This window comes from Arthrobacter sp. TmtSoilC48, assembly GCF_059739425.1.
The window spans coordinates 392,004-507,346 of the sequence record NZ_AP046049.1 but is presented as its reverse complement, the minus strand read 5'-3'; the positions used below and the strand labels follow the sequence as shown (position 1 = coordinate 507,346).

The 115,343-nt window shown below is 61.4% G+C and carries 98 protein-coding genes and 3 tRNA genes (2 of these 101 cut by a window edge); 40 read left to right on the top strand and 61 right to left on the bottom strand.

The annotated features are described in order from the left end of the window. Both AC6I97_RS02450 and AC6I97_RS02445 read left to right on the top strand, forming a co-directional pair. On the top strand, positions 1-195 hold the end of the coding sequence (locus tag AC6I97_RS02450; protein WP_224092528.1) for a DUF1345 domain-containing protein. 465 nt of this gene lie to the left of the window's left edge; only the last 195 of its 660 coding nucleotides appear in the window; its start codon lies off the left edge, out of view; the stop codon is at positions 193-195. Positions 196-261: 66 nt separating this feature from the next. Next, positions 262-684 carry a hypothetical protein gene (locus AC6I97_RS02445; protein ID WP_497943987.1) on the top strand — a complete coding sequence of 141 codons (423 nt, stop codon included), beginning with the start codon at positions 262-264 and terminating at the stop codon, positions 682-684. 58 nt (positions 685-742) lie between these two features. Here the strand turns inward: AC6I97_RS02445 and AC6I97_RS02440 are convergent, their stop codons facing one another. From AC6I97_RS02440 to AC6I97_RS02430, 3 genes are all read right to left on the bottom strand, one after another. Then, positions 743-2,158, bottom strand: coding sequence for an amino acid permease (locus AC6I97_RS02440; RefSeq protein WP_497943986.1), 1,416 nt, complete (start codon positions 2,156-2,158; stop codon positions 743-745). Between the two features lie 242 nt (positions 2,159-2,400). After that, entirely contained in the window at positions 2,401-3,708 is a 1,308-nt protein-coding gene (locus tag AC6I97_RS02435) for a M18 family aminopeptidase (RefSeq protein WP_497943985.1), read from the bottom strand. A 37-nt stretch (positions 3,709-3,745) separates the two neighbouring features. Continuing rightward, on the bottom strand, positions 3,746-4,633 hold the full coding sequence (locus AC6I97_RS02430; RefSeq protein WP_497943984.1) for an intradiol ring-cleavage dioxygenase: 888 nt from the start codon (positions 4,631-4,633) through the stop codon (positions 3,746-3,748). Positions 4,634-4,818: 185 nt separating this feature from the next. Here AC6I97_RS02430 and AC6I97_RS02425 point away from each other — a divergent pair, with 185 nt between their 5' ends. The 3 genes from AC6I97_RS02425 to AC6I97_RS02415 all read left to right on the top strand — a co-directional run bounded on the left by AC6I97_RS02425 (position 4,819) and on the right by AC6I97_RS02415 (position 6,867). Continuing rightward, positions 4,819-5,265, top strand: coding sequence for a hypothetical protein (locus tag AC6I97_RS02425; RefSeq protein ID WP_497943983.1), 447 nt, complete (start codon positions 4,819-4,821; stop codon positions 5,263-5,265). Continuing rightward, the gene (locus AC6I97_RS02420; protein ID WP_497943982.1) at positions 5,265-6,005 is read left to right on the top strand and encodes a cyclase family protein; all 741 of its coding nucleotides are present in this window, start codon (positions 5,265-5,267) and stop codon (positions 6,003-6,005) included. The genes AC6I97_RS02425 and AC6I97_RS02420 overlap by 1 nt, the downstream gene beginning before the upstream one ends. Positions 6,006-6,102: 97 nt before the next feature. Next, positions 6,103-6,867, top strand: coding sequence for an IclR family transcriptional regulator (locus AC6I97_RS02415; protein WP_497943981.1), 765 nt, complete (start codon positions 6,103-6,105; stop codon positions 6,865-6,867). Between the two features lie 11 nt (positions 6,868-6,878). Here the strand turns inward: AC6I97_RS02415 and AC6I97_RS02410 are convergent, their stop codons facing one another. The 7 genes from AC6I97_RS02410 to AC6I97_RS02380 form a co-directional block, all read right to left on the bottom strand. Then, entirely contained in the window at positions 6,879-7,637 is a 759-nt protein-coding gene (locus AC6I97_RS02410) for an IclR family transcriptional regulator (RefSeq protein WP_497943980.1), read from the bottom strand. Positions 7,638-7,783: 146 nt separating this feature from the next. After that, positions 7,784-9,232: an amino acid permease gene (locus AC6I97_RS02405; RefSeq protein WP_497943979.1), complete on the bottom strand. Its 1,449-nt coding sequence runs from the start codon at positions 9,230-9,232 to the stop codon at positions 7,784-7,786. Between the two features lie 164 nt (positions 9,233-9,396). Then, the gene (locus tag AC6I97_RS02400) at positions 9,397-10,035 is read right to left on the bottom strand and encodes a response regulator (RefSeq protein ID WP_396133564.1); all 639 of its coding nucleotides are present in this window, start codon (positions 10,033-10,035) and stop codon (positions 9,397-9,399) included. Between the two features lie 56 nt (positions 10,036-10,091). Further along, entirely contained in the window at positions 10,092-11,375 is a 1,284-nt protein-coding gene (locus AC6I97_RS02395; protein WP_224092493.1) for a sensor histidine kinase, read from the bottom strand. An 18-nt stretch (positions 11,376-11,393) separates the two neighbouring features. Continuing rightward, positions 11,394-12,245, bottom strand: coding sequence for an ABC transporter permease (locus AC6I97_RS02390; protein WP_224092491.1), 852 nt, complete (start codon positions 12,243-12,245; stop codon positions 11,394-11,396). A 2-nt stretch (positions 12,246-12,247) separates the two neighbouring features. Continuing rightward, complete coding sequence (locus AC6I97_RS02385) at positions 12,248-13,192, bottom strand: ABC transporter ATP-binding protein (RefSeq protein ID WP_309930463.1); 945 nt, start codon at positions 13,190-13,192, stop codon at positions 12,248-12,250. Between the two features lie 157 nt (positions 13,193-13,349). Beyond that, positions 13,350-14,861 carry a bifunctional phosphatase PAP2/diacylglycerol kinase family protein gene (locus AC6I97_RS02380; protein ID WP_497943978.1) on the bottom strand — a complete coding sequence of 504 codons (1,512 nt, stop codon included), beginning with the start codon at positions 14,859-14,861 and terminating at the stop codon, positions 13,350-13,352. A gap of 91 nt (positions 14,862-14,952) precedes the next feature. Between AC6I97_RS02380 and AC6I97_RS02375 the strand changes: the two genes are divergently transcribed. Next, a complete protein-coding gene (locus AC6I97_RS02375; protein ID WP_497943977.1) occupies positions 14,953-15,657 on the top strand; it encodes a phosphatase PAP2 family protein in 705 nt (234 codons plus the stop codon). Here the strand turns inward: AC6I97_RS02375 and AC6I97_RS02370 are convergent. Both AC6I97_RS02370 and AC6I97_RS02365 read right to left on the bottom strand, forming a co-directional pair. After that, positions 15,602-16,795 (bottom strand): MFS transporter, encoded by a 1,194-nt coding sequence (locus tag AC6I97_RS02370; RefSeq protein ID WP_224165908.1) that lies wholly within the window; start codon positions 16,793-16,795, stop codon positions 15,602-15,604. The two genes, AC6I97_RS02375 and AC6I97_RS02370, sit on opposite strands and share 56 nt — an antisense overlap. Next, positions 16,792-17,559, bottom strand: coding sequence for a DeoR/GlpR family DNA-binding transcription regulator (locus tag AC6I97_RS02365; protein ID WP_224165909.1), 768 nt, complete (start codon positions 17,557-17,559; stop codon positions 16,792-16,794). The genes AC6I97_RS02370 and AC6I97_RS02365 overlap by 4 nt, the downstream gene beginning before the upstream one ends. A gap of 372 nt (positions 17,560-17,931) precedes the next feature. On the opposite strand from AC6I97_RS02365, the gene AC6I97_RS02360 reads away from it, so the two are divergent. After that, a protein-coding gene (locus tag AC6I97_RS02360; RefSeq protein ID WP_497943976.1) for an IS3 family transposase occupies positions 17,932-19,145 on the top strand; the annotation gives its coding sequence in 2 pieces (ribosomal slippage) (positions 17,932-18,193 and positions 18,193-19,145; 1,215 coding nt in all). A 106-nt stretch (positions 19,146-19,251) separates the two neighbouring features. On the opposite strand, the gene AC6I97_RS02355 is transcribed toward AC6I97_RS02360, so the two are convergent. The 6 genes from AC6I97_RS02355 to AC6I97_RS02330 form a co-directional block, all read right to left on the bottom strand. Beyond that, a complete protein-coding gene (locus AC6I97_RS02355) occupies positions 19,252-20,934 on the bottom strand; it encodes an ABC-F family ATP-binding cassette domain-containing protein (RefSeq protein WP_497943975.1) in 1,683 nt (560 codons plus the stop codon). Positions 20,935-21,003: 69 nt separating this feature from the next. Beyond that, positions 21,004-22,266: an FAD-dependent oxidoreductase gene (locus tag AC6I97_RS02350; protein ID WP_497943974.1), complete on the bottom strand. Its 1,263-nt coding sequence runs from the start codon at positions 22,264-22,266 to the stop codon at positions 21,004-21,006. A 13-nt stretch (positions 22,267-22,279) separates the two neighbouring features. After that, positions 22,280-24,256, bottom strand: coding sequence for a penicillin-binding transpeptidase domain-containing protein (locus AC6I97_RS02345; protein WP_497943973.1), 1,977 nt, complete (start codon positions 24,254-24,256; stop codon positions 22,280-22,282). A gap of 103 nt (positions 24,257-24,359) precedes the next feature. Further along, positions 24,360-28,208 carry an NPCBM/NEW2 domain-containing protein gene (locus AC6I97_RS02340; protein WP_497943972.1) on the bottom strand — a complete coding sequence of 1,283 codons (3,849 nt, stop codon included), beginning with the start codon at positions 28,206-28,208 and terminating at the stop codon, positions 24,360-24,362. Between the two features lie 190 nt (positions 28,209-28,398). Further along, positions 28,399-29,055, bottom strand: coding sequence for a response regulator (locus AC6I97_RS02335; RefSeq protein ID WP_497943971.1), 657 nt, complete (start codon positions 29,053-29,055; stop codon positions 28,399-28,401). Next, complete coding sequence (locus AC6I97_RS02330; protein WP_497943970.1) at positions 29,052-30,329, bottom strand: sensor histidine kinase; 1,278 nt, start codon at positions 30,327-30,329, stop codon at positions 29,052-29,054. The genes AC6I97_RS02335 and AC6I97_RS02330 overlap by 4 nt, the downstream gene beginning before the upstream one ends. Positions 30,330-30,525: 196 nt before the next feature. Between AC6I97_RS02330 and AC6I97_RS02325 the strand changes: the two genes are divergently transcribed. Continuing rightward, positions 30,526-31,605, top strand: coding sequence for an ABC transporter permease (locus tag AC6I97_RS02325; protein WP_497943969.1), 1,080 nt, complete (start codon positions 30,526-30,528; stop codon positions 31,603-31,605). Between the two features lie 27 nt (positions 31,606-31,632). Next, a complete protein-coding gene (locus AC6I97_RS02320) occupies positions 31,633-32,337 on the top strand; it encodes an ABC transporter ATP-binding protein (protein WP_497943968.1) in 705 nt (234 codons plus the stop codon). Between the two features lie 88 nt (positions 32,338-32,425). Here the strand turns inward: AC6I97_RS02320 and AC6I97_RS02315 are convergent, their stop codons facing one another. Both AC6I97_RS02315 and AC6I97_RS02310 read right to left on the bottom strand, forming a co-directional pair. Next, positions 32,426-33,715, bottom strand: a complete 1,290-nt coding sequence (locus tag AC6I97_RS02315) for a DDE-type integrase/transposase/recombinase (protein WP_497943955.1) — start codon at positions 33,713-33,715, stop codon at positions 32,426-32,428. 135 nt (positions 33,716-33,850) lie between these two features. Next, positions 33,851-34,249, bottom strand: a complete 399-nt coding sequence (locus AC6I97_RS02310) for a winged helix-turn-helix transcriptional regulator (RefSeq protein WP_224092459.1) — start codon at positions 34,247-34,249, stop codon at positions 33,851-33,853. An 83-nt stretch (positions 34,250-34,332) separates the two neighbouring features. Here AC6I97_RS02310 and AC6I97_RS02305 point away from each other — a divergent pair, with 83 nt between their 5' ends. Then, positions 34,333-34,938 (top strand): NAD(P)-dependent oxidoreductase, encoded by a 606-nt coding sequence (locus AC6I97_RS02305; RefSeq protein WP_224165919.1) that lies wholly within the window; start codon positions 34,333-34,335, stop codon positions 34,936-34,938. A gap of 21 nt (positions 34,939-34,959) precedes the next feature. Here AC6I97_RS02305 and AC6I97_RS02300 read toward each other — a convergent pair whose 3' ends face one another. The 5 genes from AC6I97_RS02300 to AC6I97_RS02280 all read right to left on the bottom strand — a co-directional run bounded on the left by AC6I97_RS02300 (position 34,960) and on the right by AC6I97_RS02280 (position 40,880). Further along, complete coding sequence (locus tag AC6I97_RS02300; RefSeq protein WP_497943967.1) at positions 34,960-36,408, bottom strand: phytoene desaturase family protein; 1,449 nt, start codon at positions 36,406-36,408, stop codon at positions 34,960-34,962. A gap of 2 nt (positions 36,409-36,410) precedes the next feature. After that, positions 36,411-37,913: a glycosyltransferase family 87 protein gene (locus AC6I97_RS02295; protein ID WP_497943966.1), complete on the bottom strand. Its 1,503-nt coding sequence runs from the start codon at positions 37,911-37,913 to the stop codon at positions 36,411-36,413. Positions 37,914-38,067: 154 nt separating this feature from the next. Continuing rightward, positions 38,068-38,208: a hypothetical protein gene (locus AC6I97_RS02290; RefSeq protein ID WP_497943965.1), complete on the bottom strand. Its 141-nt coding sequence runs from the start codon at positions 38,206-38,208 to the stop codon at positions 38,068-38,070. A gap of 612 nt (positions 38,209-38,820) precedes the next feature. Beyond that, positions 38,821-39,402 carry a histidine phosphatase family protein gene (locus AC6I97_RS02285; RefSeq protein ID WP_216924419.1) on the bottom strand — a complete coding sequence of 194 codons (582 nt, stop codon included), beginning with the start codon at positions 39,400-39,402 and terminating at the stop codon, positions 38,821-38,823. After that, a complete protein-coding gene (locus AC6I97_RS02280) occupies positions 39,399-40,880 on the bottom strand; it encodes a CCA tRNA nucleotidyltransferase (protein ID WP_309930428.1) in 1,482 nt (493 codons plus the stop codon). Before AC6I97_RS02280 ends, AC6I97_RS02285 begins: the two co-directional genes overlap by 4 nt. Positions 40,881-41,076: 196 nt before the next feature. Between AC6I97_RS02280 and AC6I97_RS02275 the strand changes: the two genes are divergently transcribed. From AC6I97_RS02275 to trxA, 5 genes are all read left to right on the top strand, one after another. Beyond that, entirely contained in the window at positions 41,077-41,580 is a 504-nt protein-coding gene (locus AC6I97_RS02275; RefSeq protein WP_216924651.1) for an NUDIX hydrolase, read from the top strand. A gap of 26 nt (positions 41,581-41,606) precedes the next feature. Further along, positions 41,607-43,670 (top strand): murein biosynthesis integral membrane protein MurJ, encoded by a 2,064-nt coding sequence (gene murJ / locus AC6I97_RS02270; protein WP_497943964.1) that lies wholly within the window; start codon positions 41,607-41,609, stop codon positions 43,668-43,670. Positions 43,671-43,810: 140 nt separating this feature from the next. After that, positions 43,811-45,553 carry a discoidin domain-containing protein gene (locus tag AC6I97_RS02265; RefSeq protein ID WP_497943963.1) on the top strand — a complete coding sequence of 581 codons (1,743 nt, stop codon included), beginning with the start codon at positions 43,811-43,813 and terminating at the stop codon, positions 45,551-45,553. 289 nt (positions 45,554-45,842) lie between these two features. Next, positions 45,843-46,799: a thioredoxin-disulfide reductase gene (trxB, locus tag AC6I97_RS02260; protein WP_497943962.1), complete on the top strand. Its 957-nt coding sequence runs from the start codon at positions 45,843-45,845 to the stop codon at positions 46,797-46,799. A gap of 37 nt (positions 46,800-46,836) precedes the next feature. Further along, positions 46,837-47,163: a thioredoxin gene (trxA, locus tag AC6I97_RS02255; RefSeq protein WP_216924410.1), complete on the top strand. Its 327-nt coding sequence runs from the start codon at positions 46,837-46,839 to the stop codon at positions 47,161-47,163. Between the two features lie 5,988 nt (positions 47,164-53,151). Here trxA and AC6I97_RS02250 read toward each other — a convergent pair. The 8 genes from AC6I97_RS02250 to rpmH form a co-directional block, all read right to left on the bottom strand. Further along, complete coding sequence (locus AC6I97_RS02250) at positions 53,152-54,393, bottom strand: ParB/RepB/Spo0J family partition protein (protein ID WP_497943961.1); 1,242 nt, start codon at positions 54,391-54,393, stop codon at positions 53,152-53,154. A gap of 67 nt (positions 54,394-54,460) precedes the next feature. Beyond that, complete coding sequence (locus AC6I97_RS02245) at positions 54,461-55,474, bottom strand: ParA family protein (RefSeq protein WP_396133561.1); 1,014 nt, start codon at positions 55,472-55,474, stop codon at positions 54,461-54,463. A 129-nt stretch (positions 55,475-55,603) separates the two neighbouring features. Beyond that, the gene (gene rsmG / locus AC6I97_RS02240; protein ID WP_224165928.1) at positions 55,604-56,254 is read right to left on the bottom strand and encodes a 16S rRNA (guanine(527)-N(7))-methyltransferase RsmG; all 651 of its coding nucleotides are present in this window, start codon (positions 56,252-56,254) and stop codon (positions 55,604-55,606) included. Positions 56,255-56,260: 6 nt separating this feature from the next. Further along, positions 56,261-56,812 (bottom strand): Jag family protein, encoded by a 552-nt coding sequence (locus tag AC6I97_RS02235; protein ID WP_309930416.1) that lies wholly within the window; start codon positions 56,810-56,812, stop codon positions 56,261-56,263. Then, positions 56,812-57,786, bottom strand: coding sequence for a membrane protein insertase YidC (yidC, locus tag AC6I97_RS02230; protein WP_309930414.1), 975 nt, complete (start codon positions 57,784-57,786; stop codon positions 56,812-56,814). Before yidC ends, AC6I97_RS02235 begins: the two co-directional genes overlap by 1 nt. A gap of 16 nt (positions 57,787-57,802) precedes the next feature. Next, the gene (gene yidD / locus AC6I97_RS02225; RefSeq protein ID WP_309930502.1) at positions 57,803-58,156 is read right to left on the bottom strand and encodes a membrane protein insertion efficiency factor YidD; all 354 of its coding nucleotides are present in this window, start codon (positions 58,154-58,156) and stop codon (positions 57,803-57,805) included. 79 nt (positions 58,157-58,235) lie between these two features. Beyond that, the gene (rnpA, locus tag AC6I97_RS02220; RefSeq protein ID WP_309930412.1) at positions 58,236-58,646 is read right to left on the bottom strand and encodes a ribonuclease P protein component; all 411 of its coding nucleotides are present in this window, start codon (positions 58,644-58,646) and stop codon (positions 58,236-58,238) included. Between the two features lie 41 nt (positions 58,647-58,687). Next, positions 58,688-58,825, bottom strand: coding sequence for a 50S ribosomal protein L34 (gene rpmH / locus AC6I97_RS02215; RefSeq protein ID WP_011776797.1), 138 nt, complete (start codon positions 58,823-58,825; stop codon positions 58,688-58,690). Between the two features lie 464 nt (positions 58,826-59,289). Here rpmH and dnaA point away from each other — a divergent pair, with 464 nt between their 5' ends. The 11 genes from dnaA to AC6I97_RS02160 all read left to right on the top strand — a co-directional run bounded on the left by dnaA (position 59,290) and on the right by AC6I97_RS02160 (position 71,399). Then, positions 59,290-60,711, top strand: a complete 1,422-nt coding sequence (dnaA, locus tag AC6I97_RS02210; RefSeq protein ID WP_224094500.1) for a chromosomal replication initiator protein DnaA — start codon at positions 59,290-59,292, stop codon at positions 60,709-60,711. 575 nt (positions 60,712-61,286) lie between these two features. Next, on the top strand, positions 61,287-62,411 hold the full coding sequence (dnaN, locus tag AC6I97_RS02205) for a DNA polymerase III subunit beta (protein WP_309930408.1): 1,125 nt from the start codon (positions 61,287-61,289) through the stop codon (positions 62,409-62,411). A 42-nt stretch (positions 62,412-62,453) separates the two neighbouring features. After that, positions 62,454-63,338: a phosphogluconate dehydrogenase (NAD(+)-dependent, decarboxylating) gene (gnd, locus tag AC6I97_RS02200; protein WP_224165933.1), complete on the top strand. Its 885-nt coding sequence runs from the start codon at positions 62,454-62,456 to the stop codon at positions 63,336-63,338. A 23-nt stretch (positions 63,339-63,361) separates the two neighbouring features. Then, a complete protein-coding gene (recF, locus tag AC6I97_RS02195; protein ID WP_497943960.1) occupies positions 63,362-64,555 on the top strand; it encodes a DNA replication/repair protein RecF in 1,194 nt (397 codons plus the stop codon). Beyond that, on the top strand, positions 64,542-65,096 hold the full coding sequence (locus AC6I97_RS02190; protein ID WP_224094502.1) for a DciA family protein: 555 nt from the start codon (positions 64,542-64,544) through the stop codon (positions 65,094-65,096). The genes recF and AC6I97_RS02190 overlap by 14 nt, the downstream gene beginning before the upstream one ends. Positions 65,097-65,434: 338 nt before the next feature. Continuing rightward, positions 65,435-67,513 carry a DNA topoisomerase (ATP-hydrolyzing) subunit B gene (gene gyrB / locus AC6I97_RS02185; RefSeq protein ID WP_224165935.1) on the top strand — a complete coding sequence of 693 codons (2,079 nt, stop codon included), beginning with the start codon at positions 65,435-65,437 and terminating at the stop codon, positions 67,511-67,513. 60 nt (positions 67,514-67,573) lie between these two features. After that, on the top strand, positions 67,574-70,243 hold the full coding sequence (gyrA, locus tag AC6I97_RS02180; RefSeq protein WP_224094503.1) for a DNA gyrase subunit A: 2,670 nt from the start codon (positions 67,574-67,576) through the stop codon (positions 70,241-70,243). Next, positions 70,240-70,899, top strand: coding sequence for a DUF3566 domain-containing protein (locus AC6I97_RS02175; RefSeq protein ID WP_497943959.1), 660 nt, complete (start codon positions 70,240-70,242; stop codon positions 70,897-70,899). Before gyrA ends, AC6I97_RS02175 begins: the two co-directional genes overlap by 4 nt. A gap of 113 nt (positions 70,900-71,012) precedes the next feature. After that, positions 71,013-71,086, top strand: a tRNA-Ile gene (locus AC6I97_RS02170). Positions 71,087-71,132: 46 nt separating this feature from the next. Beyond that, the gene (locus AC6I97_RS02165; protein WP_216924378.1) at positions 71,133-71,252 is read left to right on the top strand and encodes a DLW-39 family protein; all 120 of its coding nucleotides are present in this window, start codon (positions 71,133-71,135) and stop codon (positions 71,250-71,252) included. Positions 71,253-71,323: 71 nt separating this feature from the next. Further along, positions 71,324-71,399: transfer RNA gene (locus tag AC6I97_RS02160), tRNA-Ala, on the top strand. A gap of 104 nt (positions 71,400-71,503) precedes the next feature. Here the strand turns inward: AC6I97_RS02160 and AC6I97_RS02155 are convergent. Next, positions 71,504-73,504 carry a glycoside hydrolase family 84 protein gene (locus tag AC6I97_RS02155; protein ID WP_497943958.1) on the bottom strand — a complete coding sequence of 667 codons (2,001 nt, stop codon included), beginning with the start codon at positions 73,502-73,504 and terminating at the stop codon, positions 71,504-71,506. Positions 73,505-73,623: 119 nt separating this feature from the next. On the opposite strand from AC6I97_RS02155, the gene AC6I97_RS02150 reads away from it, so the two are divergent. Then, positions 73,624-74,532: a DMT family transporter gene (locus AC6I97_RS02150; protein WP_224094507.1), complete on the top strand. Its 909-nt coding sequence runs from the start codon at positions 73,624-73,626 to the stop codon at positions 74,530-74,532. Between the two features lie 95 nt (positions 74,533-74,627). Here AC6I97_RS02150 and AC6I97_RS02145 read toward each other — a convergent pair whose 3' ends face one another. Next, entirely contained in the window at positions 74,628-75,503 is an 876-nt protein-coding gene (locus AC6I97_RS02145; RefSeq protein WP_224094509.1) for a glycosyltransferase family 2 protein, read from the bottom strand. A 144-nt stretch (positions 75,504-75,647) separates the two neighbouring features. Then, complete coding sequence (locus AC6I97_RS02140; protein WP_497943957.1) at positions 75,648-76,613, bottom strand: hypothetical protein; 966 nt, start codon at positions 76,611-76,613, stop codon at positions 75,648-75,650. Positions 76,614-76,766: 153 nt separating this feature from the next. Between AC6I97_RS02140 and AC6I97_RS02135 the strand changes: the two genes are divergently transcribed. Then, complete coding sequence (locus AC6I97_RS02135) at positions 76,767-77,309, top strand: peptidylprolyl isomerase (RefSeq protein ID WP_216924370.1); 543 nt, start codon at positions 76,767-76,769, stop codon at positions 77,307-77,309. Positions 77,310-77,318: 9 nt separating this feature from the next. Next, a complete protein-coding gene (locus tag AC6I97_RS02130) occupies positions 77,319-78,173 on the top strand; it encodes a rhomboid family intramembrane serine protease (RefSeq protein ID WP_224165940.1) in 855 nt (284 codons plus the stop codon). Here the strand turns inward: AC6I97_RS02130 and AC6I97_RS02125 are convergent. From AC6I97_RS02125 to AC6I97_RS02095, 7 genes are all read right to left on the bottom strand, one after another. Further along, complete coding sequence (locus AC6I97_RS02125) at positions 78,160-78,798, bottom strand: GyrI-like domain-containing protein (RefSeq protein WP_224165941.1); 639 nt, start codon at positions 78,796-78,798, stop codon at positions 78,160-78,162. The genes AC6I97_RS02130 and AC6I97_RS02125 overlap by 14 nt on opposite strands. Positions 78,799-79,551: 753 nt before the next feature. Then, positions 79,552-80,169, bottom strand: a complete 618-nt coding sequence (locus AC6I97_RS02120; RefSeq protein WP_224165942.1) for a DNA-3-methyladenine glycosylase I — start codon at positions 80,167-80,169, stop codon at positions 79,552-79,554. A gap of 102 nt (positions 80,170-80,271) precedes the next feature. After that, complete coding sequence (locus AC6I97_RS02115; RefSeq protein WP_224165943.1) at positions 80,272-80,988, bottom strand: alpha-ketoglutarate-dependent dioxygenase AlkB family protein; 717 nt, start codon at positions 80,986-80,988, stop codon at positions 80,272-80,274. Beyond that, complete coding sequence (locus tag AC6I97_RS02110; protein WP_224165944.1) at positions 80,985-81,614, bottom strand: methylated-DNA--[protein]-cysteine S-methyltransferase; 630 nt, start codon at positions 81,612-81,614, stop codon at positions 80,985-80,987. Before AC6I97_RS02110 ends, AC6I97_RS02115 begins: the two co-directional genes overlap by 4 nt. Further along, complete coding sequence (locus tag AC6I97_RS02105) at positions 81,611-82,186, bottom strand: RNA polymerase sigma factor (protein ID WP_224094517.1); 576 nt, start codon at positions 82,184-82,186, stop codon at positions 81,611-81,613. Before AC6I97_RS02105 ends, AC6I97_RS02110 begins: the two co-directional genes overlap by 4 nt. Further along, the gene (locus tag AC6I97_RS02100) at positions 82,186-82,695 is read right to left on the bottom strand and encodes a methylated-DNA--[protein]-cysteine S-methyltransferase (RefSeq protein WP_224094518.1); all 510 of its coding nucleotides are present in this window, start codon (positions 82,693-82,695) and stop codon (positions 82,186-82,188) included. Before AC6I97_RS02100 ends, AC6I97_RS02105 begins: the two co-directional genes overlap by 1 nt. A gap of 45 nt (positions 82,696-82,740) precedes the next feature. Next, positions 82,741-82,995, bottom strand: a complete 255-nt coding sequence (locus tag AC6I97_RS02095; protein ID WP_224094519.1) for a cell division protein CrgA — start codon at positions 82,993-82,995, stop codon at positions 82,741-82,743. Positions 82,996-83,168: 173 nt separating this feature from the next. Here AC6I97_RS02095 and AC6I97_RS02090 point away from each other — a divergent pair, with 173 nt between their 5' ends. Further along, positions 83,169-83,978 (top strand): class E sortase, encoded by an 810-nt coding sequence (locus tag AC6I97_RS02090; protein ID WP_497943956.1) that lies wholly within the window; start codon positions 83,169-83,171, stop codon positions 83,976-83,978. 170 nt (positions 83,979-84,148) lie between these two features. Next, the gene (locus AC6I97_RS02085; protein WP_224094520.1) at positions 84,149-84,790 is read left to right on the top strand and encodes an aminodeoxychorismate/anthranilate synthase component II; all 642 of its coding nucleotides are present in this window, start codon (positions 84,149-84,151) and stop codon (positions 84,788-84,790) included. Positions 84,791-84,821: 31 nt separating this feature from the next. On the opposite strand, the gene pknB is transcribed toward AC6I97_RS02085, so the two are convergent. From pknB to AC6I97_RS02050, 7 genes are read right to left on the bottom strand one after another with little or no spacing between them, the layout of a single operon-like run. Further along, a complete protein-coding gene (gene pknB, locus AC6I97_RS02080) occupies positions 84,822-86,723 on the bottom strand; it encodes a Stk1 family PASTA domain-containing Ser/Thr kinase (protein WP_224165945.1) in 1,902 nt (633 codons plus the stop codon). A gap of 9 nt (positions 86,724-86,732) precedes the next feature. Further along, positions 86,733-88,583 (bottom strand): protein kinase domain-containing protein, encoded by a 1,851-nt coding sequence (locus AC6I97_RS02075; RefSeq protein WP_224094523.1) that lies wholly within the window; start codon positions 88,581-88,583, stop codon positions 86,733-86,735. Continuing rightward, positions 88,580-90,037, bottom strand: coding sequence for a penicillin-binding transpeptidase domain-containing protein (locus AC6I97_RS02070; RefSeq protein WP_224094524.1), 1,458 nt, complete (start codon positions 90,035-90,037; stop codon positions 88,580-88,582). The genes AC6I97_RS02075 and AC6I97_RS02070 overlap by 4 nt, the downstream gene beginning before the upstream one ends. Then, complete coding sequence (locus tag AC6I97_RS02065; RefSeq protein WP_224165946.1) at positions 90,034-91,464, bottom strand: FtsW/RodA/SpoVE family cell cycle protein; 1,431 nt, start codon at positions 91,462-91,464, stop codon at positions 90,034-90,036. The genes AC6I97_RS02070 and AC6I97_RS02065 overlap by 4 nt, the downstream gene beginning before the upstream one ends. Further along, positions 91,461-93,188 (bottom strand): protein phosphatase 2C domain-containing protein, encoded by a 1,728-nt coding sequence (locus AC6I97_RS02060; RefSeq protein WP_309930378.1) that lies wholly within the window; start codon positions 93,186-93,188, stop codon positions 91,461-91,463. The genes AC6I97_RS02065 and AC6I97_RS02060 overlap by 4 nt, the downstream gene beginning before the upstream one ends. Positions 93,189-93,191: 3 nt before the next feature. Next, positions 93,192-93,671 (bottom strand): FHA domain-containing protein FhaB/FipA, encoded by a 480-nt coding sequence (locus tag AC6I97_RS02055; RefSeq protein ID WP_224095160.1) that lies wholly within the window; start codon positions 93,669-93,671, stop codon positions 93,192-93,194. A 5-nt stretch (positions 93,672-93,676) separates the two neighbouring features. Beyond that, positions 93,677-94,426: an FHA domain-containing protein gene (locus AC6I97_RS02050; protein ID WP_216924342.1), complete on the bottom strand. Its 750-nt coding sequence runs from the start codon at positions 94,424-94,426 to the stop codon at positions 93,677-93,679. A 386-nt stretch (positions 94,427-94,812) separates the two neighbouring features. Between AC6I97_RS02050 and AC6I97_RS02045 the strand changes: the two genes are divergently transcribed. After that, positions 94,813-94,895 (top strand) — tRNA-Leu (locus AC6I97_RS02045). Between the two features lie 147 nt (positions 94,896-95,042). On the opposite strand, the gene AC6I97_RS02040 is transcribed toward AC6I97_RS02045, so the two are convergent. The 3 genes from AC6I97_RS02040 to AC6I97_RS02030 form a co-directional block, all read right to left on the bottom strand. Then, a complete protein-coding gene (locus tag AC6I97_RS02040) occupies positions 95,043-96,332 on the bottom strand; it encodes a DDE-type integrase/transposase/recombinase (RefSeq protein ID WP_497943955.1) in 1,290 nt (429 codons plus the stop codon). A gap of 159 nt (positions 96,333-96,491) precedes the next feature. Continuing rightward, positions 96,492-97,190, bottom strand: coding sequence for a FadR/GntR family transcriptional regulator (locus AC6I97_RS02035; RefSeq protein ID WP_497943954.1), 699 nt, complete (start codon positions 97,188-97,190; stop codon positions 96,492-96,494). A 10-nt stretch (positions 97,191-97,200) separates the two neighbouring features. Beyond that, positions 97,201-98,328 (bottom strand): L-talarate/galactarate dehydratase, encoded by a 1,128-nt coding sequence (locus AC6I97_RS02030; RefSeq protein ID WP_497943953.1) that lies wholly within the window; start codon positions 98,326-98,328, stop codon positions 97,201-97,203. A 187-nt stretch (positions 98,329-98,515) separates the two neighbouring features. Here AC6I97_RS02030 and AC6I97_RS02025 point away from each other — a divergent pair, with 187 nt between their 5' ends. Further along, a complete protein-coding gene (locus AC6I97_RS02025) occupies positions 98,516-99,508 on the top strand; it encodes an SMP-30/gluconolactonase/LRE family protein (protein WP_497943952.1) in 993 nt (330 codons plus the stop codon). 55 nt (positions 99,509-99,563) lie between these two features. On the opposite strand, the gene AC6I97_RS02020 is transcribed toward AC6I97_RS02025, so the two are convergent. Beyond that, entirely contained in the window at positions 99,564-100,298 is a 735-nt protein-coding gene (locus AC6I97_RS02020; RefSeq protein ID WP_497943951.1) for a TetR/AcrR family transcriptional regulator, read from the bottom strand. A gap of 107 nt (positions 100,299-100,405) precedes the next feature. Between AC6I97_RS02020 and AC6I97_RS02015 the strand changes: the two genes are divergently transcribed. Beyond that, a complete protein-coding gene (locus AC6I97_RS02015) occupies positions 100,406-101,782 on the top strand; it encodes a flavin monoamine oxidase family protein (RefSeq protein ID WP_497946880.1) in 1,377 nt (458 codons plus the stop codon). A gap of 71 nt (positions 101,783-101,853) precedes the next feature. Here AC6I97_RS02015 and AC6I97_RS02010 read toward each other — a convergent pair whose 3' ends face one another. Next, positions 101,854-102,417 (bottom strand): hypothetical protein, encoded by a 564-nt coding sequence (locus tag AC6I97_RS02010; RefSeq protein ID WP_497943950.1) that lies wholly within the window; start codon positions 102,415-102,417, stop codon positions 101,854-101,856. 100 nt (positions 102,418-102,517) lie between these two features. Between AC6I97_RS02010 and AC6I97_RS02005 the strand changes: the two genes are divergently transcribed. Then, positions 102,518-102,910, top strand: a complete 393-nt coding sequence (locus AC6I97_RS02005; protein ID WP_224165952.1) for a VOC family protein — start codon at positions 102,518-102,520, stop codon at positions 102,908-102,910. A gap of 50 nt (positions 102,911-102,960) precedes the next feature. Here the strand turns inward: AC6I97_RS02005 and AC6I97_RS02000 are convergent, their stop codons facing one another. Further along, positions 102,961-103,410: a DUF5997 family protein gene (locus AC6I97_RS02000; RefSeq protein ID WP_216924330.1), complete on the bottom strand. Its 450-nt coding sequence runs from the start codon at positions 103,408-103,410 to the stop codon at positions 102,961-102,963. A gap of 33 nt (positions 103,411-103,443) precedes the next feature. On the opposite strand from AC6I97_RS02000, the gene AC6I97_RS01995 reads away from it, so the two are divergent. Next, positions 103,444-104,169: a LysR family transcriptional regulator substrate-binding protein gene (locus AC6I97_RS01995; RefSeq protein WP_309930361.1), complete on the top strand. Its 726-nt coding sequence runs from the start codon at positions 103,444-103,446 to the stop codon at positions 104,167-104,169. A 103-nt stretch (positions 104,170-104,272) separates the two neighbouring features. On the opposite strand, the gene AC6I97_RS01990 is transcribed toward AC6I97_RS01995, so the two are convergent. After that, positions 104,273-104,971 (bottom strand): GntR family transcriptional regulator, encoded by a 699-nt coding sequence (locus tag AC6I97_RS01990; protein WP_224165955.1) that lies wholly within the window; start codon positions 104,969-104,971, stop codon positions 104,273-104,275. A gap of 109 nt (positions 104,972-105,080) precedes the next feature. Between AC6I97_RS01990 and AC6I97_RS01985 the strand changes: the two genes are divergently transcribed. The 4 genes from AC6I97_RS01985 to AC6I97_RS01970 are packed head-to-tail and all read left to right on the top strand — an operon-like array spanning position 105,081 to position 110,695. After that, the gene (locus tag AC6I97_RS01985; RefSeq protein WP_224094535.1) at positions 105,081-105,839 is read left to right on the top strand and encodes a LamB/YcsF family protein; all 759 of its coding nucleotides are present in this window, start codon (positions 105,081-105,083) and stop codon (positions 105,837-105,839) included. A 52-nt stretch (positions 105,840-105,891) separates the two neighbouring features. After that, on the top strand, positions 105,892-107,226 hold the full coding sequence (locus tag AC6I97_RS01980) for an MFS transporter (protein WP_497943949.1): 1,335 nt from the start codon (positions 105,892-105,894) through the stop codon (positions 107,224-107,226). Positions 107,227-107,244: 18 nt separating this feature from the next. Then, positions 107,245-108,912: a 5-oxoprolinase subunit B/C family protein gene (locus AC6I97_RS01975; protein ID WP_497946876.1), complete on the top strand. Its 1,668-nt coding sequence runs from the start codon at positions 107,245-107,247 to the stop codon at positions 108,910-108,912. Positions 108,913-108,919: 7 nt separating this feature from the next. Continuing rightward, on the top strand, positions 108,920-110,695 hold the full coding sequence (locus tag AC6I97_RS01970) for an acetyl/propionyl/methylcrotonyl-CoA carboxylase subunit alpha (RefSeq protein ID WP_497943948.1): 1,776 nt from the start codon (positions 108,920-108,922) through the stop codon (positions 110,693-110,695). A gap of 129 nt (positions 110,696-110,824) precedes the next feature. Here AC6I97_RS01970 and AC6I97_RS01965 read toward each other — a convergent pair whose 3' ends face one another. From AC6I97_RS01965 to AC6I97_RS01950, 4 genes are all read right to left on the bottom strand, one after another. Further along, positions 110,825-112,081 carry a D-arabinono-1,4-lactone oxidase gene (locus AC6I97_RS01965; RefSeq protein ID WP_497943947.1) on the bottom strand — a complete coding sequence of 419 codons (1,257 nt, stop codon included), beginning with the start codon at positions 112,079-112,081 and terminating at the stop codon, positions 110,825-110,827. A 129-nt stretch (positions 112,082-112,210) separates the two neighbouring features. After that, positions 112,211-113,206, bottom strand: coding sequence for a bile acid:sodium symporter family protein (locus AC6I97_RS01960; protein ID WP_497943946.1), 996 nt, complete (start codon positions 113,204-113,206; stop codon positions 112,211-112,213). 95 nt (positions 113,207-113,301) lie between these two features. Continuing rightward, positions 113,302-114,798 (bottom strand): SulP family inorganic anion transporter, encoded by a 1,497-nt coding sequence (locus tag AC6I97_RS01955; RefSeq protein WP_309930352.1) that lies wholly within the window; start codon positions 114,796-114,798, stop codon positions 113,302-113,304. A 7-nt stretch (positions 114,799-114,805) separates the two neighbouring features. Next, on the bottom strand, positions 114,806-115,343 hold the 3' portion of the coding sequence (locus AC6I97_RS01950) for a GTP pyrophosphokinase (RefSeq protein ID WP_216924310.1). It continues 569 nt past the right edge of the window; 538 of the gene's 1,107 nt are visible here — the last part of the coding sequence; the start codon falls outside the window, past its right edge; its stop codon occupies positions 114,806-114,808.

Genomic DNA, 115,343 nt, shown 5'->3' with positions numbered 1-115,343 from the left:
CAGGACCGCCCGCCGCAGTACACCGACTTCGCGTACCTCGCCACCAGCCTTGGCATGACGTACCAGGTCTCAGACACCAATCTGGGCAACCACCGGATCCGGCTCGAGGCCCTGAAGCACAGCCTTCTGTCCTACCTGTTTGGCACGGTCATCCTGGCCGTCACCATCAACCTGGTCATCGGCTTGGCCCAGTAGCCCACAGAAGTTCCCGCCGCCCGAAATGCCCGGTTCCCGGCCGCGCCCAGGCGTAGGCTACTTGCCATGAAGCCCCGGCTGATTTGGGTTGCGGCGATCATTTTGGTGGCCGCGATCGGCGTAGTTGTGTGGTTCGCGGTGGACAAGTCGCGCGTGTGCCCTGCCATGGGAAACGACACTCCGATCGAGCTGAAGATAGGCTCGACGCCGAGCCGCGTCCAAGCATGTTTCGGAGACGGCTGCACACCGCGGCCCCTCCAGCAGCAGACGGACGGCCGCTGGCTCGTCCCCCAGGAGCCTCCGTATCTACCTGCCGGGCAAACAGCCTCCCCGCCTGCCGTGGTGGCCAAGGTCCGCGTTGTGGTCAAGGAGACAGGCAAACGCCAGCGGGACGCAGTCTTCGACATCCCTGCCGTACCGGGTGTTCCGGATACCACCGGCGCACAATGCCCCGGACCCATCCAGTACCTCCCCGTTGAAGTGCCTTAAACACGAACGGGGCACCGCCGTCGAACGCTGACGGCGGTGCCCCGGACGAAAAGGACGCTTACGACGCCGGTCCGGAACCTAGCGTGACGTGCTCGGCTTCCCCGTCACCCACCGGGGTGGAAGGGGTGCCACCCTTGCGGTATCGGAACACGCCAATGGCGACGACGACCGCAGCAAGGGCCAGGGAGAGGAAGAGCGATTCCCGCGTGGATTCAAGTATCACCATGCCGATGATGAGCGCGACGATGCTTCCAATCGCGATCCACGTGAGGTACGGGAAGAACCACATCTTGAGGTCCAGATCCTTGGCGGCGGCGCCCATGCGTCCGCGGAGGATGAGCTGTGAACTGGCGATGACCAGCCACACGAACAAGGCGATGGCGCCGGAGGTGTTGACTAGGAACAGGAACACTGTGTCCGGAGCGACGTAGTTCAGGCCGACAGTGATGAACCCAACCACGGTGGAGGCAAGTACTGCTGCCGCAGGCACGCCGCGCTTGGAAATCTTCGTCCAGGACTTGGGGGCGTCGCCACGCTGCGAGAGCGAGAAGAGCATCCGGCTTGCCGTGTACAGGCCCGAGTTCAGGCAGGAGAGCACCGAGGTGAGGACCACGATGTCCATGATGGTGCCGGCACCCGGGATTCCGTAGAGCTCGATCACGGCAACATACGGGCTCTTGGCGACCGAAGCGCTGTTCCACGGCAGGAGTGTGACCACTATGGCAATGGAGCCGATGTAGAAAATCAAGATGCGCCATACGGTGGACTTCACAGCCTTCTTGACTGCGTCTACGGGGTTTTCGGATTCACCCGCGGCGATCGTCGCAATCTCGGCACCAAAGAACGAGAAGACCACCACGAGGATGCCGGCAAGGACCGCACCCGGACCGTTGGGCATGAAGCCTCCCTGGTCCAGGAGGTTGGCGACGCCCGGCGCGGAAACGCCAGGGATCAAGCCAAGGATGGCGGCGATGCCTGCGAGCAGGAAGATGACGATTGCGGCCACCTTGATGGACGCGAACCAGAATTCGAACTCGCCGTACGACTTCACGGAGCCAAGGTTCGTCAATGTCAGGAGCACCATGAGCACCAGTGCCCAAACCCATTGGTCGACGCCCGGTACCCAGCGATGCATGATGGCAGCGCCGGCGGTGGCCTCGATGCCGAGCACGATGATCCAGAACCAGGCGTAGAGCCAGCCAATGCTGAACCCGGCCCAGCGGCCCAGGGCCTTATCCGCGTATGTGGAGAAGGAGCCGGTTTCCGGGTTGGCGGCAGCCATTTCGCCGAGCATTCGCATGACGAGAATAACCACCAGGCCAGCAGCCAAGTAGGCGACGAGGATACCCGGGCCAGCCTGTTGGATAGCGGCGCCGGAACCCACAAACAGCCCAGCACCAATCACGCCGGCGATGGCGATCATGGAGAGGTGTCGTGGCTTCAGGGACTTTGAAAGTAGTTGGTCAGCGTGCATGGGTCGGCGCCGTCCTTAGTGTCTTTGGAGAGGGGCCCGAGTTGATGTGCAGCGGGCCACATGGCTTTCCCACAGTAGCCATCCGCGCAGGGCAAAATCCTGTGCGGATGTACATTTTCGTGAGCCCAAAAAAGGAAATATGCACAAAAAGTATGACTATAAGCATCTAAAGTCTCATATAGGAAACTTTAGAAACTCCCTTGAAATGACTCTTTGAGGCTTTGTTAGCCGCGCCCGGGAAATCAGACCTCAGTGCGGAAGAACCGCTCCGCCACGGAGGCCAGCCGGAACGGGTCCTCCACACCACACAATTCCCGAGCCGAGTGCATGGACAGCAGGGGAATGCCGACATCCACTGTCCTTATCCCCAGCCGCGTCGCAGTCAGGGGACCAATGGTGGAGCCACAAGGAAGGTCGTTGTTGGATACATATTCCTGGTACGGCACATTTGCTTCCCCGCACAACCGCGCCCAAAGCGCAGCCCCCGTGGCATCGGTGGCATAACGCTGGTTTGCGTTGATCTTCAACAGCGGCCCACCGTTGAGTAGCGGACGGTTGACGGGATCGTGCCTCTCGGCGTAGTTCGGGTGGACGGCGTGGCCGGCGTCCGCGGAAACACAGAACGACGCCGCCAAGGACTGCCGCCGTTGGCTCACCGAGGCGCCAAGACCGTCAGAGATTCGGGTCAAAATGTCCTCAAGGATGGGGCCGCAGGCACCGGAACGCGAGTTGGAACCGATCTCTTCATGGTCAAAAGCGGCGAGGACAGCGATGGGGCCGTCTTTCGTCCCCGCTTTCGCGCGTTCGATCAATGCCACCAGGCCAGCGTGTGTCGAAGAAAGGTTGTCCAACCGGCCGGAGGCGAAGAACTCACCGTTGGCGCCGAAAACCGCAGGTGCCTGCGTGTCCGCCACGACGACGTCGTAACCTCCGATGTCTGCTGGATCAACAGTGGCGCCCTCGACGCGCCCGGCAAGCAGGCCCAAAAGATCTTCGTTGGCCGGATCACCGAGCCCGAAGACCGGATTCATGTGCTGCTGCTTGGACAGAAGCAGGCCGTTGTCATTAACCGCACGGTCCAAGTGGATGGCGAGTTGCGGGAAGCGCAGGAGCGGGCCGGTTGCGGTCAGGTGCTGCGTGCCGTCGCGTAACACCAGGCGGCCGGCCAGTTGCAGCTCTCGGTCCAGCCAGGAGTTAAGGAGCGGCCCTCCGTACACCTCGACGCCGGCCTGCAGCCAACCGAACTTCCCGGTGGTGGGCTTCGGCTTCAACTTGAAGGAGGGGGAGTCCGTGTGGGCACCCAGGATATTGAAGCCCGTGGTGGGACCGGCACTTTCGGGAGTGACCCACGCGATCAGGGCGCCGTCGCGGATGACATGGAACTTACCCGCGCCACCTTCCCAGGACTGCAGTTCATCCAGCGCGGTGAAGCCGGCGCCATCAAGCCGCCTGCCGGCCTCGTGCACTGCATGGAAGCTGGACGGCGAAGCCGAAACATACGCGCCGAGGTCCTGGATGTGGTCAGCTGCTGCGGGGGCATTCGAAGGCATGCCCCCGAGTCTAGCTGCGCTTGTTGACCGCTTCGCATCAAACCGTGACGTTCAGCGCGGCTGTGTAGCCTCCTTGGACCGAACCGGACATGGTGGCCAGCTGATATATGCCTCCATCGTCACCAAAGACGTTGTCCCCTGCCAGCGTGCTTCTTGCAAAGTTTCGGGCACTCGACTCGTATCCCGGCGAACCGTACACGTCCTTGCACGCGGCCTCAGCCAGAGCGATCTGGGAAACCGCCAACACCTGCCCCGCCGCGGAAGTGTTGCTCATGGATTCAAATACCTCAAAGTGAATATGAGGCCACCGCCCGCTGTAGGCGCCGGGGTAGATAGTAGTGAAAGTGACTTGGCCGTTCCTGTCGGCCTCCTGGACGCCGCGCAAATAGTTCTCGTTCTTCAGCCCTGAATCGTAAAGGGAATACTCGCCGTTCCGGTCGCAGTGCCAGGCATAGACCGCCGCACCTGCCAGCGGTGAGCAACCGTTGGCGTTGTCCAGCAGGGTGAGGGTGAAAGTCAGCGGGACGCCTTCGGCCTTGGTGGTAGAGCTGCCGAAGCTTGAAGTGATGTCCTTTCGAACTACTCCCGATGTCTCGAGCACATTCGGCCCGTTGGAACCGTCGCCGGGATAGGGGCCGAGGGTTTCCTCCGGGATCTCGACTCCGCATTCGGCGAGTGCGCGCGTCACGGTACTGGTAGCGGAAGGTGATACGGCCGCCGTCGTGCTTTGTGTTGCGGTAGCGGCAGCACTGGAAGATGACGACGGCGATGCGCCGCCACCTCCGGAACCCGGCGTACAGGCAGCCAGGGCCGCTGCCGTCCCGGTGGCGAACAGGACCCCGAGCGTTCGCCGACGGCTCAGGAGCGTTGAGAGATCGAATTCAAGGCCGCGATCGTGGTCTGGATGGGGCTGCGGGAACGTCATGCGTCCATCAAACCCACGGGCGCTGTGACTTGTACATGCCAAACCCGTGGTGGAGCTGTGAAAGCGGCGACTACCAGCCGACCAAGGCCTGATGTGCAATATAAACATTTTCATATGCTTGTAATGCTCGTCACCTTGTGCCACGATTGCTCCCAGTAAGCACACCCACGGAAGGCATTGCCCCCATGAACATTGAATTGAAAGCCGTGCGAAAGCTGCGCATCCACTGGCCCATCCCGCTGGACACGATGACGCAACTGGCCAGTGGCGATCTGGGCGCCCTCGAAGCCGACGCAGGCATCGCTTCCCTGCTGCACGCACTCACCGCAACGCCGGAGCTGGGAGGCTTCGGCAATTACCACCACGTCTTCGAGTCCTCGGCGGGGTTCGAGGGCTTCACAGTCGCGGAAGGCGCCAATCCCACGCTGGGAAGCGTTGGGCAGAGGACCATCTCGCCGACTTTTGTCTTCACCACATACTTCGACGACTCGCTCCCAGACCAGGCCGTTCATGAACTCGTCCAGCGGATCGTGGATATCCACCCGTGGGAAGTTCCCGTCATTGAAGTCTCCGGGCCGCTGAGTGTCTCCAGCAGTGCCCACGCTCCTGCCATTGAAAGCCGGGTGGCTTGATGGATTCCCAGTTATGGCAGCAGCTTGCGCCCCTGCTCGAAGGCAGGACATACACCGATCTGACGCATGCGTTCCATCCGGGTCAGCCGCGCTTCGCTGCCTTCCCGGATGAGTCCCGCGAAGCCCTCTTTGACATGGAAAAGGGGGACGGCTTTACTGCCCACCGGTACTCGATCGTCGGCCAATGGGGAACCCATGTGGATCCGCCGTCACACTTTGTGCGGGGCGGCCGCACACTGGACCAGATACCCGTGGAACAAATGCTCTTGCCCTTGGTTGTCCTGGATATCAGTGACCGTGTTCGCCTCGATGAAGATGCCACTCCAACACTCGCCGACGTCCAGTCCTGGGAGGAGCGGAACGGGAAGATTCCGGCAGGTTCATTTGTGGCGCTCCGGACTGGTTGGAGCCATCGCTGGCCTGATGCCCAAGCAATGGCAAACAAGGACCAAGCCGGCATCAGCCACACTCCCGGCTGGTCACAGGAGGTTCTGGAATTCCTGATCGAGACCCGTGCTGTGGCTGCCGTGGGCCACGAACAAACGGACACTGATCCGGGCGTCGCCACCTCCCAGCAGGACTTCAGCCTGGAAACTTATGTCCTGGCCCGGGACAAGTGGCAGATTGAACTTCTTGCCAATCTGGACAACGTGCCCGAGGCCGGCGGCGTCCTGGTGGCAACATGGGCCAAGCCCTTGGAAGGCAGTGGATTTCCTGCCAGGGTTTTCGCCATCCACTAAGACCTGCCCACTCAGGCCCGCCATCGGGGCTGGTCCCCGGAACTGGTCCCCGGTGCCGGTCCCGAAGAACCTTCCGCCCAAAAGCTAGAATCAATCCATGTCAAAGACCTCAAGCATGGGCCGGGGCATGATGGCCATCCTTGCGGTCGGTGCCCGTCACGCGCAAGGATACGACGGCGGGACGGTCGCCGACGTCGCGGCCGACCTGGACAAGGACCGCAGCCAAGTATCGCGAAGCCTCAAGGGTGCCTTGCAGGAGGGTTTCCTGGCCCGCAGGGATCAGCGAAAGTACAGCTTGGGTTGGACTATCCTCACGGACGCCCAACTGGTCGCTGAACAACGGCTGAAGACGGACGGGCTGACCGCGCTCGAGGGTCTCGCTTCTGAAACCAACGAGGCGTGCTTCCTTGGCGTGCTCAGCGGCAACAGTACGGTCACCATCGGTGAACAGGTGCCAGCCAGCGCCAACCTCGTGGGATCGTGGCTTGGACGTCCGTATCCTGCCTATTGCAGTGACGCCGGCCAAGCACTTCTGTGGGACGCCCCGGACGAAGAAGTCCGTAAGATCTTCGAATCTGTTGAGTTCGTGAAGCATGGACCCAATACGCCCCCGTCTGTGGAGGACTTCCTGGCGCGGCTCAATGATGCTCGCGTGCGCGGCTACTCAATCGTGGACGAAGAAGCTGAGCCGGGACTTTACTCACTGGCCGCCCCCATACGCGACTTCAAGGGAGAGGTTGCTGCAGCCCTACAGATAGTGGGCCCGAAGTCTCGAATTGAGCCCCACCGCGAAACTTACGCAGTCGCCCTCCATGCTTGGCAGGAGTGGCTTGAGTCGATGGTTGGCGGACGACTTCAATAGCCGCCAACAGCTTAAGTCCCGGAACCGAGCCGGTGCGCTGCCGAATGCAGCAGCGGGGCAAGCTCCGGTGCGGCCCCCTCAAGATCGGAACGGGTACCCAGGATACTGAGCGCAGCAAGGATGCCGCCTGAAGGATCCCGGACAGGTACGGCCAGTTCCCATACACCGTATTCGAACTCCTCAGCCGCCAAAACAAAACCCCTGGGCCTGTCGCGCTCCATGAGGGCGTCGACTTCCCCTTGGGAATGTGCTGCAGCAGGCCCGCCGACGCCGATGAAGTTGACGTCCTTAAGCAGGGCTTCCAGCTCGTTCCGGGAGTGGTCCCACAGCAACGCCCGCCCCGAACCCGTACACCACACGGGCGTGACCATTCCCGGCTTTGCGAACCCGCCCAGGACTGAGTTGTTGGTAGAGGAACGCAACAGCAGAACCCTGACACCATCCCGCACTGACAGCCGGGACCGAAGTCCCAGGGACGAGACCAACTCTTCCAGCTCGGCACGCGAATCATGGACCCAGCCAACATTGAGGGAGGCGGCCAGGCTGAAGAACCGAGGTCCCGCACGGAAAGGGCCGCGCTCCAGCCGCTCAAGCAGCCCCAAGTCGCACAGTTCCTGGGCCAGGCGCGAAACCCGGCTCTGCTCCATGTCCAGCTCGGCCGCGAGTTGGGACACGCCAAGTAACTGACGGCCCTGCTTTTCGCGGTCAGTAACCAACCGAACCAGACGAAGCCCCTGCGCCAACGACGACGCCTCCGGTGACACCTCCAAGAATCCCGCTCCTTCCGCCAAGCGCTCACGCCATTCTCACACGCCCTTGTCAGCGGCAGGAATCAGGACCTCATGGGCAGGACGATGAACGGCTTCGCGGCCGGACTCTCTCTGAAGTCCGGCCGCGAAGCCCTGTGCTGGATTGGTCAGGCGACCTGCTTAACCGCGTGTCGCCCGTGCCTGAAGTGGAAGTAGATGTAGCAGGCGGCTACGAACGGAATACCGAAGTAGAGAGCAGCAACCTGATTTGGATCGAACGCGATACCTACCAGTGAGATCAGGCAAAGAGTGAATGCCAGGATCGGAACCAGCGGGAAGAACGGGGCCTTGTAAGCAAGGTCGGCCACCTGCCCACCCTTTCGGACGAAGGCCCGGCGATGGAAGAAGTGCGATGCCGTGATTGACATCCATACGCCCACCACCGCGAATCCGGCCACGGAAACAAGGGCAAGGTAGACCGTTTCCGGTGCAACCACGCTGCTGATCAGCGACGCCAGCCCGCCAAGCATGCTTACAGAAAGGGCAACGAGGGGGATACCGCGCCGCGTCAGTCGCTTCAGGGCCTTTGGTGCGTGCCCTTCATCAGACAACGAGTACAGCATGCGTGCACAGGAGAACAGGCCACTGTTTCCAGCGGACAACAGTGCCGTGATGATGACGAAGTTCATGATGTCGGCCGCGTAGGGGATACCCACAGAGGAGAACACTGTGACGAACGGGCTCTCATCCAGTCCCACCTGATCAAAAGGAACAGTTGCTGCGATGACGGCAATGGCACCGACGAAGAAGATCAGGAGGCGGACGACAGTGCTACGCATGGCCTTGGGGATGTTCCGCGCAGGATCGGTGGTTTCTCCGGCAGCAACCCCGATGAGTTCAGACCCGGAGAAGGCATAGAAGACCGCCAGGGCAGTAACCAGTACTCCGGAGAAGCCGTTGGGAAAGAGTCCGCCTGAGGTGTTGAAGTTCTCAAAGAGGAACGGATGGTTACCGGACTCCGCGAGGGGCTGGAATCCAAGGAGTGCGGCTCCGCCAAGGACGATCAACGCAATGATCGCCCCCACTTTGACGATGGAGAACCAGAATTCAGATTCTCCGAAGAACCGGGAGGAGATGGCATTGAATCCGAAGAGGACTGCTGCGAACACAACGCACCACACCCAGACTTCGACGCCAGGGAACCACCGCTGCATGAGCAGTCCTGACGCCGTGAATTCGGAGCCGATCGCGACCGCCCAGCAAAGCCAATAGAGCCAGGCCGTGGTGAAGCCCGTGGCCGGACCAATGGATCGTGCGGCGTAAATGTGGAAGGCGCCCGATACCGGGTAGGCGATCGCGAGTTCTCCAAGGCAGGCCATCACCAGATAGACCACGAATGCCCCCACGAGGTAGGCAATGACAGCACCAAGCGGGCCTGCCTGGGAAATCGTGTAGCCCGAACTGAGGAACAGGCCCGATCCGATGACACCTCCCATCGCGATCATGATGAGGTGCCGCGGACCCATCGTTCGGCGGAGGCCGGTTTCGGCAGGAGCGGTGGACGAGGCGGGAGCATCAGGTAGATGGTCCAGTTGCAGGGGTGCTGAAGGTTCCATGTGGTGTCTCCGGTTAATGACAGATGCGAACGGTACGCCTGAGGACATCCGGACTTAAGGTGCCAAAGAGGGCGTCTGTAGTGACGAAGGTAACACATTTTCGCCGCATGTGGTCATTAAAAACATTTGTTAATGCATATGTTGCACGCTAAGTGCCTAACGCATTAGTAGTCCGGGTTGCTCGGCACAACAAGTCCGGTCTCGTACGCGTACACAACCACTTGCACCCGATCCCTCAGTTGCAGCTTGCTGAGGATGCGGCGGACATGGGTCTTGACAGTTGCCTCGGACAGGAAGAACTTATGGGCTATCTCCGCATTGGAAAGCCCCTCAGCGATGGTCGTGAGGATCTCGGTCTCGCGTGGTGTGAGATCGTCCAATAACGGATCGCGGTGTGGGCTGGGCGATTGGCCGGGCACGCTGCCGCCGCGTACGTACGTCTCCAACAGCCTCTGCGTTACGCGGGGGGCCACAACGGCGTCGCCGCTGGCCACAAGCCGCACAGCGTGCACGAGTTCAACGGGGGCCACATCCTTAAGCAGGAATGCAGAAGCACCCGCCTGCAGTCCCGAGAACGCGTATTCGTCCAGGTCAAAGGTGGTGAGGATGATGACCCGGGCTTCGGAACCGGCGTCCGAAATGCGGCGCGTCGCTTCTATGCCATCCATGGTGGGCATTCGGACGTCCATGAGCACCACATCCGGCTGCAGCTCCTCAACCTTCCGGACGGCCTCGTTCCCGTCTGATGCCTCGCCCACCACATGGAAGTTCTCTTCACCTTCAAGAATGAGTCGAAAGCCCATCCGCAGCAGTGGCTGGTCATCCACCAGCAGGATCTTGATGACGCCCTGATCTACCACTATTCCCCCTTTTCGCCGTTCCAGTGCAGCTCGGCGTGGACCGCCCAGCCTCCCCTTTTACCCGGACCGGCAGTAACGATTCCAGCATAGATTCCAGCCCGTTCACGCATTCCGGCAATGCCTTGCCGTGTTCCCAGGCTGTCCATCGACTCGCCACCCTCCCGGGTTCCGCGGCCGTCGTCGTGCACGTCGATGGTGACCAGATCGCCGTCGCGGGCTACCTGCACGTCCACGCGGCTGAGCGAGCGCCCGTAGCGGAGGACATTGGTCAGCGATTCCTGCACAATCCGGTACACGGTGAGCTCGAAAGCAGGATCGGCCGGAAGCGCGGGGCCAGTGTGCGCGTAGTGCAGCGGCAGGCCGGCCGTACGGAAACCATCCAGCAGCTTGGCGAGGTTAAGCCCGGACTCGAGCGGAGTCAGTGGCGCCGGGCGGCCGGAATCGTCGCGCAGGACTCCGAGCACCCGCCGCATGTCCGCAAGCGCTGCCCTGCCCGTTCGGGACAGCTCACCCAGGACGTCGCCGGCGCGGTCGGGGTCCTTCTTGACCACCACTGCCGCACCGTCCGACAAACTGATCATTACCGTCAGGGAGTGAGCAACGACGTCGTGCATTTCCCGCGCAATCCTGTTGCGCTCGGTGACCTTGCCCAACTGCGTTGTCCGCGCTGCCCATGCGGCGATCTCGGCCTCATGCTCCCGCCGCTGGCGGACGGAGATACCAATACCTGTGGCCAGCAGGTTGGACAGCATGATGGTCACGGCAGTGGCGATGTTGTTGATGAGGTGGAAGTTCTCGGGGACGTCCTGCAGGGTGTTCATACTGCTGGGACTTGTCCACATGAAAAGGTATAACAGGCTGAGCGGCAGGCTCGCAGCGCCAAACACCACCAGCGAAATTGGCCGCTTCCGGGTTGTGGCGACCGCGTAGAGGGCAAACCACAACCCCGCGGACACGTTCGAGCCCCATGGATTCAGCACAGTGGCCAGGACTTCCAGAACCACGACGGCGGCAACCACCTGAAGCGGGTAGCGCCGCCGGAATATCAGGACCGTCGCGATCAGCAGCAAGAGCCCGACGACGAGCCACTTGCCCTCGATGATCGAAGTAATGATGGTGGGCAAGGCCAAAAGGACGTAGCAAAGGACAACCACCGCATCCATCGCACGGGGACGTTCGAAAAAATAGCGACGGATTCGGCCCCTGCGGCGCTGGGCAATTTCAGCGAAGGACGCGTCAGCTGTTACAGCCGGCGCGTCCTTCACTTGGGAAGCTTCAGTCATGGATTGAGCCTAAACGGCCTAGACATCCCGCTTTTTCAACAGGACCATGGCCAAGGCCACAGGCACCACAACCCAGGCGCCGAGAACCAGGGCGGCCTGCCAGACTTCCAGGGTGTCAGGAACATGCTCGACGGCGGTCATCGGGTTGATGGTGTTGCCGGGAAGGTACTTGCGGGCTTCCACGAAGAAATCGCCGGGAATGAGCTGGAATGCAATCGGGGCCACAAAGAACAGGCCCACGAGGCTCATGATGCCTCCTGCCGAGTTGCGGACGATGGTTCCCAGTGCCATGCCAATCGCTGCCACGGCTGCCACGTAAATGCTGTTTACGAGCAAGAGCTTGACCGATTGCGAGCTGCTGAGGTCCAGCTTGAGATCGTAGTTATCCACGATGGGGAGTGACACGAGGCCGGCTATGAAGGTGGACACAGCCGTCAACAGGAATGCACTGACCATCACGACTATCAGCTTGGCCAGGAACGGCGAGAGCCTCTTGGGGACCGCAGCGAACGTGGAGCGCGCCATGCCCGTGGTGAATTCCGAGCTCATGAGCAGGACGCCCAACGAACCGAGGATCAGCTGGGCGAATGCGATGCCGGAAGTGGGGATGCTGACTGCGATGTCGCCGCCCTGCGCAGCAATGGCTGCGGCGGCTTCGGGATCCCTCGCAGCTTGCTCGGCGAATTGTCCCGTACCCCAAGCCGAGAGTGCTGCGAAGCCAACCATGACCAACGCCGTGGATGCCAGGAGAATCAGCGTGGACAACAAGGTGCGGAACTTGATGAACTCGGAGTTCAGTACGCGGTGGAAGGCCGGTCCCGGACCAACGGAGTTGCGCATGGACTTGCGGTCCAAAGTGGTGGTGCTCATGTCTATTTCCCTCCGGCCTGAACGGGAACAGAGGTCCCGGCGGTGATGTGCGAGTGGTATTCCACCTCGTCCTTGGTCAACTCCATGTACGCCTCTTCGAGACTTGCCTGGAGCGGGGTCAGCTCGTAGACCATGATCTGGTTCTCCAGGGCGGTCCGGGCGATTCCGCGAGGATCCAGGCCCGAAACTTCCAGCAGCTCACGCTCGTGGACTTCCACGGATACACCGGTACCGGCGAGCAGTTGCATGAGCTGCTCCGGCTGGTCCGTGCGGACTCGTGTGCGGGCCTGGCCCTTGCCGGTGATGATCTCTGCGATGGGTGCATCCGCAATGATTTTGCCGCGGCCAATCACGATCAGATGGTCTGCAGTCAATGCCATTTCACTCATGAGGTGGCTGGACAGGAACACGGTGCGGCCCTCGGAAGCGAGGTACTTGACCAGGTTGCGAACCCAGACCACGCCTTCCGGATCCAGGCCGTTGACGGGCTCGTCCAGGATGATGGTCTGCGGATCACCCAGCAGCGCTGCCGCAATGCCCAGGCGCTGGCCCATGCCGAGCGAGAAACCTTTCACCTTCTTCTTAGCGACTTCTCCCAGTCCGGTCATCTCGATGACCTCCCGCACCCGGCTCTTGGGGATGCTGTGCGTCGCGGCCATGGCGAGCAGGTGGTTGTACGCCGTGCGGCTGGTATGGACTGCCTTGGCATCCAGCAGCGCACCGATTTCACGCAGCGGCGCAACGTGCTTGGCGAACGGTTCACCGTTCACGGTCACGGAACCCGCGGTGGGAGTGTCCAGTCCCATGATCATGCGCATCGTGGTTGACTTGCCGGCACCGTTCGGGCCCAGGAAACCCGTTACCCGTCCGGCTTGGACGGTGAAACTGACACCGCCGACGGCGGTCTTCTCGCCGTAGACCTTCGTCAGGCCTGTTGCTTCGATCATGGAAGCGTTCCCTCCTCGGAGCACGTGTACGTGCAGATGAGTTGTTGACTGTACTGACAACGCTAGTCACAGAGGGTGCGGAAATCGCCTGTCTCAGGGATGATTCAGGGTCCAGTCAGGGTAGTCCTCCCGGATGACGCTACGAAGCCGGATGACGCTACGAAGCTGGGTCAACCGGAAGCGGACAATACACGCGTAGCTCGTGGCTCTTGACGGTGAACACGGCACTGCGCACCCCGGGCTTGGGCTCACCATCCACGGCGAGGACCAACGGTTCTCCGATCGCCTCAATGGTGACGGTAGTTGCCTCGGTCAGATGCGTGACTTTGGAAGCAGCAACGGTGCCTGTCATGACGGCCCAAAGGAGCCGGGCACGGGCAAATGGTTCATCCGCAGTGATCATGCGGAGATCGAAGACGCCGTCGTCCAGCACAGGGCGTCGAAGTGGGGCATGGTCGCTGGGGTAGTAACGCCCACGTCCCAGGTACAGAATCCACAGCTTGTGCTTCACGCCGTTAACGGTGAGCGTCGTGGGCGAGTTCACTCCGAAAGTCCGCAGCGATGCCACCAGACTGGCCAGGGGTTTGCCCATGGCAGGCTGCAGTCGCTCCCGGCGGCGTACGAGGTTCGGATAGACACCCACGCTGGCCGTATTCAGCATGGCGATCTCACTGGACTCAGGGTTGTCAGGCAAACCTCGATGGACGGCAACATGCCCGAAATCCACAAGCGCGGCCTGCCCCTCTGTGACTGCCTTGATTGCGGCGTCAATGGAATTGGTCCCGAGGTCACGGGCAAAGTGGTTGAGCGTGCCACCCGGCAATACCAGAAGAGGCAGGGAATGCTCGACGGCGATAGCGGCCGCGGTGCCAACCGTCCCGTCACCACCCCACACGCCAAGCGCTACGGTGCCTGGCCGGGCTGCGGCTGCTTCAATCTCAGCGGCGACATCCTCGCCCTCAGCGATTTCATGAATATGCGCTTTGGGGAATACCTCCTGTAGCAGTTCGCCGGTTTCGGGAGAGTAGGAACCGCCCAGGACATTAACAGCGATGCTCAGCCCCTCGCCGTCGGAAATTCCCGGGGCCTCTGCCGGCGTCCGGCGGGGTTTGGGTTCGGCGGGCTTGGCTGGCCACCACGTGCGTGTCAGCAGGGCAGCACCCGCGCCAAGTGCAGAACCAAACACGACGTCTGACGGCCAGTGCGCACCTGTGTGCACACGGGAATACGCAACGCCCGCGGCGATGGGCGCCAGTACGGCGCCCAGGACGGGCGAAACCATCCCTGCTCCCACGACAAAAGCCACGGCCGAAGCTGAATGTCCGGATGGCATGGATGAACTGACCGGCTGCGGGTGTACGAACCTGAAAACGGGCAGGTGTTCCGGCAAGGGCCGCCGCCGGGGGAGCGCCGTTTTGAAGATGAGGTCAGTGACCCCGGAGGCCACGCCCAAGGCGAGCAGTCCATGCAGGGCTGCCCTGCGCGGTTTTCCTGGAACCGTGGCCATGATTCCCGCGATGCCAAACCAGAGCTTTCCCTTGGTGGCCGCTGCTGAGAGCCGCCGGAAGAGATCATCATGTTCGCCTTGCGGCTGGCGCGAAACCGCCCTGACAAGGAAATGATCGAACCTTGCCACGTGCTTGGGGCCTTTGCCCAGGAAACCTCGCATTCCACCACAGTAGCGCGAGCCCGGCGGCAGGACCCGGCGGCATTCCAGAACTCCACCAACCTTACCCAACAGCCGTGACTACGATGAGTGAATGATTCGCGTCCTGCGTCCACGCCAACGGCCCAGCTGGCAGATTGTCACGCCTGCCCTGCTTTTGCTGTGCGCGTTCGCGGTACCGGGAGGCCTGATTGTGGCCGGTCAAGGGGAGCCCGCCTTCAACAGAATTGATACAACATGGCAGGCCTATTCCTTCACCCTGCACGCCCCGTTCTGGGACGCGGTAAACGTGGCGCTAAACTGGGGTGGGTATGTGGGCATGCTGGTGCTGCATGCTGTTCTGGCGGCCGCGCTACTCCTCTGGCGACGTCCCAGGGCTGCTGCCTTCTCTGCACTCGCCGGCCTTGCTGCCCTGGGCCTCACTCAACTGGCCAAGGCACTTGTTGGGCGTGATCGGCCTCAAGGCGCCAGGGTCCTGTCTGATACAGGCTCATACCCTTCGGGGCATGTTTCCGCGACCACCGCCTTCCTCGTCGTGATGGCGTTGCTCATCGGCCGGCAGTGGGCGAAAGTGGTGGCAGTTCTTGGCATACTCGCGATGATGGTCAGCCGAACCTACCTGTCCGCTCACTGGTTGAGTGATGTCCTCGGCGGGGCGTGCCTAGCAGCCGGCGTCGTCCTGCTGTTGTGGTGGCCGTTCTGCAACATATGCATTCAGGAGAATGAAACCGCTGGCCGGGCGGCTATTTGGCGCGCAAGGGCCGTGCAACGCCAGCAAGAAGCAGGGCAACAAGAATAGGCAATCCGATCGCCAGCAGTGCCATGTGAATTCCGGTTTGGTCGCCGAGGTAACCCAGAAGCGGCGGGCCGGCCAGGAACGCCACGTAGCCAATGGTTGAGACCACGGAAACGCGTGCCGCTGCGTGCTTGGGATCGTCGGCCGCAGCGGACATGCCCATGGGGAAGGCCAACGCCGCACCAACGCCCCAAAGTGCCGCACCAAGGCCGGCCAGCACCACGTTGCCGGCGAAGACGAACAACGCCAGGCCCAGCGCGGCCGCTGCCATACTGGCACGGAGTACAGCCACGCGGCCGAACCTGTCGATGACCTTGCCGCCGAGGAACCGCATCCCGGTCATGGCAGCAACGAAGAGCGCAAAGAGCAGGGCGCCGGTCGCTTCGGAGGTACCGAGTCCATCAACGGCCGCCTTGGCAATCCAGTCATTGCCGGCCCCTTCCGTAAGGGTCGCACCCAAAACCACCACACCGATGAGCAGCGTCCGGCCGTCCCGCCAAGCCGTGGGTCCCTTGGGAGCCGGCGCACCGTCGTCGAGCGTTTCAGCCACTGACGCTTCGTGCGGCAGGAAGTAGCGCGGCACGGTTAGTGCGAGGAGGACAGCAAGTCCGGCGATCACGAGCAGGTGCTCGGGGAGGCCAACACCAAGATGCGAGAGCCCCGCGCCGATCAAAGCACCCACAAACGCCCCGCCGCTGAACGCTGCGTGAAACTGCGGCATGATGGTCCGCTTGAGCCGGTGTTCGACGTCGGCCCCTTCGATGTTCTGGGCTACGTCCCACAGCCCAATGCCAATACCGAAGAAGAAGAGGGCGATGGCCGTGGCCGGAACCGATGCAGCCATGAGGGAGAAGGCAATCGCAGCACCTGCGGCACCCGCCACGATCCCGGCGAGGCGAACCGTGCCGGCTGTCCCGATTCGGCCCACCACCCACCCTGCGGACGGCAAAGCCATCAAGGACCCGACGGCGGTGCAGAGCAGCAGTGTGCCCATCTGGCCGGACGTTAAGCTGAGGGCTTCGGTGACGGCGGGGATGCGTGCCGCCCAGCTTGCAAACACCAGGCCGTTCATGGCGAAGATCAGGAACGTCGCCACCGCCGCGGCGTTGACGTTGGTGGTGCTTCTGGTGCTGGTGGTCATGCAATCACAACTTCCACAGAGAGTTTGTCGAGCCGGGCAAGATCTTCGGAGGATGGCTTCAGGTCCGTCACGATGACGTCCACGGCCTCTATCGCGGCAACCAGGGCTACCGCGCTGGCATTCCACTTACTGCCGGAGGAGGCAACGATGACCCGCGACGCCGATTCCAGGCCAGCGCGCTTCACCGCGGCGTCGTCAAGGTCATGGGCCAGCAGTCCGTCCTTGAGGTTGAGGGCGCACGGCGTGACCACCGCAGTGTCGAATCGCAACGAGCGTATGTTCGCCTCGGTCATGGGTCCGCGAAAAGACTGTTCGCCGGGAATGAGGCTTCCGCCGGGGAGAATGAGCTGCGGCCGGCGGCCCTCCTTGGCGTGGGTCAGTGCCTCGACGCCGTGCAAGGACATCGGCATCACCGTGAGTTCGCGCTGGCTCAGCCGCCGAGCAATTTCCGTGGCAGTGGATCCGCTGTCCAACCACACGTGCTCGCGGTCCTTCAGCAGAGCGTCAACAGCTGCTGCGATCTTGAGCTTCGCCTCGTGGTCTTCCAGTTCGCGCTGCCCATAGCCTGGGTTGTCACCACGCGCTACCAAACTGCGGGCGCCGCCGTGCACCCGCTTCAGTACTCCGTTGGCCGCAAGAATTTCCAGGTCGCGGCGGATCGTGGCGCCCGAGGCTCCAGTGGCTGCTACCAATTCGTCCACTGATACTTCTTCGCGTTTGCGCAGCAGCTCGCCAATGAGCCGATGGCGGTCAGGAGTTCCCATAGTTCAACGGTATCAGGCCGACGCTCACTTAATCATGAAATGTGATCATTTGATCACCGATGCTCTCTCACATCCCACCCCTTAAACCACGATGCTCTCTCACATCCCACCCTTAAACCCACGATGCTCTCTCACATCCCACCCCCTTAAAACCACGATGCTCTCTCACATCCCACCCTTAAACCCACGATGCTCTCTCACATCCCACCCCCTTAAAACCACGATGCTCTCTCACATCCCACCCTTAAACCCACGATGCTCTCTCACATCCCACCCCCTTAAAACCACGATGCTCTCTCACATCCCACCCCCTTAAACCACGATTGCGGCCGTATGGTTTTCTGAGACAGCTTGATGGGAGATTCGTTTCAGATGACCACGCCCAGAAGAAAATATGATGCCGCTTTCCGTGAGGAAGCAGTGCGGCTGGTGCTGTCCACGAACCGTTCGGTGAAGCAGGTCGCCGAGGAGATCGGGGTGAAGGAAAGCACGCTGGGGAACTGGCTTCACCGACATCGGGAACGTCAACCAAATGCCCCTGTCCCGTCCGAGGACAGGGGCCCGGTTGCCTGGGAAGAACACCAAAAGGCCTTGGCCGAGAACGCCAGGTTGAAGGCCGAGGTCGAGTTCCTGGGAAAAGTCAGCGCCTTCTTTGCCGCGAAGCAAAAGTAGAGGATTTCTACGAGTTCATCGAAGCGGAGAAGGCCAACCATTCAGTGGTGTGGCTGTGCCGGGCATTGAAGGTTTCCCGGGCCTCGTTCTATCGGTGGCGCAACCCCGCCGGGCCCTCACCACGTGCCGTGCGGCATGAGGATCTGGTCACCGCGGTCACCGACCTCTATACGAAGGAGGAAGGCCGTGCCGGACGGGACCAGTTGGCCTTGTTGCTGAACGCGGCCGGGACCAAGGTCTCCGCCCCAACCGTCGGAGCCATCATGCGCGAGACCGGTCTGCGTGCCATCCGAACTCGGGCCTGGAAACAGACCACGGTCCAGGACCCGCAGGCCAAGACCGCCCACATCGAGAACCACATGCTCGACACCGACGGCAAACGCGACTTCACCTCCACCGTGCCCGGGACCCGTCTGGTCGGCGATATCACCTACCTGCGCACCGGCGAAGGCTGGCTCTACCTGGCCACCGTCATCGATCTGTTCTCCGGCATGGTCATTGGCTGGTCCATGGCCGGACACATGCGTGCGAGCCTGTGCACCGCGGCCCTGCAGATGGCCCGGAACCACGGCCGCTTCGCCGAGGATTCTGTGGTCTTCCACTCCGACCGCGGCGCCCAGTACACCTCTGACGAATTCCAGCAATGGTGCGGCACCAACGCGGTCACTCAGTCCATGGGCAAGGTAGGGGTGTGCTGGGACAACGCGGTCGCCGAGAACTTCTTCTCCCACCTCAAAACCGAGTTCTACCACCACCACCGCTTCGGTTCCAGGCTCGCCGCCCGGACCGCCGTGATGGACTACATCGAGGGCTGGTACAACCGCCGCCGACCCAACCGCCGGGCCGGCGGCGCACCACCCGTAACAGCCCACACCGCTTACCAAACCACCGTTCAGGGACCCCTGGCCGCCTAACCAACAACAACGAGAACTGTCTCACAAACTTGACGAGCGCAGATGCTCTCTCATCAACTGAGAGAGCATCGGGCGAAAAGGGCAATGATGTGAGAGAACGTGTGGACTAGCGGGCGCGCTCCACGCGTTTCTCATCCCAGACGGGTTCCTCGGACTCGTAGACCTTTCCATCGGAGCCGAAGATCAGGAAGCGGTCGAAGGACTTGGCGAACCAGCGGTCATGGGTGACGGCCAGGACCGTTCCCTCGAAAGCATCGATTGCTCTCTCCAGGGCCTCGCCGGAGTGCAGATCCAGGTTGTCGGTAGGCTCGTCCAGGAGCAAGAGGGTTGCTCCGGACAGCTGCAGCAGGAGGATCTGGAACCGCGCCTGCTGGCCACCGGACAGGGACTCGTACTTTTGCTCCGATTGGCCGGCCAAACCGTAGGAGTCCAGGGCACCTGCGGCAGCTTCGCGGGGAAGGCCCGATCGGTGTTCATCGCCGCGGTGCAGGATCTCCAACAAAGTCCGGCCCAGCAGATCCGGGCGAACGTGCGTCTGTGCGAAGAATCCCGGGCGGATACGGGCGCCCAGCTTCACAGTTCCTTCGTGCGGCACTTCAGCAATGACAACGTCCGACACCGGCAAGTGCTCCCGCTCAGGGTCGGTGCCTCCCGTGGCGAGCAAGCGCAGGAAGTGGCTCTTTCCGGAACCGTTGGAACCGAGTACGCCCACACGGTCGCCGAACCAGATTTCAGTGGAGAACGGCTTCATGAGCCCAGTGAGTTCAAGCTTCTCCGCCACGATGGCGCGTTTGGCTGTTCGCCCTCCCTTGAGGCGCATCTTGACGTTCTGCTCGATTGGCAGGGCCTCGGGCGGCCCAGCCTCAAGGAACTTTGCAAGACGGGTTTGCGCTGCCTGGTACCTGTTGGCCATGTCGGACCGGAACGCAGCCTTGTTCTTGTACATGTTGACGAGTTCCTTGAGCTTCACATGCTCCTCGTCCCAGCGCTTGCGGAGTTCCTCGAACCGGGCGTTCCTATCGGCACGCGCCTCCACGTAGGAGCCGAAACCGCCACCGTGGATCCACGCACCGGCACCGTTTATGCCTGGTTCAAGCGTCACTATTCGTCCGGCGGCGTTGTTGAGCAGCTCGCGGTCGTGGCTAATGAACAGCACGGTCTTCTTGGATTCGTTGAGCTTTGACTCCAGCCAGCGCTTGCCGGGGACGTCAAGGTAGTTATCCGGTTCGTCCAGGAGCAGGAGTTCATCCGGTCCCGCAAAGAGGGCTTCCAAGACGAGTCGCTTCTGCTCGCCGCCGGACAGCGTAGAGGCGCGTCGGAACTGTGCTTTGTCGAAGGAAATTCCCAAGGCCGCCATGCAGACTTCGTCCCAGACCGTCTCGACGTCGTAACCGCCGGCGTCTCCCCAATCCACGATCGCCTGGGCGTACTTCATCTGCGTGGGTTCGTCGTCGTGTTCCATCATGGCGAGTTCGGCCTCTTCAACCGCCTTGGCAGCTGCCGCCAGCCCGGCTTGGGCCGTGGAGACCAGCAGGTCCCGGACGGTTGATTCATCCCGGACCTGGCCCACGAACTGCCGCATGATGCCCATGTTCCCGGACTTGCCTACGACGCCTTCGTCGGGTGTGAGGTCGCCGGAAATGATCTTGAACAGCGTCGTTTTGCCGGTTCCGTTGGGCCCAATCAGCGCGGTCTTAGTGCCATCAGGCACCTTGAAGGTCACGCCGTTGAGCAACTGGGTGCCGTCGGAGAGGAAGTAGTCGATGCCGGAAACGTCAATATGGGCCACCGCCCAATCTTCCCACGCCCAGGTATTAAGGCCCGACGGCGGAACTTTGGCCTGGGTGCCCCGAGTGAGCTAAGCGTCAGGCTTTCGCCGGGCAAACTGCGGTGCATGTTCGGGTCGTGGGCCGAAGGCAATCATCCGTGCAGGCAACTTCCGGAGGCCGGGAAAGTTACGGAGCACAATGAGCAACAGCTTGGGGGGCTTTGGCTGCTTGCCCGCCATGACCTGTGCGAAGATAACGCGATGCAGCACCCGCTGAAACGTCTGCACAATCACGGTTGGAGGCCAGCGCCGCTTCTGAACGGCGGCGAGGTGGCGGTCGTCCAGCGTTTTACTCAGCAGCGGCGAAGCAATGATCCGGGCCGCTGCGACGGCGTCCTGCACCGCCAGGTTGATCCCCACCCCACCGGCGGGGGACATCACATGGGCAGCATCGCCAATAAGCAGCAGGCCCGGCTTGTGCCACTCGGACAAGCGGTTGAGCTTCACGTCCAACAGGTGGAGATCATCCACGGAGCGGATGTTGTCCACACGGTCTGATAGGTCTGGCCGCAACCTTGCGACGCGTGCACGAAACGCTTCTACGCCTTCTGCCCGCAACTTCGGATCCAGTCCCTTGGCCGCGAGGTAGGCGATCTGATAAAAGTCCTTGCGGGTCAAACTCAGCAGAACGTCCGAAGTCCCGAAACTCGGGGCAATCGACGCCACGGGATCCCTTTCATCGGCATTCCTCGGAAGCCGGAACCACCACGTGTCGAACGGCACCGGAAATTCGCGTGGGACCAAACCCGCCCGTGCACGAAGCACCGAACTACGGCCGTCGCACGCCACCGTCAATGCAGCCTTCAGTTCGCCCGTCCCCAGGTTTTCGCCGGTGAGGGGGTCCCGGGTTCTGTACGCCACACCCGATACTGCGCCGGACCCGTCGCGGAGCAGCTCTGTGACCTCAGTGTTCATCCGCAACGTGAACGTGGGTTCCTGCTTGGCTGCCTCCACCAGAAAGTTCAGCAAGTCCCATTGCGGCACCATTGCCACATAGTTGTACGGCTCCTTGAGGAGCCCGAAATCAGCGAGGATCACGGAATCCCCGGTCCCTGCAGGCAGCTGGAAATTACCCAGCTTGCTCTGCGGTAGCTGCCGGAACCCTTCGCCCAACCCCAATTCGTCGAGGAGGCGAATGGTGGAGGCGTGCACAGTATCGCCACGGAAGTCCCGCAGGAAGTCGGCGTGCTTCTCCAACACAGTGACTTCAACTCCGGCCCGGGCAAGGAGCAAGCCCAGCACAATCCCGGCCGGACCTCCGCCAACCACAACGCACTGCGTGCTGCTTTCCATAGCTTCTCCCGATTTAACCGGCGGCGGTGAGGAACGACTTCAACAACGGTCCGCTGGTGGTTGCCCCCAGGCCGCCGTCTTCCACGAACACAGCAACCGCCAGGTCTCCGTGAACGGCAACGATCCACGCGTGGGTCTTGGGCGGGTCCTCATTGCCGAACTCAGCAGTACCCGTTTTTGCCCCGACGGGCGCTCCCGGCACCTGGGCGAGGAATCCAGCATGCCCGGAGGTAACCACCGCCCGCATCATGTCGGATAGCGCGGCCGCTTCTTCCTTGGTGATCGGCTTGCTTGAGGGCGGTGACGCGGGCGCTGCGCTAACGGAAGCGGACGACGCCGGCGCGCTGCCACTTTCCGTGGGCGTAGCTGCCGCGCTGGAGTTCCCGGCTTCAGGGTTCAGCACGAGTTGAGGGGACACCGGAGCGCCGTTGCCAACGGAGGCTGCCATGATCGCCGCAGACAGTGGGGAGAAGAGCACCTTCCCCTGGCCGATCATGGATGCCGCGTGCTCGGTTCCCTCTGCGGCGCCGGGGACTGAACCGAGGAAGGCGTCGGCGCCCAGCTTGGGCGCTTCCACGGCCACGCCCAATGCCATGGCGGCAGACTCGAGCTGGTCCTGGCTGACCGTGTCACGGGCATTGATGAAAGCGGTGTTGCAGGAATGGGCAAAAGCGTCCCGCAGCGTTACGGAACCCAAGGAGCTTTCCGGGTAGCCCTCGGAGTTCTTGAAGGTTCTGCCGTCTACTGTCAGCGTCGGGGTGCATTCGACCTTGGAATCAGGCGTCGCGCCGTCGCGGAACAGCGCCAGGGAATCGACGATCTTGAACGTGGACCCCGGAGCGTATTGGCCAAGCATCGCCGTGTTGTAGCCGTTGCTGCCGGGGCCTGATGCCGCCGCGAGAACAGCTCCAGTGGAAGGCTTAAGCGCCACAATGGCGGACGCCGGCCCAACCCCGGCAAGAGTCTCTTCGGCCAGTTGTTGCAGCTTCAGGTCAAGCGTGGTCTTGAGGGTTGTTCCGGGCACAGGGAGGGACGAGAAGAATACTTTGCTTGCAGGGGTCTCGCCTTCCGACTTCGCTTCCTGCTTGGCGACCACCTCCACGCCGTCCTTCCCGCGGAGCAGCGAATCGTATTTCTGTTGAAGGCCGCCGGTTCCTGTGGTGTCCCCCGCCCGCAAGGCGCCGTTGGACTTTTCGATCTGCTCTGCACTGGCCTGGCCCACACTTCCCAGGAGTGCTCTGGCGAAGGTGCGTGTTGGTGCCAACGCCATGGAGTCCAGAATGCTCACGCCTCCCGGAATGGCAGTGATCTTTGCTTCGGTAATTTCGGGGGTGTAAGCGCGGAGGACGATGCCCTCCACGAAAGCCTGTGGACCCGAGGCTGCCACCTGCTTGGCATACTCTTCAACGTCAAGGCCGAGCAAAGCAGCCATTGCCCGCGCGGCGGAATCCGCCTGATCAGCGGCAAGCTTGGTTTTGTCGATACCAACGCGGAAAACCGGACGGTCTTGGACAATGGGGGCATCCCCTGCGCCGAGGATCTGTCCGCGCTGGGCAGGAACCGTCTTGACGGAGAGCGTCTCGCCGTCCGAAAGTTCCGGGGCAAGGAGCTGGGGATTCCATTGGACAGCCCATTTATCGCCGGACTTTTTCAACGTAGCCTCGGAGCTGTACTCCCATTTTGCTGAGCCAATGTTCCAGCTGTAGTTCAAAGGGAAGGTGGCGGTCTCGCCGTCGAGCTTCACGTCACCTGACTGAACCGATGGCTTGGCATCGAGTCCCTCAAACACCGCTTTGAGTTGATCGTTGGCCGCGGAAGCGTCCTTGCCCTCTACGGCGAGTGAACCGACGTCGAGCGCGGCCAGAGAGGAGGCGAGCTGCTTCGCTGCACTTTCCGCACCGGCGCGGCCGTCATCGCAGGCCGTCAGCGAACCAACCATCACCAGCGCTACCAAGCCAAGGACAAGATTCCGTGTTCTCATTTTCCCCATTTGCGACATTATGCCCCGTTCCCCCGACAGTTTCTCTCCGCGACCACAACCCGGACCCGCCCCACCCAAAGGAGCTGGGCGGGGCGGGCTCTGGCGAGTCAGATTACGGGGCACACGTGAACCTGGCATCACCCCAGACACCGTGCGCGCCGTTGATGGATCCGGAGGGGTCCACCACGAGTTCCACGTATGCCGCACCCGTCAGGTCTACGGAAACGGCTTCCGGAGCGAACCCGGGCGTGTACGTTCGCGACTGGTACTTGTTCACGCCGTCGGTATTGACCTTGAAGATGATGTTGCCACCGAAGCCGCTTTCCAGGCCTACTTGCGAGGTGAACGACGTGCATTTTCCGCCCAGGTAATACGTGATCCTGGAGGCCGCGTGAACGCCCAGACCCTTTGCGAAGGAAGGCTGCTGGCCTGTTGCAGGATCGGTGTAGTTGATGGTCAGCGGTTTGTCCGGTGATGACGCCGAATCCTTGTTTGCCACATTCTTGCCGATCACGCCGTAGCCGTTGATGGCCTGGATCCACGGAGTTTCAGACGCGTAGACCGATCCGTGCGGCACGTCGGGCAGCGGCTGCGACGTGACCTTCCAGTCAAAGAACTTCACCCGCGCGTCTGTAGGCAGCGCGACAGAGGCAAGTTCCTTCGTGGGGTTGAGCCGGACCGTGTTGGAGAACGCCTGGTATTTGTACTGCGTGTATTCCGGGGACGGTCCGTTGGCGTTGTTGCGGCCTTGTTCGGACACCGCCACCACAGCGCCGTTCAGCACTGAGGGCTGCAACCAGTTGGGGAAGAAGATCGACTGCTTTTCCATGCTTCCATCGGCATATGTCAGGGTCAACTCAGGGCTTGTTCCATTGCCAACAGCCGCTGATCCGAGAACAGCCAGGTGTGTTCCCTTGCCCTTGACCGCAATGGTCTGTCCGGACAGTGCAACCGAGTTGGGGACATCGGGGCCCACCGCTGGCCACGTGTAGTCCACCTGCTTGGACGTGCCCGCTTCCACTGTCACAGTGCTGCCCGGCCGTACGCCGCCTGCCGGGATGGGAGCGGCAGCCAGCTGCTCGGCAGCGAAGGTGGCCCCTCCGCCGTCGAAGTTTCCGAGCGCCTTCCCCGCCACTGTGGTCACGGCGACGGTGTTGTATGCAGCTGCCAAGGAGCCATAGGCCACGTAGATCTGGTTGCCCCCAGTCACCGACTGCTCGCTTGAGTCAGAAGCAGCGTATGACGCCGAGACCTGCACGGTCTGCTGACCCGCCTTCGCGGTGGGGCCGGGCTTGATGACGAATGTCGCCGTGGTTGTTGCGCCGCCCTCAACCTTCGCGGCAGTTGCCCCGGAGGAGGAGATGACGGTCCACCCGTCGGGCAGCACCGGCGTCAGCACAACGTTTGTCTTGGCCTTGATCCCGGTGTTTACGAAAGCTGCAGTGACGGTGGTTTCCTGGTCCTGGAATACCTGCTGGCCAGTGCTTACGCGCACCTCGGCTGCCGTATCTTCCTGGCTCTTGCCGCCCAGGGGTCCGGCCTGCTGAAGCTGGATGGTGGCTGACTGGTTGGAGGCGATCACACCTGTCTTCACGAGGACGGTACCGTTGTTGGCCTCATCGAAGAACCAGCCGGCGGCAGCGGCATCGTAGGCGTCCCTGGTGCCGTGCCGGGCCAGTGTGGTGCCTCCAATTTTGACGTCTTTGGGCGCCGCACCTGCATGGACCTTGAGCTGGTAGGGGCGGGCGGCAGCTTTGCCCGTGTACTCGCCCTTTCGCTCACCGATAGTTACCATAACGCTGCCGTTGCCCGTGCCGGGTGCCTCCACGGCGAGGAGCTGGGTGGAAGACTTTCCGTCCTTGAATTCCCGCGTGACTTTGTCATCTTCGTACAGGGTGAAAGTGTTTTGCCCCTTGGCGTAGATATCCAAAGTGATCATGGAATCTTCGGGAACCAAGGAGGCGTTGCGGGCCACGATACCTTGTGGGATCACCGCACCTGCGCGAACGAAAACCGGCAGCCTGTCGAGTGGCGCGTTGTAGCCGTTGAGGATCTGGCCACCCTGGTATAGCTTGCCTGTCCAGTAGTCCACCCACTGCTCGCCGGCAGGAAGGAAGATGCCGTTGCGGACGTCGGTCTGGGTAAAGACCGGGGCCACCAGGAAGTCGGATCCGAGCATGAATTGGTTATTCGCCTCGGCGCCGTAAGACCACTGTTGGTCAGGGAATTCGAGGGCCATGGAACGCATCATGGAGACGCCTGTGTCAGAAGCGTTGTGCGCGAGTGAGTAGATGAAGGGCATGAGCTGCTGCCGAAGCTGAAGGTATTGACGGTTGATGGCAGTGGCTTCCTCGCCGTAAAGCCATGGACGCTTGTCCGTCGCTGCCCAGCCGGACATCGAGTAGAGCGCCGGGGCGAAGACCTTCCACTGGAGGTCGCGGACGTAAGACTCCGGGGATCCGCCGAAGATGCCATCCACGTCGCCGGTGGTGAACGCCAGGCCCGAGTTGCCGGCACCGGTGAGGGCCGGGACCTGCCAGCGAACGGCGTCGAGGTTTCCTGAATGGTCACCCGTCCACTGCATGCCGCAACGCTGCGAGCCGGCCCAACCTTCAACCATCAAGGACGTGCCGCGGGCGTTCGAGTACTGCTCGATCCCTCCATGCGCAGCTTCGCAGCCGGTAAGTGCCTGACGGTAGCCCTGGCCCACCCAGGCGACGTCGAGCTTTCGCAGGCGTACACCTGCATCGCCTACTTCGTATTCTTGGTTGGTGAGGGAACGCTGCGTCCAGAGACCCACTTTGAGGTCTGTTTCGTCCTCGATGTTGCTCACGGTTTCGGGAAGTTGCTGATACTCGCAACCGTAGCCGTCATTGACCAGCATCCAGCCCGCGGGCATGTCGTTCTCAACGAACTTCCGTGCCGTTTTGATGGCGTCGGGCGTGCGCTGCTTGGCGCCGTCGGGATCGCCGAATCCAGATGACGAATAGCCGGGGTTGGAGCGGTTGTAGCAATCGGCGTCGCCGTATTCCAAGGCGTAGACCGGCGGCATCATCGGCTTGCCGGTCAACGTGGTGTAAGCGTTCAGGGACTGCTTGTAGTCGCCCACGAAGTAGTAGGCGTCGAAGCGCTTTTCCTCATGGGTGGTGGTGGGTTGGCCACCAAAATTGTAGGAGCCGCGGGCGAACGTGTCCCGCAGGACGCCAAATCCCTTGGAAGACATATAGTACGGAACCGCATTGGGATAGCCGTCGTCGTCCCAGTCGAAATTCCGGGCGATGTTGATCAGCGCGCCGGTGTGGACGGAGCGGCCGTTTTGCATGCCGCCGCCGATGAACTGCTCACCGTCCTGTGGGGCGAGGTGCTGTGTTGCCGAGTTCGCACCAAAGGTGATGGGGGCTGACTCCTCGAAGACCAGGGATCCATCGGCCCTCAGCAGCCGGAGTTGGGTGGTGGCCTTGTTGATCTCGACACTGATCTTGGCAGTCTTCAGGACCAGCCAGTCACCGTCCGTGACTGTTGGTGCGCTGCCGGGGAACTTGTCCTTCCCCACCACGATGTTGGCAGTCCGTGCCGGGTCCCCTTGATCGGTGTTGGCGGGGTCGGTGAACTTGCCGCTGGGATCGGCTTCGAGGCGGAAGTTGCCGTCGTCCAGGAACGTGACGCGGATGGCGCCTCGCTCGGTGGAGAGGTCGACGACGTTTCCGGACTGGGTGAATCCGGTTACCGCTCCGAGGGGTACTCCCGCTGCATCGACAGGTACTTCAGGGGTGACTGCCTTGATGGGGGCGGGGTCGCCGGGAGCGGCATTTGCTGCCGTTGCGAAGGTCAGGGCGGGGATGCCGCCAGCAAGCAGAAGCGACGCCAATCCGAGGGACGCTGCTTTCTTGAGGAAGGAATTGCGGACGCATCCAGGGCTGTTGGGCGCAGCACTGGATAAGCCCTTGAGGGGTGCGGACATGGGGGCCAACTTTCGACGAGTGACTTTTTGTGATCTAACTCATGGCGAAACGTGCACTAATCGTCACTGCAAAAAGGCAAAAGGTCAATCGTTTAACAAAGAATTTCTTCGCCACTGGGGACGGCACTTGCTTTGTCGGGGCCTCATTAGGACGCTAACTGTCCCTCAGACGCCTGGCCGTCAGTGGCCGTCAGTGGCCGCGAATGATCCTGCGTTGCGCCGCCACCGCTATCGCCGCCGTTCGGTTGTCAACGCCCAGCTTGGAGTAGATATGCACCAGGTGTGTCTTCACTGTTGCCTCGGAAATGAACAACTGCTTCGCCATGGCGCGGTTGCCCATTCCGGTGGCCAGGAGTTCCAGCAACTGGACTTCCCTCGGGCTTAATGCAGGTGACGGATTCCGGATCCTGCCCATGAGCCGGGCCGCCACTTCCGGTGCCAGCGCGGTTTGACCGGCGGCAGCGGATAACACAGCCTGCTGGATCTGTTCAGGCGGGGCGTCCTTCAGCATGTAGCCACTGGCGCCGGCCTCAACAGCGGCGAGGATGTCAGCGTCCGTGTCGTAGGTGGTGAGGATAAGGACCGGCGGCGGGGGAGTCCCGGCCAGCCCTGCTTTGATCTTGCCTGTGGCCGTCACGCCGTCCATACCGTTACCCATTTGCAGGTCCATCAGCACCAGGTCCACAGGCTCACCCAGGGTGTTCAACCTGCCCAGTTCGGCCAGCGCCGCGTCACCGTCCGCGGCCTCGGCCACCACGCTGACACCAGGAAAATCGGCGAGCATCGCCCGGAGTCCGGCCCGCACAACAGGATGGTCGTCCACCAGGAGGATGCGGATGTCGCTCATGCCCCGCCCTCCCGGGCAGGCAGCGGCACCCGAAGGGCAACCACTGTTCCCTCGCCAGGCGCCGATTCGATATCCAGGCTGCCATCCAGCGCAGCCAGGCGTTCGGCAAGGCTTTGCAGCCCGACGCCGGTGCCGTCGCCGCGCGCTCTACCGGCCGCCGTCGACGGTTCAAAACCGATGCCGTCGTCGAAAACATCCAGGGTTACCTCCGAGTCGAGGAAGGACAAAGTCACGACGACGGCACTTGCGCGGGCGTGCGCCCACACGTTTGCAAGGGAAGCCTGGGCGGCCCGGAGCAGGGTGGTCTGGTAAGCATTGGGCAGGTCCAAGGGCGTGCCCACAAGCTCGAAACGGCAGCGCAGTGCTGTTCCCCGGGCGGCTGCTTCGGTCTCGGTCTTTTCGCAAAGCCTCCGCAACGTATCCACCAGATCAGACTCTTCCAAAGCGGGCGGCCGAAGATCACGGACAAAGCTCCGGGCCTCGGCAAGGTTCGCCGACGCGGTCTCCTGTACGATCCTCAACCGTTCATTCGCGGTCTTCATGTCCCCCTCGTCCAACGCTTTCCCCGCAGACCTGCCCATCAGGATGATGCTGGAGAATCCCTGCGCCAAGGTGTCGTGAATTTCCCGGGCCAGCCGTTCGCGCTCTGTCAGGACCCCGGCGTCGTGCTGGGTCTTGGCCAATTCTGCCCGTGTTCGTCGGAGATCGTCAGCAACAATGCGTTGGTGCTCGGCCTCCAGGAACAAGGCACGGTATGCCAGTCCGGTGACCACAGCAAAACCAGCCCCGAACATGGGTCCCAGGACCATCGCGAGCTGCAGACCGCCGTCGGCCGGGCCCCGGCTGTGAAACCAGAGGGCACCAATCAGCAGAGCCGTGCTAACCACGATTGCCGGCAAGGCGAGGCGCCGGGGGAGTATGTGCAATTGGAGGAAGAAGAGTGGGAAGGCAACCCATGTGAAATCGCCGCTGACCAGCAGAAGCAACAGCCATAGGACCATCACGGCACCAAGCCACCAGCCTGAGTAAGGTGTGGGATCGAACCGGGTGACGTTGCCGGCGTGGCGTTTCTCGAGGACGGTTCCCACGAGGTAGACCAGGGCCAAGGCGGCTGACAGTGCCAGTCCAGCAATGACCGCCAACGGCGACGGACTGCCCGCAGTGCCTGCCAGGAGCCGCACCACTGCCACCAGCAGCAGCACGGCGAAGCCTACATGGAGACTTATCCGCAGCACACGGAGGATGGTGGCGGTGCCGGTAGGAGTCTCCTGCATGCGTCCCAGCCTATCCCCGCCCGTCACTCCACTCCCTCGAAATTCCGCGTCCCGGGGCAGGAATCAACCAATCGGATGATGGCCGGTTCAACCCCTTGAAGTGCGCGAATCCACCAGGTTCCCGATGTGCCCGGATCCATTGGACGGAAGAGTGGATTCAGCCGGGACCAAGCCCGCATCCAAGCAAAGGATTCTGATGTTTCTAGCCATCCGCGACATCCGCTTCGCCAAGGGCCGCTTCGCGCTCATGGGAAGTGTTGTGGCCCTTATTACCCTGCTGCTGGTCATGCTTTCGGGGCTAACAGCCGGACTCGGAAACCAGTCGACATCGGCTATTGAATCACTGCCCGCACAGCAGATCGTCTTCGGTGCACCGGCGGGCGGGGAGCCGAAGGCCTCCTACACCGAGTCTGAGGTTTCCAATGCCCAGCTCGAGGCCTGGCGGGAGCAACCCGGCGTTTCATCAGCACACGCGGTTGGCATCAGCCAAACCCGCATCCAATCCTTGGCTGGCGGTGGTGCTCCGAACGGGACCGCAAATGTCGCAATCTTTGGCGGTTTGACGGCTCCTGCCCCCGTCCAGGACGGGACGGCTGTGATCGGCAAAACCGTGGCCAAGGACCTGGGGCTCCAGGTCGGCAGCCGTGTCCGCGTCGGCGGGACGGAGCTGACTGTTTCAGAAGTTGTGCAGGACCAGTGGTACTCGCACACCGGCGTTGCCTGGACGACGCTCGATACCTGGCGGAAGATCGCCCACGCTCCTGAGGGCACCGCCACGGTCCTGGCCGTGAATTACGACGCCGGTGCTTCAGTCAGCGTTGATGCCGCCAACGCTGCGGCCGGCACGGTGAGCATGGATCCCGTCGGCTCGTTCCAGGCTCTGGCCTCGTACAAGAGTGAGAACGGTTCACTCATGCTCATGCAGGCATTTCTTTACGGAATCTCTGCCTTGGTGATCGTGGCCTTCCTTACCGTGTGGACAGTGCAGCGGACTCGTGACATCGCGGTCCTCAAAGCACTCGGCGGCTCTTCCGGGTACGTCCTCCGTGATGCGTTGGGCCAGGCCGCAATCGTGCTGCTGACCGGAGCAGCATGTGGCGGTTTGCTGGGCTTGGCGGGCGGACTTTTCGCGGCCAGCGCGGCCCCTTTCCTCGTCACGCCTTTGACCACCTTGGTGCCCGTTGCCGGCGTCGTTGTCCTGGGCCTGGGCGGCGCTGTCCTCGCGGTCCGCAATGTCACCAAAGTCGATCCACTGTTTGCCCTCGGCGGTAACTAGGTCTTGAATATTCCCAGAAAGGCATAAATGGTGACCCCTGCTTTGAACCTCATCAACATCACTCTGGAGTACCCCGACGGCGATTCCACGCTCAAGGCCCTGGACGCTGTAAGCCTTGCAGTTGGGCGCGGCGAGTTCCTCTCATTGGTGGGTCCGTCCGGTTCCGGCAAATCCTCGCTGTTGGCTGTTGCGGCCACGCTCGTGAAGCCCACCTCCGGACTCGTCGTCATCGATGGCCAGGACGTTTCCGCGCTCAAGGATGCCGAACGCACAGCCCTGCGGCGCGACAAGGTGGGCATCATCTTTCAACAGCCCAATCTTCTTCCGTCCTTGACCGCCGTCGAGCAGCTGCTGATCCGGGACCACCTGCGCGGCAAGGCTGTCCGAGGGGCCCTTGGCAAAGCGCATGAACTACTGGAGATCGTGGGCTTGGCCGCATCGGCAAACAAGAGGCCGCACCAGCTATCGGGCGGGCAGCGTCAGAGGGTGAACATCGCCAGGGCGCTCATGGGTCGGCCCACCGTATTGCTGGTGGACGAACCTACCGCAGCCCTGGACCACGAACGCAGTGAATCGATCGTCAGGTTGTTGCGGCGGATTACGGACGACTTCTCCACCGCTACTGTGATGGTCACGCACGACGCCGAATTCCTGCCCCTCACAGACTCAGTGGCCACCATGCGTGACGGACGAATCAGCCCCGCCATCCTCCCGTCCGTTCTGCCCAACTAGGTCGCAGTAGAGCGCGTTTTGGACGTTTGTGATGTCTCAGGACTTCGTAGACACTTCATGTCTCATGACACTGTGGACACTTCATGTCTCAGGACTTCGTGGACACTTCGTGGTTGAGCGGTTTCCGGCGGTCTTTTAGTGGCGGGTATTTGGTTCGTTTGCTTCGTGTGCCTCGAGGGTCAGCAGCGACTCCTGAGGGTTTGCCGTTGCCGACGTAGAGCGTGCCTTTGACGGGGATGGGGTGCGTGATGATCTCGGTGCCGTGGGCATCGAAGAACATCACCGTGGTGCTGTCGTAGATGATGTGCACGGCGGTGCCGGCTAGTTCCTTGCCCATGTTGAAGGCCGTCCCGAACACGGTGACACGGCCGCCCTTGGTGACGCGGCGTTGTTCGCTTTGACGTTGCTCATGGATGGTCACCGCAGGCTCGGGCAGGGCGGGAGCAGGAGTCTTCGGGGTCGCGTGCCAGGCTTCCTCCGGGGTCTGTTTCCCTGGCAGTGCCTGGTGTTCGCGTTCGGTGTTGTAGTACTGGTCGAAGGTGTCGATCTGGGCTTGCAGGATGGCCATGGTCGTGGCCGGTGGCTGCTTACGCAGGTAGCGGTGCAGGGTGAAGTGGAAGCGTTCGTTCTTGCCTTGGGTGGTCGGCTTCCCAGGTTTGCCGGTGATGGGTTCGACCCCATGGGATTTGAGGTATTCCACGAGCGCTCCGGTGCGTCCGCGGCGGGTTGGATTCAGCGCTGCACCGTTGTCGGAGAGGAATTTCTCCGGCACGCCGTGACGTTCGATGGCCAGGGACACGACGGCGATGGCGGCCTCGCTCGTTTCCCCGGTCGCGACCAGAGATGCCAAGGCCAAGCGGGAGTGGTCATCGATGAGTTGAAAGATCGCCACCTTCTTCCCGTTCGCGAGCGGCCACTCGGTTGCGTCGATCTGCCAGCATGCGTTCGGCTGCGGGTAGACGAACCGTTTCTGAGCGTTGTGTGGCTTCTTCCGCGGCTCGGGGATGACGACACCGGCGCGGCTGAAGATCCTGGCCACGGTCGCTCTGGATGGTGGCGCGAAGCCTTTGCGGGACAGGGTCGCGATCACCGACAAAGGGCCGTGATCGTAGCCTCCTTTTTCCAACGCTGCCCGTGTGGCCAAGAGGAGTTCGATCATCGCCGGGGCCGTCGCCGTGGGGCTCGTGAACGGAACTGGCCGCTTCGTTGCCAAGGCCTCCACCGGGCCCGCAATTTCGGCTTCTGCCCGGACTTTGTAAAACCAAGCCCGTGAGACCCCGTGCTTCTTGCAGAACTTGCTGACTTCACCCCGAGGGGCATCAGTCGGCCACAACGCGACTGCTTGACGGACGCTCAACTTCGGTGCGGGTTTGCTCATGAAACCGAGCAAACCCGCACCGAGTGTCTACGAAGTCCTGAGACACACTGTCCACGAAGTCATGAGACATAAGTGTCCATTAAGTCTTGAGACTTCACACGCGTTTTGGACGTTCAGAACGCGCTTAACTGCTACTTAGTTGGGTGAGCCGAGCAACAGATCGTCCTGCGCCTCGTCGTACGTATCGCGGGCTTCGAGAATCGTAGGGACGTGGCTCTCCGCCCACTGACGTAGAAGGGTGAGGGGCTGCAGGAGGGATTCACCCATCGGCGTTAGTTCGTAATCCACCCGCGGCGGCACCTGGGCGTGGACAGTCCGGGTAATGAGCCCATCGCGTTCCAGGGCACGCAGCGTCTGCGTCAGGACCTTCGGCGTGACAACGTGGACCATCTTGCGCAGCTCCGAGAACCGCACGGGCCCGTCACCGAGGACTTGGATCACCAAAGACGCCCACTTGTCGCCGATTCTTTGGAAGATCACGCGGGATGGGCAATTGGGATCCAGGATGTTCCCTGGCAGGGCATTAGTATCCATCAGGTAACTCAGTTCCTTTGAAGCTATCAGTATCCAATAGATACCTTCGTGTTATCGCAAGGATAGCAACCCAAAGGAGAGTCATGAAAATCGCAGTCTACGGCGCAACGGGCATGGTCGGCAGTGAAATCGTCAATGAATCCATCACCCGCGGCCACGAAGTCACGGCCATCTCCCGCAAGGGCGCCGAGATCACCGGCGCAACGGCCCAGGCAGCCGATTTGGCCGACGCGGAGGTCTTCGCCTCCATTGCAAAGGACCACGACGTCGTTGTGCTGGCTACGGGTCCCAGCCGCACCGGCGGCGACCATGGAGAGTGGCTCGATGCCATGGCCACTGCATACAGCAACGCCGAAGGAACCCGCCTCATGATCGTTGGCGGTGCAGGCACTCTCGAGGTGGACGGCGTCCGACTTCTCGATTCCCCGGACTTCCCCGAGGCATACAAGGCGGAAGCCACCACCGCCGCGAAGGCACTGGAAGCGGTCAAGCAGACTCCCGAGGACGTCGACTGGACGGTCCTTGCCCCCGCTCCCGTTATCCAGCCCGGTGAGCGTACCGGCAAATACAACGTGGCCAAGGACACTCCTGCCGGCACCACCATTTCCTCGCAGGACTACGCTGTCGCCATGCTGGATGAAATCGAAAGCCCGGCCCACCGCCGGGCACGCTTCACGGCTGCAAACTAACGCTCCGCGGCTGCAAACCAGCTAACCCACGGTCAGGCCGAGCCCGGGTACCGGCATCTGGAATATGTCCTTGAGGGCATGCTTCGCCGCATGGTACCCGGGCATCCCTGTAACACCGGGCCCGGGCGGGGTGGATGAAGAACACAAGTAGACGCCCGGCATCGGTGTACGCCACGGAACATTGGACACTACTGGCCTCTGCACCAGTCCCCGCATATCCAACAAACCTGCGCTGAAGTCGCCACCCACGTAGTTTTCGTTGTACGCGGCCAGATCAGCCGCCGTCGTGGTCTTCGAGGCAACCACCACGTCCCGGAAGCCTGGGGCGTATCGCTCAATCCGTGCAGTGACGGCTTCGGCCATGTCCACATCTGAGCCAGCCGGCACATGGCAATACGTCCACAGAACGTGTCGCCCGGCCGGTGCCCGCGATGAGTCCACGAGGGACGGCTGGGAAACCAGCACGTAGGGCTCCGTTGGGTGTTTGCCCATGTCCACGAGGTTCTCGGATTCGGCCATGGCCATTCGCGAACCGCCCACGTGAACAGTCCCCGCCCGCTTCAGGCCAGGGGCAAGCCAGGGAACAGGCTCGGAGAGGATGTAGTCGACTTTGCAGGCTGCATTCCCGAAGCGGAATGCACCCAATGCCCGACGATAGTTGTCCGGTATTTCAGCACCACCCAGACGTGCGAGCGTCGGAGGAGCAACATCCAGCAGGATGGCTTTTGCCGGCCTGACCTGGTCGAAAGAATCCACGCGCTCACCGGTGTGGATGGTGCCGCCGTGGGCAATGAGGTCCTCGGCCATCGCACCTGCGATAGCCGCGGATCCGCCCACGGGCACCACCCATCCGCCGGCGTGGGCCAGGACGGCGAGCAAGAGTCCGGCACCCGTGGAACTAAGCGCGGGCTGGGAACCCAACGCGTGGGACATTACGCCGGTCAACAAAGCCGGAGCAGCTTCTTCACGGAAGCGCCGGCCCCAGAACGGTGTTCCTTGGTCAAGGGTCGCGAGACCAAACAACAGAGCAGCAAGGGGATCCCTGGGCACGCGGAGAAGTTGGTTCGACGTAAAGTCCACGACGCCATTCACTCGTGCCAGGAGCGGCGCAATCAGGCGACGATACGCTGGGCCGTCCGCCCCCAGCTCCATGGTGGTCCGTTCCAACGACTGGTACGCGAGGGCGGCACCTCCCACGTCCAACGGCGTGCCGTGCTGGACGTCAGGCACGCGCAGCTCAATGCGCTGCGACAGGTTGAATTCCTTGAAGAAAGGAGACGCCAATGCCATTGGATGCACCGCGGAGCATACATCGTACAGATATCCCGGTTCGATCAGCTCGCTTGTCCGGGTCCCGCCTCCGATGGCATCGGCGGCCTCGTACAGATGCACCTCCAGCCCGGCGCGGGCCATGGTCACTGCCGCGGCCAAACCATTGGGACCAGAACCAACGACGGCGACATCAGCCATCGCTACCCACCTCCGACTGTTGGGGTGCTTTTGGGTGCGGCAGGCTCAACCATTGAACGCCAGGGCAGAACCGACATGGACGGATGAAGAAGGTTAATCCTGAGCCAATCCCTGGTGCCTTCGAAGGGCCCGCCATGGGGATCGTCTTCGCCCAAAGCGCGTAGGGGATCCTGCGTTGGATCCAGGATATCCATCACCACCCTGGCCATCAGGTACGCCGTTGCAACCATGTGCAGCGCCACAGCCAGGACGTAGTAGGACATATCAATGTTGTGCTGCACGGATCCACCGCTGGTGGCCATGCCCAGGTACATCCAAATGGCAGCCCAGTGCAGGCCTTCAGCCGCCTGCCAAACCAGGAAGTCCCGCCAGCGCGGTCTCGCAAGGGCAAGGAGGGGAATGAGCCAGATGACGAACTGGGGGGAGTACACCTTGTTTGTGAGGATGAACCCCGCCACAATCAGGAAGGCCAGCTGGGCGATGCGGGGGCGCCTGGGCGCCGTCAAAGCCAGTGCACCGATCAATGCGCACGCAATGACAAAGAGGTTCAGCGCAAGCGAGTTGATAGTGGCGGCGTCAAGTTGGGTCCAATGAAGCCGATCGGCCACGAGGTTGAACGCGAACCACGGCGAGCTGTATCCGGCGGGCCGTTCCTGGGTGAATTCAAAGAAGTAGCGCCAGCCTGATGGGTTCATCGCGGCGATGGGCAGGTTGACGGCCAGCCATGCCGCGGCAGCCGCAGCGGCAGTCATCCAGAAGGTCCGAGGACGACCAGTGCGTAGCGCCAACACCAAAATGGCACCGAGAATGAGGACGGGGTACAGCTTGGTGGCCGTTCCCAGCCCGATGCAGATTCCCGCCAGGATCAACTTGTCGCGGGAGAAGAAGTACATGGCCAACGCGAGCAGGGCCACAGCCCACATGTCCCAGTTGATGAACCCCGCAAGCACGATTCCGGGGGCCAGGGCCACCATGGCGGCATCCCAGGGGCGACGCTTGTTCATTCGGGCGGTCAGGAGGACGGTAATTATCCATACGGCAACAATCAGCATTGCGTTGACGTCGAAGTAGCCCAGAATGCGTTCCGTGCCCGGCCCTTGTCCTGGTACGAGGAGCGCGGTCAAGCCTGCGATGATCCCCATGAGGACCGGGTACTCAAACAAGCTGCCCTGCGTGAAGAAGGGGAACACGCCATCGCCCAGGCCACGGTTGCGGAAGAGCTCAGGGAAGTCGGAGTAGCACGTGGCGTAAAACTGTGTGGGCGTCTCCCAGCCATTGACGCGGCAATAGTCCTTCGCCAGCACGGCAAGCAGGGCAGCGATCACTGTGAGGACAACGAGGACGCGTTCAACCGTGAACGGCGCGGGGGAGATCTGTCCTGGAGCAGAGTGGCGGCCCAAGGGCCCGCCTACAACCTCCGTGAAGTTACGAAGCAGGGAGTCGCTGCGGCTTGGAACCACAAAGCGGGCACGTTTTCGCTGCCGGTGCGGCTTCGTCTCCTGCATAAATCGAGCTTACCGTCAGGCAGCTTGGGTAACGCCACTGGAGCAGCTCTGGCCGACCGTTAAAAGGGGGAAGCCCACGCGTAGCCGCGTGGGCTTCCTGTGGTTCAGCATGCATGTGCGGCACCGGAAACTCCTTCGGAAGGGCTGAAGGGCATCAACGGATGAGTCCCATCTGGTGCAGAACGACGAAGACGTCTTCACGGCCTTGCTTGAGCAACTGGTCGTTGAACAGCGTGCGTTCCTTGGGAGCATCGCTGCTCTTGTAGAAGCTCAGGTCCTTAGGGCGCTTTGGCATGTGGTTCACCTCCTTTCATTGCAGAAAATTGCCGGAATTGGGCACAACAAATAGAGCCAATTGAATTCAGGGAAATCAAGGCATAAAAGAGCGCACAAATAGCCCGACGCTAATAAGGGGTGTGAGCAGACCTGTGCGGGAGCAGCGAATGACCGTGCACAATTGCGTGTACTTCCTGCAGTCGTCCCCAACAAGAAGCTGGTTCCGAACTTTGGGGAAACTGCGCACCCGTGGCTTGTTGCGTGGGTCTGCGCCTACAACTGACCGCTCAGAATGCCACCCTTTGAGGGGTGGCCATGAAGACCGCCGGCGTTGGAGCCGGTCCGGTGGTTCAGGGAGTGGTCAGTGGTTCGAAAAATGCTTCGAAAAATGGCGTCGATCAGCGCAGGAGGCCGGGGTAGCAGTGACGGTCACATTCCATCCGCTAGTCAAAGTAATCATTTTTCCCAACCTCCTTTTCCGCTGTGGCATTACGTCCCGACTGATTAACCGGGGTAATGCGCGCCTTGTTCCCGGCGAGTCGCTCTGGGAACAAGATATAAGCTACCCCATGAATAGGAGTCTTGGCCAGTGCAATTCACTATTTAGCCAAAGTTTTTCTAAATTCGCGTTTCAGAGACCCCAACGGACAATCGCAGGCGTCCGCTTATCCCATCCAAGCGTGCAAACTTTCGCAGTTCCGAGAATGAAGTGGCGACCTTCCTTGGCGTCCATTTCCAGCCACCGCGCCGTGAGAATGCGGGAGAAATGCCCGTGTGCCACTACCAGGACATTGTCCATGCCCGATTCCAGGACACGTCCAATGATCTTGTCAGCGCGGGCGGCCACTTCGTCCAGCGTTTCGCCGTTGGGCACGCCGTCCGTCCAGATGAGGTAGTCCGGATTGTCCTTGCGGATGAGGTCGGAGCTGACGCCCTCGTAGTCTCCGTAGTTCCATTCCACAGCCAGCGGTTCGTGGACAGCATCGGGAAAACCTGCAAGTTCAGCCGTGCGGCGGGCGCGACGCAGTGGGGAAGTCAGAACGAGATCGAAGTCGATGCCCTCAAGGACTTTGCGCGCTTCGACAGCCTGCTGCTCACCCTCGACCGTCAAGGGAAGGTCGGTCAAGCCTGTGTACTGGCCGCTCTTGGACCATTCCGTCTCGCCGTGGCGGAGGATCCAAAGTTGCGGACGCGGGGAGATCGCGGCGTTCATGAGGACTCCTTGGTTTCTGCGGCGGTTTCGGTTGAAGGTTCGACGACGGCGGACTCGGGTTGCGCTTCCCACCACGCCAGGAGCTTCTTCTCGGCTTCCTCGGGGGACAGCGGTCCGTGTTCCATCCGTTCTTCCAGGAGGAACTTGTAGGCCCTGCCGACGACAGGACCCGGCTTTAGCCCCAGGAGCGCCATGATCTGCGCTCCATCGAGGTCAGGCCGGACAGCCGCCAGCGATTCCTGCTCCAGGAGCGCAGAGATTCGATGCTCAAGGTCATCGTAGGCGAAGGACAAGCGGTCGGCCTTGCGCTGGTTACGCGTGGTGACATCGGATCGTGTGAGCCGATGCAGGCGTTCCAGCAGCGGACCGGCGTCGGTCACGTACCGGCGTACGGCGGAATCCGTCCAGCCGGCGTCCCCATAGCCATAGAACCGCATGTGCAGTTCGACCAGCCGGGACACGGCTTTGATCGACTCGTTGTCGAAACGCAAGGCTTTCATTCGCTTGGCCGTCAGCTTGGCACCCACAACGTCGTGATGCCTGAAGCTCACCGCGCCGCCCGGCTCGAACCGGCGCGTAGCCGGCTTGCCGACGTCGTGCATCAACGCGGCGAACCGAAGCACAAAGTCCGGGCCCGGTACGGGACCGTCCGCACCGGTTTCCAGCGCCGCGGCCTGTTCGAGTACCTGCAGGGAGTGCTGGTAAACGTCCTTGTGGCGGTGGTGTTCATCGGCTTCCAGGCGGAGCGCGGATACCTCGGGGAGTACGAACTCAGCCAGCCCGGTATCCACCAGGAGGTCGATGCCCACGCGCGGGTGCGCGCCGTTAATCAGCTTGACCAGTTCATCGCGGACGCGCTCGGCGGAAATGATCTTGATGCGATCGGCCATCTGGGACATGGCTAGCCGGACGTCGTCGTGAACCGAAACGCCGAGCTGGGACGCGAAACGGGCCGCCCGCATCATGCGCAGCGGGTCATCGGAGAAGGATGCCTCAGGCGCGCCGGGAGTGGCGAGTTCGGAGGCGTGGAGGTCCCGGACGCCACCGAAAGGGTCCACCAGCTCCAGGCTCGGCAGGCGCAAGGCCATGGCGTTGATGGTGAAGTCGCGGCGCAGCAAGTCCTCCGTCAAGGAGTTGCCAAAGGCGACCACGGGCTTGCGGGAGTCAGGATCGTATGCCTCGGCGCGGTACGTGGTGACTTCGATCTGGAAGCCGTTCTTCTTCATCCCGATCGTGCCAAAGGCTCGTCCGATTTCCCAGAAGTTGTCCGCCCACTTCTTGATGACGGAGATCGTCTGGTCGGGCGTCGCATCCGTGGTGAAGTCCAGGTCCGGGGACGTCCGCCCCAGGAAAAGGTCGCGCACAGGTCCACCAACCAAGGACAGCTCGAAGCCGGCGTCGACAAAGCGCTGCCCGAGGTCGAGCACCACCGGATCGATGGTGAAGTTAACTGAAGAGCTGTCCAATACGTGCGCCATAGTTCCTTAAGCTTGGCAGATTTTTGTGCAGCATTGGGCCACAGTTGCATCCGAAAACCAGCGGACCCGTAACGCGTGTCTCCTGCCGTCCATCTTGTGGCCATGTCCCGGTCATCACTCGAGGGCAAGAGTCGTTAGAGTGGACTTCATGGCCAATCCGATCCCGAGCGCTCCTGGCAGGAGGACGAACGCACCGTTGCCGTCGGCAATCGGCGCCCACGTCGCGCCTGCCCCGCAGCACCCGGTCCAGGCCTCGCTTCCCACTGTGGAGGAAGTCTCGGCTGGCGGTGTCGTAGTAGACACGTCCGACGGCGAACTCCGGGTTGCGATTATCGCCCGCCTTAATAGGGGTGGCCGGCTTGAATGGTGCCTGCCCAAGGGCCATCCGGAAGGCCGGGAGAACAACGAGGAAGCTGCTGTCCGCGAGATCGCCGAGGAAACCGGCATCGAGGGCAACATCCTTGCGCCCCTGGGAAGTATTGACTACTGGTTCACGGTGAGCGGCCACCGGGTCCACAAAACCGTCCACCATTTCCTGCTCCGGGCCACCGGCGGCGAGCTCACCATCGAGAATGACCCGGACCAGGAGGCCGTGGACGCCGCGTGGGTGCCGATCCAGGAATTGGCGCGCAAACTGTCCTTCCCGAACGAACGCCGCATCGCTGACCTGGCACGGGAAGTGCTGCCGGAACACCTCTGACCCGGCTACGTGGGACGATAAAGGCGATGTCTGAAGCCAAAACCACCCAGTCCGTTCAATCCGGAGAAGCACGTTCCAGCGCCATCATGGCGGCAGGAACGCTGGTTTCCCGGTTCCTTGGCTTCGCCAAAACGTGGATGCTCGGCGCTGCACTCGGCCTGGGTTCAACGGTCAACGACACGTTCATTAACGCGAACAACCTTCCAAACCTGATCTTCCTGTTGGTGGCTGGCGGCGTGTTCAACGCTGTGCTGGTCCCGCAGATCATCAAGGCCAGCAAAGGTGCGGACAGCGGCGCCGATTACATCAGCCGGCTCCTGACCCTCGCTGTGCTGGTGCTGCTGGCGCTGACGGCCCTCGTGACCCTCGCCGCGCCCATCGTTATCGACCTCACCACCCAGGGCTACTCGGACCAGCAGAAGGCCCTGGCGGTCACTTTCGCGTTCTGGTGCCTTCCACAGATCTTCTTCTACGGCCTGTACGCGCTTCTCACACAGGTCCTGAACGCGCACGGCGCCTTTGGCCCCGCTATGTGGGCTCCCATCTTGAACAATGTGGTGGCCATCGCCGGCCTGGGCATGTTCATCTGGATCCTGGGTGCCAACTACACCAATCCGCACACACTGGATAATTGGGGGCCCACCCAGACGTTCCTGATTGCCGGATTCTCCACGTTCGGCGTGATCGCCCAAACGGCAATCCTGCTGATTCCCGTCATGAGGCTGAAACTGGGCCTGCGGCCCCGTTTCGGATGGCGCGGGGTTGGACTTGGCCAGGCCGCAAAGTTGAGCGTGTGGACGCTTCTGACTGCCGCCGTCGGGCAGTTGGCGTTCCTGTACGTCATGAAAATTGCCACGATTCCCGGTGCCGAACGGCTCCGGCTGGACAATTCAGGCCAGACCACAGCGGCCTCCACTCTTCCAGGAAACGCCGTCCTTGAAGTTGCGAGCCAGCTCTACCTGCTGCCGCATTCGATCATTGCCCTGTCCTTGGCCACTGTTCTCTTTAACCGCATGACGCGGGCGTCCCAGGATGGCAACAAGGCCGAGCTGCGCGACGCGCTCTCGCACGGACTGCGAACGATGGCCGTCGCAACAGTTTTTGGAGCTCTGGCGCTGTTCGCGCTGGCTGGCCCCCTGGGCATGTTCTTCTCCGGTGGAAAGCCGCAGGACGGCGTCATGCTCGCCCAGACGCTCACCGTCCTTGCTTTGAGCACGCCGTTCATGAGCGCGAACTTCATGATGTCGCGTGTCTTTTACGCCAACGAGGACGCCCGCACACCCCTTTATGTGCAGCTTTTGCTCGCCGTCGTTTATGTCGTGGGCGCCTTCTTCATCCAGTTCCTTCCCGTAGGCCAGATCATCTACGCGATCGCCGTCCTGTATACCTTGGGCAACATACTTTCCGTGGTCATCAGCGTGTGGTTCCTCCGCAGGATGCTGGGACATCTGGACGGACCGCGCATCGCCAACTCGTACATCCGCATGGGCTATGCGGGCCTCGGCTCGGCGATTGCCGGTGCTCTGGCGCTCTGGCTTTTGGGCAGCTACCGTGCCGACGGTTTCGCCTGGAGCAGCCGGCCGGCGGCCTTGGTGACCGTGGTCGTCGTCGGGCCCGTGATGCTGGTGGCCTATCTGCTCCTGCTTCGCCTCTTCCATGTCACCGAGTTGCGTGATCTGATGCGTCCGCTGATGGGCCGCTTTGGCCGCGGCGTACCTGCGGTTGCGGGGGCGGCTGCTGAACCCACGACGGCGGCACGCGCCACGGTCTCGGATGACACCGGTTTGATTCCGCGTATCTCGGGCGAGTTCGATGCTGCGTCCTTCAGGGCCGGCCCGGCACTCGAACCGGAGCCCGCCGCCGAGGCTCCAGCCAAAACTTCAGACTATTCCGACACATCCAGCTCTGAAGAACCGCACACGAACTACCTGCCGGATGAGGACGTACCGAGCACGGCCAAGGGAGGACGGTTCCACCCGCAGGTCCCGTTGCCAGGCAGGCGAACCTACCAGGGCGACCCCGGCCACAATCCCTACTTTCCCGCCAGCGGGGACGCTGGACAGCACACCAGGCAGAAGCGGAAGAAGTGAACCGGCGCCGCCAACATGGGCGGCGGGCGCCAATCGGCTAGGCTAGAAATGAATACAGGTAGTTGCAAAAGCGGTACAACCGGCTCGCCGGGCGGCCCGCGTGCAGGACCCGCAGCTCCCGGACAGCCTAGGAGGAACACGTGTCCCACCCGATCGACGTCGGATCAGTGCTTGGCGGCCGCTATAAGGTCACGGCCACCGTATTGACCTCGCATGACCAAGATCTGGTGCTCGACGGCGTGGACCAGGTCCTCAACCGCCCCGTCAGCATCCTCGTTGCCGGTCCCGGAAATGCCGAGCAGGTAGCGCAGAGCGCCCGCGAAGTCGCCACGGGAGAGCGCCCTGGCCATGTCCAGATCCTGGACCTCGGAGTCAGCGACAACACTACGTATCTGATTACTAACCACAGCACTGCGCCGGACCTCCTGGACTTGGTAGTCGCAACCCACCCGCCGTACGTGGAACCGTTTTTCACGGAAACCCTCGGCAGCGAGATCTTCGGCCAACCGCGTACCTATGAGCCCGAAACCTATGACGGCCTCTACGAAGACGATGAGCACGAAGCCGAGTACATCCAGTACGACGAAAACGGCTACCCGATCCAATCCGAATCGGATGCTGCCCACGAGGCGCCAGCCACGCAGGCCAGCAACCTGCCGCCTATGCCTTCCTCCAGCCCGTCATCGGCCAAGGGTGGTCTCGCCGGAAAGCTCGCTGCTGCTGCGGCTGGCGCCGGTGCAGCGGGCGTTGCTGCCGCTGCCGCGCTGAAGAACGCCGGGTCCAAGAACCACGACGCCGGGGCTGCCGCTAATGGCGCTGCCGGTGCGGGGGCTTCGGGTGCCGGAGCCGGTGCCGGAGCTGCCGGTGCTTCGGGTGCCGGTTCTACTACGGGAACCCAGCCTCGGACGCAGGCTGTACAGTCGCCGTCGTCCGGAGCTTCGCCTGCTACCACGCCCGTTGCCCCGGTTCAGCCGCCTACGCAAGCCGTCACTTCGCAGCCCGTGGCTTCACAACCTGTGAAACCGCAACCCGCGCCGACTCGCGAACCTGCCGGGGAACCAAAGGTTTCACTCTGGTCTGAAGAGGACTACGGCCTCGCTGCCGGTGGCGCGGCTCAAGCCGCTGGAGGAAGCTCCGGCCCTGGTTACGATCGCGCTCCTACCAGCTTCCCGGCGTCGGCCGCTGCCACTGAAGATTACGAAGATGAAGAAGTCTACGAGGACGAAACTCCGGAACGCGAGCCGCGGTCCATGCGTTGGCTGGTCGGCGGCCTGCTTGCTGCCGTATTGATCGTGGGCCTTGTCCTGGCGGTCACCAACCTGGGAAGCCTCCTGCCGAGCGGAGCTCCGGCGGCCTCGGATAAAACAACAGCGTCATCGCCATCAGCAGGCACCGAATCCGAAAAGCCGACGCCCAGCGAGACCGCTGCTCCCGCGACGCCTCCGGCCATCGATGGCATTACGCGCCTCGGCGATTTCCCGTTCGCTGCATCGTTCGACAAAGACCTTCCCAAAGCATTTGATGGGAACCCGGCCAGTTACTGGTCCGACATGGAGTTCGCTTCCGCCAACTGGGGTGGACTCTCGGGTGAGATGTCCTTGGTCGTGAAGCTCAAGGAGCCCACAGAGGTCAAGTCAGTGGTGCTGAACCAGCTGGGCGGATCGGGTGGAAGCATCAGCGTCTACACCAATGACCGCCCGGCCATGGATGGCGCCAAGCTCGTGGGCACCAACAGCTTCACGTCCCCGGAACTGACAATGCCGCTGGCTGCGCCCACGCAGACCCAGTACGTCATAGTGGTCATCAAGACGCTGCCTAAACTTGCTGCTCCCAAGACCCAGTTCGGATTTGGTCTGCGTTTGGCCGAGGTCACGGTCCAGTAGTTCCGTTTTCGCTCCGCTTACCCAACTAGGTAGCAGCTGATGCCCTTTTGAGCGCTCAAAAGGGCATCAGCTGCTACTTACTTTCGCATGTGAGCGGTGCTTTGTGACTGATGTGGCCACCAGTCATCCGGCGTCCCCGCTTCGATTGGCCGAGCCTCCAGACGGTACCCTGAATGATGGTGGGTTTTAGGCCCTCCAAATCCAACGGAATATTTGGACCGTTGCAGGGGTTGAGTCAGGTGGCTGCCCCGAAAGCCGCAGCATCGACTAAGGAAGAGGTTCACGCCACGTGAGCATTGCAGAAAACAGCGCATCGCAGGTGCGTGACGTCATCATCGTAGGTTCAGGCCCCGCCGGTTACACAGCCGCCGTTTACACAGCCCGCGCCAACATGAAGCCTCTGCTCATTGCCGGTTCCGTCACTGCAGGTGGCGAATTGATGAACACTACGGACGTTGAAAACTACCCAGGCTTCCCCGAAGGCATCATGGGTCCCGATCTCATGGAAAACTTCGAAAAGCAGGCGGCCCGCTTCGGTACCGAGATTCTCTTCGAGGATGTCACCGAATTGGATCTCGACGGCGACATCAAGTCGGTCACCATTGGCACGGGGGAGACCTTCCGGGCGAAGGCCATTATCCTGTCCACCGGTTCGGCCTACCGTGAGCTTGGACTTGAGAACGAAAAGCGCTTGTCCGGGCACGGCGTTAGCTGGTGTGCAACCTGCGACGGTTTCTTCTTCAAGGATCAGGACATTGCGGTCATCGGTGGCGGCGATTCCGCCATGGAAGAAGCGCTCTTCCTTACCAAGTTCGCCAAGTCCGTTACAGTGGTCCACCGACGCGACACCCTCAAGGCTTCCAAGATTATGGGCGACCGTGCCCAGGCGCACGAGAAGATCAACTTCATTTGGAACACGGCTGTAGAGGATGTCCTCGGCGGTGACAAGGTCACAGGCCTCAAACTCAAGAACCTGGTGGACGGTACCGAGTCCGAACTCGACGTTACCGGCGTCTTCGTGGCCATCGGCAACGATCCCCGCACGGAACTCGTGAAGGGCAAAATTGATCTGACCCCCGAAGGAACTATTGCTGTAGAGGGCCGGACTTCACGTACCAACATCAAGGGTGTGTTCGCCGCAGGCGACGTCATCGATCCCACCTACCGCCAGGCCATCACGGCCTCGGGCTCCGGTTGTGTGGCTGCCCTCGATGTCGAGCACTACCTCGCAGACCTGCATTCCTGAGCTTCACCAGACCAGCAACCATACGAAGGGAAAAGTTATGAGCAACGCTAAAGACGTAACTGACGCAAGCTTCAGCACGGACGTCCTGGCTTCCGAGAAGCCGGTCATCGTGGACTTCTGGGCAGAGTGGTGCGGACCCTGCCGCAAGCTCGGCCCGATCCTCGACGAGATCTCCGTTGAATACGGCGAGAAGGTTGACGTCGTGAAACTCAACGTCGACGACAACCCTGCCATCGCCGCCGAGTACGGCATCACGTCCATACCCGCCGTCTACCTGTTCAGTGGGGGAGAAGTGAAGAGCACGGTCATCGGCGCCAAGCCAAAGCAGTTCTTCGAAAAGGAATTCGCGGACGTCTTGTCCTAGGTTCCCTTAGTTAATCAGTAAAAAGCCGGCGGCTGTCCCTCCTGAAGGAGTGGGAGTCGCCGGTTTTTTGTATTTAAGCCGAATGCATCCCATAGCGTTTGTTATTCGACGCTTTATTGTGTCAGAACCCTTGAGCTTCCGTTGAAGCCAACGATTTGAGTTCGCCTTATCTGGGGTAGGCAAACGCGGCCCCTCTCTCACATCCCCACCCCACCCCGCGCATCCCTCTCTCACATCCCCACCCCACCCCGCGCATCCCTCTCTCACATCCCCACCCCACCCGACGCATCCCTCTCTCACATCCCTACCCCACCCGATGCATCCCTCTCTCACATCCCCACCCCACCCGGCACATCCCTCTCTCACATCCCTACCTACTGAGTCATGGATCGGGTAGTCCGCTTCTCGCGGGGTAAACAAAGAGGCAAAGCCAGCTCCGACTCCAGGCGGAAAGCTTCGGATTATTCATAGTCCGACGGGAAGGATTCCGCTTATGCAACCAATCAGTCGTGCTTGGGCTGCTTCATGGGGTGCCAGAATTTCGGACATTTTCGACTAGTCCGGGCACTTTTCCGTTGGCCGCATGCCAAGGACACGCGTACAAAGCCTTGCGAATCACCGGCATCATTTGAAGTTCAACTCTTTGTAGCGGTCCTGGATTCGCTAGCACCCAGCCTCGACTCTGAAGGCAACGCCTTAGAGGACCCTGCGCTCATGTCACGCAACACCCACGAGTCTCAGACGCCCTCGGGGCTCTATCAGCTCCTTCCGCCATGACTCATTGCATCATTCACTCCGTCCGGAAGTCGTTGTGTTTCCACCACGGTGAAGTTGGGATTTCAGGCCAACGATTTTCATGCCCGCAGACGCTCTTGGAAGCTTCTTCGACCCGAACTGGCGACCTTTTTCATCGCTGCCCTCTTCCTTTGTTGGCCGCTCCTCCGGATATGTTTCACGTGAAACGGCATTCCTTCGGCCTCACTTGCGTTACTCTCAGCGACTGGGGCTCCGAGCGCGGCGCCACTGGGATCATCATCGTGAAGGTTGCCCCGTCTTGTTTCACGTGAAACATGGGCATGTAACGTCACGAAAGTTGATAATTCCGGAGGATCCAGAACCTGCAAAGATCGCCCAAAGGGGGATCTGTCACAGTAGTAAGATGACGCCTGTCTCTTCACAGCAGCACAATAGTCCGACGGAATGGGCGAAATCTCTGGGGTTCCGATCTACGTTACCTGATGAACGGCCGACCCTTGTCTGCCGCGTAGGACAATTGCTCTCAAATCTGATGCATTACCTCAGTGCAAAAGTTTGTGTGCGAGCGGTGGTGTCGTCCAGGATCAAAGCGGGAAAAGCGCTCGTTGGATGTGTCGCCAGCCTCAGACACACATCGTATGTGCTGTTCTTCGCGTGTCTACTCAATCCTCAAGCGAAAACAAGTAGGCTGCCCTCGTCCCACGCAGAAAAGCCCCCATAGACCGGACATGCGTCTGCGAACGGGCCGCCGGTCCCAGAAGCGGCCTTCGCGGACAAATGGCCCAGTCTCTTCGGCCAGCCACAAGTGAACCACTCCTGAGGACAATGACTCCCCGAGGCTCGCTACGCCCTTCCCTGTGCTCGGAGGGCCCTCCAATACCTGCCCTCCCGGGGGACTGGGCGATGAATTTGAGGGCAAATTGTGGTCTCAGGCACGAAATATCTCAAGTCCCGCGTCCACTCTGTGAATACCCTCGTCGAGGCCGGGTTCGTGATGGGCATTCGATCCCGTGCTGCCAACTATGCCCGGGACTCCCGTCATTCCACATATAGTCCCGCTGCGCTGCACCGCCAACGCCGCTTTCGACCTGCGGATGGGCTGGTCCGTCTAACTTTGATTGATCCAGAAACTCTCCCGACCCCGGAGATTTGTTTCACGTGAAACACCGACATCTATCACGTCACTTTAGGTATTTGCATCCACCACACATCGCTCTCGCCTTTGTAGCCTAGGCGATTTCTCACCGCTAGCGAGCCCCAAGATATGCCCCTACATATGAACGGACGTGTCCCGGATGAGCGGACCGCCGCAACTCAAACAGACGCACACAGCGGCGAAAGACGCCTCCACGAGACGAATATACGTCCATGAATACCGCTGCCCACACCGTCTCACCCAGCCAAGCAGGAGGCTCGGCCGTTTCCAACCCTAGCGATTGACGGGCTTCTTATAGCGCCCCCTTCCTTTTCGAAGCCTAGGGGAGGCCAACTACCGATGGTCGATCCAGCCATCGGGCTTCCACTCCACATCCACAGAACCTGGGAATGGGCACGAGACGATCCCTTCTAATGGAGTCTTGCTGCTGGCGGATGACCTTATCCACTATCCAAATCAGGGAGCAACTTCACTGGCGCCAAAACGGTGCTCGGCGGCACTGAAGATTCATTCTCCGGAACCGAGCATTCCATTTGATCTAGGGGCAACCAACAACCACGTGGAGCAGGGGCTGTTTCACGTGAAACATGAGCGGATCCGAACGAAGTTAGTCAGGAACCTGACTGTATTGCTGCAGACTGGCCGGAACTAAGACTGATACGTCGACCGCCTAAGAAGCCGCAGATGCAGAATGCCGCCTGGGACGCCAGCAGTCCTAATCCGGAGGACAGCAGCAAGCGGTCCTTCCCTTCCTACCTTCCATCCGTGCTCCTGATCCTCCGTCCAGTATCGCCAACTCACAAGATCGTCGCTAGAGCCCTTCTTGTGTTGCCTGACCCACCCGTCGCAACCACTCGCGCGGCTGGGTAGCAGCCTACATGGCATGACTTGGTTTTCCCTGGCGCGGCCTCGGCAGATCAGCATGCCTGCCAATCCACCGCTCTACGCCAATTCTTTCGTGGAGCCTTGTAGGCAGACGTCGGATCAAAGGTGGCCCTGCTTCGAGACGATGCCTGGATCTCAACGCTCTACAGCATCACGCCCCGTAGGCCGCGACCCTCGAATGGTGCCGACTATCCCGTCTGAAGAGTGATGCGATTCGTTTGGCACTCCATCGGCCTCCACAGGCCCGCGTGGGAGCGTTTCGTAGATCGACTCAGGATGCCTTCCAATCAACAGGAGGTTCCCAAGAGCACCATGTCAGGTCACGACACTAGCGAGGTAGCAGAGGACTAACGACCAAGTTGTTCACAAAGTTATCCACAGGGTTTTCCACTGGCCACCAGGCGATCCAAATGTCATTTGCCGAGCTCCCGGTACAGCTCCCCGCGGTCCGTCACTTCCTTCCCCCTCCTGCGAGTTTGAAAGCTTTGATGTTGCCGCTCCATTTGACTGCACCACGGTGCATCAAATTCCCGCAAATCAAAGGGTTTTGTGATCATGTGACATGAAATACACGCGGTCCCGTAGGGGATCGTTTCACGTGGAACATTCTGCACTTGGTGCGGAAAGAGTCGCATCACGGCGGCGGGTGCTCGGAAGCAAGTTGCTGGTGATTGGGGCCAGGGAAACCCGAACCAGCGACAGGGTTATCCCCAAGGTTATCCACAGGCTTATCCACTGCCTAAATCCGCCGATACACATGCCCCTTCCTGCCTCTTTCAGCCTTCGAATGATCATGAGACACCTTGGAATACGTTTCACGTGAAACAAGAAATCTCGCCGGTGCGCCTAAATGACCGTCCGCCCTTGTTCGTTGAAGCTGGCGTCAGAGACGTAGTGGCACCGGACCCGCACAGCTCGAAATGTGGCTGAGGCGACAAACAGCACGGCTCCCATTCGGTCAAACGTACAACATCAGATCTATCAATCCGCGACGACAATCAAAGACTCCAGCGCTAGGTTCCGCCATGCGCCAACACGCACCCAGGCGGCCCAGTGCCGATGCCGGAGAACACTCCAACCGGCACCAAAAGGCTCAGCGCTTCTCGGGCCGCGCGGGGGAATGTTTAGACGTTCGACAGCCGAAGCCGGCACGGCAGGGAAGCGCACCATGCGACACACCCCAACGTCCGCATAGGCATTCCTGCTGTCGAGGATGGACATGGGCGCCCCGGGACCACTGCTTCGGCCGTGAGAGGCGCCGTGCCATCTCACTCACCAATCAAGGAAGAACGATGTCGACCAGAGGGCCACCGATCTTGGAACACCTCTTCGTGGCAGGGCGCTGAACCTCTCCGGGCCTCAATTGTCGTCCCAGCCATATGGAACAAGGTACGTTCTGCTGTTTTATGTCGGGGTCTCGCCGATCCATCCGTATAGTCAGTACACAGCCCATATAGAGCGGGGAGCGCCTCCGGGATACGGCCCCCAGTGGGCGAAAGATGAGTTCAGATTTGGGCGGCAAGTCCAATGGCCGAAGAAGATCCTAAACTCACGCGAAAACGGAAGTCCCCAACTCCTGGGCAGCCAGTGCGTTCCCTTGGGAATTTGTGCTGCGATACTGCACCCGTCGTTGGCATGGACAGGAGGTCAAGGCAGGATCCGATCGCTACGCCGCCGCTAGGCCGTTTTGGCTGAAACCATTGCTCCGTTTCCGCTACAAGAACGCGCGGGAACCGTGGGGGCATGGACCTATTGGATGGCCCGTCTGCCCATTGAACTATAGATCACCAAAAGGGGTAGTTATCTCTCAGAAGAATGCTCCACAAAGGGCAAGCACATCTTCTGTGCCAGTAGCTCCCTGATAACGGTGCGCCCAGACGTTGGAAGTCGTAGATAAAGCCTCCGTCCGATCGCTGATAGGACCGGAGGTGTTTCCGAATAACATCCGTGTAATTCGATACAATCGCTCGGTGGTAACGCCTTCGTTTGGCCGCTGTAATTAACGCCGTCAGACCCCAGGGAAATAGGTGTTTCACGTGAAACACGTAACAGTCTTCATCTGCTCGACGAACAGATGCCAAGCCTTTCGATTCGTCTCCGGATTGTCGGTTTCTGCTAAAGGAGAAGAGCGTATTCACTACCTCGACGAGGTTCGTCCATCCAACGAGCTCCAGGGGCGCGGCACGGTTTCACGTGAAACAAGGCCAGCGGTCCATGATGCTTCCAACGCGCGCGCCTCAACGAAACAAAAGCGCCGCGGAAATCGCATGATCGAAGGACTTGATTTGTCCGGGGCGCTCGACTCGGCCAAAGCGGTGTTTGACGGGAGCCCTCCAGAGAAGTGTTTGCCATTCGGCGCGGCAGGGCCGCACGACACCTACGGGAACTCTAATGTAGGCCGTTGTGTAAGGGCAGCGGGTCGCAGCAATTGTGAGGCAACGCCAAGGCACACACCACTGAACAACCGAACCACGCGGCGTCGGGACACCGGGGACACCGGGGACACGCTAGATAGTGCCCCGGGACACCGCAAATGGTGGGCTTTCCGTTTGGTTTACATCTCTTTGATTCCAGCGCGGCTTACCTGAGTTCAGAACGAGAAATCTGCGCCTTCCAGGCCAAGAGCGAGAGTAGAACGAAAGGCAAAAGAGCCCGCGCATTCTAATGCTTCCCGACTGGCGCGTTTCACGTGAAACTTCGAATCCTAAAGTGCGCGCCCACTGCTCCAAGGCGCGAGTGGTCTTCTTCAAGAGCACTACGCAGGGCCCTAGAACTGCCGCACACTGGCATCAGAGCGCGCTCCAGGATCGAGCGCGCAATAGAACGAGTCCGTGCCCGAAGACGCAGCTTCAGGAAGCGCTAGAGCGACATAGCCTGAAGAAGGGGCCAATGACGAACTCCTCTGGGGATGCTGCGAGCGAAAGACCGTCCAAGTATTCAAACGCGTATCCCGGAGTATAGAAAAGAGAGACCTGCTGGGCGCAACATAGCCGCTGCTTTCACCCGCAACAGGCACATCCCAGGCCGTCTTGGAACCCCCAGCCCAATGTTTCACGTGAAACTCCACAAGAAGCAAGTGGCACGACCCCAGAAGGCCCACACCGCCTGTCCTGGAAAACAAAAAAGGACGCCTCAGAACACAAAAATGGGGTCTGCCCGCAAGGCAAACCCCATTTAGTTGGTCGGGAGAACTAGTCGTCAGATCCTGGTCCCAAAACATCCATAATTCGGTTGAGATCCTCCACGCTGGCAAATTCAATGCTGACGCGGCCCTTGCGAGCACCCAGGGTAATCTTCACGTTCGTATCCAAGCGGTCAGATAACGAGGAAGCCAAGTAGTCCAGTCGCTCGTGCCGGGCATTGGGCTTGGGAATAGCACTCTTGGCCGGCGCGGCTGGGTCCTGATACAAAGCTACGGCTTCTTCAGTGGCACGGACGGACATACCTTCAGCAACAATCTTCTGTGCAAGGCGCTCCATGGCGGCCGCATCCGGCAACGCCAAGAGAGCACGGGCGTGGCCTGCTGACAAGACGCTCGCTGCCACACGGCGCTGCACCAACGGCGGAAGCTTCAAAAGACGCAGTGTATTGGATACCTGAGGACGGGACCGACCAATACGATCGGCCAACTGCTCATGTGTAGTTCCGAAGTCTTCCAAGAGCTGCTGGTATGCGGCTGCCTCTTCCAAGGGGTTCAGCTGGCTGCGGTGCAGGTTCTCCAGCAACGCGTCCCTAAGGAGGTCATCGTCAGTGGTGTCACGTACGATGGCGGGGATTGTTTCCAGGCCCGCGGCTTGGACGGCACGCCAGCGGCGCTCACCCATGACCAACTCGTACGGTTCTCCACCCTTTTCGGTTGAAGTACGTACAACAATTGGCTGGAGGACTCCGATTTCCTTGACGGAGTGCACCAGTTCGGCCATGTCGTCTTCATCGAAGACAGATCGAGGCTGCTTGCGGTTCGGATGAATGTCCGTCACCGGTATCTCAGCGAATCTCGCTCCCGGAACCTCAACCAACTCCACCTCAGGCGGAGCAGCTGCAGCAGGAGAAGAAGACGGCGTCGAACTCGTCCCTGCGCCTGAGGTCTTCACCGAGGTGGATGAAGGGCGCTTAGCCGATGGCTTGGACGCCGCGGCCTTGGCTTCGCTGGACTTGCTTGCAGCAGGTGCCTCGGCCGCAGACTTCGATGTTTCCTTCACAGCGCCGGCACGTGAACCATCTGCTCCACTCGGCGTCGCGGATTCGGCCGCCGGAGCAGGTGCAGGAGCTGTACCTTCGAGCGATTCCAGAGGCTCTGCTGTCTTACGGGCTTCCGGAAAGAAGAGGTCCACTGGGCGTGAAGGCGCAGCGCCGTTTCCCTGGGCACCCGCGGGTGAGCTAGGAATGAGAGCCCCAAGACCCCTGCCGAGGCCCCTTCGCTTTTCGCTCATTGATTCATCCCTCCGATGGAATAGCCGGGTGCGGACCCGCCCAGGCTGTTGCAGTGTTTCAAGAATTCTAGCGTTCAGCGATTTCGGCAGCGGCTTCCATGTAGGACAGCGCGCCGCTCGATGAAGGATCATAGGTCATGACAGTCTGCTGGTAGCTCGGCGCTTCAGAGATGCGTACCGAGCGGGGAACCACAGCGCTCAGGACCTGTTGAGGGAAGTGTTGGCGGACCTCGGACGCAACCTGTGCCGCGAGGTTGGTTCGGCCGTCGTACATGGTCAGGAGAATCGTCGAAACCACCAGGTCAGCATTGAGGTGCTTCTGGATCATCTCGATGTTCTTCAGGAGCTGGCTCAAGCCCTCCAAGGCGTAGTACTCGCACTGGATGGGAATCAGGACTTCGCTGGCGGCGCAGAACGCATTGACAGTCAACAGACCCAGGCTCGGAGGGCAGTCGATAAAGATGAAGTCCAAACGTCCCTCACCGTTTTTCTCGCGCTCTTTGGAGTAGACATCTATGGCGCGGCGAAGCCTCTGTTCGCGGGCCACCAATGAAACCAACTCGATTTCCGCGCCAGCCAGGTGGATCGTCGCCGGGGCGCAGATGAGGTTGGGAATGTCAGGGCACGGAGCCACTACATCTTTCAGCGGGAGGTCGTTGATCAGGACGTCGTAGATGCTGTCGACATCTGCGTGATGCTCAATGCCCAGGGCTGTAGATGCATTTCCCTGGGGATCAATGTCAATGACCAGAACGTTGAGTCCTGCAGACGCCAGTGCAGCGGCAATGTTGACGGTGGTGGTCGTCTTGCCAACGCCACCCTTCTGATTGGAGACCGTGAAAATCCGGGTCCGATCAGGTTTAGGGAGTTCGCGTCCAATCAGCCGCTCGCGCCGGCGCGTCTCGTTGGCCAGTTGGCGAGCGATAGGGCTCGAATCATCGATGGAGTCCATCACGTTGTGAACCTCATCCGTCAGCGTTTCACGTGAAACTGCAGCATTATCAACTGAATTCGTTCGCACAATGGCGGATTGAAGTGATGCCGAAGGTGTGGCCATGGCCCGCGCGGACCCCAAGGACATAAAGGGGGGGATCCGTTGCGTGGAGGTTTCGCTACTGCCCACTGGTCACACTCTCACTCTCATTCGGCGCTTGCTGCCGTTCTCTAGCCTAACTGCTCAGCCGCCGACACGCGGGAAACCGAGCGGCGACTAGCCCGTCTTTCCGGGCTTGTTGACGATGATCCTCACCACGGTGGTGGGTTCCTCCAAAAGCTCCTGTCCACAAACCACAACGGACGTTTCCACGCCGCCAAGTTTACGGATAACCTTCTTGGCCTTCTCAATTTCTTCGGCAGCGCTGCGGCCCTTGATTGCCACAACCTCCCCCTTGCCCTTCAGCAGGGGGATAGTCAGGCCAGCCAGGTTGGAAAGCGCAGAAACTGCGCGTGCCGTAACGACGTCTGCGTCCACCAATCCCACGGCCAGTTCAGCGCGGGTTCGCATAATGGTCACATTGTCCAGGCCAAGGTCGTCCACGACTTCCTGAAGCCAGATGACTCGACGCTCCAGAGGTTCAATCAAAGTCAATTCAAGGTCTGGGCGGGCAATTGCAAGGCACAGCCCAGGAAGTCCGGCACCGGACCCAACGTCTGCCACGTGGCTGTCCATGGCAATGGCTGACTCGATGACTGCACAGTTCAGGACGTGGCGGCTCCACAAGCGGGGGATCTCACGAGGACCAATCAGCCCACGTTCGGTTCCGGAGGTAGCCAAATGTTCTACATAGCGCTTGGCGAGATCCAAGCGCTCCCCAAAGATCTTCTCTGCTGCCTGCAGTTCAGTTGCGGTAATTTCAACCATGAGCTGCTAGTCAGCCGAGACCACGATGTGACGGCCGGCGCCCTCGCCCTCGGATTCAGAGACGAATCCGAGGTCAGCGACGGCGTCGTGAACGATCTTGCGCTCATAGGCGCTCATAGGCTCAAGGGCAACGGTCCCACCGGATTCCTTGACCTTGGCAACGGCGTCTTCGGCGATCTGCTGAAGTACGCCGGCACGTTCCTTGCGGTAACCGTTGATGTCCAACACCAAACGGGACCGGCTTTCAGTCGCGGAAAGGACGGACAGACGGGTCAGTTCCTGCAGGGCTTCGAGGACTTCACCGTCGCGACCTACAAGGCTATCCAGGGCAGCGGACTCTTCATCGGTTCCGATGGAGATGTAGGTACGACCGTTCCGGACCTCAATGTCAATGTCGCCATCAATGTCAGCGATATCAAGAAGTTCCTCGAGGTAGTCGGCAGCAATGTCGCCCTCCTCTTCCAGACGGCTGGCTGTCTTGGACAGCGACTCTTCCTGGGTGTCGTCCTGTTCCTCAGTCTCGGCGGCAGTTACATCTTCAGTGCTCTCAGCAGACATTACTTCTTCTTCCTGTTCTTACGTTGTGGCTGGACGCGCTGGGCCCTGATCTCGGCTGCAGCAGCAGCCGCGGCAGCCTCGGCGTCGTCGTCGTCCTTCTTCTTGCCACCCAGCAGCGGAGGCAGGCCCTTCGCGGCGCGGCGCTCTTCCAGTGCCTTCGCGGCGGGCGAGCCAGGTGTGGGCATGCGGCGGATAACGAAGAATTGCTGTCCCATGGTCCAGAGGTTGGTGGTGGTCCAGTAGATCAGGACACCGATGGGGAAGTTGATGCCACCGATACCGAATACGAGCGGCAGGATGTAGAGCATCATCTTCTGCTGCCGCATGAACGGGCTGGCCAGAGCTTCCTCGGACATGTTCTTGGCCATGATCTGCTTCTGCGTAATGAACTGCGAGGCAGTCATGGCGAGAATCATGATGATGGAAAGCGTCCAGACGGCAACTTCGCTACCAGGGGCGCCGCCGTGGAGCAATGATGCCGACAGCGGGGCGCCAAAGATGCTGGACTGATCGAACTGAACAACCTGATCGTGGCTCAGCGCACCAATGCCTTCACCAGCGTTCTTGGCAGTCGAAATACCAGACAGCACCTGGAACAGGGCGAAGAAGAACGGCATCTGGATCAGCATGGGCAAGCACGCGGAGAACGGGTTGGTGCCGTGCTTCTTGTACAGGGCCATCTGCTCCTGTGCCATGGCCTGGCGGGAGAGCTGATCGGTCTTGCCCTTGTACTTGGTCTGCAGCTTTTTCAAGTCAGGCTGAAGCAGCTGCATGCCCCGCTGGGCCTTGATCTGCTTGACGAACACAGGAATCAGGGCGGCACGAATCACCAGCACCAGGCCGATGATCGACAGCGTCCACGTCCAGCCATTGGCGGCTGGCAGGCCGATGAAGCTCAGTCCGTCGTGGAAGCCAACCATGATGATTGACACCAACCACTTGAACGGAAACATGATCGTTCCAAAGAAGTCCATACGATATCCCTATTCGTTAGGCCGCAGTGCGGCCTTCTTCATCAGCCTGAGCAGCCAGGAACTGGTCCGGGTTGTTCAGTACAACAATTGTGGGCGTCTGGCCTTGCGGCCAATGACGATGGCCGGCGGGGACATGGTCCACTCCGCCAGCATTCCAAGGATGGCATTTGGCGAGCCTCTTGGCTGCGAGCCAGCTACCCTTCATGGCGCCGTGCACCGTCACCGCTTCCAGGGCATACGCCGAGCAGGACGGAAAGAAACGGCAAACCTGGCCGTACAGGGGTGAAATGACCTTTCGGTACATCTTCAGCAGGAGAATCAGGATATTTCGGGGCAGGTCCCAGACGAACTTACCTACCACCACCCACAGGTTGCCGTGGGGAACCTTGCCGACGGGCTCGCTTAAACCAGCGGGGTCACCTGGGGAAGGAACGACGGCGGTGCTTATGTCATGCACGCGGTGTCCCTTCCCTTGTGGTGCCGTTGTGTTCTGGCGAAGCGCTGCGTGGAAGTGATCCACCCAGTCGCTTCGTCGTCACTGCCAATGCGGCGTTGTAATCCGAGAGCAGTTGCTCCCAGCTGGCAGATGCAGCTGCGGGCAGTGCCCGGACCACGACCGCCAGGCCCGTTCCATGCGTGTGCAAGGACAGTGCGCCTGCTTCTCTCAGTCTCCTCTTAACGAGGTTCCTGGTCACGGCGTTCCCGACGGCTTTGGAGACAATGAAGCCGATTCGACTCGGCTCCGCGGCCCCGATAGGGGCCGTATATAACACTAAGTTCCGGCGTCCATTGCGGACGCCGGAACGTACAGTTGTTGAAAAGTCGGTAGACGTCCGCAGACGGTTAGGGGTGGCTAGCACCGTCGAACCCGCAAAAAGACCCTGACCGACAAGTCAGTTATTTACGCCGACAGTTCGACGCGGCCCTTGCCGCGACGTGCAGCCAGGATGGCGCGGCCGGCACGGGTGCGCATACGAAGGCGGAAGCCGTGCTTCTTGGCCCGACGGCGGTTATTCGGCTGAAAAGTCCGCTTGCTCACGTTAGTTACTCCAGTGGATCAAAGGTGCGCCCACCCGATCAAAAGGGGAAGAACTGGCCGACGCTAAGTTTTGTATGTGCCTGCCGCCGCTGCCTGCCGCACGATAAACGTACGTCGATGCAGCTGATCACAAAAGCGGACACAAAGGACTTCACAACGTTAGGGCAAAAAGGCACCCTCAGTCAAACCGGGAGCCATTCCTGCCGCTATCCACAGCTGTGTCAACGGACGCTTCACAGCCTGTGGATGAAGTGGCTCACAAGGCCCAAATCAGAACCACAACGGTGTAATTATCCACAAGCAACTTCCCAGCTATCTTCTAGCGATTCCATCCCCTAGAGTGGCTCAGTAGCCCATTGTCCACCCGCTGTGCATAACTCTGTGGATTAACCCCGGAAACATCGCCAGTCGGAGACACTTCGGCTGCCAGCAACGCCGGCAAGCAAGTATTTAGGAACTGATTGATGACAGTAGACGAAGCCAACCACGCCAATACTGTCGGAAGTTCCTGGCGCAGGGTGCTTAGCCTTCTGGAACAGGACGACCGGGTCACACCCCGCCAGCGCGGTTTCGTCATCCTCGCCCAGGCCCAAGGGCTCATCGGCTCCACGCTTCTGGTCGCCGTTCCCAACGAGCTCACCCGGGAAGTCCTGCAGACGCAGGTCAAGGACGCCCTTGACGACGCCCTCCGCAGCGTCTTTTCCGATGACATCCGTTGCGCGATCGACGTTGACACCGATCTGGTGCCCATTCACGAAGAGCCGGAACCCGCCGTCGAGCTTTCCACGATGCCGGACCTGGCCGCTGAACCGAAGCCTCAGCCGACACCGCCCAGCACCTCACATGAATTCGGCCGGCTAAACCCGAAGTACATCTTCGACACCTTCGTGATCGGTTCCTCCAACCGCTTCGCCCACGCGGCCGCGGTTGCAGTAGCCGAGGCCCCGGCCAAGGCCTACAACCCGTTGTTCATTTATGGCGACTCCGGGCTCGGCAAGACGCACCTCCTTCACGCGATCGGCCACTATGCCCGTCGCCTCTACAGCGGAATCCGCGTACGGTATGTCAACTCCGAAGAGTTCACCAACGACTTCATCAACTCGATCCGCGATGACGAAGGCACCAGCTTCAAGACCACGTACCGAAACGTGGATGTGCTGCTTATCGACGACATCCAGTTCCTGGCGGGTAAAGACCGGACCCAGGAGGAGTTCTTCCACACGTTCAACGCCCTGCACAACGCCAACAAGCAGGTGGTCATTACCTCCGACCAGCCTCCCAAGATGTTGGCGGGCTTCGAGGACCGGATGACCTCCCGTTTCGAGTGGGGCCTGCTGACGGACATCCAGCCGCCGGAACTTGAAACCCGCATTGCCATCCTCCGCAAGAAGGGCCTCAGCGAAGGACTGTCCGCACCGGACGACGCCCTGGAGTACATCGCTTCCAAGATCTCGAGCAACATCCGGGAACTTGAAGGTGCCCTGATCCGCGTCACTGCCTTTGCGAGCCTGAACCGACAGCCGGTGGACGTGGCCCTCGCCGAGATGGTCCTCAAGGACCTCATCACGGACGACGGCGCCCAGGAGATCACGGCGAAGCAGATCCTGGACCAGACGGCTGACTACTTCAAGCTCAGCATGGAAGAGCTTTGCAGCAAGTCCCGTACCCGCACGCTTGTCACCGCCCGCCAGATCGCGATGTACCTCTGCCGCGAACTCACTGACATGTCCTTGCCGAAGATCGGACAGGAGCTCGGCGGACGAGACCACACCACGGTCATCCACGCCGACCGCAAGATCCGTGAGCTGATGGCCGAGCGTCGTGTGATCTACAACCAGGTCACGGAACTCACAAACCGCATCAAGCAGCAGCAGCGGGACTCCTGAATCCACATCCGGCCGCGCACTACATACCTTATTAACAGGTGCGTGTGGATAACCCTGTGGATACTTAAGGGGACAAGCGCGGTTAATGGGCTTAAAACCCTTAAGGCATCTGTGGATCGTTAAAAACCGGGTTGGGAGTTGTCCCCATCCACACCCTGTTTAAAACCCAGTTAACGCACAATCCGTGAACAGGGCTTAACCCCGGAACCGCGCGGCCAGATCCTGTTATCCACAGTTTCCACAGCAGTTATTAACACTACGAATCCCAAAAAATTGAAATCCCTCAAATAACAATCTCGTTCTGCGCCACACCGGTCTGCCGCCGGCAGACCAATCAACCCCATCGATGGCCAGCCTCCGGCTATCCACATACGAGGGGTGAGTGCTGCCGGGGATGGGTTAATCGCGGATCTTCCGGCTAAGCTGTCAGCAGCGCTCCCATCCTTGGGTCTGTTTGTAGTTCGCTTGAGTGCGAACCATGCAGGTTCCGGTATCGGACAGCAAAGGTTTGGCGGGTTCCAGGCAGGGATCCGCAGCTACTACTTGGCAGCAGCAATGAAAGGCGGCACCCTTCCGTGAAGTTCAGAGTCGACCGCGACGTCCTGGCAGAAGCCGTTACGTGGACCGCGCGGTCGTTGTCTCCGCGGCCGCCCGTACCTGTGCTTTCCGGCCTCCTCCTCAAAGCCGAGGCAGGAACGGTAAGCCTTTCGAGCTTCGACTACGAAACATCAGCCCGCCTTGAGATCCCGGCGGATATCACCACGGAGGGCACCATTCTGGTGTCCGGCCGTCTCCTGGCAGACATTTGCCGCAGCCTGCCCTCAGCTCCCGTGGAAGTTGAAACCGACGGGAGCAAAGTCACCCTCACCTGCCGGCGCAGCAGTTTCCACCTGGCTACGATGCCTGAGGCGGAGTACCCGGCCCTTCCGGCGTTGCCAGCCATCAGCGGCACTTTGCCAGGTGACGCCTTCGCACAGGCTGTTTCCCAGGTGATCATCGCTGCCAGCAAGGACGACACCCTGCCGATCCTCACCGGCGTGCGCATGGAAATCGAGGATGACATGATCACTCTCCTCGCTACGGACCGCTACCGCCTCGCCATGCGCGAAGTCCCGTGGAAACCCGTAACTCCGGGCATTTCCACCAGCGCGCTGGTCAAGTCGAAGACGCTGAACGAGGTGGCAAAGACCCTCGGCGGCAGTGGCGACATCAACCTTGCCCTCGCTGACGACGACAGCCGCCTGATCGGCTTCGAAAGTGGAGGCCGAACCACCACGTCCCTGCTGGTGGATGGCGACTACCCCAAAATCCGCTCGCTCTTTCCGGACTCCACACCCATCCACGCAACGGTCCAAACACAAGAACTCGTTGAAGCGGTTCGTCGTGTGTCGCTTGTGGCCGAACGCAACACACCCGTCCGCCTGGCCTTCAGCCAGGGTCTGCTGAACCTCGACGCCGGTACGGGCGAAGATGCGCAGGCGTCCGAAGAACTGGAAGCCCAGCTCTCCGGCGAGGACATCACGGTCGCCTTCAATCCGCACTACCTCGTTGAAGGCTTGAGCGTCATCGAGACGAAGTACGTTCGGTTCTCCTTCACCACCGCCCCCAAACCAGCCATGATCACGGCCCAGGCTGAGGCTGATGGCGAAGACCAGGATGACTACCGCTACCTCGTGATGCCGGTTCGCCTTCCAAACTAGCGATCCGCCACCTATCCACTAGCGCAGAAAAGAGTTCCCCCCGTGCACATCGGACTGATCGGCCTTGGAAAAATGGGTTTCAACATGCGGGAACGCATGCGGAACGGTGGCATCGAAGTAACTGGATTCGACCGTAACCCCGATGTGACAGACGTCGCTTCCGTGGACGACCTGATTGCTGCCCTGCCCTCTCCCAAGCTCGTTTGGGTCATGGTTCCGTCAGGCGACATCACCGATGCCGTGATCACCGAACTCGGCGAAAAGCTCAGCCCGGGCGACTTGGTCATCGACGGCGGCAACTCACGTTTCACTGAGGACCAGAAACACGCTGCTGCACTCGCTGAAAAAGGCATCCGCTTCGCGGACTGCGGGGTTTCCGGCGGTGTTTGGGGCCTGCAGAACGGTTACGGGCTCATGGCTGGCGGCGCTGAGGAAGACATCGAACTGGCCATGCCGGTCTTCGATGCCCTCCGCCCTGAAGGCGAACGAGCCGACAGCTTCGTCCACGTAGGCGGGGTTGGAGCCGGCCACTACGCCAAGATGGTTCACAACGGCATCGAGTACGGGCTCATGCAAGCCTATGCCGAGGGTTATGAATTGCTGGCGGCCAAGGACATCGTGAAGGATCTTCCAGGAACCTTCCGGGCCTGGCAAAAAGGAACCGTCGTGCGCTCCTGGCTTCTGGATCTCATGGTCAAAGCACTCGACGAGGATCCGGGACTGGCCTCGATCGATGACTACGTGGAAGACTCCGGCGAAGGCCGTTGGACTGTGGAAGAGGCAATTGCCAACGCTGTTCCGGCACCGGCCATCACAGCGGCCCTCTTTGCCCGGTTCTCTTCCCGCGAAGACAACTCACCGGCCATGAAGATGGTTTCAGCGTTGCGCCACCAGTTTGGCGGACACGCCACACGTCCGGCCAACTAGGCCGCAGGAGTCCAGCAGACGGCGTGTATCTTGAACATCTTTCGCTGACCGATTTCCGCAGCTACGCACAGGTTGACCTGAAGCTCGGCCCCGGGGTTACTGTCCTGGTGGGTTCGAACGGGATCGGTAAGACCAACCTCATGGAAGCCATCGGATATTTGGCAACCCTGAGCTCGCACCGTGTCAGTACGGATGCCCCACTCCTTCGCTTCGGCGCCGAACGCGCAATGATCAGGGCAAAGTTGGTGCGCGGCGAGCAGTCCACGGTTATCGAGGTGGAAATTAATGCAGGCCGGGCAAACCGCGGCCGGATAAATCGCGGAAACCCGGTGCGTGCCAGGGACATTTTGGGCATCTGCCAGACAGTCCTCTTTGCGCCTGAGGACTTGGCGCTGGTCAAGGGCGATCCCTCCAACCGCAGACGCTTCCTTGACGAGCTCCTGGTTAGCCTGATTCCGCGCCACGCGGCCACCCGCAGCGACTACGACAGAGTGTTGAAGCAACGCAACGCCCTGCTGAAATCGGCCCGGACGGGCAAATTTACTGCAGGCCATGAGGCCACGCTGGATGTTTGGGACCAGCATATGGCCCGCGCCGGTGCAGAACTCCTGCATGCGCGGCTGGAACTTGTGGAACGGCTCCGCCCGCACCTGAACAGTGCCTACACGCAGCTAACTGACGGTTCAAAAGACGCCGGCGCGGTGTACCGCTCAACCATCCAGGGCGTACTGGACGACGACGGCGGGCCGGCCGATCGCCCAACAGAACCTTCGGCGTCGGGCGAGGACCTCAGGCTGTTGTCGGTTGACGAACTCACTGAGCGCTACGTCCAGGCTTTCGCCGCCTCCCGCAAGAAGGAACTGGAGCGGGGCATCTCCCTGGTGGGCCCGCACCGGGACGAATTGGAGCTTGTGCTTGGGCAAGCACCGGCCAAGGGCTACGCTTCGCACGGTGAAACGTGGTCCATGTGCTTGTCACTGCGGCTCGCTTCCTACTACGTCATGCTGGATGATGCCCGTACCGGCGGTACCGCGCCGATCCTCATTCTTGACGATGTCTTTGCAGAACTCGATGTCCAGCGCCGGCGTAAACTGGCAGCAATAGTGGCCGGTGCCGAACAGGTACTGGTCACGGCCGCCGTCATCGCCGATATTCCCGAGGAGCTGGCCGGGCGGCGTATAACCGTTGTTCCGGGAGGCATCGATGGCGAAGGATAGCCCCGACGGACTTCAACCCGGCCGCGATCCGGACGAAATCGATGCTGCCCAAGCCGCGCTGAACCGGATGCGTGAGGCCGCAGCGGCCCGAGGCGAAGTCAGGCAGCGGGCTCCCCGCCCCGGATCCGCGCCTAAACGCAAGGGCCTTCGCGACACCAGGGGTTTTACCCAGTTCCATGGGACCGGACGTGACCCGTTGGGCCTGGGGAAGGTCGTTGGCCGGTTGGTGGCAGAACGTGGTTGGACGTCGCCCGTTGCCGTTGGCTCGGTCATGGCCGAGTGGGAAACGTTGGTGGGCGCGGACATTTCTGCGCACTGCACGCCGGAGAGCTTTACTGACACCACACTTCATGTCCGTTGCGACTCCACGGCATGGGCAACCCAATTGCGATTGCTCAGTACAAGCCTGCTGGAGATGTTCCGGAATGAACTAGGGGAAGGCGTGGTGACCAGCATCCACGTGCTCGGTCCGTCTGCGCCAAGTTGGCGCAAAGGTGGGCGCAGCGTCAACGGTCGGGGACCCCGGGATACGTACGGCTAAACGGCGTGCAGGGCGTTTCAACGCCCCCGAGTCGTATAGGCCCCCATCAGGACCACCGTAGGGCCGTTTCAGATAGGGCCAGTGGCCTCCCATAGGCACATTCAGCTCTCGGCTGCCCCCGTATTTGCAAGGATTCCGGCATTTCCACGATAGAATTGGCGTAGATCACTGAGCGCCGGTGAAACGTCGTCGGGGTCCTGGAAACACTTTCGTGGGTTCCAGGGCCCTCTTCGTCGGAGTAATCGGCGCAATCAGTCACGTGCTCGTTGAAGGCCTCGGTTTGCCGCAGCCTTCAAGGGGAACGGCCGTCATCGAATACAGAGGAGTCGAAAGCGCCTGTGGCTAACGACAATGCAGAGACCTTGGCAGTAGAGCCCGAAGAGGACACTGTTCCTAAGCCTGACACGCCCGCGGAAACCCCCAGGGAGTATGGTGCCAGCGACATCACTGTCCTGGAGGGCCTTGAAGCGGTACGCAAGCGTCCCGGTATGTACATCGGTTCCACCGGTCCGCGCGGTTTGCACCACTTGGTCTATGAAGTGGTGGATAACTCTGTCGATGAAGCTCTGGCCGGATTCTGCACACACATTGAAGTTACGCTCCGCGCAGACGGCGGTGTCCAGGTTGTTGACGACGGCCGCGGCATCCCTGTTGACATCCACCCCACCGAGGGCAAGCCCACCGTCGAAGTCGTGATGACCATCCTGCACGCCGGCGGTAAGTTTGGCGGCGGCGGTTACGCGGTTTCCGGTGGTCTTCACGGCGTGGGTATCTCTGTGGTGAACGCACTGTCCCGCCGGGTGAACACGGAAGTCCGGCGCCAGGGCCACGTCTGGCGCATGTCATTCGCAGACGGCGGCAAGCCCCAGGGCGAACTCGTCAAGGGAGAAGAGACGGACCAAACAGGGACGTCACAGACGTTCTACCCTGACGGCACCATCTTCGAGAGCACCGAATTCGACTTCGAGACGCTCCGTGCGCGCTTCCAGCAGATGGCCTTCCTCAACAAGGGCCTGCGGATCACCCTGACCGACGAACGTCCCGTAGCCCGGGAAGGTGAGGACGATCTGGATCTCGACGCCGTCGCCACCGAAGGTGAAGTTGCCGCCGAGCACCGCACAGTGGTCTACCAGTACCCGGACGGCTTGTTGGACTACGTCAAGCACCTGAACTCAAGCAAGAAGGTGGAGATCGTCCACGAGGACGTCATCGCGTTCGAAACCGAAGACACTGAGCGCCACATCGCCGTCGAGGTCGCCATGCAGTGGACAACCGCGTACTCCGAAAGTGTCCACACATACGCGAACACCATCAACACCCACGAGGGCGGAACCCACGAAGAAGGTTTCCGCGCTGCGATGACCTCGCTGATCAACCGTTACGCGCGGGAGAAAAGCATCATCAAGGAAAAAGAAGACAACCTTACCGGTGATGACATCCGTGAAGGTCTGACGGCCGTCATTTCGGTCAAGCTTTCCGAGCCGCAGTTTGAAGGCCAGACCAAGACCAAACTGGGCAACTCAGAGGTCAAGGGCTTCGTCCAGCGCGTTGTCACGGACCAGTTGGGCGACTGGTTGGAGCGCAACCCCGGACCCGCCCGTGACGTCATCCGGAAGGCCATTTCCGCTGCGCAGGCACGTATGGCTGCCCGCAAGGCGCGCGATAATGCCCGCCGCAAGAGCCCGCTGGAATCCTTCGGCATGCCGGGCAAGTTGTCCGACTGCTCTTCCAAGGATCCTTCGCGTTGCGAGGTCTATCTGGTGGAGGGTGACTCCGCAGGTGGCTCGGCCAAGCGGGGACGCAACCCCGAAACTCAAGCCATCCTGCCGTTGCGGGGCAAGATCCTTAACGTGGAACGTGCTCGCCTGGACAAGGCACTCGGCAATGCCGAAGTCCAGTCCATGATTACAGCCTTCGGCACCGGCATTGGCGAAGATTTCGATATCGCCAAGCTGCGCTATCACAAGATCGTCCTGATGGCAGACGCCGATGTTGACGGCCAGCACATCACCACGCTGTTGATGACGCTCTTGTTCCGCTACATGCGCCCGCTGATCGAGAACGGGTACGTCTACCTTGCGCAGCCGCCGCTGTACCGCATCAAATGGTCCAACGCCGCCCACGACTACGTCTTTAGCGATCGCGAACGGGACGACACCATCCGCAAGGGGGCGGCCATGAACAAGCGCCTTCCCAAGGACAACGGAATCCAGCGTTACAAGGGTCTTGGTGAAATGGACTACACCGAGTTGTGGGACACCACCATGGACCCGGACCGCCGCACTCTTTTGCAGGTCACCATGGACGATGCCCTGGCTGCCGATCAGACCTTCTCGGTACTGATGGGCGAGGACGTCGAATCGCGCCGTAACTTCATCCAGCAGAACGCCAAGGACGTCAGGTTCCTGGATATCTAGTGCCTTACAAGGCGTAGATATTCCAGAGCTGACATATACCTGAAACGGAAAACTTAGACTATGAGTGACGAAACTCCCGAAGTCCCGGCGGAACCCACCGTCGACGACCTCATCCTTGAAGGCGATGTGCTGACTGACCGCGTCGAGCAGGTGGACCTGCAGACTGAAATGCAGCGCTCCTACCTGGACTACGCCATGGCCGTTATCGTTGGGCGCGCGCTCCCGGACGTCCGCGATGGCCTCAAGCCGGTGCACCGCCGCGTTCTGTACGCGATGTTCGACGGCGGCTACCGTCCTGACCGCTCCTTCAACAAGTGCGCCCGTGTTGTGGGTGACGTCATGGGTACCTATCACCCTCACGGTGATATGGCGATCTACGACGCCCTGGTCCGCTTGATCCAGGACTGGACCATGCGTTACCCCCTGGCCCTGGGCCAGGGCAACTTCGGTTCCCCCGGCAACGACGGCGCTGCTGCTCCCCGTTATACCGAAACCAAGATGGCCCAACTGGCCATGGAAATGGTCCGCGACATCGACGAAGAAACCGTCGACTTCCAGGACAACTACGACGGCAAGAACCAGGAACCCACCATCCTGCCAGCGCGTTTCCCGAACCTGCTGGTGAATGGTTCCTCCGGTATCGCGGTGGGTATGGCCACCAACATTCCGCCGCACAACCTGCGCGAGGTTGCCGAAGGCGTGCAGTGGGCCCTCGACAACCCCACCGCTTCACGGGAGGAACTCCTTGAGGCGCTCCTGCAGCGGATCAAGGGACCGGACTTTCCCACAGGTGCCACCATCCTCGGCCACAAGGGCATCGAAGACGCCTACCGCACTGGCCGTGGCTCCATCACAATGCGCGCAGTGGTCAACGTGGAAGAACTCCAGGGCCGCACCTGCCTGGTGGTCACCGAACTGCCTTACCAGGCCAACCCGGACAACCTGGCCATCAAGATCGCCGAACTGGTCAAGGACGGCAAGATCCAAGGCATCGCGGACCTCCGCGATGAAACCTCGGGCCGCACCGGTCAGCGCCTCGTGATCGTGCTGAAGCGCGATGCTGTGGCCAAGGTCGTCCTGAACAACCTGTACAAGCACACGCAGCTTCAGGACAACTTCTCAGCGAACATGCTGGCAATCGTCGACGGCGTTCCCCGCACCTTGAGCCTGGACGCCTTCATCCGGCACTGGGTGACACACCAGATGGACGTCATCGCCCGCCGGACGCGTTACCGCTTGCGCAAGGCTGAGGAAGAAGCACACATCCTGCGTGCACTCCTCAAGGCGCTGGACATGCTGGATGAGGTTATTGCCCTCATCCGCGCGTCCAACACCACAGAGGCAGCCCGCGAGGGACTCATGGAGCTCCTGGAGATCGATGAACTCCAGGCCCGCGCAATCCTCGATATGCAGCTGCGCCGTTTGGCTGCCTTGGAACGCCAGAAGATCCAGGACCGTCACTCCGAACTCGAAGCCATGATCGAGGAGTACAACGCGATTTTGGCTTCGGAAGAGCGTCAACGCCAGATCATCAGCGAGGAACTTGCTGAGATTGTTGCAAAGCACGGCGATGATCGCCGGACGCACATTCTCATGGGCTTCGACGGGGACATGTCCATGGAGGACCTGATCCCTGAAGAGGAAATGGTCGTCACCATTACCCGTGGTGGTTACGTCAAGCGCACACGCAGTGACAACTACCGCTCGCAGCAGCGCGGCGGTAAGGGCATCAAGGGTGCCCAGTTGCGCGGCGACGACGTCGTGGAGCACTTCTTTGTGACCACCACGCACCACTGGCTGTTGTTCTTCACCAACCTGGGCCGGGTTTACCGTGCCAAGGCCTACGAACTGGCAGAAGCGGGACGCGACGCCAAGGGACAGCATGTAGCAAATCTGCTGGCATTCCAGCCCGATGAGCACATCGCACAGGTCCTGGATCTTCGCGATTACCAGCAAGCTCCCTACCTGGTGCTTGCAACAAAGAACGGTTTGGTCAAGAAGACCAGGCTTGAGGACTACGACACCAACCGCACCGCCGGTGTCATCGCCATCAACCTGCGCGACGGTGACGAACTCGTCTCCGCACAGCTGGTCAGTGAAACTGATGACCTCCTGCTGGTGTCACGCAAGGGCCAGTCCATCCGCTTCACCGCCACGGACGATGCCCTTCGTCCGATGGGCCGGGCAACGTCCGGTGTGACGGGTATGAAGTTCCGTGAAGATGACGAACTGCTGGCCGCAGATGTGGTTCAGGACGGCTCCTTCGTCTTCATTGTGACCGAGGGCGGCTATGCGAAGCGCACCGCCGTGGATGAGTACCGTCTGCAGGGCCGTGGCGGCCTTGGGATCAAGGTTGCCAAGCTCGCGGAGGATCGCGGTGACCTTGTCGGCGCCTTGATTGTGCAGGAAGAAGACGAAGTCCTGGTGGTCATGGAGGGCGGCAAGGTGGTCCGCTCTGCCGTGAGTGGCGTCCCGGCAAAGGGCCGTGACACCATGGGCGTCATCTTTGCCAAGCCCGACAAGAACGACCGCATTATTGAGGTCGCCCGCAACAGCGAACGCGGTTTGGAAGGCGAAGAGTCCGAGGACGGACAGGACGATGACGTAACGTTGGCTGCAGAAGACGGAGCCATTGAGGCGACCGTCACGTCAGAAACGGAAAACGACGTGGACCCGGATACAGAATCGGGCGCGGAGCTGAACGAAGACAACACCGGAGGTAACGAGTGAGTAATTCCGACTCATATCCCAAGCCGAGCACAGGTGTCCCCGGCGGACTCCGGCAGCCCTCGGGCAGCACGCAGGCAGGAGCGCCTGCAAGGCCCCAGCAACGCCCGGGAGCCGGCCCTGCCGGTGCCGGAGCTGCCGGAGCCCGGCCGGCAACTGCCACCAACTCGGCCCAGCGACCAGCAGGAGCTCCTGGACAACGCCCCGCTTCAGCCGGGCAGCGTCCGGCTGGTGCCCCCGGTCAACGCCCTGCCCAGGGCGGCCCGGGACTTGTGAAGCCAGCCCCCAAGGCCAAGGTGCGTCGTGCGCGCCTGCTTGTCAGCAAGGTTGACCCGTGGTCGGTGTTGAAGATGGCGTTCCTGCTGTCCGTGGCACTGGGCATCGTCACCGTTGTCGCCGCGATCGTGCTGTGGACTGTGTTGGATCTCACAGGCATCTTCAACCAGGTGGACAGCCTGCTTGGAACCTTGGCCGGATCCGAAGGCAGTGGTTTCGAGCTGAAGAAAATCGCTTCACTTGGCCAGGTGGCTTCCTTTGCCACGATTATTGCCGTGGTGAATGTGGTTCTGCTGACCGCCCTGTCGATGCTCTCTGCCGTGCTCTATAACATTTCGGCAACGTTGGTTGGCGGCATCGGCGTCACCCTGACGGACGACTAGCAAAAAGCCGCGGATTTACGCCGAAAACGGTGGGATTCAGCGGCCGGAATGCCTCGATTTGAGATCGGGCCGGGATGTGCTGTACAGTCATATCTCGGCCCGATGAGGCATCGGGGCGTATAGCTCAGGCGGTTAGAGCGCTTCGCTGATAACGAAGAGGTCCCAGGTTCAAGTCCTGGTACGCCCACGGAACCTAACAGGTTCAGGTAACACTGAACCGGAATGAGGTGCTTGTGAAGAAGTTGCTGGTGGTAGTTGCAGCGGCGGTCGCAGGCGTCCTGGTCTATAAAAAGGCGCAGGAATCCGAAGCCCGGAAGGATCTCTGGAGCAAGTCAACCGACAAGGTCGACTAGCCACGGAGCCCGGTCTGGAACTGGCAAAAGCCGGTCCTGACATGGGGTATGATTGACGGGTTGCTTCTTATGGGGGCATGGCGCAATTGGTAGCGCACCTGCTTTGCAAGCAGGGGGTTCGGGGTTCGAGTCCCCGTGCCTCCACCATAAGAAAAGTCCCGGTCAGAAATGACCGGGACTTTTGCGTTTAACCCAGTTTGGCTTGAGCAACTTAGTTGACTGCGCAACCCAGTTTGGGGGCTGGAGCAAACTCAGTTGTCCTGGGCCACGGTGTTAAGGGCCCGCTCCAGGAATGCCTTCAGTTCACCATCCCCCAGCACAGGAGTCACCACCCCAAGCTCCAGTGTCGGCTGGGTCTTGGCTTCCGCCGCCGCCAACGCAGCCTGGACATTGCGGCGGGCTTCTGCCACGGCCGGGGAATCCCCTCGCTTGGCAGCCTCGAGCATGATCAGGGCCTCTTCCACACCCCGTCCGTAATTGGCGGCCGCCTTTGCCCAATGGGTGGCGTCCTCCGCGAAGCCTGGCACCGCCATCCTCGGCAACAATTCCGGCAGCTTCTGGAGCAGCTCGGCCCGCGCCTTCAGACCGCCCGAAGGCGACTTGCCGGCGTCGTAATCCGACCAGAACTGCCCCATGTCCCGCCGGAGCTCCGGAGCAGACGGAGTGAGCTTGTCGTCCTGCCAGTCTTGGTTGAGGTCCACGAAAGCCCTTACGGCTGCGCGGACCTGCGGATCCGGGCCCGAGACCTGTTGCAGGGCTGCGTCCATGGACTTGCCGGGCTTGTACGCTGGTCCATTCCATGAGAGGTCGGCGTAGTTAAAGATGGCGGGGAGAGACAGATAGGGCTCAATCATTGGATTGGTTACGATTCCGCGGACTGACTTGTACAGATCCGGGTCCCGCCCGACGACCGGGGCCATGAAGAGGTGGTCCTGGGAAAAGTCGTTCACGGGGTAGTTATCCCAAATGACAAGGTCCCGTGGAGAATCCGGGGTCCCGTAGGTCAGCCGGGCGGTCTCGGCTGAGTTGGCGCTGATCCTGTGGGAGACCACATCTTCACCCGTCCACTGGACAACGATCCCGGGGTTCAGGGACCGGCCAAGTTCCCGCTTGTAAGGATTGCTCCCGGAACCGTTGTAGAAGGTGGGAACCGTTTGCAGGGGTTCGATGTCCGGCTTTGTCGAAATGAACCGGTCATTGACGTCATTGAGGAATGATGCCTGTGCTTTGGCCAGGTTGGCTTGACCTGCACCAAAGTCCTTGAGGTCCTCTGCGCACTGGACTTTGGTGGCAATGTCATCAAGCGGAATCACGAACGAACGGACACCGATCGAATACAAGGATTCAAGCTTGGCCACTGCAAAGTTGAGATCCGCCTCGGCGGAATAGCAACTATCGATGCCCGGGGACAGCGCGTAAGTAAAGAGGATGTGGTTGGCAGTGGCGGTATCCACCAGCTCCCGTAGTTGCTTGAGGTCCTCGTCCGAGTACAGTGCCCGCCACTTCTCCCGCAGCAATGGATCATCCTTTGGGGAATAGATGTAGGTATTCATTTTCTGGCGTCCCGCAAATTTGAGGACATCCAGACGGGCCTGATGGGACCATGGCGTGCCGTAAAACCCTTCGATGACGCCACGGGTTTCCATAAGCGGCCAATCACTGACCCGGGCCGCCGACATGGCCCCATCCTTAAGCAACTGGCGCGCGGTTTGCACGGCATGGAAAACGCCGTCGGCATCCGTTCCGGCGAGTACCGCCGTCGGAATCCCTGAAGTTTTTCCAGTGGCTATGGCGTAGCCTTCAGCTCGGCCGACTGCGTTCTGGATGTCCGCCGCGCTTTCCTTTCCCAGCTCTTTGAGTACCGGGCTTACTGTGGCATCTGCTGCGGTGCCAAGGAAGACGGCCGAACTGCCGGCCGCTGGGCTGTCCAGGGCTGTCACGGCTTCTGCGGTACCCCCGGCTCCTGTCACCAGGTCTCGGAGGGCGGCGATGGACGCTTGGTCTGTGCCGGGGGAAGCCACAATGTAAACGTGGCCGTTCAGAGGGATGGGATCTCCCCCTCCGGCCTGGAGATGTTGTGGGACGGGGAAGATACTTGGGATTTCGGTCTTGCCCGTACCTTGCCCACCGGACCGTTCCCGGGAAACCACCAACCAGCCCGTAACGACCAGGGCGACAGCCAGGGCCGCAACTGCGATCAGCAGCAGTACTGATCGTCTCCGTCTGGCTCCACGGACGGGCGTTGTGTTCAATCAGGTGTCCCCTTGGGAAAGCCGTCGCCGACTGTCTGGAATGTTGAATCAAGACAACCACACTGTCCGCGCCGCACATAGAGGGCGGGACGGGTGCCGCACCAAACTAAGGTTGATCCGTGAACCTTCTCATTTCAGCGCTGGGAGTCCTTGGCGTGGCTTCGTCAGGACCATTGATCGCCGGCACCTTGGGTGCCACGTCAGTGACGGCGTTGGCGATCGCCTTCTGGCGGAACGCGATCGGAGCAGTCGTGATGGCGGCGCCGGTGGCCATCCGGGAGCCCAAACAGTTTGGGAAGATCAACCGCCGCGAGTTTGGCTGGTGCACGGTTGCCGCCGTCGCCCTGGCCTTTCACTTCGCTTGCTTCATCACGGCACTGCAGCTGACCTCGGTAGCTGCAGCCACTGCCTTGGTCTGCCTCCAGTCAGCATGGATCGCGGTCTTCCAGTTGTTCAGGGGCGCCCGCCATCGCTGGCCGGTCCTGGTGGGCTTGGGGATAGCCTTTGGCGGAGTCGTGGCCATTACCGGATTCGATATGGGCTCTTCACCGCAGGCCCTTCTGGGCGACGTCCTGGCGCTGGCTGGTGGAGCTTTGGCCGGCCTGTACACCCTGGCTGGCGGCAAGGCCCGCCAGTCCATGGGAACGGGCACGTACACCACGCTCTGCTATGGAATGTGTGCCGCGATTGTTGCTGTGCTGGCTTTGCTCAGTGGCCAACCGTTGGCAGGGTTCGACGCCGGAGGTTGGCTTGGGATTCTCGCCATCACCGTTTGTGCACAGCTGGTAGGACACACCGCGTTCAACCACCTGCTGGCCACAATGAGCCCCTTGCTGGTTTCCATGATCATCCTGTTGGAAATTCCCGGGGCAGCGATCCTTGCGGCCATCTTCCTGAACGAAACACTGCCAGCCGGGACATACGCCGGTCTTGCGCTGATTCTCATTGGACTTGCGGTGGTGGTCGCCGGCCAACGGCGCGACAAAGGCGAAGCAGACCGGCGGGAGGCCGAGCTGGGAACTGACTGAGCTTCCGCCGTCAGGCTTCTACTGCCATGCGTGCTGTTGCCGGAAGGAAGCTGCCGGGCAGGAAGTGGCCGGGCAGGAAGTTGTTGGACCAGGCCCTACAGGCTGCTGCGTCGAATGCCCTGCGCCGCGTTGGCCGTATGAATGGCCCGCAGGAGCTTGGCGGGGAAGTAGACCGAGAAGAAGACCACCATGGGCGCTTTCAGGGCCATCTTCTTGACGTTGTGCGCCTTGTACGTCCGGTCGAAGCGCGTGACGTAGTAGCGGTAGTCCCGCGGAGAGTCCTCAAGGCGTCGGGCCGACATGCCGGACACCATTTGCGGGCAATACCGGACATGGAGATCGTGCTCGGCGAGGTGCAGTGAGAGGTCGATGTCCTCGTGCATCTCATCCTTCTCATCCAGACATGTTTCGTCCCGTATGGTTTCCCATGCGGTACGCCGAAGGGCCATGTTGGAACCGAACAGGAAGTGGTACTGGTGCTTGGCAAGGCGCAGCATCAGCTGGCGCATTTTGTCATCCGCTTTGAGCCCGAACCGGCGCATTGGCATGTCGTAATAGACCACAGGTCCGGTAGCCGCCTGGACGGACTGATCCATGAAGGCCTTCTGGACTTGCTCAACCCAGTCAGGCTCGAGGACGGAATCGGCGTCGATGCGCCCTACGATTTCACCGTTGGCGCTGTTGAGCCCAAAGTTGCGGGTGGGAATGAGTCCCTGCGTGGCGTCCTGCCGTAAAAGGATAATGGGGCTCTCCGGGTATTCCTGCTGCATCTGACGCACTATCCTGGCGGTGCGGTCGGTGGAGAGATTGTCCACCACGATGATTTCTTCAGCAGGAACAGACTGGTAGATGGCCGCGATGAGGCACTGGCGAATGACGCTTTCCTCGTTATACGCCGGGATGACGATTGAAACCCCCGGAGGCACCGGGACTTCCTTGAGGGCACCCGCAACGGGTCTATCGGCTGACATCACTTCAAATCTAACACCCGGCAGAGCGTCCCCAGCGGACTGTTGGGTTACAAGCTGGCAAACACTGAAGGGATCCCGGTCTGGCCGGGATCCCTTCAGTGTTTGTATCAATGGCGGCCTCTATGAACCAGGCCAATCAGAACCCTAGAGCTGGGAGTCCTTGGACGTGGACGTTGTGTCGTCGTCCTTGTGGCCGCTTGCCGCAATGTTCCTGGTCGCGGTTTTGGCATCCGTAGCGACGTTGGACGTGGAATCCTCGCCCTTCTCGAACGCATCCTTGGTTGCCTGCTCCACTTCGGCAGCGGCTTCCTCGGGCGTAATGTCGGAAGTTTTGGATTCGGCCGGCACGGTTGCCGTCGCCGTAGCTGATGCTGCAGTGTCTGCGGGAGCCGGGGCCGGCGTTGGCGCAGGGGTTGGATTGACCGGGGCCGGCGTCTTCCAAGGATCCTCCACAGGCTTGGAGGCCTTCCACGCAGCAACACCGGCAGCAACCGCGGCCGCGATGACTGTGACAACCAGCCATCCGCGTTTCTTCGGCTTCTGCTGGACAGCCAACTGCTGGGAAACAGCCTTGCTGGTCTGGTCCGCCACTGCCTTGATCTGCTTGCCGGTGGCCTGAGCTTGCTCCTGCACGCTGTGGACCACACCCGAGTCCACCAGTTTCTGCGCAACGGCATCCACTTGGGCGGGCGCGTTCTCAAGGACGTGATGGACAACTACGGAAGCCTGGCCCAGCTGCTCGGACAGCTTGGGCAGGTACTCCTCAACTACCTTGTCCCGGGCGAGTCCAAGGGCCGGAGTTGCCTTATTAAGGGTCTCCTGGATCTTGGGTGTGGCGTCCTCCACAGCGTCATGGATCTTCGGCGCGAGGTGCGCCAGCCCATCCTGAAGCCGTGGCGTAACTGTTGCCACGCCGTCGGCGAGGTTGTGCGCCGCCGACTTCAGTCCCTCCTGGATCTTGGGGGAAGCGGTATCAATGCCGTGCTGAATACGGGGAACAGCCCAATTGACGGCTGCTTCCACACGGGGCGCCGCCCAGTCGCGGGCGTTATCCACACCAGCCGCAACGGAGTGTTCAAGGTCGCGGGCAATACGGTCTGATTTCTTCACAACTACCTCCCGATACACATGCTCGTTTGAAGCTAGCCTACGTGCCTTGAGGAACAGCGGCTATTCATCTGCAGGATTCTTCCCGGATTTCACCCAGCGCGGAACCGGCTTTACAGCCATGCCCCCGTTGACCCTGCATGAAAGAATGGGGCCATGACCATCGCAACCGCAAAAGCAACGATCCACACGAGCCTCGGCGACATCAAGGTTGACCTCTTCGGCAACCACGCCCCCAAGACGGTCGCCAACTTCATTGGCCTCGCTACGGGCGAAAAGTCCTGGACGCACCCGGAAACCGGCGAAGACAAGACCGGCACGCCCCTTTATGACGGCACCATCTTCCACCGCATCATCAAGGACTTCATGATCCAGGGTGGCGATCCCCTGGGCCGCGGCGTTGGCGGACCGGGCTACAAGTTCGACGACGAAATCCACCCCGAGCTGACCTTCAACGCCCCCTACAAACTGGCCATGGCCAACGCTGGTATCCAGATGGGCAAGGGCACCAACGGGTCACAGTTCTTCATCACTACGGTCAACACCGACTGGCTGTTCGGCAAGCACAGCATCTTCGGTGAAGTAGCTGACGAGGAATCCCGCAAGGTTGTTGACGCCATTGAGGGCGTCCGCACCGGCATGGGCGACCGCCCCGTTGAGGACGTCGTCATCAACAGCATCGACATCGAACAGCTCTAGCCTGCATTCATGAGCTACGGAATCCCGTCGGCAGAGCCGTCCGCCACCATCCCGGTGTGCCCACGGCACCCGGACAGGCCCTCCTACGTGCGCTGCCAGCGCTGCGGACGCCCCGCGTGCCCCGAGTGCCAGCGGGCGGCCGCCGTCGGGTTCCAATGTGTTGATTGCGTCAACGAACAAAAACGTACGACGCCGACCTACCGCTCTCCCTATGGCGGTGCCTTGGCAACCGGCCGGCCCTTGGTGACGTTTACGATCATCGGGTTGTGCGTGCTGGTTTACGTCCTTCAATGGATTGTTCCCGGCGACGCCGTATTCCAGAATTTTGCGTTCGCAAATTATGCAGCTGCCAGCGAGCCTTGGCGGATGCTTACGGCGGCCTTCCTTCATTCGCAAGGGTTCCTGCTGCACATCGTCCTGAACATGTACACGCTGTGGATTTTCGGACAAGCCCTTGAGCCTTTGCTCGGGCGGATCCGGTTCCTGGCCGTGTACCTGCTCTCCGCCGTTGGCGGATCCGTGGGCTACCTTTTGTTGACTCCCACCTTTCCCGTGGTTGGCGTGGTGGGAGCTTCAGGCGCCATTTTCGGCCTGTTCGGTGCCATGCTCGTAGTGCAGCGTCATCGCGGCGGCGAAACCAAACAACTTTGGGTCCTCATTGCGATCAATGGTGCCATTGGCTTCTTTGTACCCAGCATCGCCTGGCAAGCCCACTTGGGTGGCCTGATCACCGGCGGCCTCGCTGCCGCCGCTATTGCCTATGCCCCGCGGGACAAGAACCAGGCCCTGCTCCAAGCGGGCGGCCTCATCCTCGTGGCAGGCCTTCTGGCCGTGCTCGCGTGGTTCCGCATCACTGCAGGCTAGCTGCAACACTTCCCGCAACTGTGACCGGTTGCCGCAGAATCGTCCTGAGTTTCTCCGGTGCAGTGCGGCGAGCGTCGCTGAGGTAGATCTCGTGATGCTTCCCCGACATCGTCAGCGACTCGCCGGGAATAAAGCTGTTGTGCATTTCCGCGAGCACTGGACCCTCGTCATCGTAGGGCCCTATATGGAGGGTCTGGACGCTTAGCCCTTCATCGAGTGTTTCCAATCGAAGAGCGTCAATTGCCGGGCCTTGGCCCTTTTGGGCGACGATCTTACGTGCGTCCTCGAAGTGATCCTGGGTCATCCAGCCGGGAACCATATTCATCAAGGTCCAGTCCCAGCGTGACTTGTCCCTGGCGCTTGTAAACGTATCCATGTCCTCTGCCCACCAGAGCGCTTCCAAGGGCATCACGGTGTAATCGCGGCCCAGCTCCTGCTTGCTGAAGAACTTCATCTTGTAAGCGATCGGATAGATGGTGGCCAGCGCATCCCTATAGCACTGGGAGGTGTTTGGATCCCCATGGCCGTCGATCATGAGGAACTGCAGGGCCGGAACCGTCACCACGCAAAACCTGCCGTGCGAGGCGTTGTACGTTTCGATCTGCTTTTTAAGGTCGACTTTCATCGGCAAGTAATCCCACTCCCCTATTATCGGCGTTGGACGTTATCCACAGCTGTTGTCCACAGTGTGAGTAACTTACATCCGTGTAGTTAGCTTGTTAGGGGCCTGTGCGGCCTGTCAGAGCAGTAGATATCCCCGGAAAGGCATGGATTCATCCACATCTGTGGATAACTTTGTCCCCTAACCTGTCTCGTTTGTGGACAACCAAGCCCTTTCCAGGCGAGCTGTGGATAAAGCTGTTAATGGTGGTGTGGAGGGGCCTCTATCAACAGGCTTATCAACAATGTTAATAACTTACACGTGTGTAGTTCAGGACCGTTGCGGTTGCTTTTTTGGCGCAAGCGCGCGGATCAAGCGCGGGAAACCCACAAGTTTTCCCCACCTGTGGATAACTTGTGGGTAGGGGGTTGTTGTTAAGTGGGTAACTCCGCCGGGATGCAGGGTCGCGAAGAGGACCGGCGAGGGAGGACGGCCGGCTTCGGGACGATTTTGGGCTTCGGATCGTCAGCGAAAGCGCTAATGAGTAAATCCAGCAATGGTCCACTGATGAACGTTCAATGAAGATGCGGCCACTATCCACAGCGGGATGCACAGTGGGCATAACTCCCTCGTGTGGGTCCGGCGCCCAGGATCAGCACTGCGACGGGGATTCTGGGGAAAAGTACGTGGATGTCCACAGAACTTATCCACGCCTGTGGATAAAGTTACGCACTTCTGTGGAAAATGGCCGAGGGTGGCCTGTGGAAGGCCGAAGCGCTACTTCTGACCTTGCTCCAGCCAAACGCCCGACGTACCCCGCCTGTGGCTATCAACCAAGTGTGTGTCGATGATCCCTACGGCTTCCATGAGGGCATACATGGTGGTGGGGCCAACGAACGCAAAGCCCTTCTTACGGAGCGCCTTGGACAGCGCTATCGATTCGGGCGAAGTGGTGGGGATTTCTGCATAGGTTCGGGGGGCAGGCGTAGTATCCGGTTTGAAGGACCACACGAAGTCCACCAGCCCGCCCTCAGCCCTAAGGGCGATGGTGGCCTTGGCGTTGGTGATTGCCGCCTGGATCTTAAGGCGGTTCCTGACGATGCCGGCGTCCAGCATCAGCCGCTCGACATCCGCGTCCGTGAAAGCAGCGACGCTTTCAGGGTGGAAATCCAGGAAAGCCTTCCTGAAGGCTTCCCGTTTCCGAAGGATGGTTGCCCATGACAGGCCGGCTTGGAACGCCTCGAGACTGATGCGCTCATACATCCCTTGCTCGTCCCGGACCGGCATGCCCCACTCGTGATCGTAGTAAGCCTGCATCAGCGGATCCGAGGCAGCCCACAGTGGCCGCGCCAAGCCATCCTGGCCGATGATGATGCCGGTTTCTTCCGTGGTCATGAATGCTCCTCTGCGGCCGTCCCACGGACGCCAACCCTTGCTCTTGTCTCTAGGGACATTCTGCCCCCTGCCTGTGACATTTTTATCGCTGGGATCTGGCCCCTAGGACAACCCCGTGACACGCATGGTGATGTTGATTCGTCCGTGGGAGAGCCCACACCCTTCCGGGCAGGTTCCGGGGAGGACCTTTGGGATGCCGTGATACGAGAACCTCGAGGCTCCGCCGAAAACGAAAAGGTCTCCCGACCGGAGTTCGACGTCCGTATACGGCTTGGTGCGCGTCTGGGTGTTGCCGAAACGGAAGAGGCACGTCTCCCCGATGCTGAGCGACACTACCGGAGCATTGGAACGTTCATCCTTGTCCTGATGCATGCCCATGGTGGCCCCGCGATCGTAGAAGTTCACCAGTGCGGCATCGGGTGTGTAATTGCCGGCGAGTTCGGGGAGGGCCTCGTTGCCTTCCGGCCCGGGCAAGTAAGCATCGGCTACGGCCTTCCTGCCCAAGCGAACCATCCACTCCGGGAACTCGAGTACCGGCCTGCCGTTCACGTCCGTAGCTTCCCGCGTGTAACGGTAGGGCTGCCAATGCCAGCCCAGGCAAAGGGTCCGGACAGACATCCGGTGCCCTCCCGGCAACGTCGCTGCCCGCAGGGGCACCGGCCCGTGTGTCCATTCGCCAAAGCGTTGCACGATCCACCTCTGCTGCTCCAGGCTGAGCCAGCCCGGCACGTGCACGGCGCCTGGAGCTATCACCCGGGGGCCGGCGTCGTGGGTGTCAGGTTGGATAAGCGTCAACGGAAAAAGGGCGTCCTCGCTCATGCGGCAGCCTCAAGTGTGAGGAGCCTTCGTTTCGCCTCGGTTCCGCCAAGGTAACCGCCGAAAGTGCCGTCGGACTTCACCACGCGGTGGCAGGGAACGATCACCGGCAGCGGGTTCGTGGCGCAGGCGGTTCCAACGGCGCGCACAGCTTTGGCGCTTCCGGCGGCCTGGGCCACCTGTGCGTAACTCTCGGTCCTGCCGTAGGCAATGTGCGGCAAGTGGTGGAGGACATTGAGGCGGAACCCGCGTGCGAGCTGGAAATCCAAGGGAAGGTCGAAATCCTGACGGGTGCGGTTGAAGTACTCGTCCAATTGGCGGGCAGCGGCCTCAAGTTGTGAGGGTGCATGCAGGATGCGGGGACTCACCGTGCTGGCCAGCAATTGCAATACGGCCTCATGGTTCTCACGCTCGAACGCTACCCGCACAAGGCCATGTTCCGTAGCCGCCAAAAGGAGCTTGCCCACAGGTGAATCCACCACTGAGTATGCGATATCCAGGGAATGGCTTTCCTGGGCAGCGCGGACAAGTCTCGCGTGGAGGTTGGACAGGGCGGGTTCGATTCCGGCGTCGAGGGGCTTAAGGAGCACGGCAACCTCGGCGTGGTCCGGGAGTGATTCAAGAGTCATCGGATTTCTCCTTTCGCCGATGCTGGGACGGATGAGGTGGTCACGGACGTGGAATGAACCAGGAAAGCCCGCACGGATTCGGGCTCTTCGCGGAGCATGGCACGGAGGGCTTTCACACCGTCGGATCCAGCACGTCGTGCGGCATCCGGTGTCCCGCCAAGAAGTGACGCTATGTCCTGATATGGGAGGCCCGCCAAATAGTGGTAGGCCACTGCCTGGCGTTGTTTAGGTGGCAATCGCCCGACAGCGCTGAGCAGCTCCGCTTGGTTGTCACCAGGAATGCCAATTTTCGAGGGCCGCTCGGGTGGCTGATCGACAGGTAAGGGGCGGCGATTACTGGAACGGATGAGGTCGATGCATTTCCGATGCGCAATAGTGACGAGCCAGGCCTCAAGGTTGGCATCCTCAGGGAGGGCACCATAAGCCTGCAAAGCCGAAAGAAACGTTTCGGACCATGCGTCGTCAGCATCATGAAGGCCCACCACTGCACGGCACACCCGGAGCACAGTGCCGCCGTGTTCCTGGACGACTGCTTCGAACGGCCTCTTGTGGGCCGGGTGCGGGCGCTGCATCAGAAGAGCTTGCCCTCTTTCACGACGGCTGGCTCTTCGAGCTCAAGAAGGAAGCGCTTGTTGCGCAGGCCTCCCGCGTAGCCCGTGAGTTGCCCCTTGCGCCCCACCACGCGGTGGCACGGGATGATGATGCTAATGGGATTCCGCCCTACTGCGGATCCAACAGCCTGGGCCAGATGGGGGTCCCCCATCTCGAGAGCGAGTTCGCCGTAGCTAATGGTTTCCCCAAAAGGAATGTGTTGGAGCCGCTGCCAGACCTTCTCTTGGAAGGCATTGCCCCGGGCCTCAAAAGCGACGTCGAATTGAGTGCGCTTTCCTTCGAGATACTCATCGAGTTGGACACGGGTCTGCTCGAAGAGTGGCTCGTCGATACGTGCCGGGACTCCGAAGTAGTCCGGCGGAGGCATGTGCCAATGGCCCTCGTAAAAGATGCCCGTCAAAAACTCCCCGCGGGCAGTCAGCGTCAGCTGCCCCAGCGGGGAATCCATGGTGGTGTGCCTGGTGTTCATAACCTGTAGACGTTCGCGGGCACCGAAATGTGAGGTGTGGGATTCCTAGGCGCGCCAGCGCGTAGTCATGAGGAATCCGACGATGGCGATGCCGAACCCGGCAACGATGTTCCACGAAGCCCATTCCTGCACGGGGAACTTGCCCTCGGTGATGTAGAACGTGATGATCCAGATCAGCCCCAGGATCATCAGGCCGAACATGACCGGCTTGTACCAAACGGGATTCGGCTTGTACTGCTGTGCGGCGGAAGTCTGCTGGGCCTGACGGGCAGGCCGCTTGCGGGGCTTGGACTCGGGCACGGATCCTCCTTGGCTGTTCGATTGAAACCCGATGCTGCCGGCCTTGGTATCCTGCAGGAAGGAAAAATTCCAGCGGTCAACGGCCACGCGGTGCTCCGGGTTGTTACTAGCTGTCAAGTCTAGCCGCAACCGGGGTAGGCCAGCGCCGCCCGCGCCCTACATGAGGAGACCCTGTGGCGGACCAGCAGACGACGGCGGCTGCCGCCGTGCCGTCCGCCCGCCGGAACCAGGGGAAGCCTCCCCGCGACCGGCTCACAGCCTCGGCTGTTATGCGCACTATCAGCCAGGTACTGGGCGAGTTGCTCATTACCGCAGGCATTGTCCTCTTGCTTTTTGTGGGCTGGGAGCTGTGGTGGACCAACGTGGAGGCCGACGCCAAGCAGACCGAAGCCGTGAAGAGTTTTGCACAGGAATTTGCGGGGCCGGTAACGCCAGCCGCCAGCCAGGCCACGGACTACGGTCCGCCCGTCGTCGGGACAGCACCTGCCCATGGGAAAACCATCGGGATCATGTACATCCCGCGATTCGGTCCGGACTACACGCGGCCCATTATCGAAGGAACAGACCAGGATGTCCTGGACACGCTGGGCCTGGGACACTACGGAAACACCAGCATGCCTGGAGCCCTCGGCAATTTCGCCGTCGCGGGGCACCGGCAAACACACGGCGCTGTACTGGATAACATCCACACCCTGGTCCCCGGGGACAAGATTTACGTCCAGACGCCAGACGGCTATTACACCTATGTTTTCCGCAACAACCAGATTGTGTTGCCCAGCCAAACCGACGTCTTGATGCCGGTCCCCACCCAACCCGGAGTCACGCCCCGTGAAAGCATCCTGACCATGACCAGTTGCAACCCGCGCTTCGGATCCCAGGAACGCATCATCGCCTACTCCGTCCTTGAGGGTTGGCAACCGGCCTCAGCCGGACCGCCGTCGGAAATAGCCGCCCAAGTAGCCCAAGCCCAAGGAAAGGGGTAACGGATGTACGCCTGGATCTTTCGGAATTTGCCCGGCCCCTTGTGGGTGCGGATACTGACATCGGTGGCGCTTGTGGCCGTAGCCCTCGTCCTGATGGTGGAATTCCTCTTCCCGTGGTTCTCCCAATTCACTTCTTTGACCGACTCAACGATTGGTTTAGTGCAGCAGCCATGAGCTCAACAAAAATCCTCGTCGTGGACAACTACGACAGCTTCGTTTACACCCTGGTGGGCTACCTGCAGGAACTGGGCGCAGAGACAACCGTGGTCCGAAATGACGACGTGACACTCGCAGAAGCCAAGGAGCTTGCCGCTGCCCGTGATGGAGTCCTTATCTCTCCCGGTCCAGGAACGCCGGCAGAAGCCGGTGTTTGCATCGACCTCATCAAGTGGTGCGGCGAGGCCGCCAAGCCTATGTTCGGAGTGTGCCTTGGCCACCAGGCCCTTGCCGAAGCCTATGGGGGCGTTGTCACCCACGCTCCTGAGCTCATGCACGGGAAAACTTCGCCGGTGCAGCACGAAGGCAAGAGTGTCTTTGTCGGGCTTCCGTCGCCCGTAACGGCCACGCGCTACCACTCACTCGCCGCGGTTCGCGACTCGATCCCCGACGTCCTGGAGATCACGGCCGAGACCACGAACGGTGTGGTCATGGGCCTGCAGCACAAGACCGCTCCCCTCTGCGGTGTGCAGTTCCACCCGGAATCAGTCCTCACCGAAGGCGGCTACCAGATGCTGGGCAACTGGCTGGAGTCCCTCGGCATGACCGGAGCTGCCGAACGTGCTTCGAAGCTGAGTCCGCTGATCCAGCACTGACTTGTAGCGGCAGCTGAGGGGACGTGACCCGTTAGTCCTTCTTAGTGGGGGTCGGCTTGGGGTTGGAGGTATCTGTGGGCGTGGGTGGGGGCGTCGGAACCGGGGCCTTGGCTACCGTTACCGTCACTGTCTTGCCCTGATCCACTTCAGTATTGAAGGTTTCGCTTTGTGCCGTGACCTTGCCGGGGGTCACCTGGGAATTTTCCTGCTCCACCACGGCCATGACGAGGCCGTTCTCCTTCAGCAGCGCTTCGGCTTCCGACTGGGCAAGACCGATCAGTTGGGGCATCAGCACTTTGCCGGACGACACCTGCAGCTCAACGTTGGAAGCTGCGGCTATGGGCGCCCCGGGGGCGGGACCCGTGGTGATCACGAGTCCGATGGGAACCGTGGGGCTGTGCGTCCGCACGCTGGAGATGTTGCCCGTGATTCCCAGGCGCCGAAGGGTGTCGCGGGCGTCTGACTCGGTGCGGCCCACAATGTCGGCAGGGATAGTTACCGAGCTGGGACCGCTGGAGATGTTGAGGATGACCTCGGCGTTCTGTTCAAGCATGGAGCCAGCACTGGGTGAGGTGCCGATCGCCATGTCCTTGGCAACCTTGTCACTGGCCACGCGGGCAGTTTTGGGGACCAGCTTTGCGGAGTAGAGCTCTTGCAGCGCCTGGGACTCCGACATGTTGGTCACCGAGGGAACCGCCACCTTGGCCGGTGCCGCGGGGGGCGCGTTAACCAGGCTGTAGATCCAGAATCCGGCGCCTGCGAGAACAAGGATAGTGAAGATTGCCAGCGTCGCCGCCCAAGTGCGACGGCGGGACTTCTGGTGGGAGGTCCGCTCACGTTCGGGTGGGAGGTCCAAGGGAAGCGCTTCGTCCAGCGGTTCCTCAATGGGGTCCTGGGTCACGCCGTTGTAGTGCTCGACGTCAAGGAATCCAACGGCCGTGGCGCTCAAGAGCTGCGTTTCCGGGTCTTCGGACGAAATGAGGTCGTTGGGGTCGGTGGGTGCCTCGCTGGCGGGAAGCACGGGAACGGCGATGCCATTGCTCGCGGCCCTGAGTGCCCGCCGGAAGGCAGCCGCATCCTGGAATCGGTCCGACCGGCTCTTTTGCAGGGCCTTGGCAAGCACGGAATCCAAAGCCTCGGAAACCTCGGGGTTATGGACGCTGGGGAGGTCGGGCGTCTCCCGGACGTGCTGGTAGGCCACTGAAACCGGGCTGTCGCCTACGAATGGTGGCCGGCTGGTAAGCAGTTCGTACAGAAGGCAGCCCGCAGAGTAGAGATCGCTGCGGGCATCAACGGTCTCTCCCCGTGCTTGTTCGGGGGAAAGGTATTGTGCCGTTCCCACTACAGCCTGCGTCTGCGTCATGGTGGCAGCGGAGTCAGCCATGGCCCGGGCAATGCCAAAGTCCATGACCTTGACGTCCCCGGTATCCGCACAGACCATGACGTTGGCGGGTTTGATATCGCGGTGCACAATGCCCGCCCGATGGCTGTATTCCAGCGCCGCGAGGACGCCAAGGGTGTAGCCGATGGAGTCTTCAACACCGAGTTCGTGCGCTTTGATCATGTCCCGCAGCGTCCGTCCTGCGACGAACTCCATCACGATGTACGGGACACGCACGTCCTCACCCGGTCCGCCCGGGACAGAGTACTCGCCGGTATCGAAGATGGCCACGATGGAAGGGTGGTTCAGTGCTGCGACAGCCTGGGCCTCGCGTTTGAAGCGGGCCTGGAACTGGGGATCGCGGGCGAGGTCGGCACGCAGGACTTTGACTGCAATGGTGCGTCCCAGGAGCGTATCCGACCCACGGTAGACGTCTGCCATGCCGCCACGGCCGATAAGGTCACCGAGTTCGTAGCGACCATTGAGGATGCGCTGCGAAGAGACAGGTGTACTCTCCTCTCGGTGCGCTGGACCGGGCCGTGGCGTAGACATGGCGGCTACTTAGTTGCTCGGGCTGCCGGAGCCGCTGGGGCTGGCGCTCGGGGACGTCGGATTGCTCGGTACAAGCGACTTGGACAGGTGGTATGTGACTACCGAACCAGCCGCAACCTTTGTTCCAGGGGCCGGCTCGGACCGTACGAAGGTGCCTGGTTTCTGGCCGACGGCGCCATTGACGGGATCGCCCGGGACCCACCGCAGGTTCGCTGCTTCGATCAGTCCCCGCACCTCTTCCTCGCTGAGGCCGACCCCGATGCTGGGCACGGACACCATTTCCGGACCCTTGGAGTACTGGACAGTGATAACTTCCCCTGGATCCACGGGACCCGTGGGGTTAAGGTCAGTTACCGTGCCGGCGGGGGCAGTGTTGAACACTTCCTGCCCGTTGACCTGCAGGCCCAATCCAACAAGCTGGCTGCGGACAGTCTCAAACGGTTGTCCAAGATACTCCTCAGGGATCAGGTTGATCTTCTGGGGGGTGGACTGCGTCGGTGTCGGGGAGGGGGCCTGGGACGTCTGCGTTGGTGTGGCCGATTGCGACGTTGGACTTGCGCTCCGGCTTGCGCTTGCAGAGGTGGACTCGCCCGGACCGGGATTCGGGGAGAAGAAGCCCGACTGTGAAATCAGGAAACCAACCAGTGCGAAGAGCACCAGCAGGATCAGGGCAACGAGTGGCCAGGTCCAGGGGCTGCGCTTCTTACGCTCAGGCTCGACGTCGTCGTAGTTGTCATCATCGCTGTAGATGACTTCTTCTTCGTCGTTCAGCTGCCGCTCTGCCTCCAGCGCATTCGCCCGCGCCAAATGGTTGTCCGCGGAAGCGCCGGCGGCTCCAACAGCCGCACCGGCTGCACCTCCAACGGCGGCGGTTGCGCCGAGCACCGGAAGTGCGGAAGTCGACGTCGTGGAATGCTCCTTGCCAAACGGCGAGGTAACGACGCCGGTGGGGGCCGTAGCAGTATTGACCGGTGCCGTGATGGGTCCGGTAGCGGCTTCGAAGAGGAGCATACCCGGCACCGCGGCGTGGGCAGTGGTGATATCGCCGTTGCGGATAGCCTCGGCGGCCTCCGCCAGCTTGATGGCGTTGGCTGGACGGTTCTTTGGATCCTTGGCGAGCATCGACATCAGGAGGGCACGCACCGGCGTGGGCAGCGTCTCCGGAAGTGGTGGCGGAGCGTCGTTAACCTGTGCAAGGGCAATGGCGATCTGGGATTCACCGGAGAACGGACGGTGGCCGGTGAGGCATTCGTAGCCAATGACGCCCAGCGAGTAGATGTCAGACGAGCCGGTGGCAGTTTGTCCTGTTGCCTGCTCGGGAGCAAGGTACTGGGCGGTGCCCATGACCTGGCCGGTCTGGGTCAGCGGCACCTGGTCAGCCAGGCGGGCGATACCGAAGTCGGTGACCTTGACGCGGTTGTCCGGCGTGATCAGGAGGTTGCCCGGTTTGATGTCGCGGTGGACCAGGCCCTGGGCATGTGCCACTGCCAGTGCGCGCGCCGTCTGGGAGATGATCGAAAGGGTCATGTCAGGTGACAGGACCTGCTCGCGCTCAAGGATGCCGCTCAACGGGTGGCCGGGCACCAGTTCCATGACGAGGTACGCCGAGCCGGCTTCTTCGCCGTAATCGAAGACGTTGGCAATACCCACGTGGTTAAGGAGTGCTGTGTGGCGGGCTTCGGCGCGGAAGCGCTGGAGGAAGCCGGGGTCCCCGGTGTATTCCTCCTTGAGCACCTTGATGGCAACGATCCTGCCCAGGATCTGGTCCTTGGCCTTCCAGACCTCGCCCATGCCGCCAATCGCAATGCGACTGGTCAGCTGGAACCTGCCGCCGAGTGTGATTCCCGAAGTAGGTCTCACTTATTCAACACCGCCTCAAAAATCTTCTTTGCGTTCGGACTGGTTAGCTTGGCGCCTGTGAGCACATCCACACCTTCCATGACGATGGTGACGGCCACTTGCGGATCGTTCGCCGGGGCGAACCCGGTGAACCAAGAGTTGTTCAAACCTGAATCGCCGAGCTCGGCGGTACCCGTCTTACCGGCTACCTGGACCCCCGGGACAGCAGCGCCGCTGGCGATGCCGTTGGAGACCGCGCTGCTCATCCACTGGGTGATCTGGTTCGCGATGGGTTGGGTCGTGCTGGTGCGCAGGGCCTCTGGCTTGAACTCGCTGATCACCCGGAGGTCGGGCGCACGGACTGTCTTGACCAGGTTGGGCTTCATCTGCACACCACCGTTGGCAATTGCCGCAGTCATCAGGTTGATCTGGAGCGGGGTTGCCTTGACGTCGCGCTGCCCCACTGAGGACTGGGCAAGCTGGGCCTGGTCCAGGTCCTTCGGGAAGACGCTGATGGCCTGCTGGAGCTTGAGCTGCTCGCCGAAGGTGTCCCCGAAGCCGAACTTCTCTGCCTGATCCCGGATGGCGTCCTGGCCCAGGTCCAGCGCGATGCTCGCAAAGGGAGTGTTGCATGACTGTTCCAGGGCGAAAGAGAACGTTGCCGTTTCGCGGACGTTGCAGTTGCCGCCGGCGTAGTTGGGCAGGCTCGCACTGGATCCAGGCAAGGGCAGGCTGCTGGGGTTCGGCAGTTCGCTGTCCTTGTTGTACTTGCCGGAATTCAGGGCGGCCGCAGTGTCCACGAGCTTGAACACCGAGCCCGGGGACAACAAGTTACCCGTAGGCCCGCTGAGGTTCTGGTTCAAGTTGATGCCGGGAATCTTGTTCAGCTCGGCGTAGTTGGCCGCTGCGGCAGCGGTGTCGTGTGTAGCAATCAGGTTGGGGTCGTAGGACGGCTTGGAAACCATGGCAAGGATGGCGCCGGTTTTCGGGTTGGTCACAACGATCGAGCCACGCTGGCCCTCGGGGATGAGGTCGTAGGCAAGCTGCTGGATGGCGGGATCGAGCGTGAGTTCCACAGAGGCGCCCTTGGGCTCATTGCCAAGGAACATCTGGCTGACGCGGTCCAGGAACAGTTGGTCGGAGTTGCCGGCCAACTGGTCGCTGAGGGACTGTTCGAGCCCGGTGGAACCAAATCCCCTGGAGAAGTATCCCGTGATGCCCGCATAAAGTTCCGGCTGGGTGTACTTGCGTTGGAACGCGCAGGACTCGTTACCCGGAACGGACTCTGCAATCGGTTTACCGGCGACGATGATCGCCCCGCGGTCGTTGCAGAATGTTGCCAGGATTGCCCGCTGATTCCATGGATTGGCGTTGAGATCGTCAGCGCCAATGACCTGGACATAGCTGATGGCGCCGAAAATCAAGGCGAACATGGCGACGGCAGCCATCCACGAACTTCTAATTGCCTGGTTCATGGATGCTTCACCGCTTCCGTGGGCGCGCCCGGCGTGGGTACGGAAGCTGACTTGCGGGCGGCCGGGTTGGTGCTGCTTGCAGGAGGTTTATTCACCATCGGAGTGGTATCTATGGGCCCGCGGGCCGTGTTGGAGATCATGAGCAGGAGGCCGACGATTATCCAGTTGGCCAGGAGGGAGGATCCACCGGCGGCCAGGAATGGCGTGGTGAGGCCGGTCAGCGGAATAAGTCTGGTGACGCCGCCGATGACCACGAAGCACTGGAGCGCGATTGCGAAGGAGAGCCCGCACGCCAGCAACTTGCCGAACGCATCCCGGGTGCCGAGTGCGGCGCGGAAACCGCGGGTAAAAAGCAACAGGTAGAGCATCACGACAGCGAACAGGCCGATGAGGCCGAGTTCTTCGCCAATGAGTGCCACGATCATGTCGCTGTTGGCGAAGGGCACCAGGTCCGGCCGGCCTTGGCCAAGGCCTGTGCCCACAAGGCCGCCGTCAGCCATGCCGAACAGGCCTTGGACGATCTGCCCGCTGCCACCGGGTGACCTGCCAAAGACTTCGGGAGTGAACGCGTTGATCCAGCTATCGATCCTGAAGGCAACGTGCGAGAAGATCCTGGAAGCAATGAATCCGCCCCCAAGTATCAGGGCAAGGCCGATCACCACCCATGAGATGCGGCTCGTAGCGACGTAGATCATCACAATGAAGAGGCCGAAGAACAGGACTGACGATCCGAGGTCGCGCTGGAATACGAGGACGCCAATGCTCACCAACCAGGCAGTGATCATGGGACCCAGGTCCTTGAACCGCGGGAATTGCATGGGGCCGATTTTCCGTCCGGCCAGCAGGATGAGGTCCCGGTTGGAGGACAGATACCCGGCGAAGAATATTGCCAGGGTGATCTTGGCAATTTCGCCTGGCTGGAACGTCATCGGGCCGATCCTGATCCACACGCTCGCACCCAGTACTTCACCGGCAGAGATGCCCGGAACGAGCGGCAAAATCAGAAGGAAAGCACTCGCTGCCAAGGAAATGTAGGTAAACCGCCGCAAGATGCGGTGGTCCTTGAGGAACCAAATCACAGCGATGGATACCGCCATGGCAATAAGCGTCCAACGGAGCTGGTTATTACCGGTATCGTCCCCGGGCCCGTCCATGCGGTGGATCAAAGCGAGTCCGAGCCCGTTCAAGGCAACAACGATCGGAAGTATTACTGGATCGGCATACTTAGCGCGCAACCTCAGGACTACGTGGAAGGCAAAGGCAGCGACAGCAAGCAGGCTCGATTGGAACCAGAAGTCACTGTCGAGTCCACTTTCGGAATTGATGCTCACCAGAGCACTGGCGCCGATGCCAACGGCAAGCGCAAGCACGATGAGCACCAGCTCAACATTGCGGCGCGGTTTGGCCGCGGTCTCAGTCTGGATCATTTTGCCGCCTCACAGGGAGTCGGTACGGGCGAAGGCGTAGGGCTGGCAATGGCCGCTGTACTGGGAATTGGAACACTGGTTGTCGCTGACGGAGTCGGGGAAGGAGTGGTGCTGGGGCAGGTTCCCGACGTACTGCCGTAGTTCTTCAGGTTCTCCACAATACGTTGCGCATCATCAAGGTCTCCCGCAGGAACGGTCTGCCGAACACTCTGTTGACCATACTCGGGAAGGGACTCAACACGGAGGTCGGTGACAGCCTCGAGCCGGGACAACTGGATGGGGCCGAGCCGCTGCGAAATGCCGTTGAAGATTGCTACACGGGAATCGTACTCTCCAACGTAATAGCGGGTCTGCGTCCAGGCGTAGCCAAGCCATAGGCCCACCACGACGCCGAGCACAACAACAGCTGCGACGGCGGGCATGAGCCAGCGGATGCGGCGTCGTGCCGGTTCTTCGACTTCCAGACGATCCTGTTCGGCTTTGTGGGTGAGCACAGTAGCCGCACGTCGAGCAACGGTACGGCCTGCCACAGTGGGGATGGATCCGGTCTCGGCCGCCGTAGCTGCAGCACCCACGAGCTCATGGGGACGGCTGGCGAGTTCCTCTCGGAGGACTTCGGCGGAAAGATGCTCACCCAGATGCGGGTCAGTAGTGGTGGGCGGTTCTTTGGAGGTTCCGTCTTCGTCAGCGGACTCAGCCTTCTCCGCAGCTGGGCCGCCCTCCGCAGCTGGGCCGCCCTCCGCTGTTGGGTCGACAGGGCTGGAAGATGAACCGGCGTCGGCAACCTTGCCATCGTTAGCCGCTGTTGCCTTAAGCTCGCCCGGACTGGCGTCTGCGGGCTTGGTGGCGGAGGGACCTTCCGTCGGCTTGCCTGCAGCAGATGATTCCGGCCCGTCCACCGCGGCAAGCGCCGCAGGAGGAACGACGTCGACGGCGGCCGTGTTGACGTCGTCGACGGTCTCCTCAACGATTTCCAGCACGACCACGGTGACGTTGTCCGGAGCGCCGGCTTCCAACGTGAGATTAACGAGGATTTCTGCGCATTCCCGCAGGTCCTTGGTTTCCCGGAATACCCGCTCCACCACGTGCCCTGCCACATAGTTGAGGCCATCCGAGCAGAGCAACCAGCGTTCGCCCGGTTCGACGTCGAGGGCATCCAAGTCCAGCTCAGGGCTGGCGTCGACGTCACCCAGGACGCGCATCAGGACGTTCTTGTGGGGATGTGTTTCGGCTTCTTCGGGGCGGAGCCGGCCTTCATCAATAAGGCGTTGAACGAACGTGTGGTCAATGCTGACTTGCTCAAACTTCTTGTTCCGCAGGCGGTAGGCCCGGGAATCGCCGATGTGGGCGAAATGGAGTTTGCGGCCCTCGAGGAGCAGGGCGGTGACGGTGGTGCCCATGCCGGAAAGCTTGGGATTCTGATGAACCAGCTCGGACAGCAGCGAATTGGCGGTCTGGATCTCATCGGCGAGGATCGTATCGGCGCCCTCGGGGTAGTCATCATGGTCGAGGTGGATCATGTCCAGCACCGTGGAGGCCGAGGCGACGTCTCCGCCTGCATGTCCACCCATGCCATCGGCAACGACTGCAAGATGGCGGCCCACATACGCGGAGTCGTCATTCTTGGAGCGGATCCGTCCGACGTCGGATCGCGCGGCGTAGCGCATGATGAGTGGGCGCTCCGCAGGCGTTTCCTTGCCTTCCGGGGTCTCGGGAGAGGCCATGGACTACGGCCTCAATTCAATAACCGTCTTGCCGATTCTCACGGGAACGCCAAGCTCCACCGGCAGGGCACGGGTGAGCTGCTGATCGGCCAGGTAGGTGCCGTTGGTGGACCCAAGGTCCTCAATGAACCAGCGGCTGCCCTGCGGGAACAAGCGCGCATGCCGGCCGGAAGCGTAGTCGTCTTCCAGGACCAGCGTGGCTTCCTGCGCGCGGCCCAACAGGATGGGGCTTGCCGCCAAGGGAAGTGTGGTGCCCTTGAGGGGGCCCTCAGTGACCACCAAATTGCGCGCATGCTGGATGGCGGGCGGCGGGGAAGCTGCCAATTCGGGGTGCTTGCGGACCTCGCGTGCTGTGGGGGCTCCGGTCACAGCCTTGCGGCCGATCTGGAAGTCGCGGCGCATGGTGGACACGATGCTGAAGATCAAGACCCACAGCAACAGCAGGAAACCGAAGCGAAGTGCCGTGATGGTCAGTTCGCTGATGTCGTTCACGCGTGGCCACCCAGGGTCTGGGGGAGGAGGCGGAAAATGATCTTGGTACGTCCCATCGTGATGGTTGAGCCGTCAGTGAGCTCCACGCTGCCGTCCACCTTGTGACCGTTGACGTAACTGCCATTGGTGGAACCAAGGTCAACGGCCCACGTAGTGCCGTTCTGGGTGCGGACCTCAAGGTGCTTCCTGGAAACTCCGGTGTCATCCACCAGGATGTCCGCTTCCGAAGAGCGGCCCAGCACGACCGACTGGGCATTGAGGGAATAGCGCTGGCCGGCAATGTCCAGGACAGGCTGGAGTCGGGTGGGCTGCCGGGCGGGTGCAGCTGGAACATTCGGCCGCGGGGCTTGTGGTGCGGCAGCGGCGTCGTCGGAGGATTTCTCGGTCCGGGAAGTTATTTCGAAGTGACCGGCGCGTTCCTCCTCATTTCGACGGAACGAAATCCGGACCGCGCCCTGGAGAGTGTAGCCCTGGCTGCGAACGTGCTGGATGACCACATCGCACAGTTCCTCAGCCAGTGGAGTCCCCCACTCCTGGGCACGTCCAAAATCTTCGTCGCTGAGGAGGACATCGAACACATTGGGGGCGAGGGTGCGGCCGGCTGCGATGGTGATGGACTTATTGTCCAGCTCGCGCCGTAGCTTGCTCGCGATTTCCACAGGCTCAACACGTGCCCGCGACCCCGTGGAGAAGACATTGCGGACAGCCTTTTCAATGCCGCGCTCGACTTTGTCCAGCAAACCCATGGTCCTTCTCCTTTCCTCGCCGCGGCACCCACTGTGCCTGGTTCAATACTCGGTGCTTCGACCCGTCCACGCACACAGCAAAGTGAGCGCCGAACGGCCCTTCCACTTCCCGATACTACTGGGAGTGTCTGGGAATGGCCTTAATCCACAACGCCTTACGACGCGGAAAAGTTCGATTCCGGCCCGTTCTGCCGGGGGAGCCAGGGGGTGAAATTTCCGTGCCGTTAAGCAAAAGTTGTACGGCTTGGGCACCTCCCAGCAGCGTTGCGCACAGCCCGGCAGGGACTCGATTGGTGTTTTGTCTGGAATGTCCGTTATGCTTGATCTCGCTGCTTTTGAAGGAAACGAAGCTGGGAGACCGGTGGAAATCCTGAAAAAGAAGTTGCGCGCGAGTGGCGGAACGGCAGACGCGCTGGCTTCAGGTGCCAGTATCCGAAAGGGTGTGGGGGTTCAAATCCCCCCTCGCGCACGCAATTGAAAGAGCCCCGGTCTTAGGATCGGGGCTCTTTTGTTGTTTCCCCCAACTGGGTCGCATTAGTGCGCGTTTAGAGCCGTTGTGATGTCTCAGGACTTCGTAGACACTTCATGTCTCATGACACTGTGGACACTTCATGTCTCAGGACTTCGTGGACACTTCGTGGTTGAGCGGTTTCCGGCGGTCTTTTAGTGGCGGGTATTTGGTTCGTTTGCTTCGTGTGCCTCGAGGGTCAGCAGCGACTCCTGAGGGTTTGCCGTTGCCGACGTAGAGCGTGCCTTTGACGGGGATGGGGTGCGTGATGATCTCGGTGCCGTGGGCATCGAAGAACATCACCGTGGTGCTGTCGTAGATGATGTGCACGGCGGTGCCGGCTAGTTCCTTGCCCATGTTGAAGGCCGTCCCGAACACGGTGACACGGCCGCCCTTGGTGACGCGGCGTTGTTCGCTTTGACGTTGCTCATGGATGGTCACCGCAGGCTCGGGCAGGGCGGGAGCAGGAGTCTTCGGGGTCGCGTGCCAGGCTTCCTCCGGGGTCTGTTTCCCTGGCAGTGCCTGGTGTTCGCGTTCGGTGTTGTAGTACTGGTCGAAGGTGTCGATCTGGGCTTGCAGGATGGCCATGGTCGTGGCCGGTGGCTGCTTACGCAGGTAGCGGTGCAGGGTGAAGTGGAAGCGTTCGTTCTTGCCTTGGGTGGTCGGCTTCCCAGGTTTGCCGGTGATGGGTTCGACCCCATGGGATTTGAGGTATTCCACGAGCGCTCCGGTGCGTCCGCGGCGGGTTGGATTCAGCGCTGCACCGTTGTCGGAGAGGAATTTCTCCGGCACGCCGTGACGTTCGATGGCCAGGGACACGACGGCGATGGCGGCCTCGCTCGTTTCCCCGGTCGCGACCAGAGATGCCAAGGCCAAGCGGGAGTGGTCATCGATGAGTTGAAAGATCGCCACCTTCTTCCCGTTCGCGAGCGGCCACTCGGTTGCGTCGATCTGCCAGCATGCGTTCGGCTGCGGGTAGACGAACCGTTTCTGAGCGTTGTGTGGCTTCTTCCGCGGCTCGGGGATGACGACACCGGCGCGGCTGAAGATCCTGGCCACGGTCGCTCTGGATGGTGGCGCGAAGCCTTTGCGGGACAGGGTCGCGATCACCGACAAAGGGCCGTGATCGTAGCCTCCTTTTTCCAACGCTGCCCGTGTGGCCAAGAGGAGTTCGATCATCGCCGGGGCCGTCGCCGTGGGGCTCGTGAACGGAACTGGCCGCTTCGTTGCCAAGGCCTCCACCGGGCCCGCAATTTCGGCTTCTGCCCGGACTTTGTAAAACCAAGCCCGTGAGACCCCGTGCTTCTTGCAGAACTTGCTGACTTCACCCCGAGGGGCATCAGTCGGCCACAACGCGACTGCTTGACGGACGCTCAACTTCGGTGCGGGTTTGCTCATGAAACCGAGCAAACCCGCACCGAGTGTCTACGAAGTCCTGAGACACACTGTCCACGAAGTCATGAGACATAAGTGTCCATTAAGTCTTGAGACTTCACACGCGTTTAGACGGCTCTAAACGCGCACTAATGCGACTCAGTTGGGCTGCGAAGCGGGAGGTCAGCCGCGCGGCGAACCCTTGAACCGGCGTCGTGAATTGCTCAGGTGAAGGCGCATCGCTGCCGCGGCAGCGGCGGGGTCGCCGTCGGCGATGGCTGCGTATATAGAGGAGTGCTCGTGGACCACTTGTTCGAACCGTTCCCGGGAGTCCTGCTCTTCACTGCCCAGGAGGCGCGTGCGTGGCATGGTGATCATTGTTTGACCCAGGGCGGTGATGCAGTCCGTATAAAAGGGATTGCCTGACGCTGCAGCAACGGCCCGGTGGAATTCGAAGTCAGCCTTCATGGACTGGGCCGGGTGGCCCGAACTCGCGGTGAATTGCTCCAGTGCACCATGCACTGCCTTCAATTGATGGCCCGTGTGGTTCAGGGCCGCCAAGGCTGCTGCTTCGGTCTCGACGCCGATCCGGAAGTCGAGCATCTGCAGCCGCTCTTCCATGCTGGATACCTGACGGGTTCCGGGGGCCTGCGTAGGGCCGTCCGCCGGCGGGGTCAGTGCGAAACTGCCCCGTCCACGTTCAGTTTCGACAAGTCCTTCAGCCTGCAGACGGGTCAGGGCGGAGCGGACCACTGTCCGGCTGACGCCGAATTCGCTGATGAGTGTGTTTTCGCTGGGGAGTTTCTCACCTGGCTGGATGACGCCGTCGACGATGCGGGTGCGAAGGTCGGCGGCGAGATCCGCGGTCAGGTTTCGGCTCATGGGTTCAAGATTACGCGCCGAATTCCACGGATTCGGTGGTCCAGGCGCGGGCCTGCCCGCTCAGCGTAACGCCCAGTCCGGGGCGGTCCGGAACGATCATCCGGCCATTTTTGGTCTCCAGGCGTTCCTCGAAGAGGGGATCCAGCCAATCGAAGTGCTCCACCCAGGGTTCCCGCGGATAGGCAGCGGCCAAGTGCAGGTGGATCTCCATGGCAAAGTGCGGAGCCAGGCCAAGACCGCGCTCATCCGCAAGGGCAGCGAGGCGCAGGAACTGGGTTATGCCGCCAACGCGGGGTGCATCGGGCTGGATGATGTCGCAACTGTTGGCGTTGATAAGGCCCTTGTGTTCCGCCACGGAGGCCAGCATCTCGCCCGTGGCGATGGGCGTATCCAAAACCTGGGCAAGGTGCGCATGGCCCTCAAAATCGTAGGCGTCCAGCGGCTCTTCGATCCAAATGAGGTTGAATTCCTCAAGCTGGCGGCCCATGCGCAGGGCAGTCGCACGGTCCCACTGTTGGTTGGCGTCCACCATGAGCGGTACGTCCCAGCCGATGTGCTCGCGGACGCCGGCCACGCGACGGAGGTCTTCCTTGGAATCCGGGAGGCCAACCTTGATCTTGATGCCACCAATGCCTTCTTCAATGGACTGCGTCGCGCGTGCCTTGACCTCTTCCAACGTGGCGTTGAGGAAGCCGCCGGAGGTGTTGTAGGTCTGCACGGAGTCGCGATAGGAGCCCAGCAGTTTGGCAAGGGGGAGTCCGGCGCGTTTGGCTTTGAGGTCGTACAGCGCGATGTCGATGGCAGCCAGGGCCTGGGTTGCAACGCCCGAGCGGCCCACAGAGGCTCCGGCCCAGAGAAGCTTGGTGTAGATCCTGCCGATGTCGTTGGGGTCCTCGCCAATGATGCCCTCGGCAACTTCCTTCGCGTGGGCGTACTGTGCGGGACCGCCGGCGCGTTTTGAGTAGCTGAACCCTATGCCGCTGTGGCCTTGCTCCGTGGTGATCTCGGCGAAGAGGAACACTACTTCGGTCATCGGCTTCTGGCGGCCCGTGAACACCTTGGCGTCGCTGATGGGCACGGTGAGGGGCAAACGGGCCGTTGACAGTTTGATGTGGCGAATGAGATCTACAGGGCTCATGGTTCTCCTAAGGTGCGGGCATCTTTGCCTGAAACTTAGGATACAAGTCATTAACTTGTAGTACAAGAGATTATGTTCCGCAAGCTCTGGCACGCCGTCAGGCCGGTGCCTAGACTGACAGCACAATCGGCGGAGCTCCCGCAGATGGCGGGGACGTGTTCCGCCGGAACCTGATCCAGGGAGCATCATGCGTCACTCAAACCACAGCACTGTCATAGCTCGGGGCAGATTCCTGCGCCGAGACCCGTCACAGCCCCTAACCAGGGCTGTGCGCCGCGTCTTCGCGGGCGTAGTCGCCCTTGTGCTCGCGGCCTTCTTCGGCCCCGCGCCGCTGGCCTCTGCCGCCCGGGCCGCGGATTACCTCATCCCCCTGCCTGGAGCCTCATCGGCCGAAGGAATTGCCGCCGGCGCAGGAACGACGTTCTACGCCGGAGACTTTGGAAACGGAGACATCTTCCGCGGCGACGTCCGCCAGCAAACGGCGTCACTTTTCATCGACGTGCCTGATGGCCGGGCCGCTGTCGGGATGACCGCGGATGTGGGCAACAGCCTGTTGTTCGTCGCTGGGGGTGGGACCGGGCAAGCTTACGTCTACAACACAGATACCGGCCAGACCGTCGCCGTGCTCCAACTGACCACCGGTCCAGCGTTTATCAACGACGTCGCGCTGACCCCTGAAGGCGCCTGGTTCACGAATTCCGTGGCCGCTGAACTGTACCTTGTTCCGGTTGGGCAGGACGGCGAACTCGGCAGCGTCCGGACACTTCCTCTGTCCGGTCCCGCAGCTGACACCTCGTCGCAGTTCAACCTCAACGGCATCGCAGCAACTCCGGACGGCGAGAGCCTCATCGTCGCCCATTCAGGAAACGGCGCCCTCTACACGGTCGACCCTGCAACGGGTGCAAGCGAAATAATCGAGGGCGTCAGCGTTCCCGCCGTTGATGGCATCGTAGTTAAGGGCAACCAGCTTTGGGCGGTGCAGAACATGCTCAACCAGGTCAGCAGGTTCGTTTTGGACGATGACCAGGAATCCGGGAAGCTGAAGGGCGTCATCACCAGTGGGCTCTTCCAGACTCCGACGACGGCGGCCCTGTTCGGTGACACGCTCGCCGTGGTGAACGCAAAGTTCTTCCAGCCGGGGTCCACAACGTTCGAGGTCGTGGTGGTTGGCGCCCGCTAGATGTACTAACCCGGTAGGGCGCGGCGGAAGGGGCCGCTGACGACCTCCTCAAAAACTACTCTCGCAGCGCCCCGAACCCGGTGATCAGCGCCTCAAGCCCCAAGCTAAAAGCAACGTCGGTCGGCCGTGGATGGCGCTCCAAGGCGAGCCTGTCCACGGCTGCCGTGAAGTTGGGCACCTGGTCCGCAAGCGAGCCGGCGTCGAAAATGTCTTCCGGCGCGGTGACGTCGTATGCGGCCCCGAACACGAAGGCCTCCAACGCAACAATCGCCGAAATGATCTTCTCTTCCGGGAACCCGGCGTCGCGGAATCCGGCGGTCACGGCCTCGTACATCGCCAGGGTCTTCGGAGCGTTCGCCACCGGAAGTACGGCAATAACGGGAATCAGCGGCGTGTGCTGCGAAAACACATCCCGGTAGGACCATGCCCAGCGGCGCACGGCCACATCCCACGGCTCCACACCAAAAGCGGACACATCAACCATCGCGGCCAAGTGGTCCTCCACCAGCAAGAGCACGTCGTCCTTGGAGGCTACGTGGTTGTAGAGGGCGGATGGCGCCACGCCCAGCGAACGTGCCAGGGCTGCCATGGTGAGACCGTCGTAACCCTTGCTGCTGATTAACTCCAGGGCCGCCGTCGTGATGCCGTTCTGGTCCAGGATGCGTGCCATGGGCCGTCCGGCGCGCCGCCGCGCCTTGCTGGCGGAAGCTGGGGCAGCGCCCGGCTCGGGTTCGGGCGCGGGTGTGGGTGCGGGCATCGGAAGCCTTTCTGCTGCCTGTATCTCCAGCATTATTCCATCGGGTCTTCCCACTCGCGGACTTGGCGGCTATTATCGAATATAAATGAATGGCATTCATTTATTGGTCAGCCACCAAGGACGGCCACGGAGAGGACATCATGCAGAATCTTGATCGCGACGTTGTGATCGTCGGTGCCGGACCGTCAGGGTTGACGGCGGCACGCGAACTGAAGAAGGCCGGACTCAGCGTCGCAGTGCTCGAAGCACGCGACCGCGTGGGCGGCCGCACCTGGACCGACACCATTGACGGCGCCATGCTGGAAATCGGCGGCCAGTGGGTTTCCCCGGACCAGACGGCCCTCATGGACCTGCTGGACGAGATGGGACTGAAAATGTACCCGCGCTACCGCGACGGCGAGTCCGTCTACATCGGCGCAGACGGCAAGCGCGTCCAGTACACGGGTGACACCTTCCCCGTTAACGAGCACACCAAGGCCGAGATGGACAAGCTCGTTGCCATCCTGGACGGGCTCGCCGCGGAGATCGGTCCCACCGAGCCCTGGGCACACCCCAAGGCCCGCGAACTGGACACCATCTCCTTCCACCACTGGCTCCGCCAGAACTCCAATGATGAAGAAGCCTGCAACAACATCGGCCTCTTCATCGCCGGCGGCATGCTGACCAAGCCTGCCCACGCCTTCTCTGCGCTGCAGGCCGTCCTCATGGCCGCTTCCGCAGGGTCCTTCACGCACCTGACGGACGAAGACTTCATCCTGGACAAGCGCGTCATTGGTGGCATGCAGCAGGTTTCGCTGCTCCAGGCCGCCGAGCTGGGTTCCGACGTCGTGCTTAACAGCCCTGTTCGCACCATCAACTGGGACGTCGACCGCGTGACGGTTGACTCTGAGCGAGCCACGGTGAACGCGCGGTACGTCATCATGGCGGTGCCGCCAAACCTGTACTCGCGTGTTTCCTTCAACCCGCCGCTGCCGCGCCGCCAGCACCAGATGCACCAGCACCAGTCACTGGGCCTGGTCATCAAGGTTCATGCTGTGTACAGCACGCCGTTCTGGCGCGAAGAAGGCCTCTCGGGCACCGGTTTCAGCGCCGGCGCCTTGGTGCAGGAGGTCTACGACAACACCAACCACGGCGACTCCCGCGGCACGTTGGTGGGCTTCATTTCCGATGAAAAAGCCGACGCCGTGTTCGAGCTCAGCGCCGAAGACCGCAAGAAGGCCGTCCTCCAGTCCATCGCCGGCTTCCTCGGCGACAAGGCCCTCACCCCCGAGGTCTACTACGAATCAGACTGGGGCTCGGAGGAATGGACCCGCGGCGCATACGCCTCCAGCTACGATCTCGGCGGCCTGCACCGCTACGGCAAGGACCAGCACGCCAACGTCGGACCGATCTACTGGTCCTCGTCGGACCTCGCCGCGGAGGGCTACCAGCATGTGGACGGCGCGGTCCGGATGGGCCAGGCAACCGCTGCCCGGATCGTCAAGGCCAACAAGTTGAGCGCGCTGCCGGTCGGCTAGGCAAAGCGCCTGGGACACGCGCCGAGATGGCACTTAACACCCATGTTCGCGCCTGGCACTGGTGTTAAGTGTCACCTCGGCGCGGGTTGTCCGGCCCTCGGCACCCCTGCCGCACGCTCCGCTTCGATGAGTGCTTGGGCCAGGCGCTCGACGGCGGCCTGGTAGTCAGTCCCGGGTGTCACCCGGCAGCGTTCAGCCTCCCGCATGGCGCGGGCAAGGGCAGCTGTCTCGGCCATCCTGACGTCCGTCATTGCCGGGAAATCTATTGCCTGCCCGGGATCGAGTTCGTAGCGCTGCCACTGCTGGAGGACGCTCGCGTGGCGTGCGGCAGTTTTGGCAAAACCACGACGACGCCGGGGCTCGGCTGCGTGGAGACGGTCAACCTTGCGGCTGGTAGCCAGCGTTGCTGCTGCAGCGGTCATCCCGACGAAGACCATGATCAGTCCGGCCGGCGCCCATTCCACTGCGGGAACCAGGATGGCCGGAAGAATCACAACCAGGCCGGCGAAGAGATCCCAGAAGATCGTGTCCGGTTCCGGGCCGCGCCCATGCGTGAGTTTTCTGTGGAGGACGAACGTTGTTGCCGCTGTTGCGAGCACCAAGGCTAGGCCCCACAGGAGCATCATGGCGGGCATTTGACCACCTCCAGGCGAGTACGCGCTGCTGTGATTTCAGTATGCGCCAGAGTGTTCCCGCGCTGCTACTCTCCGGGTCCAGGGGCGTAGCCTAGGGCCCATGAGACTGAAAATGTGCAGCATCCACGTCAAGGACCCCGCTACGGCCCATGCTTTCTATACGGAAACGTTGGGCTTCGAAACCCTGATGGCCATGCCCGAGCACAACCTCTTCATCATTAAGGATCCCGGCGCGGATAACAGCGCAGACAACAATTCCGTGGGACTCCTGCTGGAACCCAGCGACAACCCGATCGGTGCCAACTACATGAACGCAGTGCACGACGCCGGCCTCCCCGCCATCGTCTTCGGCGTACCGGATGTGCAGGCCGAGTATGAGCGCTTGGTTGCCGCCGGCGTGACGTTCAAGGGCGAGCCCTCCGAGGATCCTTCCGGCATCAGCGCAGTGTTCGACGACGGCTGCGGCAACTTCGTGCAGCTACACCAGGACTAGTTAAACAGCTGTGGCCGGGACCAACTGGTCCCGGCCACAGCCAGCTCGTACTATGCGTGATCGCGTTTTGACGTCTTCGGGGCATCGCGCTTGGCTGCTGCGTTGTCCTTGGCTTCCTTGGTGGCTGCCTTCTTCGCAGCCTCTTCCTTGACGCGCTGTGCTTCGGCGCGGACGGCGGCGTGCGTGGCGCGCTCCACAACCAGCCACTGCGGCGGAGCCTGCAGCAGCTCGGTGATTTCCGCCGTCGTGAGTGCTTCTTCGACGCCACCGCGGGCCAGGCCGCTGATGGAGACGTTCAGCTTCTGTGCCACTACCGGGCGCGGGTGCGGGCCGTTGCGGCGGAGCTCGGCGAGCCACTCCGGCGGGTTGGCCTGGAGTTCGGCGAATTCTTCGCGGGAGATGGACGAATCCTGGAACTCCTGGGGTGTCGCGGGCAGGTAGATGCCGAGTTTCTTGGCAACGGTTGCCGGTTTCATGGACTGGGAGTTCGAGGACGTCATGCTTCAAGGGTATCTGGCCGGTACTGTGAGTGTGTGCCAGACGCTGAAGAATCCGCCCAAATAACCGAGCCCCCGAGCGAGCTTCGCTTCGCTTATGTTGCGGGTGTGACGCCTGGGAAATGGATCCGGCGGTGGGAAGAGCGGATGCCGGACGTCCCGTTGCACGCGTTCATGTCCGACGACGGTGCGCAGCTTTCGGTTTTGCACGACGGTTCCGCTGACCTTAGCTTTGTTCGGCTGCCCGTGGACCGGGAAGGCCTGAACGTCATTCCCCTGTATGAAGAGCAGCCGGTGGTGGTCGCTCCCAAGGGACACGAGATCTCCGTGTTTGAAGAGGTGGCGCTGGAGGACCTGTCCGAGGAGAATTTCCTGGACGTGGAGGAAATGGGCGGGCCGGATATGGCCTTGCAGGTGGTGGCTTCCGGAGCCGGGTTGGCCATCCTGCCCATGTCAGTGGCCCGGCACCTGAACAACAAGCAGACCGTGATGCGGCTCCTGACCGGCGCTCCTGGAACTCAGATTGGCCTCGCTTGGCTTGCTGGAACAGATAGCCCGGTGATTGAGGAATTCATTGGGATCGTGCGCGGCCGGACGGCGCAGAGTTCACGCCAGCCGTCGGCCCGGCAGGAGAAGCCGAAGAAGGCGCCCAAGCCGGATCGTCGTGGGAGCGGGGCCAAGAAGCCCGCCGTGGCGCAGCGCTACGCCCCGAATCCGGACAAGGGCCGTGGCAAGGGTTCGCGCAAGAAGGGCAAGCGCTGACGCTCCTGCCCGGTTGCTCCGCGATTTTGCGCCTTGGAGCGCAGCAATCGGCGAAAATTCGCCGTGCGGACTGAGGCAAGTGGGAGGGAGCAGCGAATCCCGGCTATTCGCCGTGGATCGCGGCCTGTTGCTGCTCTGACCTGTTGAGGTAGGCGAGCAGAAGGTCCCCGGCGCGCTCCAGGTCGCCGGATTCGAGTGCCGAGCAGATCTGCTCGTTTTCCTTGAGCCAGTCGCTGTAGAAGTGCGCGTTCATGGTGGCCTTGTGGAAGTAAAGACGCATCTCAGCTAGCACTTGCGCCATGATCGAGTTCAGCCTCCCGCTTTCGGCCAAGGCAACGATGGCACCGTGGAAATGCTGGTTGGCGCTGCCGAGGCCTTCGTTATCGTCTGCCGCTGCTGCGCGCTTTCCCTCCTCGACGGCGGCCCTCACTGCGGCGATGCGCTCTGGAGAGCCTCCGGCCCGGATGGAACTGACCTCGATGGCCCTGCGCACGGTGTAGACATCGTGAATGTCGCCAGCTTCCAACGTGGCCACATAGACGCCCCGGTTCGGTTGCCGCACCAGCAGACGCTCGCTGGCCAGTTCGGCGAATGCTTCACGGACGGTGTTGCGCGAAACCCCCAGGTCCTCGGCGATGGTGGCTTCCGTGAGCTTGGCACCTGGCACGAGGAAGCCCTCGGCCAGTTGGTAGCGCAGTTCTTCGGCAACCCTCTCGGCAACCGAAGGCACTCGGAGGCGCATGCGGGCGCCAGCGCCGTCGATGCCGGCTTTTCCCCGTGGTTCCTGATCTGCACTGGCCATGACACCAAAATTACACGATTGCCAAAAATTAGGATCGCTGGATTGTTGAACAATCCGGAAATCTGGTGCATCCTTGATGTAACGCACATCACGAGGCAGGAATTACACCATGGCAGTCATCGACCTGAACAGCGACGTCGGAGAGTCCTTCGGACGTTGGACGCTGGGCGACGACGCAGCCATGTTCGAATCCGTTTCCAGTGCCAACGTTGCGTGCGGATTCCACGCTGGCGACCCCAGCGTTATTCGCAGCACCTGCAAAAAGGCGGCTGAGGCCGGCGTCGTGATTGGCGCCCACGTCGGCTACCGGGATCTTGCAGGATTCGGCCGTCGCTTCCTGGACGTTGATCCCATGGAGCTGGCCGACGACGTCGTCTACCAGATCGGGGCCCTGCAGGCGCTGGCTGCCACGACGGGTGCGGGCGTCCAGTACGTGAAGCCCCATGGCGGCCTCTACAACGCGATAGTCAAGCACACGGCGCAAGCAAAGGCCGTCGTCGACGCCGTGAAATCGGTTGACCCCAACCTTCCGATCCTCGGCCTTCCCGGTTCCGAAGTCCTGCGCCTCGCTGAGGAAGCCGGCCTTCGTGGCGTTGCCGAAGCGTTCGCGGACCGCGCCTACAACCCGGACGGAACCCTCGTCTCGCGCTCACAGCCAGGCGCCGTCCTGCACGACCCCGCCGAAGTGGCGGAACACGTTTTGCGAATGGCCACCGAACAGTCCGTCAGGACGATCGATGGTTCCATCCTGAAGATCCGCGCAGAAAGCATCTGCGTGCATGGTGACTCACCGGGGGCCGTCGCGATGGCCACTGCAGTGAAGTCCGCTCTCGACGACGCCGGCGTCAGCATCGGCTCGTTCCTCTAGACCTGTTTGAACCAGGCCCCGCAGCACACCCCTCATCCCCCCGGAGGAAACCATGACCAGCACCAACGCAGCCAAGGCCGTGACAAGGAAGCCACCGGCCGGCGCCCTCAAGGCATACATAGCCAGCCTCACCGGCACATCGCTTGAATACTATGACTTCGCTATCTACTCCGTGGCTTCGGCCCTCGTCTTTCCCAAGATCTTCTTCCCCGGCAACGACGAGTTCGTTGCACTGTTGCTCTCCTTCTCAGCTTTCGCGGTGGGCTACTTGGCCCGCCCGATCGGCGGTGTCATCTTCGGGCGTTTGGGCGACAAGATTGGCCGCAAGTACGTCCTGGTATTCACGCTGGTGCTTATCGGCGTCGCGACTGTACTCATAGGTGCGCTGCCCGATTACTCAGTCATCGGCGTGGCGGCGCCCACCATCCTGGTTCTTCTTCGCCTCGCCCAGGGCATCGGGGTAGGCGGCGAATGGGGCGGAGCGGTTCTGCTGTCCAGTGAATTCGGCGACCCCAACAAGCGTGGCTTCTGGTCCTCCGCTGCACAGATCGGCCCGCCTGCGGGCAACCTGATGGCCAATGGCGTCCTCGCCATCCTGGCTGCTTCACTCAGCAACGAGGCCTTCCTTTCCTGGGGCTGGCGCGTCGCCTTCCTGGCATCCGCACTCCTGGTGGTCTTTGGCCTGATCATCCGCCTCAAGCTCGAAGAAACCCCGGTCTTCAAGGCAATCCAGGCCCACGGCGAACGACCCAAAGCACCCATCAAAGAGGTCTTCACCACTGAACCCAAGGCCTTGGTTTCAGCAGCGCTCTCCCGGGTCTGCCCGGACGTCCTCTACGCGCTTTTCACCGTGTTTGTTGCGGTGTACGCCACCAAGCAACTTGGCATGACCACGGGCAATGTCCTGGCAGCCATCCTCATCGGATCCGCATTCCAGCTGTTCCTCATTCCGTTGGCCGGCGCTCTTACCGACCGCTTCAACCGCCGCCTTGTCTACGGCGTCACAGCAGCCGCCACAGCCGTCTATATTCCCCTGTTCTTCCTCATGATCCAGGGCAAGTCAGTGGTTATGCTGACCATCGGCACGGTGATCGGTTTGGCGCTGCACGCGTTCATGTATGGCCCGCAGGCCGCCTTCATCACTGAGCAGTTCCCAGCCCGCCTGCGCTATGCCGGCAGCTCCCTGGCCTACACCCTGGCCGGTGTGATTGGTGGAGCTGTTGCGCCCATCATCTTCACCGCCCTCTACGGCGCGGCATCCGGCGGCTGGTATTTGATCGCCGGGTACCTCGTCCTGACAGCCGTAGTCACGATCGTGGGCATGGTACTGGGCCGGGATCCGAAGCCTGAAGAAGACCTTCGCCTGCTGCAGGAGTCGGCCGCCTAATTGGCGACGAAGCGGATGATGGAGACCGTGATGCAAACGACCACCGCGAAGCAAACGACCACCGCAAAGAGGGTCCGGTCCGTGCGACCCGTCGGCACACGTGCCGTCCTTGCGGAGCTGGATGGGCTGCAGGACGTACTGGCCTTGCAGGACATGCTCTACAAGTCTCCGCTTCCTGGCCAGGTAGACGTCCTGGCAGCAGCCGAAACAGTTATGGTCGTTGGCGAATCCGCAGCGGCAACCCGGGCCATCGGCGCCCGGTTGCTCGAACTGGAACTCGTCGCGACGGACGTTACCGATTCCGGGCTGGTCGTCATCGATACCGTGTACGACGGCGATGACCTCGCCGATGTCGCGGAGCTCACGGGGCTGAGCGTGGAGGGCGTGATTGCGGCCCACACCGGCCAGATTTGGACTGTTGCCTTCGCTGGCTTCGCTCCCGGATTCGGCTACATGGTGGGCGAGAACGAAGTCCTCACGGTTCCCCGCCGCCCTTCACCCCGCACGGCTGTTCCCGCTGGATCCGTGGCCCTCGGCGGCCAGTACTCGGCTGTCTATCCCCGGCGCTCTCCCGGCGGTTGGCAGCTGATTGGCCGAACGGGAGCCCGGATGTGGGACCTCGACCGTCCGCAACCGGCCCTGGTTCGGCCCGGTGACAGGGTGCAGTACCGGGCTGTTCGGGAGGTCGTCACGGCCAGTTCGGCGCATCAAGCTGAACCCGACTCGGATCACCACACGGACTCCGGATTACGGGTACTCAACCCCGGCGCTCAAAGCCTTATCGAGGACCTTGGCCGCAGAGGCTACGGGGCTTTGGGGGTCTCGGCGGCCGGTGCGTTGGATCGGGCATCGCTCCGGCGGGCCAACCGTCTTGTCGGCAACAGTTCGTCAGCCGCAGCCATCGAAACCGTCAATGGCGGGCTGACGTTGGAGGCAGTCGGCGACCAAGTGATTGCCGTGACAGGTGCGCCCGCCACCCTAACGGTCCAGTCGCCGTCGTCGGTTGAATTCGAAGAGTCTGACGGCGGCGTCCAGGACGCAGTGCGCAGCGTCCCCATGGCTGCTCCATTCGCGTTGCTCGACGGCGAAGTCCTTACCGTCGGGCCGCCCGAGGCCGGTTTCCGGAACTATGTTGCAATCCGCGGTGGCATAGCGGTTCCCGAAGTCCTGGGGAGTCGTTCGGCCGATACGATGTCGGGGATCGGACCTGCGCCATTGGTGGTCGGGCAGGAGCTCCCGGCGGGCGACGCCACGGCGTCTACTGCGGTTGGAAGCCCGGAGCTGCAACCGGAATTTCCGGGTGCCAATGTCACCGTTCTCGATGTGGTTCCCGGACCCCGTGCTGATTGGTTTGATCAGTCCGCCATCGAGTCCCTAACAAGCCAGGAATGGCTGGTCACGCCACAATCCAACCGCGTGGGCATGCGACTGGACGGTACTCCTCTCCAGCGCGCCCGCGAGGGTGAACTTCCCAGTGAGGGGACCATGGCCGGTGCCCTCCAGATCCCGCCCGCCGGCCTGCCCGTGCTGTTCCTGGCCGACCACCCCATCACCGGTGGTTACCCCGTGATCGGCGTGGTTCGCGACGAACACCTTGACCTTGCCGGGCAGGTCCCCATTGGCGGACGGATCCGGTTCCGGATGGTCCCCGATTCCCCCGACTTCACCAAGACCCCAGAGAAGTGAGTATTTGATGCGAAAGGTCCTGATTGCGAACCGCGGAGAAATCGCTGTTCGAGTCGCCCGAGCCTGCGATGACGCCGGCATTTCGTCCGTGGCCGTCTATGCGGACATCGACGCCGACGCAATGCATGTGGGTGCCGCGGATGAGGCCTACAGCCTGGTAGGAAACAGCCCTGCTGAGACCTACCTCAACGTCGCGAAGCTGCTATCCGTTGCCAAACAGTCGGGTGCTGACGCCGTCCACCCCGGCTATGGCTTCCTGTCGGAAAACGCCGACTTCGCGCAAGCAGTCCTCGACGCCGGACTTGAGTGGATCGGTCCGTCACCGGAGTCGATCCGACAGTTGGGCAACAAGATCACAGCCCGCGAGATCGCTGTCCGTGCCGGTGCCCCCCTTGTGGCCGGCAGCGATGGGCCGGTTGCCACTGCTGCTGAAGCCCGGGCTTTTGCCGAGGAACACGGACTGCCGGTGGCCATCAAGGCGGCCTTTGGCGGCGGTGGCCGCGGGCTCAAGGTTGTCCGCGAACTCGCCGAAGTGGAGGAGGCTTTCGACTCCGCAGTGCGAGAAGCCATCACAGCGTTCGGCCGTGGGGAATGCTTCGTTGAACAGTACCTTGACAGGCCTCGGCACGTGGAAGCGCAGGTCATTGCGGATACCCATGGCAACGTCGTTGTGGTGGGTACGCGCGATTGCTCCCTTCAACGCCGTCACCAAAAGCTCGTGGAAGAGGCGCCTGCGCCGTTCCTCACCCAGTCCCAGCAGCAACAGATCTATGACGCAGCCAAAGCAATCGTCCGCGAGGCCGGCTACTACGGCGCCGGGACTGTCGAATTCCTCGTCTCCGCGGACGGGGCCGTGGCCTTCCTTGAGGTAAACACGCGCCTGCAGGTTGAGCACCCTATTACCGAGGAAACGGCTGGGATTGACCTCGTTCAGGAGCAGTTCCGTGTTGCAGCCGGCCTGCCCTTGAGCATTTCCGAGGATCCCATCGCACGGGGCCATTCCTTCGAGTTCCGCATCAACGCAGAGGACGTTGGCCGCGGATTCCTGCCTTCCCCGGGCACAGTGGCATCGTTCCAAGCGCCCACCGGCCCCGGCATTCGCCTGGACACCGGCGTCCGCGCGGGCTCGTTTATTGCACCGCAGTTCGATTCGCTCCTGGCCAAATTGATTGTTACTGGCGCCGACCGCCAGCAAGCGCTGCGCCGCGCACGCCGTGCACTTGCGGAAATGGAGATCACCGGACTGCCCACCGTGTTGCCGTTCCACCGCGCCGTTGTGGAGTCCGATGACTTTACGTCCGTAGCCGGGTTGAATGTTCACACCCGGTGGATCGAGACGGACTTTGCAGATCAGATCCCCGTTGATCCCGAATACAACGTGGTTGCCCCTGGCGGCGTGCGGCGGACCATCACCGTGGACGTCGACGGCAAGCGGCTCGCGGTGGGACTCCCGGCTGATCTGCTGGAGGGTTGGGCCCGGTCAGGGCAGGCACTTCCGTCAGGCTCGGTGGTCACGGGGTTGCAGGGTGATGACGCGGGAGCGTCCGATTCCGGGGGACCCGCGCCAGCGGAATCAGCCCTGGTCTCCAGCATGGCCGGCACCGTGGTGAAGTGGCTCGTGGAGCCCGGTACCGAGGTTTCTGCAGGTGATCCGTTACTGGTAGTCGAGGCCATGAAGATGGAAACGCAGGTGGCAGCCCACCGTGCAGGCACGCTCTCCGAGGTGCTCTCGGCACCCGGCGGCGTGGTGACCGCGGGAGCCGTATTGGCGCACATCCAGTAGTCCGGCCGACTTAACCCCGACGGCGGTCCAGCCCTTCGCGGGGAGCCGGGCCGCCGTCGTCGTGCGCGTTGGTCAGGAGGGCCGCTGGGACGTCGCTAACCTGCTATTCCGTGGTGGGGCAGCAACGGATTAGCGGCCAAGCAACGAGGTTGTGGCTCCCAAAATGCTGTCCAACAGGGCGTTGCGGAACTTGCCCGAGGGGTCGTTGGTGGCGGCGAGGCTGCAGAAGTCCTCGAAGCGTGGGTAGAGATTGGCGAAGTCGTACAGGCTTGGCGTGAAGAGCTTGCCCCAGTGTGGCCTCGCGCCGAAGGGACGCAGTGCTTCCTCAACTTCCGGGAGTACCGCTTCCACCTGGGCCTGCAGTGGCTTCCATGTGAAGTGGAGGGCCACGCTTTGTTGCCGGTAGAACGGGCTGAGCCAGAATTCGTCGGCCGCAACGGTACGGATTTCGGAGATGAACAGCAGGGGTGCCAGCTTGTCCGCGAGCTCTCGGACAGCTTGAAGAGCCGCAGGTGCATGCTCCAGGGGCAGGAGGAATTCGCTCTGCAGTTCCTCACCGTTGCTCGGCGTGAATTCGTGGCGGAAGTGCGGCAGGCGGTCCAGCCATTTGCCGGGCTCGTCCAGCTGACCCGTGCAGTTCTCCGCCGACATCCCGGGCAGCGGGTGCAGAGCGGCAGTAGCCGCGCTTGCACCGAAGAGGTCGGGGAGGACTGGCTCGGTATCCAGGGCTTTGAACCACACCTGCGGGATGGCGTCTCCGGTGTAGTCCGTGAAGAAGCTGACGCTGTAGGCGGCCGACGCGATGTTCACGAAATCGGCCAGCGCCCGGTCCCACGGCAGCCCCGTGAGCACGCGCTGCCGCATCTGGTAGCTCGGCCGGACGGCCAGTTCCAGTCCGGTGACGATCCCCAGGGCGCCGAGTCCCACAACGCTGGCGAGGAATTCGTCGTCGTCCGGCCTAAGCGTCACCAGCTCGCCATTTGCCCGCACCAGGTCAACGCTTTCGACGGCGCCAGCCAAGGAGGGATTGCGGACACCACTCCCGTGCGTCCCGGTTTGGATGGCTCCCGCAACCGAGATGTGGGGGAGCGAAGCGAGGTTGTGGATGGCATAACCCTGTTCCTCGACTGCCCGGCAGAGTGCGCCATAGCTGATACCGCCGCTGACTTTGACGGTGCCCTTGCCGGGATCAAGTGAGATCTCCTGGGGCAATGCATCCAGGAGAAGGTGCATGCCATCGGTGTCTGCGACGTTGTTGAACGAGTGACGGGAACCAAGGGTCTTGATCCGCGGCGCGTTCGCCACAAGCCCGCGCAGCTGGTCCACGGAGGTGGGCCGCTGGACGTCTGCGGACGAATACTCAAGGTTTCCTGCCCAGTTCTTCATTGAATGATCTTCCCGGTTGGCTACTTGTTGGCTTCCGTAATTGTTAACGTTCACAACTAATTGCGTCAAGGGGTGTCCAACTGGTTGAAGCAGGTATAAGTCGAGCTGCGGGACGCGAGCCCGGGGACGCTAGTCCTTCAGCGGGCGGCGAGCCAGCCATGCCGCTACAATCGCGCCGGAGATGTTGTGCCACAGCGAGAAGACGGCGGAGGGCAGCGCGGCCAGTGGACTGAAGTGCGCCGTGGCAAGGGTCGCGGCCAAGCCGGAGTTCTGCATGCCAACCTCGAATGCCAGGGCGCGGCGGGCTTTGTCATCCAGACGGCCCAGTTTACCGGCGAGATAACCCAGGCCCAGCCCAAAGCCATTGTGGAGGACGACTGCCAGGAACACGATGGCGCCGGCTGCGACGATCTTGCTGGCGCTGCCGGCCACGACGATAGCCACGATCAGTGAAATCACGACGGCGGACGCCCAGGGAAGTGCCGGCAGCACCTTTGCGACGAGCCTGGACAGGAAGAGTCGGGCGAGCAGGCCTGCGATGACCGGAAGCAGCACGGTCTTCACGATATCCAGCACCATGGCGCCGGCATCAATGTGCAGGAACGAACCGGCCAGCAGGAGAGTCAGGGCCGGCGTGACGACGGGAGCGATCAACGTGGAAACCGAGGCGACAGCCACCGACAGTGCGACGTCGCCTTTGGCCAGGAACGCCATCACGTTGGACGCCGTGCCGGACGGTGCGCAGCCCACAAGAATAAGGCCGACGGCGAGCTCGGGCGGAAGCTGAAGCAGGACGGCAATCAACCAGCCCGCCCCGGGCATGATCACGTAGTGCGCCACGATGCCGAGTGCCACAGCCCAAGGACGCCGCGCCACAGAAACGAAGTCGGGCGGCGTCAGCGTGAGGCCCATGCAGAACATGATGACGCCCAGCAAATAAGGAACGGCGACGCCCATGGGCTTGAAGAGTTCCGGAAGGAGGAATCCGAGGACGCCAGCCAGCACAACCAGGAGTGGGAAAACCGTCACGGCTATCCGCGCGATCCTGGCCTCTGCGGCGAGAGCTGGGTTGACGGGAGCCGCGGCCCCTAGAGTCACTGTCTGGGAATTCGTTGCCTCAAGCATTTATCCATGCTCACATTGGTCCGCGGGCATGACCGAGTTCGTTACTTTCAACTGGGCATATATGTCAGATGACCGCTGTTTGGGAGGGCGGCGGGTCAGTCGTTCAGCTTTCCCGCGAGCCGTTCGCGCATCCGAACGCTTGCCTCGTTCAGACCAATGAACTCCACCTCGCGGCCGTGATTCCGGTACTTCTCGGTGACGGAATCCAGTACCGCAATAGTTGATGCATCCCAAAGGTGCGAGGCGTGCAGATCGATCACTACGCGATCTATGCCTTCCGAGGAATCTTTTGCGTAGTCGAACTGGGTGTACAGATCATTGGAGGAAGCGAAGAAGAGCTCGCCATCCACCGTGTAGGTGGCCACGGTTTCCCCGTTGAGCTCCAGTTCCGTCCGCTCGACGGTAGCGAAGTGCGCCACGCGCCGCGCAAACAGCACCATCGCGGTCAAGACGCCGACGCCGACACCCACCGCCAGATTGTGCGTCGCCACAACGGCGGCAACAGTGATCAGCATGACGGCGGTCTCCGATTTGGGCAGGCGCTTCAAGGTGGATGGCCGAACAGAGTGCCAGTTGAAGGTAATCAGGGAAACGAAGATCATCACGGCAACAAGGGCCGCCATGGGAATCATCCCCACAACGTCGCCCAGGACAACCACCAGGACCAGCAGGAAGACGCCCGCCAAAAAAGTGGAAAGCCGGCTCCGCGCGCCGGATCCTTTGACGTTGATCATGGTCTGTCCGATCACGGCGCAACCACCCAGCCCACCAAGGAAACCTGTGACGATGTTCGCCACTCCCTGGCCCCAGGAAACGCGGGTCTTATTTGATCGTGTGTCCGTGATGTCGTCCACGAGCTTGGCTGTCAGGAGTGATTCCAGCAGGCCAACAAGGGCCATGGACAGTGCGAATGGCGCAATGATCCGGAACGTTTCCAGATCCAGCGGGACATTGGGCAGGAAGAACCCGGGCAGGCTGTGGGGGAGTTCGCCTTTGTCGCTAACCGTTGGAACGTCGATGTGCCCCAGAACGGTAACCAGGGTGATGACCACGATCGCCACGAGGGGTGCGGGAATGGCCGTGGTCAGGCGAGGCAGGCCAAAGACCATGACGAGACCCACGGCAACAATTGGATAGACCATCCAAGGGACATTGAAGAGTTCGGGCATCTGCGAGATGAACACCAAAATTGCCAGTGCATTCACGAAGCCGATCATCACCGACCGCGGAATGAAGCGCATGAGCCGGGTAACACCAAGGACAGCGAGGATGATCTGGAAGATACCCGCCAGGATGATCGTGGCGATCAGGTAGTCGAGTCCGTACTCCTTCATCACGGGAGCGATGACCAAGGCCACAGCCCCTGTCGCCGCAGAGATCATGGCTGGTCGACCACCAACAAGGGCCGTCACGACGCCCATGGTGAAGGACGCGAACAACCCGACCCTGGGATCGACGCCCGCAATGATCGAGAACGCGATGGCCTCCGGGATGAGCGCCAGTGCAACCACCAGTCCGGCCAGGGATTCCGTCAGCAGGCGGCGGGGCGAGCGGAAAGTCACCCGCAGTGACATGAGTTGCTCGGGAGTCATGGCGTCCTTACAGTGCAGTCTGGCGGTAACGCTCAATCTGCTTCAGACGCCGCTGGAGGCTATCGCGCCGCGGGTGCGGAACGACGTCGGGCGCCTCAGCGGTGAGGTCAATGTGTTCGGTTCCGTACTGCCACAGCAGGAGGTCATCCAGGAGGCGGTCGGGGCCCGGGGAGTAGCGGTGATCCAGGGCTTTGCGGACCTCCGTGATCCGGTTGGCGCTAAGGAGCCCCGCGAGTTCCACGGTTTTGGTGAGTCCGTGGGCGGCCAGGAGTTCGGCAGCCCACCCCCAGTCGTCATCAACTTTACGGTCAACGTGAGGCAGGAGCGTACGCCAGACGTCCCGCACGCGGTTGGGAGTCAGCGGGGAAGCACCCTCGCCGTGCAGGTCCCAATAGCTTCTGACCTCTTCGTACCGCTCATGGAGGTCCGCGAAGGCACTTTCCACGGTTTCCAACATGGCCGCAGTGGCTGTGAACTGGCGGTCGAAATGCGGGGTCCATGCACGCGGATCCTCCGCCTTGAACCGGATATCGTGCTCGATCTCG

Excerpts from the sequence above, each read along its gene's own strand:
- AC6I97_RS02445 (WP_497943987.1), top strand. The coding sequence starts at position 262 with ATGAAGCCCCGGCTGATTTGGGTTGCGGCGATCATTTTGGTGGCCGCG.
- AC6I97_RS02440 (WP_497943986.1), bottom strand. The coding sequence starts at position 2,158 with ATGCACGCTGACCAACTACTTTCAAAGTCCCTGAAGCCACGACACCTC.
- AC6I97_RS02435 (WP_497943985.1), bottom strand. The coding sequence starts at position 3,708 with ATGCCTTCGAATGCCCCCGCAGCAGCTGACCACATCCAGGACCTCGGC.
- AC6I97_RS02430 (WP_497943984.1), bottom strand. The coding sequence starts at position 4,633 with ATGACGTTCCCGCAGCCCCATCCAGACCACGATCGCGGCCTTGAATTC.
- AC6I97_RS02425 (WP_497943983.1), top strand. The coding sequence starts at position 4,819 with ATGAACATTGAATTGAAAGCCGTGCGAAAGCTGCGCATCCACTGGCCC.
- AC6I97_RS02420 (WP_497943982.1), top strand. The coding sequence starts at position 5,265 with ATGGATTCCCAGTTATGGCAGCAGCTTGCGCCCCTGCTCGAAGGCAGG.
- AC6I97_RS02415 (WP_497943981.1), top strand. The coding sequence starts at position 6,103 with ATGTCAAAGACCTCAAGCATGGGCCGGGGCATGATGGCCATCCTTGCG.
- AC6I97_RS02405 (WP_497943979.1), bottom strand. The coding sequence starts at position 9,232 with ATGGAACCTTCAGCACCCCTGCAACTGGACCATCTACCTGATGCTCCC.
- AC6I97_RS02400 (WP_396133564.1), bottom strand. The coding sequence starts at position 10,035 with ATGGGCTTTCGACTCATTCTTGAAGGTGAAGAGAACTTCCATGTGGTG.
- AC6I97_RS02395 (WP_224092493.1), bottom strand. The coding sequence starts at position 11,375 with ATGACTGAAGCTTCCCAAGTGAAGGACGCGCCGGCTGTAACAGCTGAC.
- AC6I97_RS02390 (WP_224092491.1), bottom strand. The coding sequence starts at position 12,245 with ATGAGCACCACCACTTTGGACCGCAAGTCCATGCGCAACTCCGTTGGT.
- AC6I97_RS02385 (WP_309930463.1), bottom strand. The coding sequence starts at position 13,192 with ATGATCGAAGCAACAGGCCTGACGAAGGTCTACGGCGAGAAGACCGCC.
- AC6I97_RS02380 (WP_497943978.1), bottom strand. The coding sequence starts at position 14,861 with ATGCGAGGTTTCCTGGGCAAAGGCCCCAAGCACGTGGCAAGGTTCGAT.
- AC6I97_RS02375 (WP_497943977.1), top strand. The coding sequence starts at position 14,953 with ATGATTCGCGTCCTGCGTCCACGCCAACGGCCCAGCTGGCAGATTGTC.
- AC6I97_RS02370 (WP_224165908.1), bottom strand. The coding sequence starts at position 16,795 with ATGACCACCAGCACCAGAAGCACCACCAACGTCAACGCCGCGGCGGTG.
- AC6I97_RS02365 (WP_224165909.1), bottom strand. The coding sequence starts at position 17,559 with ATGGGAACTCCTGACCGCCATCGGCTCATTGGCGAGCTGCTGCGCAAA.
- AC6I97_RS02350 (WP_497943974.1), bottom strand. The coding sequence starts at position 22,266 with ATGGAAAGCAGCACGCAGTGCGTTGTGGTTGGCGGAGGTCCGGCCGGG.
- AC6I97_RS02345 (WP_497943973.1), bottom strand. The coding sequence starts at position 24,256 with ATGGGGAAAATGAGAACACGGAATCTTGTCCTTGGCTTGGTAGCGCTG.
- AC6I97_RS02340 (WP_497943972.1), bottom strand. The coding sequence starts at position 28,208 with ATGTCCGCACCCCTCAAGGGCTTATCCAGTGCTGCGCCCAACAGCCCT.
- AC6I97_RS02335 (WP_497943971.1), bottom strand. The coding sequence starts at position 29,055 with ATGAGCGACATCCGCATCCTCCTGGTGGACGACCATCCTGTTGTGCGG.
- AC6I97_RS02330 (WP_497943970.1), bottom strand. The coding sequence starts at position 30,329 with ATGCAGGAGACTCCTACCGGCACCGCCACCATCCTCCGTGTGCTGCGG.
- AC6I97_RS02325 (WP_497943969.1), top strand. The coding sequence starts at position 30,526 with ATGTTTCTAGCCATCCGCGACATCCGCTTCGCCAAGGGCCGCTTCGCG.
- AC6I97_RS02320 (WP_497943968.1), top strand. The coding sequence starts at position 31,633 with ATGGTGACCCCTGCTTTGAACCTCATCAACATCACTCTGGAGTACCCC.
- AC6I97_RS02315 (WP_497943955.1), bottom strand. The coding sequence starts at position 33,715 with ATGAGCAAACCCGCACCGAAGTTGAGCGTCCGTCAAGCAGTCGCGTTG.
- AC6I97_RS02310 (WP_224092459.1), bottom strand. The coding sequence starts at position 34,249 with ATGGATACTAATGCCCTGCCAGGGAACATCCTGGATCCCAATTGCCCA.
- AC6I97_RS02305 (WP_224165919.1), top strand. The coding sequence starts at position 34,333 with ATGAAAATCGCAGTCTACGGCGCAACGGGCATGGTCGGCAGTGAAATC.
- AC6I97_RS02300 (WP_497943967.1), bottom strand. The coding sequence starts at position 36,408 with ATGGCTGATGTCGCCGTCGTTGGTTCTGGTCCCAATGGTTTGGCCGCG.
- AC6I97_RS02295 (WP_497943966.1), bottom strand. The coding sequence starts at position 37,913 with ATGCAGGAGACGAAGCCGCACCGGCAGCGAAAACGTGCCCGCTTTGTG.
- AC6I97_RS02290 (WP_497943965.1), bottom strand. The coding sequence starts at position 38,208 with ATGCCAAAGCGCCCTAAGGACCTGAGCTTCTACAAGAGCAGCGATGCT.
- AC6I97_RS02285 (WP_216924419.1), bottom strand. The coding sequence starts at position 39,402 with ATGAACGCCGCGATCTCCCCGCGTCCGCAACTTTGGATCCTCCGCCAC.
- AC6I97_RS02280 (WP_309930428.1), bottom strand. The coding sequence starts at position 40,880 with ATGGCGCACGTATTGGACAGCTCTTCAGTTAACTTCACCATCGATCCG.
- murJ (WP_497943964.1), top strand. The coding sequence starts at position 41,607 with ATGTCTGAAGCCAAAACCACCCAGTCCGTTCAATCCGGAGAAGCACGT.
- trxA (WP_216924410.1), top strand. The coding sequence starts at position 46,837 with ATGAGCAACGCTAAAGACGTAACTGACGCAAGCTTCAGCACGGACGTC.
- AC6I97_RS02250 (WP_497943961.1), bottom strand. The coding sequence starts at position 54,393 with ATGAGCGAAAAGCGAAGGGGCCTCGGCAGGGGTCTTGGGGCTCTCATT.
- AC6I97_RS02245 (WP_396133561.1), bottom strand. The coding sequence starts at position 55,474 with ATGTCCTTGGGGTCCGCGCGGGCCATGGCCACACCTTCGGCATCACTT.
- rsmG (WP_224165928.1), bottom strand. The coding sequence starts at position 56,254 with ATGGTTGAAATTACCGCAACTGAACTGCAGGCAGCAGAGAAGATCTTT.
- AC6I97_RS02235 (WP_309930416.1), bottom strand. The coding sequence starts at position 56,812 with ATGTCTGCTGAGAGCACTGAAGATGTAACTGCCGCCGAGACTGAGGAA.
- yidC (WP_309930414.1), bottom strand. The coding sequence starts at position 57,786 with ATGGACTTCTTTGGAACGATCATGTTTCCGTTCAAGTGGTTGGTGTCA.
- dnaA (WP_224094500.1), top strand. The coding sequence starts at position 59,290 with ATGACAGTAGACGAAGCCAACCACGCCAATACTGTCGGAAGTTCCTGG.
- AC6I97_RS02190 (WP_224094502.1), top strand. The coding sequence starts at position 64,542 with ATGGCGAAGGATAGCCCCGACGGACTTCAACCCGGCCGCGATCCGGAC.
- gyrA (WP_224094503.1), top strand. The coding sequence starts at position 67,574 with ATGAGTGACGAAACTCCCGAAGTCCCGGCGGAACCCACCGTCGACGAC.
- AC6I97_RS02145 (WP_224094509.1), bottom strand. The coding sequence starts at position 75,503 with ATGTCAGCCGATAGACCCGTTGCGGGTGCCCTCAAGGAAGTCCCGGTG.
- AC6I97_RS02135 (WP_216924370.1), top strand. The coding sequence starts at position 76,767 with ATGACCATCGCAACCGCAAAAGCAACGATCCACACGAGCCTCGGCGAC.
- AC6I97_RS02130 (WP_224165940.1), top strand. The coding sequence starts at position 77,319 with ATGAGCTACGGAATCCCGTCGGCAGAGCCGTCCGCCACCATCCCGGTG.
- AC6I97_RS02125 (WP_224165941.1), bottom strand. The coding sequence starts at position 78,798 with ATGAAAGTCGACCTTAAAAAGCAGATCGAAACGTACAACGCCTCGCAC.
- AC6I97_RS02120 (WP_224165942.1), bottom strand. The coding sequence starts at position 80,169 with ATGACCACGGAAGAAACCGGCATCATCATCGGCCAGGATGGCTTGGCG.
- AC6I97_RS02115 (WP_224165943.1), bottom strand. The coding sequence starts at position 80,988 with ATGAGCGAGGACGCCCTTTTTCCGTTGACGCTTATCCAACCTGACACC.
- AC6I97_RS02110 (WP_224165944.1), bottom strand. The coding sequence starts at position 81,614 with ATGACTCTTGAATCACTCCCGGACCACGCCGAGGTTGCCGTGCTCCTT.
- AC6I97_RS02105 (WP_224094517.1), bottom strand. The coding sequence starts at position 82,186 with ATGCAGCGCCCGCACCCGGCCCACAAGAGGCCGTTCGAAGCAGTCGTC.
- AC6I97_RS02100 (WP_224094518.1), bottom strand. The coding sequence starts at position 82,695 with ATGAACACCAGGCACACCACCATGGATTCCCCGCTGGGGCAGCTGACG.
- AC6I97_RS02085 (WP_224094520.1), top strand. The coding sequence starts at position 84,149 with ATGAGCTCAACAAAAATCCTCGTCGTGGACAACTACGACAGCTTCGTT.
- pknB (WP_224165945.1), bottom strand. The coding sequence starts at position 86,723 with ATGTCTACGCCACGGCCCGGTCCAGCGCACCGAGAGGAGAGTACACCT.
- AC6I97_RS02070 (WP_224094524.1), bottom strand. The coding sequence starts at position 90,037 with ATGAACCAGGCAATTAGAAGTTCGTGGATGGCTGCCGTCGCCATGTTC.
- AC6I97_RS02065 (WP_224165946.1), bottom strand. The coding sequence starts at position 91,464 with ATGATCCAGACTGAGACCGCGGCCAAACCGCGCCGCAATGTTGAGCTG.
- AC6I97_RS02060 (WP_309930378.1), bottom strand. The coding sequence starts at position 93,188 with ATGGCCTCTCCCGAGACCCCGGAAGGCAAGGAAACGCCTGCGGAGCGC.
- AC6I97_RS02050 (WP_216924342.1), bottom strand. The coding sequence starts at position 94,426 with ATGGGTTTGCTGGACAAAGTCGAGCGCGGCATTGAAAAGGCTGTCCGC.
- AC6I97_RS02040 (WP_497943955.1), bottom strand. The coding sequence starts at position 96,332 with ATGAGCAAACCCGCACCGAAGTTGAGCGTCCGTCAAGCAGTCGCGTTG.
- AC6I97_RS02035 (WP_497943954.1), bottom strand. The coding sequence starts at position 97,190 with ATGAGCCGAAACCTGACCGCGGATCTCGCCGCCGACCTTCGCACCCGC.
- AC6I97_RS02030 (WP_497943953.1), bottom strand. The coding sequence starts at position 98,328 with ATGAGCCCTGTAGATCTCATTCGCCACATCAAACTGTCAACGGCCCGT.
- AC6I97_RS02025 (WP_497943952.1), top strand. The coding sequence starts at position 98,516 with ATGCGTCACTCAAACCACAGCACTGTCATAGCTCGGGGCAGATTCCTG.
- AC6I97_RS02020 (WP_497943951.1), bottom strand. The coding sequence starts at position 100,298 with ATGCTGGAGATACAGGCAGCAGAAAGGCTTCCGATGCCCGCACCCACA.
- AC6I97_RS02015 (WP_497946880.1), top strand. The coding sequence starts at position 100,406 with ATGCAGAATCTTGATCGCGACGTTGTGATCGTCGGTGCCGGACCGTCA.
- AC6I97_RS02010 (WP_497943950.1), bottom strand. The coding sequence starts at position 102,417 with ATGCCCGCCATGATGCTCCTGTGGGGCCTAGCCTTGGTGCTCGCAACA.
- AC6I97_RS02005 (WP_224165952.1), top strand. The coding sequence starts at position 102,518 with ATGAGACTGAAAATGTGCAGCATCCACGTCAAGGACCCCGCTACGGCC.
- AC6I97_RS02000 (WP_216924330.1), bottom strand. The coding sequence starts at position 103,410 with ATGACGTCCTCGAACTCCCAGTCCATGAAACCGGCAACCGTTGCCAAG.
- AC6I97_RS01990 (WP_224165955.1), bottom strand. The coding sequence starts at position 104,971 with ATGGCCAGTGCAGATCAGGAACCACGGGGAAAAGCCGGCATCGACGGC.
- AC6I97_RS01985 (WP_224094535.1), top strand. The coding sequence starts at position 105,081 with ATGGCAGTCATCGACCTGAACAGCGACGTCGGAGAGTCCTTCGGACGT.
- AC6I97_RS01980 (WP_497943949.1), top strand. The coding sequence starts at position 105,892 with ATGACCAGCACCAACGCAGCCAAGGCCGTGACAAGGAAGCCACCGGCC.
- AC6I97_RS01975 (WP_497946876.1), top strand. The coding sequence starts at position 107,245 with ATGGAGACCGTGATGCAAACGACCACCGCGAAGCAAACGACCACCGCA.
- AC6I97_RS01970 (WP_497943948.1), top strand. The coding sequence starts at position 108,920 with ATGCGAAAGGTCCTGATTGCGAACCGCGGAGAAATCGCTGTTCGAGTC.
- AC6I97_RS01965 (WP_497943947.1), bottom strand. The coding sequence starts at position 112,081 with ATGAAGAACTGGGCAGGAAACCTTGAGTATTCGTCCGCAGACGTCCAG.
- AC6I97_RS01960 (WP_497943946.1), bottom strand. The coding sequence starts at position 113,206 with ATGCTTGAGGCAACGAATTCCCAGACAGTGACTCTAGGGGCCGCGGCT.
- AC6I97_RS01955 (WP_309930352.1), bottom strand. The coding sequence starts at position 114,798 with ATGACTCCCGAGCAACTCATGTCACTGCGGGTGACTTTCCGCTCGCCC.